81 protein-coding genes and 5 tRNA genes (1 of these 86 only partly in view) are annotated in these 115343 nt (G+C 32.6%); 27 read left to right on the top strand and 59 right to left on the bottom strand.

Going from position 1 to position 115343, the window contains the following annotated elements:
* The 9 genes from EHE19_RS19910 to ku form a co-directional block, all read right to left on the bottom strand.
* Positions 1 to 14070, bottom strand: partial view of a calcium-binding protein gene (locus tag EHE19_RS19910; RefSeq protein ID WP_280513962.1) — the 5' portion only. The gene continues 1356 nt to the left of window position 1, outside the view; 14070 of the gene's 15426 nt are visible here — the first part of the coding sequence; its start codon is at positions 14068 to 14070; the stop codon falls past the left edge of the window.
* 569 nt (positions 14071 to 14639) lie between these two features.
* Positions 14640 to 15137: a shikimate kinase gene (locus EHE19_RS03390; protein ID WP_137697615.1), complete on the bottom strand. Its 498-nt coding sequence runs from the start codon at positions 15135 to 15137 to the stop codon at positions 14640 to 14642.
* Between the two features lie 195 nt (positions 15138 to 15332).
* Positions 15333 to 15869 (bottom strand): ribosome hibernation-promoting factor, HPF/YfiA family, encoded by a 537-nt coding sequence (gene hpf / locus EHE19_RS03385; RefSeq protein WP_137697614.1) that lies wholly within the window; start codon positions 15867 to 15869, stop codon positions 15333 to 15335.
* A 515-nt stretch (positions 15870 to 16384) separates the two neighbouring features.
* Entirely contained in the window at positions 16385 to 16648 is a 264-nt protein-coding gene (locus EHE19_RS03380; protein WP_137697613.1) for a zinc-ribbon domain containing protein, read from the bottom strand.
* A gap of 258 nt (positions 16649 to 16906) precedes the next feature.
* Positions 16907 to 17830: a nucleotidyltransferase family protein gene (locus tag EHE19_RS03375; RefSeq protein WP_137697612.1), complete on the bottom strand. Its 924-nt coding sequence runs from the start codon at positions 17828 to 17830 to the stop codon at positions 16907 to 16909.
* A 290-nt stretch (positions 17831 to 18120) separates the two neighbouring features.
* Positions 18121 to 19137: a UDP-glucose 4-epimerase GalE gene (galE, locus tag EHE19_RS03370; RefSeq protein WP_137697611.1), complete on the bottom strand. Its 1017-nt coding sequence runs from the start codon at positions 19135 to 19137 to the stop codon at positions 18121 to 18123.
* A 246-nt stretch (positions 19138 to 19383) separates the two neighbouring features.
* Positions 19384 to 20289 (bottom strand): non-homologous end-joining DNA ligase, encoded by a 906-nt coding sequence (gene ligD, locus EHE19_RS03365; RefSeq protein ID WP_171003569.1) that lies wholly within the window; start codon positions 20287 to 20289, stop codon positions 19384 to 19386.
* Positions 20289 to 21263 carry an ATP-dependent DNA ligase gene (locus tag EHE19_RS03360; protein WP_137697610.1) on the bottom strand — a complete coding sequence of 325 codons (975 nt, stop codon included), beginning with the start codon at positions 21261 to 21263 and terminating at the stop codon, positions 20289 to 20291. The genes ligD and EHE19_RS03360 overlap by 1 nt, the downstream gene beginning before the upstream one ends.
* Entirely contained in the window at positions 21260 to 22225 is a 966-nt protein-coding gene (gene ku / locus EHE19_RS03355; RefSeq protein ID WP_137697609.1) for a non-homologous end joining protein Ku, read from the bottom strand. Before ku ends, EHE19_RS03360 begins: the two co-directional genes overlap by 4 nt.
* Before the next feature lie 418 nt (positions 22226 to 22643).
* Between ku and EHE19_RS03350 the strand changes: the two genes are divergently transcribed.
* A complete protein-coding gene (locus EHE19_RS03350; protein WP_137697608.1) occupies positions 22644 to 22859 on the top strand; it encodes an FmdB family zinc ribbon protein in 216 nt (71 codons plus the stop codon).
* Positions 22860 to 23037: 178 nt separating this feature from the next.
* On the opposite strand, the gene EHE19_RS03345 is transcribed toward EHE19_RS03350, so the two are convergent.
* From EHE19_RS03345 to EHE19_RS03335, 3 genes are all read right to left on the bottom strand, one after another.
* The gene (locus EHE19_RS03345; RefSeq protein ID WP_137697607.1) at positions 23038 to 23814 is read right to left on the bottom strand and encodes a GerMN domain-containing protein; all 777 of its coding nucleotides are present in this window, start codon (positions 23812 to 23814) and stop codon (positions 23038 to 23040) included.
* A gap of 256 nt (positions 23815 to 24070) precedes the next feature.
* Positions 24071 to 25459, bottom strand: a complete 1389-nt coding sequence (locus tag EHE19_RS03340; RefSeq protein ID WP_137697606.1) for a sensor histidine kinase — start codon at positions 25457 to 25459, stop codon at positions 24071 to 24073.
* A 174-nt stretch (positions 25460 to 25633) separates the two neighbouring features.
* Positions 25634 to 26506: an NAD(P)/FAD-dependent oxidoreductase gene (locus tag EHE19_RS03335; protein WP_137697605.1), complete on the bottom strand. Its 873-nt coding sequence runs from the start codon at positions 26504 to 26506 to the stop codon at positions 25634 to 25636.
* Between the two features lie 385 nt (positions 26507 to 26891).
* Here EHE19_RS03335 and EHE19_RS03330 point away from each other — a divergent pair, with 385 nt between their 5' ends.
* The 4 genes from EHE19_RS03330 (at position 26892) to EHE19_RS03315 (ending at position 28759) form a co-directional block, all read left to right on the top strand.
* Complete coding sequence (locus EHE19_RS03330; RefSeq protein WP_137697604.1) at positions 26892 to 27104, top strand: hypothetical protein; 213 nt, start codon at positions 26892 to 26894, stop codon at positions 27102 to 27104.
* Between the two features lie 320 nt (positions 27105 to 27424).
* On the top strand, positions 27425 to 27736 hold the full coding sequence (locus EHE19_RS03325; protein ID WP_137697603.1) for a membrane trafficking protein: 312 nt from the start codon (positions 27425 to 27427) through the stop codon (positions 27734 to 27736).
* 129 nt (positions 27737 to 27865) lie between these two features.
* Positions 27866 to 28294: a hypothetical protein gene (locus EHE19_RS03320; protein WP_137697602.1), complete on the top strand. Its 429-nt coding sequence runs from the start codon at positions 27866 to 27868 to the stop codon at positions 28292 to 28294.
* A gap of 99 nt (positions 28295 to 28393) precedes the next feature.
* Positions 28394 to 28759, top strand: a complete 366-nt coding sequence (locus tag EHE19_RS03315; protein ID WP_137697601.1) for a hypothetical protein — start codon at positions 28394 to 28396, stop codon at positions 28757 to 28759.
* Here EHE19_RS03315 and EHE19_RS03310 read toward each other — a convergent pair.
* From EHE19_RS03310 to uvsE, 5 genes are all read right to left on the bottom strand, one after another.
* On the bottom strand, positions 28756 to 29643 hold the full coding sequence (locus EHE19_RS03310) for a DUF2207 domain-containing protein (RefSeq protein ID WP_137697600.1): 888 nt from the start codon (positions 29641 to 29643) through the stop codon (positions 28756 to 28758). The genes EHE19_RS03315 and EHE19_RS03310 overlap by 4 nt on opposite strands.
* Before the next feature lie 206 nt (positions 29644 to 29849).
* Positions 29850 to 32003, bottom strand: a complete 2154-nt coding sequence (locus tag EHE19_RS03305; protein WP_190530475.1) for a Tex family protein — start codon at positions 32001 to 32003, stop codon at positions 29850 to 29852.
* 39 nt (positions 32004 to 32042) lie between these two features.
* Positions 32043 to 32972: a 1-phosphofructokinase family hexose kinase gene (locus EHE19_RS03300; RefSeq protein WP_137697599.1), complete on the bottom strand. Its 930-nt coding sequence runs from the start codon at positions 32970 to 32972 to the stop codon at positions 32043 to 32045.
* A gap of 565 nt (positions 32973 to 33537) precedes the next feature.
* A complete protein-coding gene (locus EHE19_RS03295) occupies positions 33538 to 33732 on the bottom strand; it encodes a DUF4177 domain-containing protein (protein ID WP_137697598.1) in 195 nt (64 codons plus the stop codon).
* Positions 33733 to 34772: 1040 nt separating this feature from the next.
* Positions 34773 to 35735 (bottom strand): UV DNA damage repair endonuclease UvsE, encoded by a 963-nt coding sequence (gene uvsE / locus EHE19_RS03290; protein WP_137697597.1) that lies wholly within the window; start codon positions 35733 to 35735, stop codon positions 34773 to 34775.
* Between the two features lie 331 nt (positions 35736 to 36066).
* On the opposite strand from uvsE, the gene EHE19_RS03285 reads away from it, so the two are divergent.
* The 4 genes from EHE19_RS03285 to EHE19_RS03270 all read left to right on the top strand — a co-directional run bounded on the left by EHE19_RS03285 (position 36067) and on the right by EHE19_RS03270 (position 40371).
* Entirely contained in the window at positions 36067 to 36483 is a 417-nt protein-coding gene (locus EHE19_RS03285) for a GtrA family protein (RefSeq protein ID WP_137697596.1), read from the top strand.
* Between the two features lie 129 nt (positions 36484 to 36612).
* Positions 36613 to 36876, top strand: coding sequence for a hypothetical protein (locus tag EHE19_RS03280; protein ID WP_137697595.1), 264 nt, complete (start codon positions 36613 to 36615; stop codon positions 36874 to 36876).
* 89 nt (positions 36877 to 36965) lie between these two features.
* The gene (locus EHE19_RS03275) at positions 36966 to 39404 is read left to right on the top strand and encodes a sugar phosphate nucleotidyltransferase (RefSeq protein ID WP_137697594.1); all 2439 of its coding nucleotides are present in this window, start codon (positions 36966 to 36968) and stop codon (positions 39402 to 39404) included.
* A gap of 61 nt (positions 39405 to 39465) precedes the next feature.
* Complete coding sequence (locus EHE19_RS03270; protein ID WP_137697593.1) at positions 39466 to 40371, top strand: RluA family pseudouridine synthase; 906 nt, start codon at positions 39466 to 39468, stop codon at positions 40369 to 40371.
* Positions 40372 to 40570: 199 nt separating this feature from the next.
* Here the strand turns inward: EHE19_RS03270 and EHE19_RS03265 are convergent, their stop codons facing one another.
* Positions 40571 to 41365: a CAP domain-containing protein gene (locus EHE19_RS03265; protein WP_137697592.1), complete on the bottom strand. Its 795-nt coding sequence runs from the start codon at positions 41363 to 41365 to the stop codon at positions 40571 to 40573.
* A gap of 470 nt (positions 41366 to 41835) precedes the next feature.
* Here EHE19_RS03265 and ispF point away from each other — a divergent pair, with 470 nt between their 5' ends.
* The gene (gene ispF / locus EHE19_RS03260) at positions 41836 to 42306 is read left to right on the top strand and encodes a 2-C-methyl-D-erythritol 2,4-cyclodiphosphate synthase (RefSeq protein ID WP_137697591.1); all 471 of its coding nucleotides are present in this window, start codon (positions 41836 to 41838) and stop codon (positions 42304 to 42306) included.
* Positions 42307 to 42541: 235 nt separating this feature from the next.
* Here ispF and ispD read toward each other — a convergent pair whose 3' ends face one another.
* From ispD to EHE19_RS03245, 3 genes are all read right to left on the bottom strand, one after another.
* On the bottom strand, positions 42542 to 43282 hold the full coding sequence (gene ispD / locus EHE19_RS03255) for a 2-C-methyl-D-erythritol 4-phosphate cytidylyltransferase (protein ID WP_280513961.1): 741 nt from the start codon (positions 43280 to 43282) through the stop codon (positions 42542 to 42544).
* A gap of 69 nt (positions 43283 to 43351) precedes the next feature.
* Positions 43352 to 44407, bottom strand: a complete 1056-nt coding sequence (locus EHE19_RS03250) for a PIN/TRAM domain-containing protein (RefSeq protein WP_137697590.1) — start codon at positions 44405 to 44407, stop codon at positions 43352 to 43354.
* Positions 44408 to 44428: 21 nt separating this feature from the next.
* Positions 44429 to 44911, bottom strand: coding sequence for a CarD family transcriptional regulator (locus tag EHE19_RS03245; RefSeq protein ID WP_137697589.1), 483 nt, complete (start codon positions 44909 to 44911; stop codon positions 44429 to 44431).
* A 981-nt stretch (positions 44912 to 45892) separates the two neighbouring features.
* Between EHE19_RS03245 and EHE19_RS03240 the strand changes: the two genes are divergently transcribed.
* Positions 45893 to 46288: a DUF1573 domain-containing protein gene (locus tag EHE19_RS03240; RefSeq protein ID WP_137697588.1), complete on the top strand. Its 396-nt coding sequence runs from the start codon at positions 45893 to 45895 to the stop codon at positions 46286 to 46288.
* Between the two features lie 111 nt (positions 46289 to 46399).
* On the opposite strand, the gene EHE19_RS03235 is transcribed toward EHE19_RS03240, so the two are convergent.
* From EHE19_RS03235 to EHE19_RS03225, 3 genes are all read right to left on the bottom strand, one after another.
* Positions 46400 to 46912 carry an HD domain-containing protein gene (locus EHE19_RS03235; RefSeq protein WP_137697587.1) on the bottom strand — a complete coding sequence of 171 codons (513 nt, stop codon included), beginning with the start codon at positions 46910 to 46912 and terminating at the stop codon, positions 46400 to 46402.
* A 43-nt stretch (positions 46913 to 46955) separates the two neighbouring features.
* Complete coding sequence (radA, locus tag EHE19_RS03230) at positions 46956 to 48335, bottom strand: DNA repair protein RadA (RefSeq protein WP_171003571.1); 1380 nt, start codon at positions 48333 to 48335, stop codon at positions 46956 to 46958.
* A gap of 103 nt (positions 48336 to 48438) precedes the next feature.
* Positions 48439 to 50373 (bottom strand): glycoside hydrolase family 15 protein, encoded by a 1935-nt coding sequence (locus EHE19_RS03225; RefSeq protein WP_137697585.1) that lies wholly within the window; start codon positions 50371 to 50373, stop codon positions 48439 to 48441.
* 651 nt (positions 50374 to 51024) lie between these two features.
* Between EHE19_RS03225 and EHE19_RS03220 the strand changes: the two genes are divergently transcribed.
* Positions 51025 to 52281 (top strand): glycosyltransferase family 2 protein, encoded by a 1257-nt coding sequence (locus tag EHE19_RS03220; protein ID WP_137697584.1) that lies wholly within the window; start codon positions 51025 to 51027, stop codon positions 52279 to 52281.
* Between the two features lie 79 nt (positions 52282 to 52360).
* Here the strand turns inward: EHE19_RS03220 and EHE19_RS03215 are convergent, their stop codons facing one another.
* From EHE19_RS03215 to fusA, 6 genes are all read right to left on the bottom strand, one after another.
* Positions 52361 to 53254, bottom strand: a complete 894-nt coding sequence (locus EHE19_RS03215) for an alpha/beta hydrolase (protein WP_171003568.1) — start codon at positions 53252 to 53254, stop codon at positions 52361 to 52363.
* 214 nt (positions 53255 to 53468) lie between these two features.
* Complete coding sequence (locus tag EHE19_RS03210) at positions 53469 to 55901, bottom strand: ATP-dependent Clp protease ATP-binding subunit (RefSeq protein WP_137697582.1); 2433 nt, start codon at positions 55899 to 55901, stop codon at positions 53469 to 53471.
* An 84-nt stretch (positions 55902 to 55985) separates the two neighbouring features.
* Positions 55986 to 57020 (bottom strand): protein arginine kinase, encoded by a 1035-nt coding sequence (locus tag EHE19_RS03205; protein WP_137697581.1) that lies wholly within the window; start codon positions 57018 to 57020, stop codon positions 55986 to 55988.
* The gene (locus tag EHE19_RS03200) at positions 57017 to 57505 is read right to left on the bottom strand and encodes a UvrB/UvrC motif-containing protein (RefSeq protein WP_137697580.1); all 489 of its coding nucleotides are present in this window, start codon (positions 57503 to 57505) and stop codon (positions 57017 to 57019) included. The genes EHE19_RS03205 and EHE19_RS03200 overlap by 4 nt, the downstream gene beginning before the upstream one ends.
* A gap of 83 nt (positions 57506 to 57588) precedes the next feature.
* Positions 57589 to 58047, bottom strand: a complete 459-nt coding sequence (locus EHE19_RS03195) for a CtsR family transcriptional regulator (protein WP_137697579.1) — start codon at positions 58045 to 58047, stop codon at positions 57589 to 57591.
* 341 nt (positions 58048 to 58388) lie between these two features.
* Positions 58389 to 60473: an elongation factor G gene (fusA, locus tag EHE19_RS03190; RefSeq protein ID WP_137697578.1), complete on the bottom strand. Its 2085-nt coding sequence runs from the start codon at positions 60471 to 60473 to the stop codon at positions 58389 to 58391.
* Positions 60474 to 61417: 944 nt separating this feature from the next.
* On the opposite strand from fusA, the gene aroF reads away from it, so the two are divergent.
* Both aroF and EHE19_RS03180 read left to right on the top strand, forming a co-directional pair.
* Complete coding sequence (gene aroF, locus EHE19_RS03185; RefSeq protein ID WP_137697577.1) at positions 61418 to 62446, top strand: 3-deoxy-7-phosphoheptulonate synthase; 1029 nt, start codon at positions 61418 to 61420, stop codon at positions 62444 to 62446.
* Positions 62433 to 63530 carry a prephenate dehydrogenase gene (locus tag EHE19_RS03180; protein ID WP_137697576.1) on the top strand — a complete coding sequence of 366 codons (1098 nt, stop codon included), beginning with the start codon at positions 62433 to 62435 and terminating at the stop codon, positions 63528 to 63530. The genes aroF and EHE19_RS03180 overlap by 14 nt, the downstream gene beginning before the upstream one ends.
* A 246-nt stretch (positions 63531 to 63776) precedes the next feature.
* Here the strand turns inward: EHE19_RS03180 and EHE19_RS03175 are convergent, their stop codons facing one another.
* Positions 63777 to 64424, bottom strand: coding sequence for a redox-sensing transcriptional repressor Rex (locus tag EHE19_RS03175; protein ID WP_137697575.1), 648 nt, complete (start codon positions 64422 to 64424; stop codon positions 63777 to 63779).
* 802 nt (positions 64425 to 65226) lie between these two features.
* On the opposite strand from EHE19_RS03175, the gene csaB reads away from it, so the two are divergent.
* Positions 65227 to 67467, top strand: coding sequence for a polysaccharide pyruvyl transferase CsaB (csaB, locus tag EHE19_RS03170; protein WP_137697574.1), 2241 nt, complete (start codon positions 65227 to 65229; stop codon positions 67465 to 67467).
* Positions 67468 to 67777: 310 nt separating this feature from the next.
* Here csaB and abc-f read toward each other — a convergent pair whose 3' ends face one another.
* The 5 genes from abc-f to cobT form a co-directional block, all read right to left on the bottom strand.
* Positions 67778 to 69685, bottom strand: a complete 1908-nt coding sequence (abc-f, locus tag EHE19_RS03165; protein ID WP_137697573.1) for a ribosomal protection-like ABC-F family protein — start codon at positions 69683 to 69685, stop codon at positions 67778 to 67780.
* 600 nt (positions 69686 to 70285) lie between these two features.
* Positions 70286 to 71050, bottom strand: a complete 765-nt coding sequence (locus tag EHE19_RS03160; RefSeq protein ID WP_137697572.1) for an N-acetylmuramoyl-L-alanine amidase — start codon at positions 71048 to 71050, stop codon at positions 70286 to 70288.
* 314 nt (positions 71051 to 71364) lie between these two features.
* Positions 71365 to 72210 carry a hypothetical protein gene (locus tag EHE19_RS03155; RefSeq protein WP_137697571.1) on the bottom strand — a complete coding sequence of 282 codons (846 nt, stop codon included), beginning with the start codon at positions 72208 to 72210 and terminating at the stop codon, positions 71365 to 71367.
* A 142-nt stretch (positions 72211 to 72352) separates the two neighbouring features.
* Positions 72353 to 72904, bottom strand: a complete 552-nt coding sequence (locus tag EHE19_RS03150; protein ID WP_137697570.1) for a hypothetical protein — start codon at positions 72902 to 72904, stop codon at positions 72353 to 72355.
* A 315-nt stretch (positions 72905 to 73219) separates the two neighbouring features.
* Entirely contained in the window at positions 73220 to 74278 is a 1059-nt protein-coding gene (gene cobT, locus EHE19_RS03145) for a nicotinate-nucleotide--dimethylbenzimidazole phosphoribosyltransferase (protein ID WP_137697569.1), read from the bottom strand.
* 767 nt (positions 74279 to 75045) lie between these two features.
* Here cobT and EHE19_RS03140 point away from each other — a divergent pair.
* The 3 genes from EHE19_RS03140 (at position 75046) to prfH (ending at position 80427) form a co-directional block, all read left to right on the top strand.
* Positions 75046 to 77676: a VPS10 domain-containing protein gene (locus EHE19_RS03140; protein WP_137697568.1), complete on the top strand. Its 2631-nt coding sequence runs from the start codon at positions 75046 to 75048 to the stop codon at positions 77674 to 77676.
* Between the two features lie 801 nt (positions 77677 to 78477).
* The gene (locus EHE19_RS03135) at positions 78478 to 79683 is read left to right on the top strand and encodes an RNA ligase RtcB family protein (protein ID WP_137697567.1); all 1206 of its coding nucleotides are present in this window, start codon (positions 78478 to 78480) and stop codon (positions 79681 to 79683) included.
* 84 nt (positions 79684 to 79767) lie between these two features.
* Complete coding sequence (gene prfH / locus EHE19_RS03130; RefSeq protein WP_137697566.1) at positions 79768 to 80427, top strand: peptide chain release factor H; 660 nt, start codon at positions 79768 to 79770, stop codon at positions 80425 to 80427.
* Positions 80428 to 80851: 424 nt separating this feature from the next.
* Here prfH and EHE19_RS03125 read toward each other — a convergent pair.
* From EHE19_RS03125 to EHE19_RS03060, 14 genes are all read right to left on the bottom strand, one after another.
* Positions 80852 to 80926 (bottom strand) — tRNA-Cys (locus EHE19_RS03125).
* 42 nt (positions 80927 to 80968) lie between these two features.
* Positions 80969 to 81043 (bottom strand) — tRNA-Gly (locus EHE19_RS03120).
* 127 nt (positions 81044 to 81170) lie between these two features.
* Positions 81171 to 81246: transfer RNA gene (locus EHE19_RS03115), tRNA-Phe, on the bottom strand.
* 4 nt (positions 81247 to 81250) lie between these two features.
* Positions 81251 to 81327, bottom strand: a tRNA-Asp gene (locus EHE19_RS03110).
* A 24-nt stretch (positions 81328 to 81351) separates the two neighbouring features.
* Positions 81352 to 81427: transfer RNA gene (locus EHE19_RS03105), tRNA-Val, on the bottom strand.
* 143 nt (positions 81428 to 81570) lie between these two features.
* Positions 81571 to 82455 (bottom strand): Hsp33 family molecular chaperone HslO, encoded by an 885-nt coding sequence (gene hslO, locus EHE19_RS03100; RefSeq protein WP_137697565.1) that lies wholly within the window; start codon positions 82453 to 82455, stop codon positions 81571 to 81573.
* Positions 82456 to 82907: 452 nt separating this feature from the next.
* Positions 82908 to 83108 carry a cold-shock protein gene (locus EHE19_RS03095; RefSeq protein ID WP_137697564.1) on the bottom strand — a complete coding sequence of 67 codons (201 nt, stop codon included), beginning with the start codon at positions 83106 to 83108 and terminating at the stop codon, positions 82908 to 82910.
* 215 nt (positions 83109 to 83323) lie between these two features.
* Complete coding sequence (locus tag EHE19_RS03090) at positions 83324 to 84076, bottom strand: class I SAM-dependent DNA methyltransferase (protein WP_244648324.1); 753 nt, start codon at positions 84074 to 84076, stop codon at positions 83324 to 83326.
* Positions 84077 to 84357: 281 nt separating this feature from the next.
* Positions 84358 to 84525 (bottom strand): alpha/beta-type small acid-soluble spore protein, encoded by a 168-nt coding sequence (locus tag EHE19_RS03085; protein ID WP_137697648.1) that lies wholly within the window; start codon positions 84523 to 84525, stop codon positions 84358 to 84360.
* A gap of 903 nt (positions 84526 to 85428) precedes the next feature.
* On the bottom strand, positions 85429 to 86667 hold the full coding sequence (locus EHE19_RS03080; RefSeq protein ID WP_137697563.1) for a S41 family peptidase: 1239 nt from the start codon (positions 86665 to 86667) through the stop codon (positions 85429 to 85431).
* Between the two features lie 449 nt (positions 86668 to 87116).
* Positions 87117 to 88247, bottom strand: a complete 1131-nt coding sequence (locus tag EHE19_RS03075; RefSeq protein WP_137697562.1) for a murein hydrolase activator EnvC family protein — start codon at positions 88245 to 88247, stop codon at positions 87117 to 87119.
* Between the two features lie 113 nt (positions 88248 to 88360).
* A complete protein-coding gene (ftsX, locus tag EHE19_RS03070; protein WP_137697561.1) occupies positions 88361 to 89275 on the bottom strand; it encodes a permease-like cell division protein FtsX in 915 nt (304 codons plus the stop codon).
* Positions 89244 to 89951, bottom strand: coding sequence for a cell division ATP-binding protein FtsE (ftsE, locus tag EHE19_RS03065; RefSeq protein ID WP_137697560.1), 708 nt, complete (start codon positions 89949 to 89951; stop codon positions 89244 to 89246). Before ftsE ends, ftsX begins: the two co-directional genes overlap by 32 nt.
* Before the next feature lie 43 nt (positions 89952 to 89994).
* Complete coding sequence (locus EHE19_RS03060) at positions 89995 to 91074, bottom strand: PucR family transcriptional regulator (protein WP_137697559.1); 1080 nt, start codon at positions 91072 to 91074, stop codon at positions 89995 to 89997.
* A gap of 365 nt (positions 91075 to 91439) precedes the next feature.
* Here EHE19_RS03060 and EHE19_RS20120 point away from each other — a divergent pair, with 365 nt between their 5' ends.
* Entirely contained in the window at positions 91440 to 91790 is a 351-nt protein-coding gene (locus EHE19_RS20120) for a transposase (RefSeq protein ID WP_171003567.1), read from the top strand.
* 146 nt (positions 91791 to 91936) lie between these two features.
* On the opposite strand, the gene EHE19_RS03050 is transcribed toward EHE19_RS20120, so the two are convergent.
* Complete coding sequence (locus tag EHE19_RS03050; protein ID WP_137697558.1) at positions 91937 to 93055, bottom strand: ABC transporter ATP-binding protein; 1119 nt, start codon at positions 93053 to 93055, stop codon at positions 91937 to 91939.
* A 380-nt stretch (positions 93056 to 93435) separates the two neighbouring features.
* On the opposite strand from EHE19_RS03050, the gene argC reads away from it, so the two are divergent.
* The 7 genes from argC (at position 93436) to EHE19_RS03015 (ending at position 102916) form a co-directional block, all read left to right on the top strand.
* Positions 93436 to 94377: an N-acetyl-gamma-glutamyl-phosphate reductase gene (gene argC, locus EHE19_RS03045; protein ID WP_137697557.1), complete on the top strand. Its 942-nt coding sequence runs from the start codon at positions 93436 to 93438 to the stop codon at positions 94375 to 94377.
* Between the two features lie 76 nt (positions 94378 to 94453).
* Positions 94454 to 95365, top strand: coding sequence for an acetylglutamate kinase (gene argB / locus EHE19_RS03040; protein WP_137697556.1), 912 nt, complete (start codon positions 94454 to 94456; stop codon positions 95363 to 95365).
* 276 nt (positions 95366 to 95641) lie between these two features.
* Complete coding sequence (locus EHE19_RS03035) at positions 95642 to 96844, top strand: aspartate aminotransferase family protein (RefSeq protein WP_137697555.1); 1203 nt, start codon at positions 95642 to 95644, stop codon at positions 96842 to 96844.
* Positions 96845 to 96855: 11 nt separating this feature from the next.
* Positions 96856 to 97929, top strand: a complete 1074-nt coding sequence (carA, locus tag EHE19_RS03030) for a glutamine-hydrolyzing carbamoyl-phosphate synthase small subunit (RefSeq protein ID WP_137697554.1) — start codon at positions 96856 to 96858, stop codon at positions 97927 to 97929.
* 64 nt (positions 97930 to 97993) lie between these two features.
* Complete coding sequence (carB, locus tag EHE19_RS03025) at positions 97994 to 101209, top strand: carbamoyl-phosphate synthase large subunit (protein ID WP_137697553.1); 3216 nt, start codon at positions 97994 to 97996, stop codon at positions 101207 to 101209.
* Positions 101210 to 101287: 78 nt separating this feature from the next.
* Positions 101288 to 102202 (top strand): ornithine carbamoyltransferase, encoded by a 915-nt coding sequence (argF, locus tag EHE19_RS03020; RefSeq protein ID WP_137697552.1) that lies wholly within the window; start codon positions 101288 to 101290, stop codon positions 102200 to 102202.
* A 240-nt stretch (positions 102203 to 102442) separates the two neighbouring features.
* The gene (locus EHE19_RS03015; RefSeq protein ID WP_137697551.1) at positions 102443 to 102916 is read left to right on the top strand and encodes a GNAT family N-acetyltransferase; all 474 of its coding nucleotides are present in this window, start codon (positions 102443 to 102445) and stop codon (positions 102914 to 102916) included.
* Between the two features lie 65 nt (positions 102917 to 102981).
* Here EHE19_RS03015 and EHE19_RS03010 read toward each other — a convergent pair whose 3' ends face one another.
* On the bottom strand, positions 102982 to 105006 hold the full coding sequence (locus tag EHE19_RS03010; RefSeq protein ID WP_171003566.1) for a methyl-accepting chemotaxis protein: 2025 nt from the start codon (positions 105004 to 105006) through the stop codon (positions 102982 to 102984).
* A gap of 741 nt (positions 105007 to 105747) precedes the next feature.
* A complete protein-coding gene (locus EHE19_RS03005; RefSeq protein WP_137697549.1) occupies positions 105748 to 106659 on the bottom strand; it encodes a YitT family protein in 912 nt (303 codons plus the stop codon).
* Positions 106660 to 107465: 806 nt separating this feature from the next.
* Between EHE19_RS03005 and EHE19_RS02995 the strand changes: the two genes are divergently transcribed.
* A complete protein-coding gene (locus EHE19_RS02995) occupies positions 107466 to 108209 on the top strand; it encodes a WecB/TagA/CpsF family glycosyltransferase (protein WP_137697548.1) in 744 nt (247 codons plus the stop codon).
* 510 nt (positions 108210 to 108719) lie between these two features.
* Here EHE19_RS02995 and EHE19_RS02990 read toward each other — a convergent pair.
* From EHE19_RS02990 to EHE19_RS02965, 6 genes are all read right to left on the bottom strand, one after another.
* Positions 108720 to 110591, bottom strand: a complete 1872-nt coding sequence (locus EHE19_RS02990) for an FAD-dependent oxidoreductase (RefSeq protein WP_137697547.1) — start codon at positions 110589 to 110591, stop codon at positions 108720 to 108722.
* 138 nt (positions 110592 to 110729) lie between these two features.
* Positions 110730 to 111290, bottom strand: a complete 561-nt coding sequence (locus tag EHE19_RS02985; RefSeq protein WP_137697546.1) for a hypothetical protein — start codon at positions 111288 to 111290, stop codon at positions 110730 to 110732.
* A 20-nt stretch (positions 111291 to 111310) separates the two neighbouring features.
* Positions 111311 to 111658, bottom strand: coding sequence for a type II toxin-antitoxin system PemK/MazF family toxin (locus EHE19_RS02980; protein ID WP_137697545.1), 348 nt, complete (start codon positions 111656 to 111658; stop codon positions 111311 to 111313).
* Positions 111652 to 111936, bottom strand: a complete 285-nt coding sequence (locus EHE19_RS02975; protein WP_137697544.1) for a CopG family ribbon-helix-helix protein — start codon at positions 111934 to 111936, stop codon at positions 111652 to 111654. The genes EHE19_RS02980 and EHE19_RS02975 overlap by 7 nt, the downstream gene beginning before the upstream one ends.
* A gap of 152 nt (positions 111937 to 112088) precedes the next feature.
* Entirely contained in the window at positions 112089 to 113258 is a 1170-nt protein-coding gene (alr, locus tag EHE19_RS02970; protein ID WP_137697543.1) for an alanine racemase, read from the bottom strand.
* 478 nt (positions 113259 to 113736) lie between these two features.
* Positions 113737 to 115308, bottom strand: a complete 1572-nt coding sequence (locus EHE19_RS02965) for an NAD(P)H-hydrate dehydratase (protein ID WP_137697542.1) — start codon at positions 115306 to 115308, stop codon at positions 113737 to 113739.
* Positions 115309 to 115343: the final 35 nt, after the last annotated feature.

Genomic DNA, 115343 nt, shown 5'->3' with positions numbered 1-115343 from the left:
AAATTCGAACCTTTCTATCCTACTATTGATATCAACTGCTGCCTGGTTTATTGTAATAACATCATCGGAATCTTTAAATATAATTTCAATATTGTTTCCTCTTCTTATAAACTCAATATCATCTTTTGTAATTCCACCAATAAATTTGATGGTATCAACATTTCCAGCAGTACTATCACGGTCGGTAATATTATCTTTACCAAACCCTCTCTTAAATACATAGGTGTCATTTCCAGTTCCACCATTCAGAGTGTCATTTCCTTCATCTCCAGTAAGGATATCATTTCCGGTACCGCCAAATAGCTTATCGTCTCCCTCTCCACCATAGAGCATATCATCTCCAGCGTCTCCGTTCAATGTATCATTACCAGCATCACCGATTAAAATATCTGGACCTGCAGTTCCATTTAGGGTTTCAGATTTTTCAGTACCTACTTTTGTGGTTCTATTTTCTATTTGTGAAGCAATATCATTATCATTCCAAATAGTTCCGTCACTAAATTTGATAGCCTCAATCTTATAGTTATCATTTACATAGAAGTCTTTTACAAATATTCGGTCATTGCTGCCTAATATAATTATTTGTAGGTCATTATCAACTCGGTTAAATGTTACTGAAGTGCTCTCGATATCTTCACCAAACTCTATTGTGTCAATACCCTTGCCTTCGGAACTAAAATCGTTAATTGTATCTATTCCAAAGCCTTTTTCGAATTTATAAATATCATTGCCTGCACCACCGACCAATGTGTCATTGCCTGCACCACCTATTAATATATCATCTCCGCTTTCTCCATACAATACATCATTGCCTTCGCCACCATAGAGAGTATCATTGCCTCCAGCTCCATATAATGTGTCATTACCACCTAAACCGTAAACAATGTCATCACCATTCATAGCCAGCACAATGTCGTCACAATTTCCGCCCTGCAATACATCAGGTTCATCAGAACCCTCTAATGCTATATTAGCATACTTTTCGCTACTAATAATATCGCCATTTGCAAGTTCTATCTTCTCTATTTTATTGCTGTCGTCATTGTAATAGTTTGATACTTCAATGCTATCAGATGTACCTTTTACATTGATTCTTAGTGTATTTCCAATTCTCTTAAATTCTAAGCTGCTTTCACTGATACCTTCTCCAAATTTAATAGTATCCACATTCCCAGGTGTTGAATCTTCTTCGTAAATGATGTCTGCACCTGAACCTAATTTATAGATATAGGTATCATTACCTAAGCCACCATATATACTATCATTACCTAAGCCACCATCAATAATATCATCTCCACCTTCTCCGTAAATAATATCATCTCCAGCCAAAGCCATAATAGTTTCCGAAACATCTCCACCTATTATTGTTTCTGCTTCATCCGTTCCATAGAGAATCATAGAATCTGGTTCTTTGCTGTCTATAATAGTTCCATCATAAAGCATAAACCTTTCAATTCTACTACTATTATTTTTATAGTAGCCACTTATTATAAGCTTATCATCTTCACCATTTATGCTTATTTCAAGGTCATATCCTCTTCTTTCCATAATTATATCGTCTTTGCATATGCCTTCACCAAATTTTACAGTATCAATGTTTCCATCTGAGGTGTCATAATCACTGATAGTGTCTATTCCATAACCTCTGCCAAAGATATAGACATCATTTCCAATTCCACCTTCCAAATAATCATTGCCAGCACCACCGTCTAACAGATCGTCACCTTCGCCGCCATATAGATTATCTTCACCGTCACCACCATAGATGCTGTCATTGCCTCCAAGAGCCATATAAGTCTCATTGCTAGGACTACCATAGAACTCATCATCACCTTCGGTTCCATAGATAGTTAAATCATTGCTGATTTCTACAGTAGTGCCATCTGATAGCAAGATGTTCTCAATTTTATTACTGTCAGTGAAGTAATCTGTTATTGTCAACTTATCACTTGTATTTAGAATAGTGATAACTAAATCATTATTAACCCTAACATATTTTAAATTATCCTTTGTTATGCCTTTTCCTAATCTAAGTACATCTTTATTACCAGCAGTCAAGTCATAATCTGTTATAGTATCTTCGCCATAGCCAATTTCAAAGAAATATGTATCATCTCCTGTACCTCCAACTAGAAGGTCATTACCAGCACCTCCATTGAGACTATCATTGCCTGCATCACCATATAAGATATCATTTCCAATGCCGCCATTGAGAGTATCTGAGCCATCTCCTCCATAAAGTATGTCATCACCAGCATTACCGTTTATTGTATCATTGCCGCCAAGACCGTATATAATATCATTTACAGATGTACCATCAAGCACATTATTTGCATCTGTTCCATATATAGGCAAGTTTTTGATGAATTCAGAATCTATAATAGTACCATCGAATAATTCAATTCTAGTAATTTTACTATATCCCGCAAATTGGTCTTTTACTGTTAATATATCATCGGTGTCCTTAATGGTTATAACTAAATCATTAATTACTCTTCTAACAACCAAGTTATCTGTTGTTATACCTTCTAAGAATTTAATAATATTAACCTCTTGATCACTTGTAACAGTACCGTTTATTATATCATGTCCAAAGCCTGGTCCAAATACATAGGTATCATTACCTAAGTTACCATCTAAAGTATCATTACCAGTACCACCAATCAAGATATCGTCGCCATTACCACCTTGTAAGTTATCATTTCCTTCCTCACCGAATAATGTATCATTACCATTACCACCAAGAACTTTGTCATCTCCCGCACCTGCATATACTATGTCATCTCCGCCAAGTGCCTTGATATCATCATTGCCTTCTAGAGCCCTTATTACTTCGCCATTATCAGATGTAGTTATTACATCATCCTTACTGGTTCCATAGATGTCTAGTTTTTGTAGCATATCATTATCTAAAGACGTTCCGTCAGAAAGTATAATGTTTTCAATCATCTGGCTTCTGTCAGTGTAGTAATCAGCTATAGTCAACGTATCTCCAGTATCTTTAATCACTATTTCAAGATCATTCATTATTCTTCGAATTGCTATATCTTCTTTTAAAATTCCTCCTGTTAAAACAACTGTGTCTTCATTGCCTTCTGTCTCATCGGTATCTGATATTACATCATGTCCGTAACCACGTCCAAAGATATAAGTATCATTTCCTAATCCACCGTATAATATGTCGTCTCCTAGACCACCGTTTATTAAATCATTACCTTCATTCCCATAAATTGTGTCATTGCCTTCCTGTCCATAAATGGCGTCATTACCAGCTCCACCTTCAATTGTATCGTTCCCAGCGCCGCCTTCAATATAATCATTTCCATCATAAGCATATATTTTGTCATTTCCACCCATACCATATATATAATCTGATTTATCAGCAGCTTTGATTATATTATCATTCTCATCTCCAATAATAGGTAAATTGTCAAATTTACTACTACTTATGGTATGTCCATCACTAAACAATATTGTTTCAATTTTGTAACTATCATTGAGGTAATAATTCGATACAATTAATTTATCTGAGGTTCCATCTATGTATATTTCCAAATTATTATTGAAATCTCTTCTATATTTCAAATTATTCTCATCAATTCCCTCGCCAAGCTTAATTGTGTCAATGTTACCGATATTAGTATCATAATCTATAATTGTATCTACTCCAGAGCCAATTCCAAATATATAGGTATCATTGCCTAATCCACCATTTAAAATGTCATCGCCTGAACCGCCATCTATTATATCATTACCTTCCTGGCCTTCTATTGTATCGTTTCCAGCACCTCCAAAAATAATATCATCTCCGCTGCCGCCTTTTATATTGTCATCGCCTGAACCGCCATCTATTATATCATTACCTTCCTGGCCTTCTATTGTATCGTTTCCAGCATCACCATATATGGTATCATTGCCTTCTCCTCCATATATAGAATCATTGCCTTCACGACCGTAGATTAAATCATCGCCACCCATTGCCTTTATTTTGTCATCTCCAGCAAGGCCATCTATTACTTCATTCATATCATCTGATGTAATGATATCGCCATCATTTGTACCGTATATAACCAATTTATCCAATATATCGTTTCCTAAAATCTCTCCATTACCAAATTGTATTACTTCTATTTTGTTTTCTGGAGTAAATTGGTTTTTAATTGTTAGTTTGTCAGAAGTGTTATTAACTGTTATCTCCAAATCTCTATTTACTCTTCTCAGAGATACGTTCTCGAGATTTATGCCTTCCTCAAACTTTATTGTATCGATACTTCCAGTAGCATTACCCGTATCCTCTATTGTATCCTCTCCAAATCCCAATCTAAATATATACGTATCATTGCCAATTCCGCCGTCGATATAATCATTACCTTCTCCTCCGTCTAAGGTATCATTACCATCTCCGCCGTATAATTTATCATTTCCAGCACCGCCGAAGATAATATCATCTCCGCTATCTCCTCTTATAGTATCGTTTCCATCATCTCCCCAAACAGTATCATTTCCTGCACCAGCATTTATTACATCATTTCCTGCATCACCGTTAATAAAGTCATCTCCATCAAGAGCATTGATCGTATCGTCACCTGCTAGTGCTTTGATTACTTCACTTACATCATCACTAGTAATAGTCTCTGAAGCATCTGTTCCATATATAACAAGCTTACTTAATTTATCATTATCTTCAACCGTTCCGTCAGCAAATTCAATTCTTTCAATTTTGCCCTGCTGTAAATAATAATTTTTTATTGTTATCTTCTCATTTGTATCTTTTATTGTAATTATAAGATTTCTGTTTTCCCTGCGATATTCTACATCATCTTTACTTATACCATCTCCAAATTTCAATGTATCAATATTGCCGACGGTTAAATCATCTTCGATAATAGTATCATTGCCTGAGCCCAAAGTATATATATAGATATCATTACCATATCCACCATAAAGAGTATCATCACCTTCATTTCCTTCTATATAGTCATCGCCATTTCCACCATATATTGTATCATTTCCTTTTTCACCATATAGATAATCATTACCATTTCCACCCTCTATAGTGTCATTACCATCTCCACCATATACAATATCATCCCCTGAAAGCGCTTTTATTTTATCGTTACCACCAAGTCCATATATAGTTTCTTTATAATCACTAGCTGTAATATCATCATCTGTATCTGTACCGATAAGTGGTAGTTCTCTTAGTTCATCATTATCTAAGAAGCTTCCATCCTCAAACAATATTTTATCAACCTTATAGTTATCATTGATATAATAATTTTTAATTGTAATAGAATCAGTAGTGCCAATGATTGATATTTCCAAATCATTCATTGCTCTTCTTATTTTAAGCATATTTTCTGTAATGCCACTGCCTAGCTTGATAATATCAACTGAAGACACATTTTGATCAAAGTTATTAACAGTATCTTTGCCTGAGCCTATACCGAAAATATAGGTATCGCTTCCAGCACCACCTGTCAAGGTATCGTTTCCTGCACCCCCATCTAGTATATCATTGCCTGCATCACCTGATAGAATATCATCTCCAGCTCCACCCTGTAAAATATCATCTCCGTTTTCACCATATAAAGTATCGTTACCTGCGCCTCCCAAAAGAATATCGGCGCCATCTCCACCATATAAAGTATCATTTCCATCTTCACCGTCAAGATAGTCATTTCCAGCAAAACCATAAAGCTGATCAGTTCCCTTACCACCATATATGTAATCAACACCATTTGTTCCACGTAATGCTTCTGAACCATATGGAGGTCCCCAATATAAACTTTTATCAATTTCATCGGCTGCACGCCCATATACCATGTTAGCGGTAGCTATCACATATGTCTGCTCATTATAAGGTCTTAATTCTTCAATCATATTCTTTAATCCACTATATGCAACGGGATCCTTAGAATAACATTCCAACAAATCATTAAGTATGAATCCAAAGTCTGAATCATTTATTTTTTCAATACACTTTTCTTTTAATGCACTAAAGTCAAACTCCATCTGCATTGTTACTTCATTAAACTTGCAATCTACAGAAGTCACATATTCTCTTAAATAGCTTTGAGCAGTTAAGCATTTAAATACATAATCCTTTATTATTTCATAGCATACTCTGAGATGGTCTCCGGCCTCTTCTTGTGCAACTTGTGTTCCCCAGCTTCCAACAAATTTGCGTCCAACAAACTTTTCTACAACTGCCAAATCCCTAGCATCCATGTGACCTCTTGAAAAATCCCTTGCAATATTACTTGTACCTGTCCAAGCGTATATAATTTCATCTAATAGCTCCGATTTATTTGCCTGCTTATTTTCAGTAAATTCGATTACCAAGTTTCTAAGTCTCTCATTTGTAGCCATACTTTTTCTTAAGCCATATACATTACCAATGCTTTTTATTTCTGGCAGAGAGCGAAGTATTTGTGATAACTTATCATCTACTCCCGGTAACTCTTGAGTATCTATAGTATCAGATAAATCTACATTAAAGAAGAATTGAGACATATCGTATTTATTGCCGTCTTTATCTTCATAATATCCAATTATCTGCTTAATAACTCTAGGTGTACTATCATCAACAATAGTAGTGTTAAGCTTTAATGCTTCAATACCTAAATCTGATAATTTCTTTAACTCTCCTTCATCTGTAATACCATTAGAGTTCTCATCAATCCATACTCTTAATGAATCAAAAGCCTTATCATTACTATCTAGTATAAAATCTTTATTCCAATCCAAATCTGTTAATGCTTCATATCCGTTTCTTGAAGTAGCACCAGTTGTCATAAGCACTTGGTCACCAAAAACTTCAGAGCCGTTGTCAATTTTGCCATTACCGTCTAAATCTCTGCACAATATTCCGTCCTTATTATTTACCCATTGAATTTTCTCTGCAAAACCATTGTTATCTAAGTCGAAATTAACACCATTCTCTAATGTACTTATTTCTATACCATTTCCGTCCAAATCTAAAATAACAGGATCAGATATAACTCTAACTGCTAGAGCCTTTGCAAACTCATCTTCTAATTCTTTTCTAAATTGATTTACTCCTTCTACAACTGTTCCATCTCCAAATACAAGTTCTTCAATTTTATAGGCATCACTAGAATTAAAGTATTTAGATATTGTTAGTGTATCTTTAGAATTTTTTAATTTAATAATGAGATCCTCGTTAGACCTACTAAATTCTAAATCTTGTCTAGCTAATCCATTAATAAATCTTATTGTATCAATATTGTCTGGTGTTGGATCATAATCCTCAATGAAATCATTCCCATAACCCGGTCCAAATATATATGTATCATTACCTTTTCCACCATACATTTTATCATTGCCTTGGAGAGGATCAATATAATTGTCCGCATCTTGAAAAGGAGGTATTAGTGTTTCATCTCCAGGTGTTCCAATTATATATGATTTTTCACCAATATAATCAGTCTGTTCTGTATCTCCAGTGTATGCCATTTGCTGAACTATTCTTCCTGTATTCCAAACAGCTCCATTAGCAAATTCTATTCTTTCAATTTTATAACGATCATCTAAGAAATAGTTAATAACCTTCAGTTCATCTGAATCATTACCATTTATCTTGATTATTAAATCGTTACCAACTTGAGATAATTTAATGTTATCTTCTGTTATTCCTTCTCCTAGCTTAACAACATCAACATTACCTACAGTTGTATCAACATCTGATATTTTGTCTTTTCCATAGCCTACATCAAAAATATAGGTATCATTTCCTCTTCCACCATAAAGAGAATCATTTCCCTTTCCACCATCTAATATATCATCACCGCTAGTTCCAGTAAGTGTATCATTTCCATCATTCCCTGTTTTTACTGTAGCAGCTAAAGAAGCTTTTAATAATATTTGTTCACTACCAGTCAGTTCAGCAATGTCTTGTTGATTTAACACTGTACCATCTCCAAATCGAATTTCTTCTATTTTATAGCTATCATCACTAAAGTAGTCAATTACTGTTAATACATCATCAGTATTTGCAATAGATAATTGCAGATTGTCATTAACTCTTTCAATTTTTATGTTATCAATAGTAATTCCATCTCCTAACTCTATGATATCAAAACTATTTCCAGATGCATCTGACTCATAGATAAAATCCTTTCCATATCCTTTTTTAAATATGTAAGTATCATTTCCTTCAAGGCCAAACAAGTTGTCCCCACCAGCTCCTCCATCTAAAATATCGTCGCCATCATCTGCATAAATTGTATCCTGCCCATCAAAAGTTGAAATTATATCGTTTCCTGCATAACCGTAAACATCGTCGATATTATTTGAACCAATTATAATATCATTGTACACCGTACCATTTATAAAATCGCTGCCTGTAATATTAATGGATTGTCCTAAGATATCAGACTCATTCCATGTAACTCCATTTGAAAATTCAAATTTTTCAATTTTATTCGTAATACTTGCTTCAATTTCATCTTCAAAGAAATTCTTAATAGTTAACTTGTCATTTGAGCCTTTTATATTGACTTCCATATCATTGCCAGAACGAACAATAGTAATATTTTCTGGAAGTATTCCTTCACCAAACTTAATTGTATCTACATTTCCATCTGTATCATCAATATCTTCAATAGTCTTTGAACCAAAGCCTAAATTAAATATATACGTATCATTTCCTTTGCCGCCAATGTATTTATCGTTTCCTAATAGACCATTAAAAATATCACTTGAATCTGTACCTTGTAATACATCATTACCACTAGTACCAATTATATAAATTGTTTGAGCTTCGATTTTCTGCTTGTCCCATCCATCTTCGCCACTGAACTCAAACCTTTCAATTGAATTACTAGCATTTCTTTCATAATCATTTGAGAAGTAATTTTTAATTACTATTCTATCATCCGAATTATTTACAATTACCTCCAAATCATTAGCCTTACGTGAAAGAAGAATATCTTTTGAAGTAATTCCTTCTCCAAATTTTATTGTATCAATGTTTCCTTCTGTATCGTCATTATCTTCAATGGTCTTAGTGCCTGTGCCAAGGTTGAAAATGTAAGTGTCATTTCCTTTACCGCCACTTATATAATCATTACCTTTACCGCCATTAAATAAATCATCCTTATCCGTACCGTAAAGAGTATCGTCTCCATTTGTACCAAGCAAGTATATCTTTTGGCTTAAAATTTCCTCCTCATTCCATATATCTCCATTTGAAAATTCAATTACTTCTATTTTATTGTTTGGATTTACGTCATAATCTACTATAAAGTAATTTTCTATAATAACCTTATCTTCGGAATCCTTTATTACAATTTCTAGATTCTTATCCTTTTTCGAGAATATAATATCCTCAGGCAGAATTCCTTCTCCAAACTTAATTGTATCTATATTTCCTTCTGTATCATCTGTATCATTTATTGTCTTAGTGCCTGTACCAAGGTTGATGATATATGTATCATTTCCTTTACCGCCAATTAGCTTATCATTTCCTAGTTTTCCATCTAATATATCATCCTTGTTTGTACCTGTTAAAATATCATCCTCATCTGTACCTATTGTATATATAACTTTCTCTTCTATTTCGTCCTGTCCCAAAACAACTTCATCAGCAAATACAAATCTTTCTATTCTGTTAAGGGCATTTACATCAAGGTTTGCATCAAAATAATTTTTGATAATTACTTTATCATCTGAATCTTTAATGCTTATCTCCAAGTCTTTACCCTTATTAATAAATATTAAACTATCAGGTGATATTCCTTCTCCGAATTTTATTGTATCAATGTTTCCTTCTGTATCGTCATTATCTTCAATGGTCGTAGTTCCTGTGCCAAGATTGAAAATGTAAGTGTCATTTCCTCTTCCGCCACTTATATAATCATTACCTTTACGGCCATTAAACAAATCATCCTTATCTGTACCATAAAGAGTATCGTCTCCATTTGTACCAAGCAAGTATATCTTTTGGCTTAAAATTTCCTCTTCTTTCCAAATATCTCCATTTGAGAATTCAATTACTTCTATTTTATTGTTTGGATTTACATCATAATCTGCTATAAAGTAGTTTTCTATAATAACCTTATCTTCGGAATCCTTTATTACAATTTCTAGATTCTTATCCTTTTTCGAGAATATAATATCCTCAGGCAGAATTCCTTCTCCAAACTTAATTGTATCTATATTTCCTTCTGTATCATCTGTATCATTTATTGTCTTTGTACCTGTACCAAGGTTGATGATATATGTGTCATTTCCTTTTCCGCCAATTATATAATCATTGCCTCTACCACCATTAAATAAATCATCCTTATCTGTACCATAAAGAGTATCGTCTCCATTTGTACCAAGCAAGTATATCTTTTGGCTTAAAATATACTCCTCATTCCATATATCTCCATTTGAAAATTCAATTACTTCTATTTTATTGTTTGGATTTACATCATAATCTGCTATAAAGTAATTTTCTATAATAACCTTATCTTCTGAATTCTTTATTACAATTTCTAGGTTCTTATCTTTTTTCGAGAAAATAATATCCTCAGGCAGAATTCCTTCTCCAAACTTAATTGTATCTACATTGCCTTCTGTATCATCTGTATCGTTTATTGTCTTTGTACCTGTACCAAGATTGATGATATATGTATCATTTCCTTTTCCGCCAATTAGCTTATCATTTCCTAGTTTTCCGTCTAATATATCATCCTTGTTTGTACCTATTAAAGTATCATCCTCATCTGTACCTATTGTATATATAACTTTCTCTTCTATTTCGTCCTGTCCTAAAACAGTATCATTAGCAAATATAAATCTTTCTATTCTGTTAAGGTCATTTACATCAAGATTTGTATCAAAATAGTTTTTGATAATTACTTTATCATCTGAATCTTTAATGCTTATCTCTAAGTCCTTACCCTTATTAATAAATATTAAACTATCAGGTGATATTCCTTCTCCAAATTTTATTGTATCAATATTTCCTTCTGTATCGTCATTATCTTCAATGGTTTTAGTACCTGTGCCAAGATTGAAAATATAAGTGTCATTTCCTTTACCGCCACTTATATAATCATTGCCTCTACCACCATTAAATAAATCATCCTTATCTGTACCATAAAGAGTATCGTCTCCATTTGTACCAAGCAAGTATATTTTTTGACTTAAAATATACTCTTCATTCCATATATTTCCATTTGAAAATTCGATTACTTCTATTTTATTGTTTGGATTTACATCATAATCTGCTATAAAGTAATTTTCTATAATAACCTTATCTTCGGAATTCTTTATTACAATTTCTAGGTTCTTATCTTTTTTCGAGAAAATAATATCCTCAGGAAAAATTCCTTCTCCAAACTTAATTGTATCTACATTGCCTTCTGTATCATCTGTATCGTTTATTGTCTTTGTGCCTGTACCAAGGTTAATGATATATGTGTCATTTCCTTTGCCGCCAATTAGCTTATCATTTCCTAGTTTTCCGTCTAATATATCATTCTTGTTTGTACCTATTAAAATATCATCCTCATCTGTACCTATTGTATATATAACTTTCTCTTGTATTTCATTCTGTCCCCAAATAACATCATCCGCAAATACAAATCTTTCTATTCTGGTAAGGTCATTTACATCAAGATTTGCATCAAAATAATTTTTGATAATTACTTTATCATCTGAATCTTTAATGCTTATCTCCAAGTCTTTACCCTTATGAATAAATATTAAACTATCGGGTGATATTCCTTCTCCAAATTCGATTGTATCTATATACCCCTCTGTACCATCATTATCTTCGATAATCTTCGTTCCTGTACCAGGGTTAAAAATATATGTATCATTTCCTTTGCCACCACTGAAATAGTCAGTACCTTTACCGCCATCAAAAATATCGTCTCTATCAGTGCCATAGAAAATATCATCATCATCAGTTCCCTTGAATATGCCAATGATGTTTCCATCACCTTCGCTAACAATTATTTTAATTTTTTCATAATCCAATAAAGTTGAATCATCTTCAAATGCAAACTTCTCAATTCTGAAAGCCTCATCTAAAAAATAATTCATAATTGTTAGCTTATCATCAGTATCTTTGATTTGAATTACTAAATCGTCAAAGCTTTGTTGTACAATTAAGTCTTCTGGCAATAAACCCTTTGCAAATATTATTGTATCGATAGAACCACCAATGCTATCGAAATCAATAACATAATCCTCACCATTTCCTCTTTTAAATATATATGTATCGTTTCCTTCTCCACCTTCTAGGAAGTCTATTCCTGCTCCGCCATCTAAAGTATCATTGCCATCTCCGCCTATTAATTGGTCATCTCCACTCAATCCAATTAAAATGTCATTTCCTTCATGTCCATATATAAAATCATCTTCTGAGGTACCATATGTTACAACAGGTTGTTCTTTTATTCTATCTAAGTCCCATATAGTTCCATCTTCAAATTTTATAACTTCAATTTGATTACTGATATCATTAAAATAGTCTAAAATAACAATTTTATCTGGGCTATCTTTTATTGTTATTTCAAGATTATTTTCATTTCTAACAAACACAATATTTTGAGGATTAATTCCTTTTCCAAACTGAATAGTTTCAATATTGTTTTCACTATCATCAAAGTTATCTATAGTAAGGGTACCGTAACCACTATTAAATATATATATATCATTTCCGGCTCCTCCTACTATATAGTCGTTGCCGCCTTTGCCGTCAAATACATCATTGCCATCATAGCCCTTCATATTATCAGCACCAGCAGAACCTGTAAATATATCTGTTCCCTTAGTTCCCTCAAGAACTCCACTACCAAATATATAAACTGGGCGAGCATCAATATCTTCTTTATTCCATATAGTTCCATCATTAAATTTAATCTGTTCTATTTTATAGTTATCAGATAAATAGTAATCCTTGATAATTAACTTATCGTCACTTCCATTTATAGTAATCTCTAAATTATTATTAACTTTATTAAAAACAATATTATCTGAGAATATATTTTCACCAAATTGAATTGTATCTATATCAGACAAATTTTCATCATAATCCTCGATAGTATCTGTTCCCGAACCCAGATTAAATATATATGTATCACTTCCAGAACCACCACTTAAGTAATCATTTCCTCCTGCTCCATTAAGTGTGTCATTTCCTTCATAACCAAATAGCCTATCGTCTCCATTTTCACCAGTAATAATATCTACGCCTGCAGTTCCATATAACTCACCACTACCATTTATATAAACTGGCTGTGCATCAATAAGTGACTTGTCCCAAATAACACCATTATCAGAAAAAATAATTTGCTCAATTTTATAAAAATCGTTTTTATAATAATTTTTAACAATTACTTTATCTGTTGTCCCTGGAATTGTTATCTCTAAGTCAAACCCAACTTTATTGAAAACAATATTATCTGGACTTATTCCTTTTCCAAACTTTATTGTATCTATATTACCAATGGTCTCATCATAATCTTCGATTGTCATAACGCCATATCCAAGATTAAATATATAAACATCATTGCCAGTGCCTCCGTTTATATAGTCTCCGCCACCTTTACCATCGATAATGTCATTTCCGCCATTTGAATTAATTATATCTTTGCCCTTTGAACCATAAATTATTTCATCTATGTCAGTTCCATTAATTGTACCTTCACCAGATATATACATTGGTTGTGAGTCAATAGTTTCCTTATTCCAAATAGTTCCATCTGCGAATCGTATCTGCTCGATTGCACACCAACTATTGCTATAATAGTTCAATATCGTTATAGAATCTTCGGTACCATCAATAATTATTTTTAAATTATTACCTACTCTTGTAAACAGTAAATCAGAGCCAACAATATTTTCACCAAAAACAATGGTGTCAATGTTCCCATCTGTCTTATCTACGTCACTAATCGTATCCTGCCCATCTCCTCGATTAAATATGTACGTATCATTACCTAACCCTCCCGATAAATAATCATTCCCTCCTAGCCCCTCAAAGATATCATCACCGGTAGTACCATAAAGCGAGTTATTCTTGTCTGTACCTTTAAAATAGCCCATAATTTTTACCTCCGCATTTAATAAGATAAATATTTGCTTGCAATTTTATCACAAACTTTCAAATAATTATGTTAAATTGTGTGTGGTTTTTAACTGTTTATTTCGGAGATTTTATGATTATTTTAAGAAAAATTATAAATTATGTATATTTTTGTTATTTTGTTCTTTTTGTGACATCTATTTGTTATAAAAATAATTTATATCTAGTTATTTCACTTTTATGATTTTATATTGTTTATATATTCCAAATATTTAAATATCATTGTATATAAGCAATTATTATACATATTTCATCTCCATAATGTTGATAATTCAACATTGTCAGTTAAATTTATACGTATAGTAGACAATCAAGTAAGTATAATAGTTGCATAAAATTAAATTGCTTACTTATAAGAATATTAAAAATGAGGAAGTCTGAAATCCAGCACATACAAGATTTCAGACTTCCCTTTAGATAATAGATATTTTTTATAGAATTTTTTTATACAATTTTACTTCACTAAATAAGGAAGAATATCAAAAACACTAACTATTTCGTTAGATGTCACATAATTATAGCTTTATTTCTAGAAATCCAATTTTTCAATAATTGCTTCTACTGTTTCATCTATTGAGTTCTCAGAACTATCAATAATAATGTCTGCGTATTTCTCATATAGTGGCTTTCTCTTTTGATAAATCTCCTCTAAGGTCTGCCCCGGACTTAGTACTACACCTCTTGTTTTTATATTTCTTAATCTTCTTTTAACAGTCTTCATATTTATATTTAAATACACTACTATTGCATTGGCTTTTAAGTGTTTCATTGCTTTTTCGCTGTATACAGCACTTCCTCCTGTAGCAATTACAGTGTTACATAGGTTAAGTGAAAGAACTGTATTTTCCTCTATTTCTAGAAATTTATCTATTCCATCTGTGTTTATTATGTCCTGTAATCTTCTATTATTTTGTGTTTGCAGAAGAACGTCAGTATCTACAAATGACATTCCTAAGTGCTTTGCAACAATTACTCCTACTGTGCTTTTTCCTGAACTTGGCATACCTATCAGCACTATATTATTCAAAATAAACACCTCCTAAACTTGGCTGTGACTAATTTTCAACAATGTATTCAAATTAACTAAAGTTATCGTTTTCATTTTATAAAAATTTACTCGTAAAATCAAAAAATATAAATGATACCTACTGAAAAAAGAGGTATCCTAGCAAAAAATATTCTGCTAAGACACCCCTTTATAAAATACTTATTTTAACGGCTCTTAGAATTCTGGTTCAATCAAACCATAGTTTCCGTCTTTTCTCTTATAAACTACGTTGCTATGGTTAGTCTCTGCATTAAAGAACATAAAGAATTCGTGTCCAAGTAAATTCATTTGAAGAATAGCTTCTTCTACATCCATTGGCTTAATTGCAAATCTCTTTGATCTAACTATTTTGAATTCCTTCTCTTCAGGTACCTCCTCTGTATCTGTAAATGTAAAATTCTCAACCCTGAAATCATTTTCGTAAAGCTTCTTCTCAAGTCTTGTCTTATTCTTTCTGATTTGTCTTTCTATTAAATCAACTGCCTTATCAATTGAAACATACATGTCTTCATTTGACTCTTCAGCTCTAAAAACAATACCATTATAAGAAATAGTTATTTCCGCTGTCTGTCTTAGTTTTTGAACCCCTAAGGTTACATGTGCTTCAACCTCTTTTTCAAAAAATCTATTTAACTTTGAAATCTTTTTTGTTACTCTTTCTCTTAGTCCTTCCGTAATCTCAATGTTTTTTCCATTAATTATAGTTTTCATAAGTAACAGCCCCTCTCCATATTTTCGTGTGAAAGAAATAATTTAGCCATTCAAATATTGGTACTTGTTATGAAATTATACTTCTACATGGCATTAATAAATTCCTTCTATTAATGCAAATCTAAATTCGTATTTGTTATATATACCACCATTTCTAGCTTTTAAACACACTTTGCAATGTTTTACACATTTATTCAACAAAACATCTGTTTTGTGTATATTTATCCTGTGGATAATGTGAATATCCTTGTTAATAACTAATCTTTTAAGGAATTAATACTGTGGATAACATACTTAACTGCTCAAATTGCTTAAAATAAAAAAAGAAGGCTGAGTCAAACTACGTACGAATATTAGTTTGAGTCATTTACCAATACCAAACCTTAGAATAAGCATAAAAAATATATGATTTCCTATACGTTAGAAATACTATATTCCATCGTTTTCAGGCCTGAAACTGTAATTGACTTTGTCAGCCCACCTATATTATTAATAATTATATATAGAAATATGTATCACTTTCTATTTGAAAAACAGTTACTACAATATACAGGTTTATCTAAATGTGGTTTAAAAGGAACTTTTGTAGCTTGCCCACATTCAGCACAAATAGCATCGTAAAATTCCTTCTTATTTGAAGTATCTCTTTTACTTCTGCAAGCTTTACACCGTACAGGTTCATTTTGAAAACCTTTCTGAGCAAAAAACTCTTGCTCACCAGCAGAAAAGATAAATTCCTCTCCACATTCTTTACAAGTTAAGGTTTTGTCATTATACATTTATATCCCTCACTTCATAGGTTTTTTATACTAGACTTCTGTAAACAGTAGAAACCGTTTATGTAATCTAAGTATATCCATAAGTCGTAAAATAACTTATATATTTTACATTATATTACATATATTACTGTTTTTCAAGTGAATATGTAATTACTCTTTTTACAGTTACTTACATGCCATTCCTATATAAATGTTTATTGTTGCGATAGTTAAGCACAATTTTTGTATTGCGAATAACCAAATATTTACTTATTAAATTTATTTCTCCCATAGAAGCTTCGGATACTTTCCGCTCAAAACCATATCTCCAATAGATTTTTTAACTGTTGGCTTGTCTTCCTGATATGTGACACCGTACCACTTATCTGTGGTTGAAAGCACCTTAACATCTGCTTTATCTGCTTTAATCAAATTATCTACTACTGTAGGCAAAAAATATTCGGCTTTTAATATATTATCCTTACTATTTTTTAAGAATGTTGGAAATCCGTTCTCCAGTTCGTTAAAAATACTTTGGTTAAATCCCCATGTATTCATTGATACAATGCTGTTCTTAGGTATTGTAATCCAATTTTTATCATCTTCTGTATATTTTGTTTCATCATCAAATTTCATAATTTTGGTTCTTTCATGTATACTTAACAGGTTCCCAGCAGCATCAACGTTGCATACTCCTCTGGCAACGTGACCATTTTCAGTTAGTGTATTTTCTATTATGAAACCAACCATACAATATTTGTATTTGTCATCCGAATCACTATTTGAGGATAGAAAATCATTCAGCAGCTTATATGTATTTGCACCATAAAAATCATCTGCATTAATTACAGCAAATGGTGTTTTAACAGCATTTTTTGCACATAGCACCGCATGTCCTGTTCCCCAAGGTTTAATCCTTCCCTCTGGTACACTAAATCCATTTGGCAAATTGTCCAGCTTCTGATAAACGTATTCTACATCAATTATACCTTCAATCTTTTTTCCTATTACTTCTCTGAAGGTATCCTCTATCTCTTCTTTTATAATAAATACAATTTTGCTAAACCCTGCTTTTATAGCATCATATATGGAATATTCCATAATTATTTCACCATTAGGTCCGACAGGGTCTATTTGCTTTAAACCTCCATATCTGCTGCCCATGCCTGCAGCCATAATTACTAAAGTAGTTTTATTAATCATACAACCTCCAACACCAATAAGGATAAATATTTTTTATAAGACTTCACTAATAGGAATCTCATCTATTTATAATGATTTCTCTAAACTATGGAAAAGCCGCCTGCGGGTTTTCCATGCTCAAAAATGCACCATGTTGTACAAACTTTATTTTCGGGTCATAACCTCCCATGCCAAATAAGGACACTAAAAATTTTTTATTACTTTATTTAGAGGATACTCCCCATTTATAAAGATATACAACAAAACTCGAAAAAAACTATATTGGTATAAACATGTCCCATATATGCGGACTAAGCGTTATAACCATCCGGATTTAATGATTGCCATCTCCATGTGTCTTGGCACATTTCATCAAGTCCTTTTTCGGCTTCCCAGCCCAACTCATTTTTTGCTCTGTCAGTTTTTGCATAACATGCTGCAATATCTCCAGGTCTTCTATCTACAATTTTATATGGAATTTCCTTGCCACATGCTCTTTCAAAAGCCTTTACTACCTGAAGTACACTGTACCCACTGCCAGTGCCCAAGTTATACTCCCTAACCCCTACGTGTTCTGCAACCAACTTATCAAGTGCTTTTAAATGTCCTTTTGCTAAATCAACTACATGGATATAATCTCTTACTCCTGTGCCGTCAACGGTATCATAATCATTTCCATACACGTTAAGCACCTTAAGCTTTCCAACTGCAACCTGAGCAATGTACGGAACCAAATTGTTAGGAATACCATTAGGATCCTCTCCTATTATCCCACTTATATGTGCACCAATAGGATTAAAGTATCTTAATATTGCAATATTCCATGTGTTATCCGATATATATAAATCCCTTAGTATCTCTTCTATCATTAGTTTTGTTCTGCCATAAGGATTTGTGCATGAGAGCGAAAATTCTTCAGAAATGGGAACACTAATAGGATCACCATACACAGTTGCAGAAGAACTAAACACCAAGTTTTTCACTTTATATTTCTGCATTAACTCACATAGTATTAAAGTTCCTGTTAAATTATTATAATAATATTTTAGCGGTATGGCTACTGATTCACCTACAGCCTTTAATCCTGCAAAATGAATTACAACATCTATTTTTTCACTGATAAATACCTTTTCCAACTCATCTCTGTCTGTAATATCTATTTTATAAAATCTTATATCCTTGTTGGTAATTTTCTTTATTCTATCTAATACCATTTCCTTGCTATTACATAAATTATCGACAATTATTACCTCATGTCCTGCAGACAATAATTCAACACAGGTGTGACTTCCTATATAACCTGCTCCTCCAGTTACCAATACTCTCATTTTATTACCTCCAGTTGTTTTCTAGCCTTTTCAGCCAAATAATTAATTTACTCTACACATTATAATGGATTATATTTCCTATTAAAACCTGCATTATTTTCATTGTATACAAATTTTAATAATATAACAACTATTTAGGGAATAAATCTGCCACCAACACATGCTAGTTGTCAGTTTTGCCTTGATAATAAAATATACATATAAAAACTCAGCTTTCGAAGTTGAAATTGTTAGAATGCTGAGTACCTAATTTATTGTATTGAGTTTTTTTAAAATCTCATCTAATTGCTCGTTATTTTTACAATGAAGGCTTGCCTCAAATAAATCACCTTTTTGTTCAAGCCGAGCAGCTATATTATTTAGTGTAAACAACTCAGGACGAGCCCAATTCAATTCTTTCCATTCCAAAGGTGTGGATACAGCAGCACTCATTACTGCCCTTGGTGAATATGGAGCTATTATTGTTTTACCATACCACATTTGCATATAATCAAAATATGTTTTACCATCCCTGTTCTTCTTCAACCTCTCAATGGTCAGTTTTTTGCTTAGCTTTTGAATAAAATACTGTGCAAAAAACTCATTTAATTTTCTTGCTGAATTATAGTCATATTTTGATGCTGTTGGGATATATATTTGAAGTCCTGAAGCTCCCGATGTTTTTACAAATCCATTTATTCCTAATGTTTCAAGTGTTTCATATATACTTAAAGCAATTTCTGAAACCTCCCTAAAGTCCTGATTATCATCTGGGTCTAGATCAAATACCAAATGGGAAGGATGGTCTAAATTATTGTATGCATTAAAGCTTGTATGAAACTCTAAAACTGCCTGTGTACATAGCCAAATAAGAGTTGCAGCAGAATTTACTACAATATAGTTTTTGTCATTAAATTTTACAGTTTTTATCCATTCTGGTGTATTGTCAGGCTTTTCTTTCTGAAAAAAGCTTTTACCTCCAATTCCGTGAGGATATCTTATAGCGGTTAATAACCTGTTTTTAGAATACTTGATTATAAATGGAGCTAATACAGTCATTGTCTCAACATAACGTTTTTTTGTAATATCAGCTTCAGGCCAAAGTAGTTTGTCTGGGTTTGTTAAATCTATTATCTTATTTTCAATTTTAAGCTTTATATCAACTATATCCATTAGTCTGTCAGCACCTTTCCATTGGCTTCTTCAGCAGGCAGTGATGTAAATCCTAAAATTTTTGGATGCCTTAGATGACCATCATTAGATAACTCAAGATAGCTAATCCAACAAGTTATTAAAGGAGATATCCATGTAAGTTCATTTTCCTTTGTGTTCAAACATTTTATGCTACTTTCTGAAAATGGACACTCTTCCTGTATCAACTTATCTCTGTATTCCTTAAGCAGCTTTAGATCTGACCCTTTTAGCCCTAAAGAAGCTTTTCCAATATAGTTTATTTTTTTATCCTCGTTAGCTTTTATCCCTAATATCAAAGAATTAGCCTCTCCGTACTTCCAAATCACACCTCCGATTATGCAAAGCATTCTTTTTGTAAACTTAGTTTTAAACCAAGCATCATGTTGTTTACCCTGCAAATACATGCTATTTATTTTCTTTGAAACTATTCCTTCCATATTTTTTTGCTTCATTTTTTCAAATAACTCTTTTCCATCTGTATATATTTCTGATAAGTAAATGATGTTATTTTTATTTACCAATGAACTTAAGAGTTGTTCCAGAAGCTGCCTTCTCTGTTGTAAAGGATAATTTGTCAATAGCTCGTCTCTATACTTTAAAATATCAAAAACTATATAATTTATTGGATAATTATCTTGATAATATTTTAAGTTCTTTATACTTTTAACACTTTCACGTACAAGGCTGTTATAAAATGAAGGTATACCATTCTTATCTAATACAATAATTTCACCGTCTAGTATAATATCATTGCTTTTAAATTCGTCATATATAACATCAAGTTCAGGATAAAATACAGTTCTTGTATTACCCTTCTTTGTATATATATTAAGCTGTCCATTTAGTAAATAAACCAGCCCTCTGATACCATCCCATTTTATTTCATGGATATATTCAGAATCCTCCTTGACAGTGTTGCAATTGATTGGTTCCATAGGAGTTATCCAATTCATGTTTTCACTGTCTCCTTTGTCTTTCGAGTTTTTGCTTTAGGCTTTTCAATGTCAGCTTCACTAGTACCAGTTTTATCTGTCTCATCTGTTTTATCTGCTTTACTTGCTTTTGATACTTTATCTCTTTTACTTTTTGCGCCAGAGTTTACAGCTTTTTTAACCTTACCAGAATCAGTGCCTTTATCCTGTTTAGCACCCTTTGACATTTGTATACTCTGTTGTAACGCCTCCATCAAACTTATTATATTATCTTTTGAAGTTTCTTTTTTCTCAACGATATTTTTACCCTCAACCTTTGCTGTAATCACTTCAAAAAGCTTTTCACGGTAAGTATCAACATATTTATCTGGGTTGAATACATCAGTAAGATTATCAATCAACTGCGAGGCCATATCTAATTCAGCCTTTGTAGTTTGCACATTTTCAGGGATACCAGGAACCTCCTTGAAATCCTTGACCTCATCAGGATAAAATATTGTTTCCAGAACTAAAACATTGTTGTACACTCTGATAACTGCCAGTGATTCACGCTCTCTAATAGTTATTTTTGCAACAGCAATTCTGTTTTTCCCATTAAGCGCTTCCCTTAGCAGTGTATATGCTTTACCACCTGTCTCTTGCGGTGCTAAATAATAGGTTTTATCAAAATAAACCGGATCAATTTCTTCTAATCTAACAAAATCCATTATTTCAACTGTTTTTTCACCTTTTGTATCAATAGAAGCAAAATCTTCTTCAGTCAGGATAACAAATTTACCTGGTTCATATTCATATCCTTTAACTATATCATTGGGCTGCACCTCCTTGTTACAGGCTGGACACATTTTTTTATACTTAACGGGTGTATTGCATTCCTTGTGAATATATTTAAACCTTACATCCTTGTCTTCTGTTGCTGTGAACATTTTAACTGGTATATTTACCAATCCAAAGCTAATTGAACCTTTCCATACTGTATGCATAAAAACCTCCACTCCAACTTTGCGTACAAAAATAATATATTTTCTATGTAGAACATTTCTTTTCGAAAAACCCCGGTTTAACACAAAGGGTTATATATCTTTACCAACTCTATTGTTTAAAGCTATTTATAGCAACTGATATGTGCCAAAAAATATTGTGTTAGTAATTAGTTTTAAAGAGATACCTTGTGTTTAGTGGAGTATATAATAATTTCGCTCAAACTTATTCTTCGAGTTATAGGCATATAGCACTGATGATTATTTTTTGTTTTTAATGCGTTATTTATTCGCGGTTTTGGTTACTTTTAGCTTTTGACAATAAATACACAGATTAAAAAGACCTTAATATATCAGTCTTAAACTTGTTCATAGATTGTGATAAAATAGATTTATCTTTTTCTATACAGGAGGTTTTAATATGCCCTTTTACGATTTGAAATGTTCAAAGTGCGGAAATGAATTTAACATAATGGCTAAAATGAGTGAACGTGAAAATAAGCAAATAAACTGCCCAGAATGTGGAAGCAACGACTTAGAGGCCGTGTTTAAAAATATTAATATAATTCAATCAAGAAAATCAAGCGACGGAGATTGCCCAAATAAGCATGTTTGTGGCGGATGCTGCGGACATTAAAGAGGGTTAATAGCATTCATATAAAAATAAGGTATCAATTAGGTGGTAGTGTACAACAAACTACGTCATACAATCGCCTTTAGATACCTTATTATTCTTAAATTTGTAAACATCAAAACAGTTCAGAATATTCGTAAATCAATGTTATAGTTATTCCCAATCCGAGTAATAACTAATTTTACTCTAGCAATTCTTCATCTATCTCTCCAATTGTTTCTACATCATCAGCATCGTCAACTTTTTCTGTAGTAGTTTTTTTATCTTTTGAAGTATCTTCCTTTAATTTTTCCTTACTATTATCATTTGTTAATTCCTTATTGTCTGCAGCTGCTTCAACATTGCTGCTATTACCTGTTGGTTGTGATGTAATTATGTATGCTGATCTTGGATATGCAACATCAATTTGGTAGTTCCCTTTATACTCTTTTCTTACCTTGCCTTCAATTTTAAATTGTACTGATTTAATTTCCTTTATTTCAGTAAGAGAATTTACTATAGAATAAAGTGTTAACTGCTCTTTTTTCTTACCTCCTGGATGCTTATTAACAAATTCCTTTGACAGATCCACTGTAGCCACTCCATCCTTAATGGTCACATCAGAATGAACTGTCGTTCCCTCTGGAATAGAAGGCTGCAATTGGCTTCCTTTTTCTGGGCCTTTTATAAGTTCTTTTAAAATAACTGTAGCTAGATATGCATTTCCTTTATTTGCTTCAGCATTATCTATATATCTGATTTCTGGTGCTAGTTTATTACCCTGTTCATTTATAAAATATAGTTGAACTGGGGTTTTATCCTTTAACCCACTTGCTTCAGTGTCACCCATTGTGACACTACTAGTGGGAGTTAATTCGTCACTATTTGCAGCATCTCCATTATTATCAAGAAGAGCACAACCTGTAAAAATACTCATTATAATCCCACAAGCCAAAATTAAACTTAATAGTTTATGCATCTTTATGCCACCTCACACTAAAATGTTAAAATCTGATTTTTGATTATTTCCCTACACCACTATTTCTATGCCCAAGCTTAAAGAAGTATTCTAACATGTATGTATTTTTTATAAAAAGTATACAAATACAAAAGCGGAACCTATAGTCATTCTATAAGTTCCACTTTTATTCTATATTTATTAATTATTGTCAATTCTTCTATCTGAATAGTATAAATTAAAAAGTATAAATTCAAACTTATCAATATGATATTATCTAACTGTTTGATTCAGCCTTTACAGAAATACTGTTTAAGCTAAATACTCTTTTTGCAGGAAAAAACAGTGACATTTTGGTCCCTTGATTTACTTTACTAGATATTTTCAGGTTTCCCTTGTGGCATTTCATAACTCTATAACAGTAGCTTAGACCAAGTCCAAAATTATTATTACTTTTTTTAGTTGAGTAAAATGGAGTCAGTACCTTTTTAATATTTTCAGGATCAATCCCAATTCCATTGTCTATAACAGATAAACATACCTTATTATTCACATATTCTGATTCTATCCTAATAATTCCATTAGTCTCAATAGCTTCAATCGAATTTATAATCAAGTTTTTAAGAACCTCTGAAGCATGTACAGAATCTACGGTTACAGTAATATTTTCTTTGCACTTGTTAATTATTTTAATATCCTTATTAAAAAGCATAGGGGAAACCTGTGTAATTGTTTTATCAACTAAACTTTTTAGGTCATGGGGTTCTAAGTCCATATCATATATTCTGAATTTATTAATTCTCTGAGCGAAATCAGATAGATTTCTGCTAGAATTCTTAATGATATTTAATTTTCTCTCAGTATTTGCATCTAAGTTTGCTGTTGCCCGTATTGTATCAACACATAGATTAATTGTTGCAGATTCATTTTTAATAGCATGAGATATTATACTCATTCCACTCATAGTAGTATCTATAGCTTCATCTAAATTACTTCTTTCAACTCTAAGTCTTATACCAAGTATTCCGTGCTTAAATGCTATTGTAACAAATATTATAAACTGAGCCAGTATTATATATATATTTAGTTCCCATGCCCTATCAATACCCATTGCAACCGATAAGTAACTAGTCCACATTAATATTAAGGTGGTAGGAGTAGCACAAATGCAAACCAATACTTTATGATACCGCTCTGAACATTCTTTTTCTTTTATTACACTAATAATTAGTATAGCATTAGCAACTATGGTATATGGAACTACCCAAGCGGATAATAGTTTATAACTAGGCTCAAATTGTGGATATATAATAAATGTCCCAATACTTGGCATGGCTAATAAAAATAAAATAAAGTGTTTTGTAGCAGTACTAATCTTAATACCTAAAAACTTTGTAAAATAGAGTGCAAAGCACATAAATGCATATGTTGCAAAGTAATGATGCAATATATCCGCAATACATTGTATAATACAACAAATTTTCCATAATTTAATACAATTTAACTTTGCTACATAGGGTATAATATTGTCACTAAATATCACAGCAACACCACCAAAACCATTTAAAAAGAAGCAGGCACTTCCCCACCAAGCCCATGTGGTTTTAGGGTTTGCATAAATTAATAATATAGAAATAACCCATAATAATATAAAAGTTGCGAACATACTATATCTCCTAAATTTTGCATCAGCTTTTTTCTAGTAGTCATATTTTATCACTGATTGTAAATTTTTTCAAGCTATGGCAATATATTTAAGGATTTTGCAGTATTTCCGAAAGGTATTTAATAAAATAAAGTTTAATAAATACTCCAATATACATATTAGCAATATTCCTGCTTATAAACCTCTTACATATGAAATCATCTGCTTACCTGCTACAGCACCCTGACCAACTGCAGTTGAAATTTGCTTAAGTCCTTCTGTACAATCACCTGCAGCAAATAATCCTTTTAGGTTAGTCATTTGATTTTCATCAACCACTACTGAGTTCTTTTGTGTTATTACACCAAGCTTCCTGGCAAAATCTATACTTGAAGCTGATTCAAAGGCAATAAATAACCCATCAATAGTTTCTTTTGTTCCATCTTCAAAAATTATACTTTCAATAACATCCTTTCCATCAATACCTTTAATCACGTTTTTGTTTACACTAAATTTTGAAGCAAGCTTACTGAACTTATCTGACAGTTCTAATTCATTTCCATTTGTAAAAATAGTAATATTTTTGGTAAGAGGCTCTAACTCCATAGCTTCATGAATTACATAATCCTTATAACCTACCAGTCCAACCTTGAGTCCTCTGTAAAAAAATCCATCACAAGTTGTACAATAGCTAACACCTTTACCTTCAAATTCATTTAATCTATCAATTTTCAATTTCACAGTTTGCTGTCCAGTAGCCAATAAAACCGATTTACATGAATAATTTTCTCTAGTGGTATAAATTTCAAAAAATTCACCCTTTTCAATGGCAATTACTTCATTATCATCAAACTTAACGCCTAGTCTCTTTGCCTGTTTTTCTCCCTGTTCTAAAAGATATTTTCCTGAAACTGGTTCAGCAAATCCATAGTAATTTTCTATTCTATCAGCTTTACTTAAGGAACTCTTGTCTTGACCTATTATTAGTGTCCTTAAGCCTGCTCTTACAGTATAAAGTGAAGCAGAAATACCAGCAGGACCCTTGCCGATTATTATTACATCAAACATAATTTTTCTCCCCCTAATAAAATTTATTTCATTATAATTTTTTTATTCTATTTACTCTACTTAGTAAAAAGTTAGAGCAAACTCATTAATAATATTCATCCAAACTAACTTATCCTCTGTCCTAATTTATTTAGAACTAAGTCGCAGGTAAAGTACTTAGGCTTATTACCTATACGCAAGTACAGCTTATATAAATGGGATAACTAATTACTAAATATCAATTACTATTTATCTCTAATTTTTTTGATTAGTCTGATAGAGTTCATTAATCTACTAATATAATATACTAATTTTTATTATTTTCAAAATATGTTTTATTAATGTAACAACTTTTATTGAAATAACATATTATGCAATATCTTAATTATTTATTGGAGGTAAAGTTATGGGATGTTTTGGTGGAAGTAAAAGTTGTGACGGCGGCATTGGATGCGAATGGCTAATTATATTAGCAATAATTTTCTTCTGCTGCTGCAATGGTAGTAGTTCTGGTTGCTTATCAGACTTATTTAATGATTGCGATTGGTTAATTTGGCTTGCAATTATACTATTGTTAGTTTACCTTTGCTGCTGCAGAGAAGATGGCTGCTGCGATTAATTTAATGCAAGCGCCTATTAAAAGGCCAAAAGTACTTAATAGAAGCTTGGGTTATATATCCAAGCTTCTATTTCAAATTAAGAAGTGTAGTTTGTACATATTATGCATACCACTTGGCATAAACTGTTACTAGCTCGAAAATTATTTTTGTACTAATATGGTGCTTTTTCGAGCACCAAAAAACATAAGTTGTTCTGTCTTGTGGGTGCAGTAAACTAAAAGGTGAATAAAAGTGTTAAAAACACTCAACTCCGTAAAGCGGAGTTCTCCAATAAGTATTTAACCAAATTTGTTCCGAATTTCGGTGAGGGGAGGATTATATGGGAGATTCATTAAGTAAAAAGTTGCAAGAAATGATGGCAGATAAAAAGGTTCAGTCAAAAATAAATAAAGCCCTTGAAATGCTAAAAAAAGAAAGTCCAGAAGAAATCCAAAAGAAAATATCTAAAATTGACAAAGACGAAATAATGAAAAAAATTAATGAACTAGATGAAGATAAAATCAAAAATATAGATAAAGATGAATTAAAAAAGAAAATAACTAAAGAAGATTTAGATAAATTAGAAAAGATGCTTGGAAAAGACAGCGATGCCATAATGAAAAAAGTAAATGATTTTTTGAAATCCAAGTAATACTATTTCAGATATAAGGAAGCGGAGTTTACGTACTACATATAGTCGCCCAGATGCGGCTATTAAAAAAACTGATACCACATTTTTAAAAGCAAATTAGTATAAACTTGTAATTGGGAGGGTATTTGAATGAGTGACGACATTGGCGAGAAGTTTAAACAAATAGCAGAAATGCTAGGGGGACAAAACTCAAATGCAAATATCCCTGAAAATGTTAAGGGCTTACTAAACATGCTTATGTCTAGTAGCAGTACAAATGAAGAAAGCCCCTCAGAAGATGATTCTGGCACTTCTAATGAAGCTGAGCAGTCAAATAATAAAGAAAACAATAAAGAAACCAGTAGAGAAACTAATAAAGAAACAGACCAAGCAGATGAATTAACAAGAAAAGTTAAAAAGGCTATGAACGCACTTTCGCCTAATGACCCAAAAGTAAATCTTTTAAATGCACTTAATCCTTACTTAAACAAAAACAGACAGAAAAAACTTAAAAAGTGTATGAAGCTTATGCAAATGGGTAATTTAACAAGACTATTTGATGATTCTGATGAGCGATAAGATTATCAGAGGAAACAACTGAAAAAAAATAAAAAAGGGGGACCGAGTCCATGCTAGTAGATAATGTATTTAAATCAAATACTAAGCATGGATATAAGTATGGTTTATAGCAAGCATACACCAAAATCAAGAAAGTATAGAAAAAGTGAGCCTCATTCAAAGGATCACAATTTGAATATGCCTAATTTAGACACGCCCATATCTGATGAGCATGCTTTGCCACCCGCTGAAGTACCGATTAACAGAGAAAAAAAGAATCCCCCTGCATTCGGTTTTCTCACATCGTTATTTGGTTCGGGTGATAGAACTGAAAGGTCTGAAAAGGCACTGTTTAACATTTTGGGACACGATATTTATTTAGATGACTTAATTTTAGTAGGTCTCATCTTACTACTATTAACAGATAAAATTGAAGATGAAATTTTATTAATTATTCTTGCTTATCTGTTATTAGATATTTTTTAATCTTCAGCAGCTATTTTATTTAAGTTTTTATTGTACTTATTGAAAGACGAGAATACAAAGCATACTAACAGTGCAATATAAACAGTCTTATAAACAATATTTATTATAAGCAATAGGTTACTTGTAGCCCCAGAGACAACCTGTGCATTAGCCAAAGAAAAATTAGCTATTATGTAAACCGAATCAAATACTACCGCAGCAATGTCAAAAATAATTAATTTTGATAATAATGGCCAAAAGTTTTTATCTGATATCTTTTTAGCTATTTTAAAATGATTTTTGTCATATATCATAGCTGATGGATACCAAAATACTAAGTATTGCCTGAAAAAAGCATAGCTAAAAAACAATACTAATATAGTAATAATAAAAAGTAAAATGCCTGCAAATATATTTATCGCGCCACTAAAAGCACTGTCTATAAATATTGCAGCAGGAATAAATGCAATGAAAAGGTAAATTAAAAATAATATGCCGAGACTTAATGTCCATAGGTTCAATGAAATCATTCTAAAGAAGTACTTTTTAACTCCTGCGATAAATTCACTGCCCTCTTTTTTTGTCTTACCTTGCACTCCATTATTTAAAATATTGAAATATCCAGAAAATAAAAGTCCAAAAATCAACGCAAAAGCTACGACAAGTATAATCAAAATAAGAATTACTTTTACTGCTGTTTGTGGTACAAGCATTGTGTTAACCAAAAAATGAATTATGTTAATGTAAGCATCAAAAGGACTTCCTGTTTTAAACATTGAAACCCCGTAAAATAACGTTATAAAAAGGTTCTCAACAATACTTATAATTATACTGAGTAATATAGTCAATACAAGTATTGATGGCCTTTTAGTTAATAAACGAACAGCATTGTTCAGCGTTTCCATTGCTTCCCTTCTTTCTTTTACACAAAAATGTTCATACCACATTTTAATTCTTTGTTTTTCATTATATTTTTCATTATAACTGTATATAAATCATTTTGCTTTTAAAAAATTATAGATAGATATAATATAATATTTTAACACATAACAATATAACATATTATCATACTTTGAAAAAATCTCAAATAAATTTTATTGGTTTTTCCCCTCTAGTTAACCTCCCTCATACTCAGCGAAATCCTCTTTCTATCAACATCTACCTCTAGAACTCTAACTTTGACAATATCGCCTACAGACACTATCCCCATTGGATTCTTTACAAACTTGTCTGCAAGCTGTGAAATATGCACAAGCCCATCTTGATGTACACCGATATCAACAAAAGCACCAAAGTCAGCAACATTTCTGACCGTTCCCGTAAGTACCATTCCAGGTCTTAAATCCTCCATGCCAAGTACATCTGTCCTGAGTACAGGCTTTGGCAGTTCGTCTCTTGGATCTCTTCCAGGCTTTAATAACTCATTAACAATGTCTCTTAATGTTGGCACTCCAACTTCAAGTTCTTCTGCAACCTTGTCTATTCCATATTGCTCAACCTTTTTATCCAATCCATTCAGCTTTTTAAGCTTAACATCAGATAATTCATAACCCATTTTTTCTAAAAGCATTTTCGCAGCTTTATAAGATTCAGGATGGACAGAGGTATTATCAAGTATATTATCACCATCAGCTATTCTAAGGAAACCAGCACATTGCTCAAAGGTTTTGTCACCAAGCTTTTTAACCTTTTTAATTTCATTTCTGTTTTTGAATTTGCCATTTTGTTCTCTATACTCTACAACGTTCTTTGCAATAGCAGCTGAAACACCTGAAACATATGATAATAAAGACGCAGAAGCAGTATTCAAATCAACCCCAACATTATTTACACAAGCCTCTACCACGCCACCTAAAGATTCATCCAACCTTTTTTGATTCATATCATGCTGATACTGTCCTACACCAATAGCCTTAGGGTCAATCTTTACTAATTCTGCCAGCGGATCCTGAAGTCTTCTTGCAATTGAAACAGCACTACGAAGAGCCACGTCGAAGTCTGGAAACTCTTCTGCTCCAAGCTTTGAAGCAGAATATACAGAAGCACCTGCCTCACTAACAACCATGTAATAAACCTTTCTATCTATCTCTCTTAATAGTTCAGCGACAAACATTTCTGATTCTTTTGAAGCTGTACCATTTCCGATGGAGATAATATCTACATTATGTTTTTCAATTAAATTTTTTAGTTTAACCTTTGCTTCCTCCACTTTATTTTGTGGTGGCGTAGGATAAATTACAGTAGTTTCAAGTACCTTTCCAGTTTCATCAACAACAGCAATCTTACAGCCTGTCCTGTAAGCAGGATCTAATCCCAATACAACTCTATCTTTAACTGGGGGCTGGAGAAGAAGATTTCTGAGATTTTCTGAAAATACCTTAATTGCCTGTTCCTGTGCAACTTCAGTTAATTTATTTCTAATGTCTCTTTCTAGTGATGGAAAAATCAATCTAGAATAGGAGTCTTCAATTGCAAGTTCAACATATCTTCCCATATCAGCATTAGTATTTCGTATTGATTTCCCTTTAAGATACAGCAGACATTTAGAGTTATCAACATCTATTTTTACTTGCAGAAACTCTTCCTTTTCACCTCTATTTATAGCCAAAACTCTATGATTTGCTATTTTAGAAACAGGCTCTTTAAAATCATAGTACATTCTGTAAACAGAATCCTTTTCTTTTTTAGCAGTGGAGATTATTAAACCCTCTCTAAAAATAATTTCCCTCAAAGCTTTTCGGTACTCTGCATTATCAGAAATTTCCTCTGCTATTATATCCATTGCACCTGCTATTGCTTCTTCTACAGTATTTACGCCCTTTTCCGCATCAATATATTGTGAAGCTAATTCCTCAACTGTAGTTCGTGATGGCATCTGAGCATAAATAATTGATGCTAAAGGCTCTAAACCCTTCTCTTTTGCAATTGATGCGCGAGTCTTTCTTTTAACCTTATATGGTCTGTAAAGATCTTCAATCTCCTGAAGCGTAACTGCTTTATCTAATGCCTTGCTAATTTCTTCTGTAAGCTTGCCCTGCCCATCTATCAGTCTTTTAACATCCTCTCGCCTTTCATTTAGGTTTCTCAAGTACACTAAGCGTTCGTATAATTCTCTAAGCACTTGGTCATTTAATTCGCCTGTTACTTCCTTTCTGTAACGAGCTATAAAGGGTATTGTATTTCCTTCGTCAATTAAATTAACAGTGTTTTGTACTTGAGAAGGCTTTAAATTAAATTCCTTAACCAATTGTTCAATAATATTCATAATAACCTCCATACTGAGTTCTAGCATAAAATAGTAAAACTATATTCTTTCAATTACAATGTCTTTTCTTAATTGTTCAACTCTTTCATTATTTATCAAACCAATTTCAAGAAATTCGGTATTTGATGAAGCACATGCAACGCCAAGCCTAAAGCATTCCTCAAGCCCCAGTCCCTTTGCCAAGCCAGTACTGATGCCTGCTACCATTGAATCCCCAGAGCCTATGGTATTTATCACATTAACATTAACGGGATATGCTTTATATGCAGCGTTCTCACTCACCAACAGGGCACCCTCTGCACCTAATGAAGTGACAACAACCTTTACACCTATATTTATTATCTCCCTGCAAGCCTTCAGAATTTCAGAATCAGTAGTAAAATGTGACTTATAATATGTTGATAGTTCTCTCAAGTTTGGTTTTATCAGATAGGGCTTAGCATTAATTCCTTGTTTAAGTACATCTCCACTAGCATCTAAAATTGTTTTAATACCTAGTTTGTTTGCCTCGTCAATAAGATTGGCATAGGTATCAGCTCCTAGACCTTTTGGAAGTCCTCCTGAGCAAACAAGTACTTTTGTTTGTTTTATGTTTTTATTAAAGCTTTCGAGAAAACTTTGCCAAGAATAATCACTTATTGTGGGTCCTTCTTCTAATATTTCTGTTTCCCGATTATTTACCTTATCTATAATATTATTATTTGTTCTTGATTGGCCTTCTACTTCTATTAAATATGACTTTGCCCCTGTTTTAAGGATGTTGTCCTCCAACCATTGACCGGTGTTACCCGCTTTGAAACCTAGTACAGCTACTTCTGCTTCCAGCATTCTAGAAACCCTAGCAACATTGATACCCTTGCCGCCAGCTGATTGTATACAATTATTAACCCTATATAATTCTCCTGCACGAAAACTATCAATCACATAAATTTTATCTATGGCTGGACTTAATGACAATACTGTAATCATTTGAATTCTCCGATTTAATTTTTTAGTTGCAATTTTATATTAATAGTACAACTTTCGCATTTATAATTGCCAGTGTGGAATACTTTATCAAATGAAAAGTAATATAATGGCTTAAAATTTAATTATCTTTCTTGTAAAAAAACTATTGATTGATAATTCTCCCGCACTAAATAGACTTATATACGAAAATTGAATTAAAAAGATTAAACATCATTAATATTAATCTGCTAAATTTAGTTATTAATTTAAAGCATAAAACAATTAACATAAAAAATTCTACGATTCAAAACTAAACGCGAGTTATATTATACCATTAAAAATATATATGTGGAATAAATGAAGTTTCAGTTATCATATCTTTACTTAATTTATTCAATTTTTTAAACAAACAAAAACTAGTCAGTCCTGTTAAGGATATGACCAGTAATTAAGCAGAGCATTTATTGTTGCCTTGAATCTCTAGTTGAGATTAATTATTTTGCATCAACCACTCTAAAAAGAAGCTTTCAAAAGTGTCTTCCCATGCAAATTGTAATAATAAGCTGTATGTATCCACTCTTATACTTTAGCAAGGACGTTTTAAAATGGTAATCACCTTTCTAGTAGTACCTTGTCCTATATTTAGTGTAAAACTTGAAGCAACTTCCCAGCCATCTTTACCAAGAATATTTAAGTCGTCACTAAAGTTTTGTATATCAATTTGCCCTCCTAAAAGCCCTTTACATTCCGCCTCAATTACTTTATATTCCCATTTTAGCATCACCGTCACCACCTAACATATATAAAAAGTATCTAATGCTAATAAATACTTGTTTGATTTTTTCTATAAGTATTATATCATTTATTCCAATTTGTTTATAATTAATTATTTTTTACCATTGCTTTTTAAGAAAAACACTTTCTGAAATGATTCATTACGCTTTATTTACATCAAAAAATATGTTAATTTGATTTACATCATATTATATCTCTATAATTTATGGAAATATGTTCAAATTATCCGGCAGCACTTGATCGTTAAATAAAATCTGATCTTTGCGTGATTTATTGCTATACATTTTTTTAGTACAACTACGCAAGTCTTATAATAACTTAAATGGATTAACCATTTGAACTGCAACATCCTAAACATAAATAAAAAGAGAATATGTGTTTATCACAATTCTCTTTTTATCAGTTAATGCAAATTATCTACTATAAATAAAAGAACTATTTACTGTTCTTGCTATTTTTAGTTTTTCCACCGCCATTATTATTCTTATTTTCACCAACCTGATCATTATCAAATGTTGTATTATCAACACTACTCTTTTTCTTACCTTTACCCATGTACAACTTCCTTTCTAATTATTAATAATTGTTTTGTTTAGACTTAACAGCTAAATAGCTATTAAATCAATATCAATATTAATTATTTCATAGTTTAGCAAATTTTATTCTAATTTTATGAGTCGTGCTAAATTATTTTGACTTAGTTTGCAGATAGACTACGTTATGCTTATACTGGTACGCGAGTATAACTTATATAAATGGGATGCTTGATTAAAGATATTTGTTTGAATATGTTGGTGAAGAATAGTTAATTTTACCGTAAAACCTACACGATGTAGGTTTTAGCGTAACAATAAAGCATGGATGCTGAATGTAAGCTGCGGTAAAATTAACTATATTGAGCCAATACAAATTCAACAAATATCTTGGGAATAGCCCATTTAGATAAATTTGTACGGGAGTACCAGTAAGCCTTACTATATTCTATCTGCAAAATTCAAAAAATAGTTAGCACAATGCATGTTTTAGCTATATCTTAAATGTTGCTTTATTAATCTGAACTATCCCCTCAGTTTCCTTCAGCTTTTCAGAAAGCTCCAGCAACGCTCTGTCCTTCATTTTGCACTCAAGTATAAAATCAATATCTTTATTAATAACCTTAACTTTATTCAAAAAACTAACAAAGTCTGAATAGTCAATATAATCTGCATGACTTCGATATTCTTTATTGCTTTTAGGACTTGAAAAATGAAGCTTTGGAGGATAAATTTCTCCATTCCATGTATTAAAAATTCTAGGTAAAAGTTCTTCTATTTCCTCACCATTATTTACACAATTATGATGGTGAACATCTAATACCATTGGAATATTTAGGTCCTCACAAATTCCTAATACGTCGGCTGCTGTAAAAGCTTTATCGTCGTTTTCTAAAATAATCCGTTTACGAATTCTATCAGGAAGCTTTAAATAATTTTTTTTAAATCGCTTTATTGCTTGCTCTTTATCGCCGTACACACCTCCAACATGAAGTACCAATTTGTACCTGTAATCGTCAAGTCCCATTGCTTCAAATATTCTAACATGATAGTCAAGGTCTCTAATGGATGCTTCGAGCACTTCTGCCTTTACAGAGTTCAAAAGTGTAAAATGGTCTGGATGAGCACTAACTCTAAAATTATTAGCTTTTATATATTCTCCAATACGCCTAAATTCTTCTTGAAATTCTTCGCTATAATTCCAGCCAAATAGTTCATTATGAGTGGCAAGAGGTATAAGCTTGGAAGTAATCCTATAAACTTCTATGTTTTGAGCAGCATTATTTTTAAGTATTCTCAACGTATTCTCAAGATTACTCCTTGATACTCGTGCAAGCCTTATTCTCTTAGCATTTTCATCCTTAAGTTTTTTATATGTTGTATAAGTAACTGTACCTGACGGCGAACAATTTTCCAAATCCAATGTCATAGCTACAAAGCCAAGTCTAAATATCATTTGAGTCTCCTATACTTTTGTTCGAGTATGTTTTATTATTCCCATTCTTTCTAAATTAATTATGTAAATTTAATTTCAATGTGAACTCAAAAAGCAGATTTTTTACTATTCAGTCTTTACTTTAGCAATCAATACTTGTCAACAAAACCATTGATAAATTTGAATGTCCATGGAATAAACCATTTTAATAGACAAAATAGCACCGAAATTTTCACCTTTTATTATATTTTTTCATGCCAGCTATTTATTTTAAAGTAAGATATGGTAAAATTTAATTAATAGTATATTTTGCTATTATATGAACATTATTTTTATTTATACAAAGGACAAAATGAGTAATTGTAACTTATTAATAAACAAATTTATAGAAAAGTTTGGTCAATTAATTAAATATGGTTTAGTAGGCATAGTAAATACATTAATAACTGCAATAGTACTATTTACATTAATGAATTGCTTCGGGGTGTCTTACAAAACCTCAAACGCTATAGGATATGTTGCAGGTTTTGTTAACAGCTTTATTATGAATAAGCTTTGGACATTTAAAGATAGCAAAGCACCAATAACAAAACAATTTTTGCGTTTTTCAGCTGTTTTTGTTATATGCTATTTACTTCAGCGATGGTTGCTTATATTTTTAGTTGAGGAGTTATTTATTAATAAAAATATATCTCAGCTTATTGGCATGATTTTTTATACTTTAATTAGTTTTGTTTTTAATAAATTGTTTGCCTTTAAGAACAGCTGAGAAGCTTAAATAGTTTACCTAACCCTGTATTTAGCTTGCAATAATAATTATGGTACTTTTATCCAAGATATTTCTTTAATATTTGTTAATACTAAATTTATAGTATTTTCAATATTGGAGGAGATATCTATGGATGAAAAAATTACCGCATTATACACAAACTTATATGATGCTAATGCAGCCATAACTAATTTAAAGACAAATGGAATAAAAATGGCAAATTTGAACACATCAGATTATGGACTTCATGTTGGATTCGGTCAAAAAATGATACCGCGCAAATTCCCGGGTGCTATTAATTCAACTGTTGTTAAGTTAGAAATCAATGTGGATTCAACTAATAAGGATAATGCTATTTCTGTGGTAGAAGGAAGCTATGGTGTGATAGATTAGAAATAATTAGAGGATTATTTAAAAAAATATTGAATATAATGTTATAGATTTTTCCAGGAAGTAAAATACCAGTATCGTGGGGTGTAGCTATGAAAGCTATTATTATGGCCGGCGGAGAGGGTTCAAGACTTAGACCTCTTACTTGTAATTTACCGAAACCAATGGTTTCTGTGATGAATAAGCCAGTTATGGAACATACTATCAATTTACTAAAAAAATATGGTATTACCGATATTGGCGTTACCCTAATGTATCATCCTCAACATATTAAGGATTATTTTGGTAATGGAAAAAATTTAGGAGTCAACATCACATATTTTCTTGAAGATACACCTCTCGGTACAGCTGGAGGGGTAAAGAACGCTCAAAGCTTTTTAGATGAAACATTTATTGTAATCAGTGGTGATTCTATTACAAATTTAAACATAGCTGAAGCGATAAAATTCCATAAAGAAAAGAATTCTATTGCCACAATTGTTTTAAATAAAGTTGACGTACCACTTGATTATGGAGTTGTATTAACTAATTCGGATGGTTCCATTACTGGCTTTGTTGAAAAACCAAGTTGGGGAGAAATATTCAGTGACACAGTTAATACTGGCACTTATATCCTTGAGCCAGAAATATTTAATTATATTGAGCCTAATAAAAATACCGATTTTAGTCATGATGTATTTCCTTCTCTCCTATTTGCTTCTGAGAAGCTATATGGGTATGTCAGTACGGATTATTGGTGTGATATAGGGGATATAAGATCATATGTAAGGTCTCAATGTGACTTATTAGAAAAAAAACTTAAAATTGATTTTGATGGAGTTCAGATAAAAGAAGGTGTTTGGGTAGGCAGCGGTACAATTATTGAAAGTACTGCTGAAATAAATGGTCCATGTATAATAGGATCTAACTGTAAAATAGGAAATGGTACTTTAATCGATAACTGTACGATAATTGGAAATAATACCATTATCGAAGACGATGTATCTATTGTCCGTAGTATTATTTGGGACAATTGTTATATAGAGTATGGAAGTGAACTCAGAGGTGCCATACTTTGCAACAGAGTAAATCTAAAGCACTATGTATCCTTATTCGAAAATTCTGTTATAGGTGAAGGCTGTAAAATTAGTGAACGAGTTATTGTTAAGCCTAATATAAAAGTTTGGCCAGAAAAAATAATTGATCCTTTTGCAATTGTTGACAGAAATATGATATGGGGTACAAAACACACTAACAAAATTTATGGTCAAAACGGTATCTCTGGAATTATAAATGTAGATATTTCTCCTGAATTTGCTACAAGACTAGGAGCTGCATATGGCTCTCAGTTCAAAATAGGTTCTAGAGTTGTTGTCAGTTCTACAAATTCAAATTCAGCAAGAATGTTTAAGCACGCATTTATATCTGGTATATTATCAGTTGGTGTTGAAGTTTATAATATGAGCAGTCTTTTAACGCCTATTGCACGAGCCGCCATAGGATTTTTGGCTGTTGAAGGGGGCATACATATAAAGACTGACACTCAAAATGATAATATGATTAGAGTAGACTTCATGGACGGAAGAGGTGCTGCTATAAGTCGTTTTAATGAGCGTAAAATAGAAAATTCCTTTTTTAAAGAGGATTTCAAAAGATGTTCAGCCGATCAAATCAGACGGCTAAATAATATAACTGATTTTAGCATATATTATATGCGTTCAATATATAGCAAAGTTGATATGGCACTAATCAAAGCAAAAAAACTAAAGATATGTATTTATTCACAAACAGAATTTGTATCGTCAATGGTTGTTTCAATGCTTAATGACTTAGGTTGTACAACTAGTTGCTTTACATATAGCAATAACTATGATTTGGATCAAATTAGACAAAGCATTGAAAACACATGCTCTGATTTTGCAGCAGTAATTGACAAAAACGCTGAAAACCTTGTTTTAGTTAATAAAACTGGCAGAGTTATTAAGGACGATTTATTTCAAGCATTTATTGCATTGATAATATTCAGAACTTCTCCAGGCTCAACTTTCTTTGCACCTATTACTGGTTCAGAGGTAATCGACAAGCTTGCGCTTAAATATAATTGTAAAGTTAAACGAACAAAAAATTCATCTTATGCAATAATGGATGAAATCTTGAATAATAATTTTGATAAAGAAACTAAACAGTTTATTTTAAGCTTTGATGCTATTGCTGGACTAATTTATATAGTTGAATATATTTGTTCTTCTAATACTAGTTTGATTGAACTTTTATCTGAAATCCCAGAATTCTTTATGACAAGCAAAAGTATTCATTGTCCTTGGGAATTAAAAGGTAAAATTATGAAAACAATTATAAACGAACAAAATTTGAAAAAAATAGAGTTATTAGACGGAATAAAGCTTTATTCAAGTCAAGGTTGGGTTTTTTTACTGCCTGACGCTGATAAGCCTATTTTTAAAATAATATCTGAAGGCAATTCAAGCCTCGAATCTGAAGCCTTATGTAATAAGTATTATAATTTGTTAGAAAGGATTATTGAGAATAACTAAATAATGACATCCCTCAATATATTTGGGTTTAAATATTTTGTTGTCCTAATTGAAATATATAATGAGAACAGTAATTGCAGAAAATAAACACGATAGTAAAAAGATAGAAAAAGTTATAAGGGATTTTTTCCCCAACTTAGCCTCAGGCATGTTGTTCAAAGCACTACGAAAAAAAGATATTAAGGTAAATGGTGTTCGAGTAAAAGAAGACTATGTAGTATCAAGCGGAGATAAAATTGACATTTATATAATCGATGATTTCCTGTTTGGAAAAAGTGATGAGGGCTATAATGTTGTTTTTGAAGATAATAATCTCTTGATAGTAAATAAAGCTCAAGGTGTACCTGTACATCCCGATAATAATCAAAAAGAAGCTACTCTTATAGATAAGCTTCAAAAACAATATGGCCCTGAAATTGCATTATGTCACAGACTAGACAGAAACACCAGTGGCTTGGTTATACTTGCAAAAAATCAGGCAACACTGGATATCATGCTCAATAAAATAAAGCACAGAGAAGTACAAAAATATTATAATTGCATTGTCTCGGGCGTTATGGAAAAGAAACAAGCTGAACTTACTGACTACCTAGAAAAAAACAAGAAGATCAGTAAAGTCTTTATTTCAAATAAAAAGTCCAAAGAATCAGTTAAAATTGTTACTAGATATAACGTAATTAAGTCATTAGATGACCTAAGTCTGCTAGAAGTAGAGCTCATTACAGGCAGAACTCATCAAATTCGTGCACATCTTGCATTTTATGGTCATCCAATAATTGGTGATGGTAAGTATGGTAAAAATGCTGAAAACAGAAGGTACAACGCAAAATATCAAATGCTTTGTGCTAATAAGCTTACTTTTGCTTTTACAAGTCCAGCAAAACACCTTGATTATTTGAAGAATAAAACAATTTCAATCGCTCCGCCTTTTGATTTAGAAGACATAATTAAAAATCAAAAGAAATAAATATAACTTAATAAATCCAACTTTCTATTGATAAGTTTAACACCTATGATTTTTAAACTTGGAAAATTGAATTAATAAAGTAATAAATTAAGTGCTTGAAACTATTGTCGTTAGATTCAAGCACTTTTTAAATTGTGTTTTTACTCAAACTTCATATGTGAATCTATACTTACTGAATTAAGATCTGGTGTGATAACTGTTACGTTTTCTTTATAAACATCTGTACAAATATCTTTCCGTATGTTGGGCTGTCTACAATTCCAATTCCTGTATGTGTAAACTTTTTATTATAAAGATTATTTCCGCTCTCATTTGTCCAAGCCTTTACAGCCTTTTCAATTGTCTGATTTCCAGCTATATTTTCACCTGCAGCACTAAATTTAATATTATACTTTTTCATCATATCAAAAGGTGAGCCATAGAATTTTGATGTATGGCTAAAATAATTATTATCTTTCATATCCTTAGCCTTTAATCTTGCTATATTTACTAGATCAGCATCAAACTCTAATGCTGCTAAACCCTGTTTCTTTCTCTCATTATTTATCAAATCCAGCAATGCCTGTTCATCAGCTGAAATATCCTTAACCTTTGCTGCATCAGCAGTCACAGTATTTACGGCTTTTGCAGGGGTAGCTGAAGCAGTTTTTGTATTGGTTTTACTTGTTGTTTCCTTTACCTCTTTAACCTTGACATATTGAGATGTAATTGCTCCTACATTGCCGCTTGAACCAACATAAACAGCATACCAATCCCCCATCTTCCCAATAATAGTAATATCCTGATTTTTTTTGAGTTTACATATAATATCAAAAGTAGTTGCAGGACCAGTACGTAAATTTACATTTGATGCAGTAACTACACCAGGTGTAAGTTCCATGCTTTTATAGGCTTCAGATGCCTCAACCTTGAACTGACCTGTTCCCATCGGAATTACAGTAAATAATGTAACCAAAATAAGTAATGTTGCAGACAATAATCTCCTTTTTATCATAGAATCCTCTCACTCCTCATTAGCACACAAAAATATTAAATATTAAGCAATAAGTTAAAATACTAATTTACATAGTTTTAATCCAGAAATCGTTATTAATGTACAATAACAAATCATAGATAAAACCCATATGCTTTTAGTATTGACATGTTTTTCATATTTATTAGCTTTTTGAGAAATATATTACCCAAATATCTAACATAAAAAATAAAACTTAACTAAGTTAAATTAACACAAAAAGTTATGTTAATATTATTGATATAAAAACTTATTAATAATATCATAGTTAAGTCTTTTAAATATACAGGAAAGCCTACGTACTATTAATCAATATCTTTATATCTAATAATTGACTCAATTGGGCAATTTTTATGCACTTGAAGAGTTATACCATGTATAATATAATTATTGTAATATTTATAGAAAATTAACTGTTAAAAACATTATCATTAAAAAGTGGAGATAAACTTATGAAAGTTGGAATAGGACAAGATAGTCATAAATTTGATTTAAATAATACTCAGAAAAAATTCATTCTTGGTGGAGTAGTATTTGATGGTGTAACACCTCTCGCAGGAAACAGTGACGCAGATGTTGTTCTTCATGCTCTAACTAATGCTATTTCAGGAGTTACAGGTGTTAATATTTTAGGTGAAATAGCTGATAAAATGTGCTTAGAGAATGGAATTACAGATAGTTCAGCCTATGTTTTGGAAGCACTGAAATATCTGGACAATATAAAAATTGTACATGTTTCAATTACCATAGAGTGTTCATATCCTAAAATATCCCCTAAAATAGCTGAAATGCAGAAAGTGATTGGCGAATTACTGGGTCTTCCTGAAAATAGCGTTGGAATTACGGCCACTACAGGTGAAGGGCTTACTGCTTTTGGTCAAGGAAAAGGTATCCAGGCCTTTTGTTGTGTAACAGCATTATAATACCTAAATTCAATGTAAATTTTTACGAACTGTAGAAAAATTTTATTACATCAGCAAAAAACAATTCTAATGCAGATGAATTTACAAGAGAGTTTGCAAGGCTATTGAAAGAAGGTGTATCTCAATGAAAAAGCTAGATTTATTCATAAATAATTACTGGTGCATGTCATGTTCATCTAAAGAATCAGACTTGCACCAGTTTTTTAAAGCTATATATTTGTTGAATTAATAATTATTAAGCATCCTTATTGCTTCTTGCAATTGACTCACCTATAATTAAATCCTCAGGTGTAGTAATTTTTATATTCTTGTAGCTGCCTTCAATAATTTTAACTTGTATTCCCTGTCTCTCTACTAAAACTAAATCATCCGTACCAATATAACCACTTTGAATTGCCACTTTATGTGCATTCATTATAATGTCATATGTAAAAGCTTGAGGCGTCTGAATGCTCCATAGGCTGCTTCTGTCAGGAGTAGTTGTCACAAATCCATTTTGGTCACATATTTTTATAGTGTCTTTAAGCCTGACACCTACTCCACATGCGCCGTATTCTTTTGCAGCTGATATACAATCAATAATGTTCTTTTGAGAAACAAAGGGTCTTGCGCCATCATGAATCAACACAATTTTCCTGCTCTCATCAGTAGCACATAAACCTTTATATACTGAATTTTGACGTTCAGAACCACCACTAATTAATTCTTTAACCTTTGAAAAATTATATCGTTTTATAATATTATGTCTGCAATACTCAATGTCAGCTTCATTTACCACTACAATAATATCAGAAATAGCTTCACAATTTTCAAATACGGCAATTGTTCTAGCCAAAACAGGTATTCCAGCAATATCAATATACTGTTTATTGATATCGGAATTCATTCTTGTTCCTTTTCCAGCCGCTGTAATTATTGCTGTTGCCTTCTCAGTTATTTCATTACTTACTAAACCAGCTTCTTTATTTAAACCCAATTTTGCTTCTAACCTCCACTAGTTTAATTTTTTATTTAATTACTACATTCTTTGCATATAAAAATAGTATTACTTATCAGGCTTTGCAAAAATTAATCTTCCTGCTGAAGTCTGAAGAACGCTTGTTACAATTACTTGGATTGCTTCACCTACATACTTCTTTCCATCCTCAACAACAATCATAGTCCCATCATCAAGAAAAGCTACACCTTGTCCAGCTTCCTTACCAGCTTTAATAATTTGGACATTCATTTCTTCACCTGGTAAAGCAACTGGCTTAACTGCATTTGCCAAATCATTAATATTTAAAACCTCAATACCTCTCAGCCTTGCCACCTTACTGAGGTTGTAGTCTGTAGTAACTAACTTGCATTTTAGTTCTAGTGAGGCCTTTAACAGCATTTCATCTACCTCTTGAATATCCTTATAATCCAAATCTGCTATTCTCACCACATAATTATTATCCTTTTGGAGTAAATTCAATATGTCAAGGCCCCTTCTACCTCTTGCCCTTCTTGTGCTGTCAGTAGAATCTGCAATATGTCTAAGTTCTTCAAGCACAAAAGAAGGAATAATAATGTGTCCATCCACAAATCCAGTAGAATATATATCCAATATCCTGCCATCAATTATTGTGCTAGTATCTAGAAGCTTTGATTGTCCCAAAGAAGTTGATTTTGAAGGGCTTTTAGAATCCTTAAAGAAATCCGAAAAAATATCATTTTTCTTCCTTAGAGCCAGAGCCACACCAGCAAATCCTAATAATATATTAATTAAAACCGCAAAGGTTACTCCTAGTATCTCAATCTTCAAAATTGGTATACTTATTAAATTGGCCACAATTAGGCCCAAGATAAGCCCAATAGCACATATAAGCAATTCAGAAAGAGTTATATTTTGTATTCGGCTTTCAAATTTGTCAATAAAACCGCCCAAAAATTCAATAATTTTTGCAGAAATAAAATAAAATACTGCACAAAAAAACAATGAAAATATTACGAATATAGAAATTCGAATACTCTCACTAACATTTATACTATTATTATTAAAAATTGTTCTTAAAATGCTATAGCCAGTAACTGCTCCCAAAATAGAAAAAGAAGCTTTTATTATTCTATTTAACACGCTATCTCTCCTTCAAAAGTTTTAGTCAGCATAAAGGTATTCTTGAATCTTGTCCTCAACCTCATGCTGATTTAATCCTTTTGCAAGAACTAACTCGCTTATTAATATCTGCTTAGCACTGCTTAACATTTTTCTTTCACCTGTAGACAATCCTTTAGTTCTATCTCGCTGCATAAGACATCCGACAACATCAGCAACTTCAAATATATTGCCACTTTTTATCTTAGTCATATTTTCCCTATAACGCTTATTCCAATTGGAAGATAATTCATGAGGTTCATTTTTAAAGACTTTAAAGACCTTGTCAGCTTCAGAAATGCTAATAACATCACGTATTCCAATTTCATTAACGTTATTAGTTGGTATCATTACTTTTAAGTCACCGATTGGAATTTTCATAACATAATAGCTACAAATCTTTCCTAGAATCTCTTTTTCTTCAATAGACTCAATAATGCCTGCACCATGCATAGGATATACTATTTTATCTCCTACATTATACATAGTAACCTCCACACTCACTTTCGACACAAAATTGGTGAAACACTTTATGGAGAACATCCACACTGCTTTCTTTTGAAAAAACAAATATGCTGCAGGAGGAAAAACTCCACGCCTTTATTTATTGTAAAGCATTTAAGCTATGGCGCTAACCTTCAACTTTATTTGTTAAAAAAAAATCAAGCCGTAATGAAAATCTTTATACCTATTTAACAATCGAGTTATTGTAAGGTGTGATAACAACACCAGCAATATTCTAATATTTTCTTTTGTGAAATATAATCAAAAATACAAATATTACGTACTAAACCTAGTCATATTGTTTCATTTTGAACCTTAATATGTTGAACTAAAGTCAAATATTCTCTTATTATCTACTAAGCCTAAGTAATATTGTTTCATTTTGAACCTCTATATGTTGATCAAAAGTCAAATATTCCCTAACTAAAATCAATAATCTAACTAACGAACTTGAGCCTTGAAGTTAGCCTAAGCACCAACCTTCTGCACAAAAATGGCAAAACTATCTGTGGAAATGCTCGAAATTACGCTAAATACACTCGGACTATCTTTCAAGCTAAATACTTAGAACCACCACTTTAAGCATAAGAATTTGGTTTGCCTACTTGTAAACCTACCTAAATTTAGAAGGACAATAATAATTATGTATACCCATTATAGTTCTCAAAACATAGCATATCAAAATTCTTGAACTATTACAGGCAAAGGCTTAAACCAAAATTGACTTATTTAAAGATGCAATGAATATAATATTAAAACGCACCATAAAACATTGAGTGCGTTTGATTAGCTGCGTATTTACTTCTATTAATTTTAGTATACTACAAAGAACTTGCAATGTCAAAAAATAGTCACAATAATATTTATGGAAATTATATTTTGTTAAACCACTGTTTTTATTTGACATAACCTCTAGTAAGAACGTATAATTAGACTAGACATCTAAATACTGAGGTGAATCATATGAAAGATATGCTTATTGATGATTTTCAATACACTGCACAGGAATTACTTATTAGAAATAAAAGTATACTTGATTTGATTACGAAATATCAGGATTCAAATTCTAGAGTTAATAGGGCAATTATAAAGACTGTTACACAGTGCGGTTGCATGACTATATCAGCACATAAACAGGAAATCCCTGATGATGCTAGTTTTGACGAAATGAAAAATTCTGTAGAAAGCCATATCGAAGGCACCTTATGTGAAAATTGCAGAGATGCTATTGAAAGAGATATCGGAAGAAATGTATTTTATTTAGCATCCATTTGCAATGCACTTGATTTAAACCTATATGATATTATTCTTAAGGAAAACGATAGAATACGTATGCTTGGAAAATATAACTTGAGGTGAAATTTTCAATTTTTTCCAACAATATACTATTTGAAGTATAAGATTACTAATGCTGATAACAAACAGAGCTAGTCAATTTTTATTTGTCTAGCTCATTTTTAATATTTCAATTTATTTAATTTCTAAATTATCCTCATTCAGATACATCAAGTCCAAATAGTTTTTACCTGTTTTTGTTTTAAAATATTTATCTTTTAAAGATAATACCGAATCTTTTGATATTTCATCTTCATGTACGTTAATTAAAAAATCAGCTTCAACAAGAATTTGAAAATCAATATCATCAATAGCAGTATATGTATGATGATGCCCTACAAGAAAACAAACTCTATCTACAAGCAAATCATCAAATTCAAGTCTCTCAAGCAGCTTCTTTGCAATTGGAGGCCCTTCTAGTTCTTGGTATTTTCCCGCACTAGAATTATACTTCTGCTCACTGACTTTTATGCCTATATCATGTACAATAGCTGCCACTTCCAATATATCCTGTTTTTCATTGTCCAATCCTTCCATCTCTCCTATTGTTTTGGCAAAGCTATATACTTTCATAAAATGATTAATTCTCTTTATGTCTCCTGCATAGTATTTGACCATTTCACTTATCAATTCACTCTTTTTGAGCATTTTGCAACCCTCCTAAATCTATTTGAATTTGCAATTATGTTATTTATCCTTTATTAAAAACATGTCTTATAACATCCTGAAGAAGTTTCAACTCTATCACTTCAATATTTTTAGTATCCAAAGTACGCACGATGGCATTTGGAGCCACATAGACTCTTTTAAAACCTCTTCTGTCAAGTTCTCTTATTCTAAGTTCTAATGAAGGAACCTTTTTTAGTTCACCTGTTAATCCCACATCAGCAATAAAGGCTGTATCATTTGGTATTTCCTTGTCAAGTACTGATGAGACTATACTCATTATAATGGCTAAATTAACTGTTTGTTCTTTTAATTTAAGACCTCCTGTGGTTTTAATAACCACATCCTTATCGTAAAGAGATACTTTACCTCTCTGTTCAAGAATTGATATCAAAGTACTTAGCTGTTCTCGTCGAACACATTCACCTATTCTGGATGGATAAGGCGTAAATGTCTTTGATACTAAGCTCTCTATTTCTACAATAATTGGTCGGGAACCATCCTTAACAACTGTTAATGCACTTCCTGAAACTCTTTCATTTTCGTCTCTGCTTGTCATAAAATACTCTGAAGGATTGTCAATTGATACAAGGCCATTTTCAGTCATTGAAAAATAACCTCTCTCCCATGTACTCCCAAATCTGTTTTTAGATACAGAAAGCCCTCTCAATTCCTCTTCATTTTCACCATCTAATATCAAAACAGCATCTACAAGATGTTCCAAAGCACGTAACCCTGCTATTTCCTCACTTTTATTCATTTGCCCAACCAAGAATACTGCCCTTGGCTTTAAAGGGTCTTTTGCAAGCTTGAGCAATTCATTTGCACATTCCATAGTTTGAGTGGGTGAACCTGCTCTAGAACCAGGGAATTCCTCAAGAACAAAGGTTTGTATACTATCTACTATCACCAAATCCGGATCAATCTGTCTGACAACTTCTAGTACATTATCCATGCTGTTATCTGAATATACCCAGACTCCTTTTTCAATTTTATTAAATAGCCTGTCTGCCCTGTTTTTAATCTGACTTTCACTTTCTTCTCCAGAAGCATAAAGCACCTTATAGCCCTTTGCAGCAACGTCTCCTGCCACCTGCAATAAAAGTGTAGACTTACCAGCCCCAGGCTTCGCAGTAATAATAGTAATGGAATCCCTTACTATTCCTCCCCCCATTACTCTGTTAAACTCATTTATTCCAGTAAGTATACGATCACTGTTTGTGGCCTTTATTTCATTTAATGGGGCAATCTTTTTAACAGTTCTGGCTGAGGAAGCTTTATTCTTTTTAGCTTCTACAGTTTTTTCTTCTAGTGTATTCCATTTGTTGCAGTCGGGACAGCAACCTACCCATTTGGAAGCTTCATAACCACAGTTACTGCATTTGAACACAGTTTTAGTTTTTATAATTAACAACTCCTATATTTTTAATATGTCTAACTCTTGAATAAGTAGAACAAAACTAAGTACAACTCAGTTTATTCATTCCAAAAAGTTAATAATTTTAATTTTATAAAACTCCCGCCTTTATAAGTTCTGAAAACACATGGACATACATTGCATGAGACCATGTAAGAGGTATTACCCAATCGGGCTTTCCAGTATATTTGTTACGCTGTTCAGGCAGTAAGCCCATTTCCGTTTTTGAGTCGGCAGCCCAATACAAATATTCCTTTGCTTTTGCATAGTTGCCTGTTTTTGTATGATATAAAGCAACCCATAGCGTAGTAAGCACCCAAGGATTCCCACCAATATATGAGTCATTTTCGTATCTCTTTATTCCTCCAATTCCCTCCGAGGTTAATACCTGTTCAATTAGTAAAACAGTATCCTTAATCATAACATCATTGGCATCAAATACATCAAATGGAATACTTAATCCCACTAAGCTTACATCAACCTTCCAATCCTCTAACGTCACATCTCTCATATAACCCTTTGGATTTATTTCAATCATTGTTGTATTTTGAGAAGGTTCAGGTCCCCATCCATTTAATTTTACTCTGACACTTCTGATAAATCGCTTATAATCCTCTTTCCAAAAGTACTTAATAATTGCTTGCTTAATATTTTTTGCATGCTCATCCCACTTGACATACTGCTTATCTGATTTACCCAAAATTTTAGCAATTTCTACAGCCGATTTAAGTCCTGCATATACTGCTGCAGATGAATACGCATGTTCTCCAAATCTTTCTTCCCACAAATCAAAGCTAGGCTTTGGTAATCCAGTATCTCCATCTATAAATTTAATTAAAAATTCAGCACCAGCCACCACACTATTCCATACAAATTGTAAAAACTCTATTTTTTTTACATAATTATAGTGGTTAAGCATCCCCCATAGCAATGTTCCTGTTTCATCTATCTGCAATCCCCAACAAGGTGCTAAATTTCCATCCATATGATAACGTTGCTGCCAGCTGCCATCTTCGTCTTGTATACTAACGGCCCATTTATAGAAATGGTCAACACAATCATTTAGCCCAGCTATATCCAGTGCCCCTGTTATAAAAGCAGCATCCCTTCCCCAACAATATGCATATCTACCACACTTTGTAAAATATTCATCAACTTCAGGGGCTGCTAATAACCCTCCGCTTTTTTTATCATACATCAGCTTAAATACCAATAATGACCTCTTATACAAAATATCCAACCTATCGTTTCCTGATTTTAATGACTTTGCCTTGTGTAAAAATTCCTTCCAATATTGCTCAGTTTCATTGAAAATAGTTAAAGCACCAATTTTTCTTACTTCTTTTATAACATTTTTAGCTGATTTTAAATTAGAACTTGCAGTAATATAAAGATTAAAATACTTAGTTTCATTTTTTGCAAACCTGCCCATATCCCATGAAACTGCAGCATCCTTCATCATACCAATATCGTCCTTGCCAAAAAGGTATGTATTTACAGCAGCCTCATTTGCATTGTTACCAATTTGAAACTGCATAGCAGGATTGTCTGAAAATATAGATATATAATTATTGCACCTGTAATGGATTAAAGCCTCATTGTTAAAATCAAACAACGAACATGCGATGTCAGTATCAGCACTAGTTGCAGCTGAAAAAGTAACAAATCCCAATTCCTTTTGCTCATTTGATATATTTTTTATTTCAAATCTCCTTACCAGCACATCCCTATCAGGGTGAACAAAATCATACAATATAACCTGATAACCATCAGCAGCATTTGTTATAGTACTTTTAACTATGTTAGAATCCTGTAAATATTCCTGATGATGCTCACAGCGTTGATCATTTAGCCACACTGTGCTTCCATTTCTGTTTTTTATAAAGATACCGCATAGCATCTTGTCAAATTGCTGTAAATAATCAATATTAGGCCAAAATAATCTAAGCAATTCACTTTTTTCACTTAAACAAACCAGCATTGAAGAATTGCCAACAATTGCATTATTGTAATATGATTTTTGCATTATTACCTCCATGAAGTTTAATACTGCGGAATAAGCATTTATATAGCTTTAAATAATTATAACAGCTAAAAACTAATATATACTCTATTGGAATTAAAATTAGTACATATATTATAATCATGCATTATACCGTATTTTAATTAAAAACTACTAAAAGTATTAACTACCTTGTTATACTTAGTTACAACGTCTAAATGCAGTCATTTAATAATGAAGTTTCAATTTTAAAACTTTATATCCTCTGAACTTAAAATGATTTTTGGATTGTAATGATTACAAAAAATATCCAATAAATTCAGCGGTATTCATTGAGGCTAGAGATGCTCTTATCGACTTAAAATTAAAGCTGTATTAATAACTTTTAAAAGTGAAGGATATTTCTTGCCTCGGTACAAATCAAATTAGCATAAGTTTATTATAGCATAAATATTTTTCCATTTTTAGAGCAAACTATTAATACTATCTTGTTTTTAATATAAAAAGCAATATTTAAAATCACTGCTTATAAATCAAACTGCATAAATAGTGGCTTAACGTTAAAAATTATATTTGCGAGTTTGTCTCCATAGCAGTAAATATGGTTATTAAAATTTGATTACATTTTAAATGCAAATTAATATAAGCAGTTCAAATTATTAATTGGAGGATTTCATGCAAACAATACTTTATTATATCAGTTTTTATATAAGTGAGATTATTCAGATAGTTATTTTTGTGGCAGGCTGTTATTTTGCCGGAATATCTATCTTTGGATGGATAAAAAGAAAAGAAATAGATGGTGATGAAATAGCTCCTGAAAAAAGCTTTGCTCTTGTTATTGCTGCACATAATGAGGAATTAGTGATTAGCAACATTATTGATAGTCTATTGAAATTACGTTACCCTCGCCATTTATATGATATATTTGTAATTGCTGATAACTGTACTGATAACACCGCTAAAATAGCTCAATCTCTAGGTGCACAGGTACATATCCGTGAAAATGAATCGCAAAAAGGAAAAGGCCATGCATTAGAATGGATGTTTGAAAGAATCTTTAAAATGGATCGTCAATACGATGCAATTGCTATTTTTGATGCTGATAATCTTGTTTCAACAAACTTTCTTTTAGAAATGAATAAGCAGCTTTGCAAAGGGCATAAAGTTGTTCAAGGCTATATAGACAGCAAAAATCCTTATGACAGCTGGATTACATGTTCATATTCCATTGCCTTTTGGCTGTCAAACCGTATTTTTCAGTTGCCCAGGTACTATCTAAAGCTAAGTTGCAGCCTTTGCGGAACTGGTTTTTGTATAGATACCGATGTTTTGAAAAAACTCAAATGGGGTGCTACTTGTTTAACAGAAGATCTTGAATACACTATGAAGCTTGCATTAAACGGAATCAAAATTTCATGGGCACATAAAGCAGTGGTTTACGACGAAAAGCCATTAACCTTAAAACAGTCTTGGAAACAGCGTAAGCGTTGGATGCAGGGTCATGCAGATTGTGCAAGCAAATATCTTTCTCCACTATTCAAACAGGCATTTTCACAAGGAGATCTTGTATCCCTTGATTGTGCACTATATCTGTTTCAGCCTATAAGATTTATATTTATAGGTTTAATGACATTAATGCTGTGGATTCAAACTGTATATCCGGAGTTTCCTCTTTTCTGTATTCAGTATGTCTTTCCTGTAGAGGTATGGTATGTCATGGGGATATTTCAAATGTTTTATGGTCCTTTAATAATTTTGGCAGAAAAAAAATTCAATATAAAGACACTTCTGGGTTTTATAATTTATCCATTTTACTGCCTCACATGGGTACCTATTACCATACAAGGTTTTTTAGAAAAGGACAACAAAGAATGGAGCCATACCATTCATACACGACAAATGAATATTAATGATATGGAAAATCAGTGAACTCTTATAAATCCTTAAAAAAGCATTTTATTGCTTTTTTAAGGATTTTCTTTACAAGTCAAAAATATTATTACAGCCTCTATTTACCCCATAAGGTTCGCTTCAAATGGTTTATCATCAACTGCCAGGATTCATCAGCTAATGGACTGCTTTTCATGTTAAAGCCGTGTTCAGCGTCAAATCGTTTGTGTGTCACATCCACACCTGCCTCCACCAGTCTGTCCATAAATTTTTCTCCCTCTTCGCACAATGAATCACGGCTAGCAGTAATTACTAATGTAGGAGGAAAAGATTTCAACTCCTCTTGTGCTGCATATATTGGAGATATAAGAGGATTTTTCCTTGCCTCTTTGTTATTACAGTAGCATGCATCAAACAAACGGCACATAGGTATTGGAATTGCATCTTCTGTCTGTTTCTTAAGGCTTGCATCCGTATAAATATCCATCGGTGCATAGTCAAGTATCAAGCTTTTAATTCCCAGAAGCTTTCTTTCGTTATCCAATAGACATATGGCAGCACTTAGATTTCCACCTGCACTGTGACCTCCAACAGCAATATTATTAGGGTCTATATTAAATTCCTTCCAATTCTCTTTTGCATACTTAATTACCGCATAGCACTCATTCAAAGCTTTTGGAAACGGATATTCAGGAGCAAGGCTGTAATCTATATTGATAATTTTTACATTGGCATTATCTGCAATATTCATCATAAATGGGTCATCCGATTCCGCACTTCCCAACACAAATCCGCCTCCATGAATGTTGACAAACAACGGCAATGATTGTGAATTATTAAGGTTATAAGCCAATATACGCACTTTACCTTCTTCAGTATCCAAAAACATCTCGGTACCCACATGTTGTTTCTTCAAAGCTGCCGAATCACTTCCAGACATCGACATTTTCAGGCGCTTTATTTCACTTTTTAGTTCTTCATCTGTCCATACCTTTTCTATTGGTTCTATCATTTTTTTCACCATACCTTATAGAATAATTAGTTGTTGATAAAAATGAACACTAACAAACTATGTTCGAAAGTTGATATTTAATTCTAGCATATAAAAAAACATGTTACAAATAAAACCTTATATAAAAATGTGCTCCAATCAGTATTCTAATTAGTATACAAAAAAGAGCATACCCTACAGCTATATAGAGTACGCTCTAATATTTGATTTAATTTTATAGCTTATTAACTACAAATTTTTCTCCTTCAATATCTACCCTAACTTTATCTCCTGCTTTAATTCTGCTCTCAAGCATCTCTTCTGCAAGCATATCCTCAATCATGCTCTGGATAGCACGTCTAAGCGGTCTTGCACCATAAATAGGATCAAAGCCTTTTTTAGCAATATAAGTCATAGCCTCATCACTTACTTCAAGTGTCACTTCATTTTGCTCTAACCTTTTTACCAGAACACTAAGCATCAGCTTGACAATTTCTTTTATATCATTCTCTGTCAATGGGTGGAATACAATTATATCATCAATTCTGTTAAGGAATTCTGGTCTGAAGGTTTTCTTCAATTCACCCATTACATTTTTCTTCATATCCTCATAATTTTTTGCACTTTCATCGTTTCCAACTGAGAAACCAAGGCGTTTGGGCTCTGTGATTGATCTAGCACCCACATTTGAGGTCATGATTATTATTGTATTTCTGAAGTCAACAACTCTGCCCTGTGAATCTGTTAATCTTCCATCTTCAAGAATCTGAAGCAAAATATTAAATATATCTGGATGAGCCTTTTCAATTTCATCAAAAAGCAGAACAGAATATTGCTTTCTTCTTACTTTTTCAGTCAATTGTCCGCCTTCATCATAGCCTACATATCCTGGAGGTGAACCAACAAGTTTTGATACACTGTGTTTCTCCATAAACTCTGACATATCAACACGTATTAAGGCTTTTTCGTCACCAAACATTGCCTCTGCCAAAGCTTTACAGAGTTCTGTTTTTCCTACACCTGTAGGTCCTAAGAATATAAATGAACCAACTGGCCTTTTTGGGTCTTTTAATCCCACTCTACCTCTTCTGATAGCTTTAGCTATTGATTTTACAGCTTCATCCTGTCCAATAACACGATTATGAAGGGTTTCTTCCAATTTACGAAGTCTTTCAGTTTCTTCTTCTGCCAATTTCTTGACAGGTATACCAGTCCAGCTGGCAACTATATCTTCAATTTCATCCTCTGTAACAATATCTGTTTTTGTTTGATTCTTCTGATGCCATTCATTTCTTATTCTTTCTAGTTCATTTTTTAGTTTTTGTTCTTCATCCCTTATTTTTGCTGCCTTTTCAAATTCTTGATGCCTTATAGCATCTTCCTTTTCTTTGCTAAGTCTTTCTACCTTTTCCTCCATGTTTTTTACATCAGGGGGAGCTGTAAAGGTTTTTAGCCTTACCCTTGAAGCAGCTTCATCAACAAGGTCAATAGCCTTGTCTGGAAGGAATCTGTCTGTGATGTATCTATCACTTAGCTTAACAGCTGCCTCTAAAGCGCCATCTGTTATCTTAACTCTATGGTGTGCCTCGTATTTATCCCTGACACCCTTTAATATCTCGACCGCTTCCTCTTTTGTAGGTTCACCAACTGTAATTGGCTGGAATCTTCTCTCTAAGGCAGCGTCCTTCTCAATATGCTTTCTATATTCATTTAATGTGGTAGCACCAATAACTTGTATTTCACCTCTTGCAAGTGATGGCTTTAATATATTAGAAGCATCAATAGCACCTTCTGCAGCACCAGCACCAACAATTGTATGCAGTTCATCTATAAATAAAATTACATTGCCAGCTTTTCGGATTTCTTCCATAGCCTTTTTGAGTCTTTCTTCAAATTCTCCTCTATATTTTGCACCTGCAACCATAGAAGAAACATCTAAAGTAACAACCCTTTTATCATTTAATATTTCAGGAACATTTCCCTCAACAATCTTTTGAGCAAGTCCTTCGGCAATGGCAGTCTTTCCAACTCCAGGTTCTCCTATTAGACAAGGATTATTTTTGGTTCTCCGGCTTAGTATTTGTATAATTCTTTCTATTTCTGTATCTCTGCCTATAACCGGGTCAATTTTTCCATCTCTCGCCATATCAGTTAAATCTCTGCCAAATTGATTCAATGTAGGCGTATTAGAACTACTTCCTCCATTTTTAGGAGCACCTGTTGAACCAGGTGCATCCTCATTTAACACCTTAACAAGTTCAGATAAAAGTTTTTGGGGTTCAACACCTAAGTCCATTAATATTCTAACAGCTACACTTTCCCCCTCCTTCATAATCCCAAGGAGTAAATGTTCCGTTCCAATATAGCCTTGACCCATTCTTCTTGCTTCTTTGAAAGCAAGCTCCAACACTCTCTTTGTCCTAGGCGTAAATCCAACTGGTGTCTCTCCAACTGTTTCACCCTTGCCAATCAATTCTTCAATTTCCTTTAATATTTTCTCCTCAGTTATTCCCTGTGCCTGGAGTACTCTTGCAGCAACTCCAGAGCCTTCTTTTACGAGACCTAACAATATATGTTCAGTACCTACATAATTATGCCCTAATTCAACAGCACTCTGCTGAGAAAATGTCATTGCTTTTTCTGCCTTTTCCGTAAATCGTTGATACATTTTTATCACCTCTCACTTATCCGCACCATAATAATTTGCATTCAATCTGTTTACTAATTCTATTACAATCTTCAATAGCCTTTATCACTTGTCTTCAGATGATTGCAATTGACTTCTAATCAATTCTGCCCTTTTAATATCCCTTTCATCTTGAGATAACGGCTTACCTGATATTTTTTGCAGTGTTGCCGGCTGTGACAACACCTGTATGTCATTCAAAGTATTTATACTAATATCCTTTATTATTCCCATACTTACACCAAGTCTAACATCTGATAAATATTTAAAGCATTCCTGTGTGGAAATAATTCTTGCATTAAGTAAAAGCCCATATGATCTATAAATTCTATCCTCAAATTTATAGATATTCTGCTTGTATAGCTGAAGTCTCAAGGACTTTTCTCTATCAATTATCTGCTTGCATATACCATCAATACTGGCAATAGTCTCTTCTTCATTCCTGCCTAAAGAAATTTGATTTGACACTTGAAACATATCACCAACTGCTTCACTGTTTTCACCATAAATGCCCCTTACAGTAACACCCACTTTATTACAGCCTTCAAGAATGGATTGAATATATCCAGTCATAACCAGCGCTGGAAGATGCAGCATTACCGACGCTCTCATTCCTGTTCCAAGGTTTGTAGGGCAGCTTGTTAAGTAACCATATTTATCATCAAATGCATAATCTGCCTTTTCAGAAATTATAGAATCTATGTTATCGCATACAGAATATGCCTTTTCTAACTGAATGCCTGAAAACAATGCCTGAATTCTTATATGATCCTCTTCATTAACCATTATGCTCAAATTCTCATCTTCATTTATAAATGCTCCGCAGTTAACTTTTGTTTCTGCTAAATCAGGACTTATGAGGTGTCTTTCCATAAGTGAGATTCTATCAATTGGATGCATAGCAGATATATCTGCAAACATCAGCTTAGTTTGGGATTTATTTTCGGAAATTATTTCCTGCATTCTCTTAATAAGTTCAGTATGATGCTTTGAACTCATTTTAATTGAAAAAGGTATATCAGCAAAGTTTCTAGCGAGCCTTACTCTGCTTGAAACAGCTATATCACATTCTGGCCCCTTTTCCATCTTATTCCTACTCATTCTCCCACCTCCAGGCTCCTGATTCTGTCACGAATTTTTGCTGCTTCTTCATATTCTTCTCTTTGAATAGATTCATTCAAAAGTATTTTAAGCTTTTCAATTTCATTTGGTACACTTACATTGCTGCTAACTCTTTTAGGCACCTTTCCATGATGCTCAACATTTCCATGAAGTCTTTTTATAATAGGGTCAAGCTTTTGTTCAAATGCCTTGTAGCAGTTGCTGCAGCCAACTCTTGAGCTTTTTAAAAATTCATTGTATTCCATGCCGCAATTTTTACATTTTAAACTAATAGGTGCTTCTTGCTTTACTTGTGAACCAAATAGACCAAATAGTAAATCATTAAATCCAAATGGTGCTACAAATTCTGTATGTCCTATCTCTTTTGCACACTGCTCACATAAATAAAGGTCAATTTTTTTATTATTGTTTATTTGTGTGATTTGTACATTTGCTGCTCTTTTCTGACAATTTTGACAGAGCATTATATCACCTCTATATCTTTTTGCTATTTATACTAAATTGTATTCAAATTATGTCTGTTCTATATTTGAATTCAATTTAGTTATTAAACTATCAAACTTATAATCATATTCTTTAATTGTGCGGCTCTTAAAACATCTCTATCAGGCATCGGAACTCCTCCAATAACTTTATCACTGATAGCCGCCTTCATAATAGAAGCCTCTCTTTGGTTTATAACATTATAATCAACAAAATTATTAATAAATACTTCCGCAGACTGCTGGGAAATACTTGAACCCATTGAAGCTATAATATGCATTATATAATTACTTGGAATAGAAATATCAATCCTCTTAATTTTTACATGTCCGCCTCCGCCGCGTCTGCTCTCAACATAATAGCCCCTATCAGTTGTAAACCTTGTAGAAATAACATAATTTATTTGAGATGGAACACAGTTAAATTGGTTGGCTAATTCATTTCTTTGGATCTCTATTGCACCATTTGTTTCTGAAATCATTTGCTTTATAAAATTTTCTATTAAATCACTTAAACTAGCCAAGACATAACCTCCATTTCTATAAAATTGATTTTGACTTTCTTTGACCTTAACTAAATTATAATATATTTTAAAAAGGCGTGCAATACTTTTTTACTTATTTCCCCACTATATAATGGTAGCCTTGGGACAACTTATTAATAATTGTTTTACATCTTTTCTGTAACTTAAATATTTCTTTTGCATTGCTATTATATTTTCTACTATAAAAAAAATACTATTCAATACTTATTAATTATCTTTCGCTTTCAAAATAAGCAAAATACAGTGCTTTACACATTGGATTAAAAATCCATGCAAATATTTTGGGCTTCTGATTTTTCTCAGAAGCCCAATTTTTTACTTTAATCTTCATCATCCTCAGCCATATTCTTTTTAGCCTCTTCAATTACTTTATTTGCAACCATTGCAGGCACTTCTTCATATCGTTCAATTTTGAGAGTGAAAGAACCTCTTCCGTGTGTCATTGACCTTAGGTCCGTTGCATATCTAAACATTTCAGCCTGCGGCACTTCAGCCTCAATTTCTTGATAGCCGTTTTCGAGGGAATTCATACCCTGAACACGTCCTCGTCTTTTATTCAAATCACCAATGATATCTCCCATATAGCTCTCAGGAACAGTAATTTTTACATTTGCAATTGGTTCAAGTAATACAGGAGAAGCAAGAGGTAAACCTTTCTTGTATGCCAATCTTGCCGCTATTTTAAATGCCATTTCAGATGAGTCTACATCATGATATGAGCCATCTAGCAAAGTAGCTTTAAGGTTAACAACAGGGTATCCTGCAAGTACACCATGAGCAATAGCCTCTCTAAGACCTTTTTCAACTGCAGGATGATATGTTTTAGGTACAGATCCTCCAAATATCTTTTCTTCGAAGATTAAATCTTCTGTATCACCATGTTCAAACTCTATCCACACATGTCCGTATTGTCCATGACCTCCAGATTGCTTTTTATGCTTTCCTTCAACCTTTACTTTTTTCTTTATGGTTTCTCTATAAGCAACCTTTGGATTTACCAGATTTACTGAAACTCCAAATTTAGCTTTAAGCTTGCTTACAATAACATCTAAATGCTGCTCACCCACTCCAGAAATCAAGGATTGACGTGTCTCAGTGTTTATTGAAATCTTAAAGGTTGGATCTTCATCCTGAAGCTTGTGAAGTCCAGAGTTAATCTTTTCTTCATCACCTTTTGCCTTTGGCTCAATGGCCATAGATATTGCAGGTTCAGGGAACTCAATTTTTTCATATAAAATGCGGTTTGAATTATCACATAATGTGTCATTTGTATTGGTTGCTGCTAACTTCGCTACACCACCAATATCACCCGCAATTAATTTATCTACAGGTATTTGCTTCTTTCCGCGCAGCATAAATATCTGTCCTAATTTTTCAGTTTTCTCTGTAGTAGGATTATATACCGTTGAATCAGATTTTATTGTACCAGAATAAACTTTAAACATTGAAATTTTCCCTACAAATGGGTCTGCGATGGTTTTAAATACAAAGGCAGATAATGGTCCGTTGGCATTTGGCTTTATTTCAACAACATCATCTGTTCCAATCTTTGTGGCTATTTCAACTGTGTCTTCAGGTGATGGCATAAATGAAACAATTGCATTCATCAATTCCTTAACTCCAATGTTTTGAAAAGATGAACCGCAAAATACAGGTGCAATTGTTCTATCAGCAACACCAGCTTTAATACCTTTCAAAAATTCTTCCTGAGTATACTCCTCACCACTAAAGAATTTTTCCATCAAACTTTCGTCTGTCTCAGCTATTAACTCATCAAGTGAACTTTTTATTTGGGATATTCTATCAGTTAAATCCGCAGGAATTTCAGCATCAACTAGCTTATCCTTTTGGAATTTTTTCGCACTCATATTAATTATGTCAACAAAACCAACATATTTTTCAGCTTCATAGATAGGAAGCTGGAAGGGGATTACACTATTTCCGAAAATAGATGACATTTTGTCATAAGAAGCATCAAAATTAGCATTTTCTTCATCCATCTTGTTAATGAAGAAAAATCTAGGAATCTTTCGATTATTTGCATATGTCCAAGATTTTTCTGTTCCTACTGAAACACCACTTTTTGCAGAAACAACTATAATGGCACTATCCGCAACACGAATTCCCTGCATTACCTCTCCAACAAAGTCGAAATAGCCGGGAGTATCAATTATATTAATCTTTTTATCCAGCCATTCACACGTTGCTATTGCAGTACTAATAGAAATTTTTCTTTTAAATTCCTCTGGGTCATAGTCCATTGTGGTAGTTCCATCAACGACTTTCCCAAATCTGTCCAACACTCCAGCATTAAACAACATAGCCTCAGCCAAAGTAGTTTTTCCTGCATTGCCGTGAGCTAAGAGGCATATGTTCCGTAAGTTCTGTACGGCATAGTCCTTCATAATCATTCCTCCTTATTTTTGTTAATCATTTCATACTTATATGTTAAAACTGCTTTTAAAGCCAAAGCAAAATTACATGGGTTAAACCCTTTCCCTCCTGCAAATATACAAAAGGCAAGTACATAAAATTGATTTTAAATTTCAGAGTAGATTAAAGTTAATAATACTATAGCCTAAACAATAAATAATACTGCTTTATAAAGTTTTATATATATTTCATATTCTTAAAAGATTCTCAATAATTTAATATTAATTATTCTATTTATATATGTGTTTTACCTCTTTTATTATCAAAAAATTTTTTATATTTTTAATTAAGTCATCCTTTTCACATAAAAATCAATTGGTGAGTAAATTTGTCAATAGCTTGTTATGTAGTAAACTAACCTGTCTTTAAAAATTATTTGCTTTTTGTTTGGTAATGCTGCCCTCAATTGTTAGGCTTTAAGCAGTATATTCAACTTTAAAGTTTGAGTAATAAAATCATACTGTACTATAGTAAATTATTGGGTACTGATTTGGTATAACATAATTAATTACGCTTCAATAAACTTTCAAACCATATTACTTTACTCTTAATAAGCCTAATTACCACTAATTCTTGACGTATATAATTAGAGGTGCTCATATTAATCACTGGAAAGTTAAGTAAGTATTCTGTTTCTTCTTTATATTTTGTTTTACTTGCTATATAATATAAGTGTTACAAATTTAAAGTCAGTTACTAATAGCCTTGAGTTTAGGTTGTATATCAATACCTGCTTAAAGCATATGAAATTGATTTTATTATTTGGGTAACATAGTATTATGGTTATTACGGTGTAGTATAGTTTCACTTATTGGCCAGGTTTTGAGCCGATAATTTTAGAGTGGCTTGAACTGCCACCTAAGCAGTAAGGTTACATATGTTTAAAAAAGTAAAACGGTAGAAAGGATGTTGATTAATGATTATCGTAATGAATCCAAAGTCAAACCAAATGCAAATTGACGATGTAGTCAATGTTTTAAAAAACTCTGGTTTAGGAGTACACATTTCACAAGGAACAGAGAGAACAATCCTTGGTATTATAGGTGACAAAAGTGTGTTAAGAGATATACCTTTGGAGCTTATGCCTGGAGTAGATAAGTTAGTACCCATTGTTGAGTCTTACAAGCTGGCTGGAAAAACATTTAGGCCAGAGCCAAGTGTAATTGATGTTAATGGTGTAAAAATAGGCGGAAAAGAACTAACCATTATGGCAGGCCCATGTGCCGTAGAAAGTTATGAACAAATAATGGAGGCAGCACATGCTGTTAAGAAATCAGGGGCTCAATTTCTTAGAGGTGGTGCTTTTAAACCCAGAACATCTCCTTATGCCTTCCAAGGCTTAGAAGAAGAAGGTCTAAAATTATTATTAGAGGCAAAGAAAGCTACTGGTTTGCAAATAATAACCGAAGTGACATGCGACAGAGCTGTTGATTTATCTATGCCTTATGTTGATATGTTTCAAATTGGTGCAAGAAATGTGCAGAACTTTCAGTTATTAAAAGAAGTTGGAAAGTCAAAGAAACCTGTCCTACTAAAACGCGGGTCTTCTACAACTATAGATGAATGGTTGAATGCAGCTGAATACATTATGAGTGAAGGCAACTATAATGTTGTTCTATGCGAAAGAGGTATCAGAACTTTTGAAACAGCCACAAGAAATACTCTTGATTTGAGTGCTGTTCCTGTAGTTAAGAATACTAGTCATTTGCCCGTTATTGTTGACCCTAGTCATGCAGCTGGTAAGTCAAAATACGTTGTCCCATTAGCTAGAGCAGCAATAGCAGCAGGTGCAGATGGACTAATTGTAGAAGTTCATCCAAATCCAATGTGTGCATTATCTGATGCTGCGCAGCAGCTAAACTCTAGCGAATTTGACTCACTTTGCAAGGATATTTCTAAGCTGGCACCAATTTTAGAGAGAGAGTTTACTTATGGTTCTAAATAATATTTCAATTATTGGGCTTGGACTAATCGGCGGTTCCTTGGCAAAGGCATTTCGTCATCAAAATGAAAACCTACAAATATATGCCGTAGATAATTGTGTTGAGTCACTCAAAATGTCAGAGTCAGATGGCGTTATTAACAAAGGTTTTAGTGAATGCTGTTCAGAAATATGGAACTCAGATATAATATTCATTTGTACACCAATCAGAAAAACTATTGAGTTTATTGCCCAATTATCAAAAAATATAAATAAAAACTGTATTATTACAGATGTTGCTAGTACAAAAAATGAAATTTGCAGCTATATAGACAGTCTTGAAAACCCGCCAATTTTTATTGGCGGGCACCCCATGGCTGGTACCGAAAAATCAGGATATTCCAATTCTTTTGGCCACTTATTTCAAAATGCATATTATGTATTGACGCCAACTAAGACAGCAACGGAAACTGCATTAGCTGCATTAGCGGAATTACTTAGTGGAATTGGTGCTATTCCTATTATTGTTTCGCCTGAAAAACATGACTTAGTAACTGGATGTATTAGCCATGTACCTCATATCATAGCCTCTACATTAGTTACTTTGGCAAAAAACGAGAATGATCCTGAATTAATAAAGCTTTTGGCCGCTGGTGGCTTCAAAGATATTACACGTATAGCCTCTTCTAATCCAACAATGTGGGAAAATGTTGTACTAAGCAATAGCAAAATTATAATTGAACTGCTTGATAAATGTAAAAAAATAATTGATACTACTATAAATAATATTAATAGTTCAAATAACAGAGAAATATATAATTTTTTTAGTAATGCCAAAGCCTTCAGAGATAGTTTTTCTGCTTCCCCTGTTGGTCTTATTCCCAAAAGTTTTGAATTGATTTTGGATATAGAAGATAAGCCTGGTATTATTGGTAGGATAGCTACACTGTTAGGTAATAATGGCATTAATATTAAAAATATCAATGTTTCGAATAGCCGTGAATATGAACAGGGATGTCTTAGAATAACATTCTTAGATCAAGATAATACCGATAGTGCTTATAAAATACTTTCAGATTGTCAATATAAAGTATTTAGAAAAGATTAATGAATATAAAATGAATATAAAAATTATGGACGGCTTTTAGCCGTCCGTTTTAATTTATACAGTTAAATAAACTTCTTTATACATATTTAAACTTCATGCATAAAGAGTCTATCTTTATAGAAGCCTTATCAAGATTTTTAAAAAATAGCCCATAAGAAATTTTATAGTTAATTGTATTATTTCATATGTAATTACTAAAGTATATTATCTTAAAACTATTTCTTCAAAAAATAAGTCTTTTAAAGACTAATTCTTTTTTTCTCTGTTAAACTTCTCATTTAGCTTGTAGCCCAAAACCATTAAGCTGTCACTTAAATGAACATTTTCTACAATAACATCGTATGGAATTTTTAAGTCCATTGGAGAGAAATTCCATAAGCCCTTAATTCCTAACCTGCCAACTTTATCAGCAATAGAAGCTGTAACTTCATACGGAACACACAACATTGCAATATCTACAGTATTGTTTGATACAAACTCGTCCAACTTTTCGATATCCAAAACTTCTATGTTCTTTATTGTTTTTCCTATGATGTCCGGATTTGAATCAAATATACCTATTATTTTGAAACCTCTTTTTTCAAAGTTCACATAATTGGCAAGTGCCTGCCCCATATTTCCTGCTCCAATTATAATTGCATAAAATGTTTTGTTGATTCCCATAATATTTCCAATTTCATTATATAAAGACTCAACATTATATCCATACCCCTGCTGTCCAAAGCCTCCAAAACAATTAAGATCCTGTCTGATTTGAGAAGCTGTAATTCCCATTCTTATACTCAATTCCTTTGAGGATATTCTTTTTATACCAATCTCCAGCAAATCATTGAGATATCTATGATATCTAGGAAGCCTTTTTATTACAGCAATAGAAATTTTCTTTGAATTCATTAGAATCCTCACCCCATAACTCTGTTTGTGTACGTATTATATCATCTTTGTTATTTTATTGTCAATAACTATTGCCTTTACCTGGTATTACAGTAAATTTATAGTATTAATCAGCCATACTTTTAAAAAATTACATGTTTACAAAACCTTGAATATTAATCAACAAATGTCCCAAGAATCCAGTCAGTAGACACATTATGCTTACACAACCTTTCATATTAATAAACTAAACTCGCAGTCCAATATTTTTAGTTCATCAAATTAAAATTTAACCAATTCATATAATAAGTTTATTCTTAGTAATAACAAGTTTTAAAACGTGAAAATAACTAGACTTTTCGTTAGAAATTTGAGCTGTTTTTCTATTATCTAATTATTATCTAATTATTATTTAATTAATTTTTTTGCAGCAATCTATTGCTAAGTATTATTTAATTATTTTTTTCAGCAATCTATTGCTAAGTATCCCTCAAACCATTAATTTTTTATTAGAAAATGATGAATTAATAATCTATATTGTGAATCTAAAGTAAATTAAAATCTTTTAAACAATTGTTCTATATAAAATTCATAGTGTCAAAAATAAAATTGCGTGATAAAATAGTCATATATTTCTAGGGGCATCTTAAATTCTCAGAACGGCGCACTTGTTCTATCAGAATATACATGAGGCATCTTATGAAATATGTTACTTAGAATAAATTCACATAGTACTTATACAGCTTAGTAACAAGCTAATTAAAACTATTTATGCGGTAGTTTGTAAATAGCTTAAATATTTGAAAATATGAGGAGATCTAAAATGAAAGTTTTGCACATAATCGGCGGAGGAGATGTCGGTGGAGCAAAGGTACACGTTCTATCTCTGGTAAAGGAACTCACTTCCCATATAGACGTTACTCTTTTAAGTCTTAGACCGGGAGCCTTTGCAGATGACGCCCGTGCAATGGGACTAAAGGTAGAAGTTATAAAATCCTCCAATGTTTTATTGGATATAAAAAAATCTATTAACTTTGTTAATAAAAATGATTTTGATATAATTCATTCTCATGGCGCAAAAGCCAATATTTTTGCATATGCAATTAAAAAAGCATGTAAGGTGCCTGTTGTAACAACAATGCATAGTGATTATAAGCTGGACTATATGCAGAGTTTTTATAAACGAATTACCATAGGCTTTCTAAATTCTACTGTTCTTCGAAGTCTAGACTATTATATTGTTGTAACATCAGCCTTTAGAAAGATGCTAACTGAAAGAGGCTTTAATGACAGCCAAATCTATACAATCCTAAATGGTATAGATTTCAGTACACCTCTTAAAGATTATTCTAGACGGGACTTCTCTGAGAAGTATAATATTTCCTTAAATGAAGATGATATTCTTGTTGGAACTGCTGCAAGACTAGACCCGGTAAAGGATATTGGTACTCTCCTTGAGGCTGCAAAGCTTGTTGTTCAAAAGAACCCTAATGTTAAATTTCTTATTGGCGGAGAAGGAGATGAAGGTAAAGAATTAAAAGCCCGCGCAACTAATCTTGGATTAAATAAAAATGTATTCTTTTTGGGCTGGCTCAATGACCCTTATGAACTAATCAGTATTTTAGATATAAATGTTATGACCTCTATCAGCGAAGGTTTCCCATATTATCTGTTAGAAGGTGCACGCTTTTCAAAAGCAACTATTTGCAGTAGAGTAGGCGGCATCCCTGACTTAATTGACTCCTCTGTAAATGGATATCTTTTTGAGCCGCGTGATTATAAAACTCTAGCTGAGCAATTGCTTTCTCTTGCTTCAGATAAAGCCAAGAGAATAGACTTTGGTAATAAACTTTACGCTAAAGCAGATAAGGAGTTTTCCCTTACTGCCATGTGTAAAACCCAGCTAGATATTTATACTTCAATTTCAAAGGATATTGCACTTAACGCTAAAAAGAAAAAATATGATGCTATAATTTCAGGATATTATGGCTTTAACAATATAGGTGACGATGCAATGTTGAGATCTATTGTCTGTAACCTTAGGCAACATAAGCCTGATATATCAATTTTGGCTTTGTCAAGAAGGCCTGAGGAAACTCGCAAATGCTATAATGTTAATTCCATTAACAGAAAAAATGTATTTACCGTATACTTTGCCATGAAAAAAGCTAAGCTCTTTATATATGGCGGTGGTAATATTATTCAGGACAGCACTAGTTCTAGATCTCTAGTCTACTATTTAAGCACAGCATGGCTGGCAAAAAAGCTTAAGCTTAAGGTTATGTTCTATGCAAATGGTATTGGTCCTATTAATAAGCCAATGAATGCTGAATTTTCTCGAAGAATACTGAATAGAGCAGATGTTATAACTGTTAGAGAAAAATTATCCTTCAATGAACTAAAAAGAATGGGGATAACAAAACCAAAAATATTCCTTACTGCAGATGCAGCACTGGCTCTAAAGATAGATAAAAACATTCCGGTTGAAGAACTATTTAAAAATGAAGGTATACCCTTTGATGGTAAATATGCAGGTTTTTCGGTAAGAAGATGCCCTGGCTTGGAAGATAATCAGCATATAAAATATGAAAAAACTATTGCTGAGATTGCAGATTACGTATATTTGACATATAACTTAAAGCCAATTTTCATTCCAATGGAATATCATTTTGATATTTTTACAATACAAAATATTGTTTCAAAAATGAAAACTGAAAGTTATATAATAAGTGATAATCATTCAGTGTCAGAAACCTTTGCAATAATAAATAAAATGGATATTATGATTGCAATGAGACTTCATGCTCTAATATTTTCAGCATATATGAATGTTCCATTTATTGGTATAAGCTATCAACCTAAAGTAGAAGGATTCTTAGAATACATTAACCAGCCCTCAGTTGGCAATGTTAAAGACCTTTCCTTTGAAGAATTGAGGAAAAAAGTTGATTATGTAATGCAAAACAAGACAGTAATAAAAAATGAGCTCTCAGAAGCAATTGAAGCTCTGATTAATAAAGCTGAGGATAATTCCCGACTTGCTATTGAATTAATTAATGGATAAAACAAGTTTATAAATTATTTTATGATTATAAACCTCAAACTTAGCATATTAGAATCTAATAAAGCACGGTAGTTTACCAATGATTTACTATCAAAAAAACATGAATTAGAAAGTGGTATTACCCACAACTAATTCATGTTTTTTATATCCCTGCTTTGGAATGAAAAGTCAAGCAAAACTTAAGTTTATCGATGGATTGTTGCTTTCAGCATTATTTTTAGAAGCAACCCATTGATTATACTTTACGGAAACACTCCTTAATAATTTTAATATTAAAGGTATCTATTTTTATCAAGTCCACAGCTATTTACTATACCCCTAACTGTTCAGTCACATCTGCCCATACAGCATATAAATCCTCTAATTCAGATTCTTTTAACTGCTTTTCTTCACTCAGTTCAATTAATTTAATATGATCTGTAGCAAACTCAACCATTTCTTCATCTATGTCCTTCAAACGCTGTTCAAGCATAGCAATATTCTTTTCTGTGTCAGCAAGCTGCTTTTCAAGCTTACGTATTCTGCTGCGCTCTTCTTTTGTTGCAATATGTGTCTGCTTAGCCTCTGATATAGTAGTTGTTTCAGTTGTTTTTTTATCAGCAGCACTTTTTTTGCAATGAGTAGAGTAAAATGTATAGTTGCCCATGCAATCAATTACTGGACTTGTGCCAATATCAATTATTCTTGTGGCAAGCTTATCAATAAAATATCTATCATGGGACACAATCAACAAAGTACCTTCATATTCCTGCAAAGCTGCCTCTAAAATTTCACGTGAATTGATATCAAGGTGATTTGTGGGCTCGTCCAATATAATAAAATTGGCATCTGAGAAAATAAGCTTTAGCATTGCAACTCTGCTTTTTTCTCCACCACTTAAAACAGATATCTTTTTAAATACATCTTCATCGGTAAATAAAAAGGCAGCAAGCGCACTTCTAACCTCAGTTTGAACTAACTGCTGGTTTACACTCCAAACTTCATCAAGTATAGTATTTTCTAAATTTAAGTCTGACATTTCCTGATCATAATAACCAAGTCTAACCTTAGTTCCATAACTGTATTTGCCAGAAGATGCTTCAAGTCTTCCTGCCAATATTTTAAGTAAAGTGGATTTACCGCAGCCATTGGGGCCTAATAAAAATACTCTTTCAGCCTTTCTAATCTTGAAGCCCACGTTCTTGAACAATTCTTTATCACCAAATCTTTTTGAAACTGAGTCCACCTCTAAAACTTCATTTCCGCTGGCAATTGTATGATTGAACTTCATTCTTATTTTTTGAGGCAAAGCAGATGGCTTGTCAATTTTCTCCATTCTATCAAGAGCCTTTAATCTACTCTCTGCAGCAATAATATTTCGCTCTCTGTTCCATCTTCTTTGTTGTTCAATAAATGCTTCCTGACGAGCAATCTCCTTCTGCTGCAGTTGATAATGTTTCTCCTGTATCTCCCTATTAATAGCCTTCTGCTTAACATAGGCGGAATAGTTGCAGTTATATACTGTACTGGTGCAGTTCTCTATCTCAATGGTTCTGTTAGTTACAGAGTCAAGAAAATATCTATCATGGGAAATTATCAGTAAACATTTTTTGTAGCTTTTTAAATAATCTTCTAACCATTCAACAGCTGAAATATCCAAGTGATTAGTTGGCTCATCGAGCATAAGTATATCTGGCTCTTCAAGTAACACCTTTGCCAACGCCAATCTAGTTTTTTGACCACCACTTAAAATACTAACCTTCTTGTTAAATTCACTATCATCAAATCCAAGACCTCGTAACACTCCCCTAACCCGGCTATTATACTCATATCCCCCGAGATAAGAAAATCTCTCTGATAGTCTGCTATATTCTTTCATTAGCGCTGCAAGCTTCTCTTTGTCAGTGGTATTGCTTATTTCTATTTCAATTCTATTAATGGCTTTTTCCATATCTATTAGTTCTCTAAAGACCTCAAGCAATTCGTCCCACAGAGTATTGTCAGTATTTAACGCAGCATTCTGCTTAAGATATCCCAAAATCAAGTCTTTCGAAACAAAAATCTCTCCACTTTCTTGATTTAACTCACCTGTTATAATCTTAAATAAAGTTGACTTTCCAGCACCATTGACACCTACCAGTCCAACCTTATCGTTCTCCTGTACACTAAAAGAAACATCCTTAATAATAGTTTCAGTTCCATATGCAAAACTTATATTGTTACAATTTAGTACTATCACGTTAATTCTCCATCTGTTAAATTATTTATTTAAACATCACAGTTGAATATACTTTTTAAAGCCTAATAATATTAAGTGTGGCAGCAATCTTATATGAAAAATCAAATAACTCATAAAATAAGTTAGTTGCCACCATCAAAGGCTTTAATAAGTAATTGACTTATTTTAATTGAATAAACCTATTAATCATTATAACAAAATATAGCCTATTCCATCTACATATTTTGTAATTTGCAGATAGTTATGTGTGTAGGATTACAATATATGTATGACAATTAGTAAAAAATAATGCGGAAAGTGTATCAATAGTGTATGTTTAAGTTACCACACAAAAATATACAAAGAAGATACATTCCCGCATGAATAGAAGAACACAAGATATGAAGTATCGTATATCCCTAATAAAATATTCAAATGAGTGTAACCTGCAGATAGTTATGCTATTAAATTAATAATTAATTCACCTATACTTATTATTAATTTAATCATAAAAAACTCCTGCCCACATCTTTTGGCAGAAGTTTTTAATTATCTATTTTTATTAACTTTTCTGTTAGTAGTGCTAAATTACTTAATAATTCAACTTTCGTAGCAGCTTCATCATTTTGAAGGTTTTTCACTACTCCCCTTAAAATAGCTGTCAATGCCTACCTTAATTGCTTTTGCAAGCTTGCCTTGATACTCTTCTGTAGCAAGTTTCTTCTCTTCGTCAGCATTTGATAGGAAACCACACTCTACTATTACTGTTGTTGTTTTTAGATTCTTTAAAATCATTATCTGATCTTTTTTCACAAGTGCCACTCTATCATTAGTATTGTCTACATTTAGTCTAATAGAATTCTGAATTTCAGTTGCAAGCTTTTGACTGGTTGGTGAATTAGGAGGGAAAAACGTCTGAGCACCATGATACTTTGTTTGAGCAAATTTATTTAAATGAATACTTACCACAATATCTGCACCTGATTCATCCATAATTTGCTTTCTTCTGGTTAAGTCCTCTCTTCTCTTTTGTAATATGTTTTTTGTTTCTGTACCATAAACTAGCTGATCAGAATCACGAGTTAAAATAACCTTGTAATTATCCTTTTCTAACAAATCCTTTATCAGCATAACAATGTTGAGATTTACATCCTTCTCTTTTAAACCACTATAGTCGCTGACTGCCCCTGGATCCTCACCGCCATGTCCAGCATCGAGAATAACAGTCCTAGTTACTGCTGCTTGTTCCGTCATTGGTACTTGCTCAGATTCTCCAGTAACAGGTTTTGAATAATCAACTGCAAATCCAATACTAAATACAGTTACAGAAAATAAGAGTAATAACGCCAAAAAAAATACATTTTTCTTTCTAATCACTACTATCATAGAAACCATCCTTTAGTTGTTATGAATATCCTTATTATTATGGATATTCATAACTGGCTTCAATATGACTAAATCAATAAATTTGCTTCATTCAATCCCCACGTATAGGAACTTTTTATATCAGCAAACTATTGGTGTTCTGGTTCAAATTAAGTTATATCAGCATTCTTAACCAAGTTAAAATATACAAATCCTATACATCAAATAAAAAACGAGGACTGACACAAAGTTATAATTAATAAATTTAGAGTAAGTTATAAAACTTTGCAGTTGAGTATTCTGTATAAAGCCTATTTGTATGTGCTAAGATAGAGTTAATTACCATAAACCAAGTCGTCTATTTCTCCACCCAATTTCTTAATTACAGCTCTTATCAAATTAAAAGTATCTTTATCAATTTTATTATTGTTCTTAATGACATAGCCTCTGAGCATTGGAATGGCTCTACCATCGCCATAGTCACCTAAAACCTCAGCAGCCACCTTTATATTATTCAAAACTCTAAAAGCACTTTTTAGCAAATAATAAACTTCATCTGATGGATGGTCTTTTGATATTTCAGCAATGCAAATAAGCAAATGTTCCTTAGCAGACTCATGCTCTGCTTCATTGAAGGCCTTAATTAAGTCCTGTAAAATTTCATCTCCATATTCACTAATTGCAATACGAACTGCCTCTGAAATCATTTCCTCATTAGAATATTCCATCAAGAGCCCAATTAGCTTTTCCTTATATTCATTATATTTAAAGAGGCCAATAACATATACTGCATGTATAAATGCTAACCTATTTGACTCTGTTTTCAATTCAATATTATTTTTTGCAAATTCAAACAGCATGTCCGCCGCCTCTAATCCATGCTCCTTAAATCTATCAATGAGAATATCAGGAATGCCAACGTCAGACGCAGAAGCTAATTCTGCAAAGAAATCCATTAAATCCTGTAAAGATGCCAAGGAGTTTATATATTCCTTGGGTGTTATATTATCAATTTCAGCAATAGCTTCATTAAGCCACTTTTCTTCTAATTCTTTCATTAACTGCTCTTCATCTATTTTTACTTCATAATTATCAAATGTAGCGTGTTTCTCCAAATAATTATTAAAACCTTCCTCAATAGCTTCGTTAAAGCTTTTGGTAACTATAGAACTCTTATTCAAATCTAAACCTCCAAGCTTAATTTTGGGTATAAAAATTGGTAAACCGTTAGTTGAATAGTTGAAAACAGGACTATTATATTCCTTGTATCTATTCATTATTTAACAAAACAATAAACAGTTCAAACCTCATGAATTACAGATATTAATATCTTCTAGGCTTTGGGCCTCTTTTCTTTGGTTGCAATCCAACGAGCCTTCTAATAAAAACCCCCAAGTCAAATCCTTTATATCCTGAAAAATACCCTAAAAATGCAGATAAAATAATTGTAAACCATGCTGTAGCATATCCACAAACAGAAGTATAACCCGCTATTTTAGGAATAAACAGCATTGGTGCTACAAAGACTTTAACTAAAGTTAGCTTTAATGTATCGTATTTGATAGTAGGGCTTATAAAGCTTAAATCTAATTGTGGAATAATCAATAATACCAATAATTGAATGAGAACGAAAGGTAATACTGCCAGCAATCCATATATTGCTCCCTCATAAGGCCTTATCTCACCGAATTTACGTTTATCAAAGCCGACATAGTTTGTCATTTCATAGTAAATAAGCGGTATTAAAATAATAAAAGTTGCTATTGAAAAATAACCAGCTCTTGAATAAAATCCAATAATAAAAATATAGAAAAAAATCATTACAAATAAATAATACTTAATTATAGCCCAACTTCCATATAAATACTTTTTCATATTATACCCATGCCATTACACTTTGAGAGCTTATCAATGGAATGACACGGAACAGTACCTCCCTTATAAATAATATAATTTAATATCAAATTCATCTTTTGCTCTCTCTTTATAAAACTAGGCCACTAGATAATGCCAATATAATACTATTTCGTATATAAAATAGAGGAATTTTTATATCAATTGAGAAGTGGCACACTACAATAAGTGATACCCCATTTTTAATGCTAATTAGTATAAACAGAATACTACTTAACTAACGCCTTGTCAAATGTAAGTGTTTTATCAAAATCATAATTCCATTAATAATTAAAACTACTCTTGAGGCACATACTGCTCAATTTGAGCATCAGCAAAAGTTCCCATCTGAGTATATGCTGCCATAGCCGCGTCAATAATTTGAAAACCTAAAGCAGCTCCTGTTCCTTCTCCTACTCTCATATTCAGATTCAGCATTGGTTCCATATTGATGGCTTTCATAACAATTTCAGCTCCTGGTTCTGCAGAACCATGGGATGTAAACATATACTCTCTTGCTTTTGGATTTATACGAATTGCAGTTAATGCCGCAGCAGCTGATATAAAGCCATCAATTACAATTGGTATTCTGTATATTGCAGCCCCTAAAAAGCAACCTGTAAGTCCTGCAATATCAAATCCTCCAACCTTTGCAAGCACATCTATTGGATTATTAGCATCGGGCTTATTTATTTCAATTGCCCTTTTGATTACCTCTATTTTATTTATGTAAGCTGCTTTTGAAAGTCCAGATCCAACTCCAACCAACCTTTCAACTGGTTCACCAGTAAAAACGGCTGTGATTGCACTACTTGTTGATGTGTTACCGATACCCATTTCACCAGTGCCTAAAAGATTTACTCCTTCCTCTTTTAAATCCTTTACAATCTCAATTCCAGTCATAATCCCTTTAATTGCTTCCTCTTCCGTCATAGCAGCACCCTTTACCATATTCCAAGTACCTTTTCGGATTTTCCTGCTTACAATTGCATCATTTTGAATATCAGCATCAACCCCAATATCTACAACTACCACCTTTGACTGTGTGAGTCTCGAAAATACATTTAACGCAGTTATACCCCTAGTAAAATTACAAGTAACAGATGCGGTAACACTTTTAGGGCACGAACTGACACCTTCCTCAACAACACCATTATCAGCACACATCACAACAATTGCTTTATTATCAACCTTTGGAGCAGAAGAACAATTTATACCTGACAGCTTTACTACAATATCTTCAAGCTTACCTAGACTTCCAAGTGGTTTTGTAAGACTATCTAACCTAATTTGAGCATTTCTCATTGATTCTGTATCTAAAGGTACTATTTTATTCAGTAATTCATTTAATATCATTTGCTTACTCCTATTAATTGATTCTGCCTTAATCTCGTAATATATTATCTATTATATATTTAATTATTGGTTTTTGAAATAATCATTAACAAAGTAAATTAATATCAGCTAAATTTAGAATATATCGTACATTAGCATTTCAAATAAACTCCTCCAACATTCTCTTTGCTTTTCTACATTTTTTTCATGCCGAATTTAGCAAAAAATTGTATAATATTACTTATAAGAAGCTTATTGTTGCTATATCTATATTAAAGTCGATTTTAAGGACAGATTGTTTTATCTTATATTTTTTTATCAGCTATAGAAAATATCTTTGCACCTTAATGGTTCTGCATCTTTGAAAGGAAATTTTGTCACTATGTAATTTTACAGTAATTACTATGCAATTATTACAGTAAATACTATGTAATTATTGCAGTACCTTGTTTACTGTTTAAGTAATACACTTAAAGTATATAAACATCTTCAAAATGAAAGGAGGAATATCAGTATAATTTCCACTAGCTAAAAATTCAAAATTGATTGAAGGGGGGGACTAGCTTTACCAATAGCTTTATATTTCAAGTCATAAAAGGTCTAATTTTATAAAAATATCTACTGTGAATTTTTAACAGTTTTCACTTAGTTTATGTGAATAGTATTAATTAAACTAAAAATACAGAAAATTTGACTTATTAACAGCGTTTAATGAGCATTATAGCTATATTAATACTATCACTCAAATATAAGTGATGAATTAAGTAGAAATGTAGGAGGTTAATCATATGAAGATTAGAAATATCAGAAAAATAATAATTCTATCTTTAGTTATTATTTTTACGTGTACATCCATAATAACACCAAATTTATGCGCAAATGGAGCAACAAGTGTTCCATACAAATGGGATAATGTAACAATCGAAGGTGGAGGAGGATTTGTCTGCGGAATTATCTATAATCCAAGTGAAGAAGGTCTTGTTTATGCTAGAACTGATATGGGAGGAGCATATATTAGAAATAAGCAGACATTAGAGTGGGAGCCTATTACTGATTGGGTTTCACCTGATGAATGGAATTTACTTGGATGTGAAAGTATAGCTACAGATCCTGTTGAAACAAACAGAGTTTACATTGCGGCTGGTACATATACAAATAGCTGGACTTCAATGAACGGATATATCTTACGTTCTGATGACTACGGCAAAACATGGGAAAGAACTGAACTACCTTTCAAATTTGGCGGAAATATGCCTGGGCGTTCAGTTGGTGAGCGCTTAATGATAGATCCTAACAGCAATAACATACTATATTTTGCTGCAAGAAGTGGAAATGGATTATGGAAAAGTACAGACTACGGTAAAACATGGGCAAAAGTAACTAGCTTTACAAACGTAGGAAACTATGTTGAAGACCCAAATTTTGAATATACATCTGATAATTTAGGTCTGTGTTTTGTAACCTTTGATTCTGCCAAAGGAACTAAAGGCACACCTACACAGGATATTTATGTAGGAGTTGCTGATAAAAAGAATCCACTTTATGTAAGTCATGATGCCGGAAAAACATGGAGTCCTGTTGAAGGTCAGCCTACAGAAGCTACATTTACGCGACATAACCAAGATGCTTTGACAATAGGAATTCCATACCATGGAGTTATCAGCGGTAACGGAATTTTATATGTAACATATGGTGATAGAGGCGGACCATATCAGTGTCAAGATGGTGCAGTTTACAAATATGATACAAATACAGGTGTTTGGACAGATATAACACCTCCTTCAGGGAAAAACTGGGACGGTTCTCCTAAATACGAAAATTACTATGGATTTGCTGGTTTAAGCGTTGACGCACAAAATCCAGACACACTAATTGTAACAACATTAGAGTCATGGTGGCCTGATGATAACATTTACCGTTCTACTGATGCTGGAGCTACTTGGGATGCTATATGGGAGTTTGGTGATTCATGGCCTTCAAGAAATCTAAAATATACAATGGATATTTCGAAAGCACCTTGGCTCTCCTGGGGTAAAAAAGTAAACGCTGCATCAGGAGGTCTAGTATCTGGTAATGAAATAGTAGACAGCCCTACACCAAAGCTGGGTTGGATGATTGGCGATATAGAAATTAATCCTTTTGACTCAGATGAAATGATGTACGGTACAGGTGCTACCGTCTACGGTACAAAGAACTTAACTGACTGGGATAAAGGTAAATATGTAAATATTGAAGTTATGGGAATTGGAATAGAGCAGACAGCAGTTTTAAGCCTTATGTGCCCACCTATTGACGGTGTAGAATTAATAAGCGGTGTTGGTGATATATGCGGTTTTGTTCATGAAGACCTTCAAAAAGGACCTGACTGCATGATGACAAACCCTACATTTACAAGTACTACTGGTATGGATTATGCAGAACTTAATCCAAATATGATGGTAAGAGTAGGTAATATTGATAAAGAGCAATATGAGATGATTAAAAAGAGTGTTGCTATATCAAAAGATGGCGGAAAGACATGGACTGAAGCACATCCAAATGTAAGCTATACTTTCCCTGCTACAAATCCAGACGATATAGTGCAGGGTGGTACTGTTGCAATGTCTGCTGACGGTTCTACCTTTGTTTGGTCACCTAGTACAAGCCAGGGAGTTATATGCTATGTAAACGGTGGCTGGAAAGCTGTTAGTACTCTGCCTGCAGGTGCAGATGTTTGCTCAGATAGAGTTAATCCAAAAGTATTCTATGCATATGCAGACAGCACTTTCTATGTAAGTAATGATGGAGGACTTACATTTACTGCAGTACAAACAGGTCTTGAGTCCCCTACTGCTAAGATTAAAGCCGTTCCAGGTAAAGAAGGTCATGTTTGGATTCCTGGTCCAACAACTGGTCTTTCCTATACCACTGACGGCGGAAAAACAATAAATAAAGTTAATGGTCCTACCAGATGTGATGTTATTGGCTTCGGAAAGGCTAAAGATGGAGGAAATTATCTTGCAATATATATGTGCGGTGAAACAGACGGTCTATATGCAGTTTACCGCTCAGATGATATGGCTAAAAGCTGGGTAAGAGTAAATGATGACCAGCACCAGTATGGCTCGATAAATTATTCTATTACTGGAGATTTAAGAGTTTATGGACGTGTCTTTGTTGCAACCAACGGAAGAGGTATTGTATATGGTGAACCTTCAGGCGCTGAGCCTCAAATACCAACTTTCTCTTTAGGAGACATTAACAAAGACGGCAATATTGATTCTGTCGATTTTGCTGCATTAAAAATGTATCTTCTAGGTTCAACTACTCTCACTCAAGAGCAATTAGTTCTTGCTGATGTTAATAAAGATGGCTCTGTCAATGCTATTGACTTTGCAGCACTAAAAAGCTATTTGTTAGGTATAATTACTTCATTTTAATTGAATCTCATTTGTTTTGATTAACTTTTTAAACTGTTTGTTGGAAAACAACATTTTATGTATACCTATTTATTATAGCAATAAAAAACGAAATAGCTATATTTATCTAATTGCAAAGTGCAGGTAGAAATTGATATTGTAAATATTAGGTGAAGGACAAGTAATGCAGCCGACACAGCAGCAGTCAGCAGCTGTGAATATTGACCCGATACAGGATACCTTGTTTATAAGGTCGGCGGAAGTGCTTGTTCTTCACCGCAATTTTTTCAGCGTCAATTTCAGGAGCCAGTAATAGATATATTGCACTTGCCTATGATAAAGGCCTATATTTTAGGCTGTTACATTATGGATATAATAATATTTCAATTTAATTACATATATTGACTTATGGTTTTGTCTAGGCATATTATGGAATGGTAAGATTATTTATTAATCAATTAGGTGGCTGGCGGCTGACTTACATAATCTGCTCGCCCAAGCTACACGGGAAGGAGTGTTGAAAATGACAACAATAATATATTATGAGGTATTTAATTTATAATTTAATATTGGACCAAAAAGTATCGTGGGAGGCAAACTAGTCTCTTTTTTTCAGCATGCTTTTTGAGGTCAAATTTTAATGTAGCCTTCGCCTGATATAAAACAAATATTCAATTAACAGAATTCACGATAGGTTATCGTGTTTTTTTATTGTTGTAAAAAAGAGCCGTGGTTACTGTATCACGGTATTTTTATGCCCTTTTGGGATTAAAGATTATATTTAAAATAGCTTATATTTAGAATAGGAGAAAACAAATATATATGAGTAATATAACAATCATTTCATCTGATAAAAATTGGCTAGTGCATGCTGCCGTTGAACAGCTTAAATCTGTTAGCAAACTGCCCGGTGTTGTAAAAGCAATTGGCTTACCTGACCTCCACCCAGGAAAGACTCCTGTTGGAGCAGCAATTATTACCGAGAATATTATTTATCCTCATCTGATAGGTAATGATATTGGCTGCGGAATGGCAATGTTCATGACAGACCTTGAAAAAAGAAAACTAAAACTTGAAAGGCTTATATCAAAATTATCAAAAGGAATAAATAATGTGAATTTTGATGAAATGCTTTTAAAGGAAATAAATCAAGCAAGAAATAATCAGAATTCTCTAGGCCTTATGAACAAGTCAAAAAATTCTGAGAATCTAGAAGAAGTTTTATTGCAAGCACCAGAATATGAAAAAAGTATTTCTTCCCCATTAGGTTCAAGTCTTGGCACTATAGGTGGCGGCAATCATTTTGCAGAACTGCAAGAAACAGAATCTGTATTTGATGAAGAAACCTTCAGTCACCTTGGCTTTGATAAAAAACAAATTATGCTTCTGGTTCACAGCGGCTCTCGAGGATACGGCCAGACAATCCTAGATGAAAGCATAAAGCTTTATGAAGCCCAAAATGGTCTGCAATCAACTTCTTCTGCAGCCAAAGAATATCTTTCAAAACACGATAATGCTATCTTCTGGGCTGCCATTAATAGAGAACTAATAGCATACAGAATTCTTAGGGCACTTGGAATAAACACACATACTATTAAGTTAGTTGACAGTTCCCATAATAGTGTGAGTATTAAAGAATGTGATAACAAATTGCTGTATATTCACAGGAAAGGTGCTTCACCTAGCGATGCAGGAGCAGTAGTAATACCAGGTTCTAGAGGCTCTCTTACTTATCTGGTCATGCCATCTGATAACACCTGCATATCAGGCTATTCATTGGCACACGGTGCCGGACGAAAATGTGAACGAAGCATGTGCAAGTCAAGGCTTGAAAACAAATACACAAAGGAAACAATCAAATATACCAAATTTAAAGGCAGAGTTATTTGTAATGATAATAATCTTCTTTTCGAAGAAGCTCCAGAAGCTTATAAGAATATTGATACAGTAATTCAAAGCTTATTGGACTTTGGCTTAATAAAGGTGATTGCAACCTTTAAGCCCATATTAACTTATAAAAACAATTGATACAGGCAATTTATTATCGCCTAAATTTCTGATGATATCGGACGATAACTCTATAAGTATATCACTTTTTAAAATGGAGGATTTATGTGGATACAAATAAGTTCTGGAAAAGGTCCTGATGAGTGCGAACTTGCAGTAAGCCTTTTTCTAGAGTCATGCAAAAAAGAATGCAAGAAAAACAATATAAAAGCTACCGTTATTGATGCTGTACTAGGACATATATCAGGTAATCTAAAATCGGCACTATTATCCCTGGAAGGCAATGAACACATAAGTATTAGGCCGAGCAATGAAAATCACTCGGCAAATGCATATAATGAAATTATTAGCGGCACAATTCTTTGGATTTGCAATAGCCCGTACCGTCCTAATCACAAAAGAAAGAATTGGTTCATTAATATTGAGGTGTTTAAGAATCCTGACAAACTTAACTTTTTTGAAAAGGATGTAAGGTTTGAATCAATGAGAAGTTCTGGTCCAGGAGGGCAAAACGTCAATAAAGTGGAAACGGCCGTCAGAGCAGTACATATCCCTACAGGGCTGACTGTAACAGCTAGTGAAGAACGTTCACAGTATATGAACAAAAAACTGGCATTAAGCAGGTTATCAATGCTTATCGAAGAAAAAAATACTGAAAGCTTCACAGCTCATAAAAAAAAGCTGTGGATACAGCATAATACTCTCGAAAGGGGCAATCCTTTTAGAATTTATGAAGGTAGAGAATTTAGATTAAAGCAAAAATAAATTAAGAATATTGGGAGTTTGGCGCACCAAAAAGCATTTAGTCTTCTTATTGCCTGCGGACTGCCCACGGATGGTTTACCTGCCTGGCTTTCATCTATAACTGTATAGTATAATTTTGCGGGAGTTTAGGGACTAAGTGCTTTTATTTTGGAGGCGCCACCCGGATATTGAACAGGTTCAAATCCTAATACATTTTGTGAATAAAAAAAGTATTTAGCTTTTTCAACTAAGTACTTTTCATGGAGGCGCCACCCGGATATTGAACAGGTTCAAATCCTAATACATTTTGTGAATAAAAAAAGTACTTAGCTTTTTCAACTAAGTACTTTTCATGGAGGCGCCACCCGGATATTGAACAGGTTCAAATCCTAATACATTTTGTGAATAAAAAAAGTACTTAGCTTTTTCAACTAAGTACTTTTCATGGAGGCGCCACCCGGATTTGAACCGGGGAATAAAGGTTTTGCAGACCTTGGCCTTACCACTTGGCTATAGCGCCGTTAAATTGAGACAGACTACATTTGCAATCTGCCTCTTAGTTTGGAGCGGGTTAAGAGATTCGAACTCTCGACTTTCACCTTGGCAAGGTGACACTCTACCACTGAGTTAAACCCGCATGTAAATTGCAAAAACTTTCGGTTTACTTTGATATGTATCCTGTTCTGTACTCTTCATTTGTTAATATAAAGTCTGAGTACTCAACAGTGGCTTTCATTGTATTCCTTGTTTTTTCAATTTAGTATTGGTGCCCAGAGCCGGAATCGAACCAGCGACACGGGGATTTTCAGTCCCCTGCTCTACCGACTGAGCTATCTGGGCAAATTGGCGACCCGGAACGGGCTCGAACCGTCGACCTCCAGCGTGACAGGCTGGCATTCTAACCAACTGAACTACCGGGCCAATTTGTATGTCTTTCACGGAGTTTGGTGGGAACTATAGGGCTCGAACCTATGACCCTCTGCTTGTAAGGCAGATGCTCTCCCAGCTGAGCTAAGCTCCCAAGGCTTAACTCCGTGAGCGACAATTGATAGTATACAAGACAATGTTAATAAAGTCAACACCTTTTTTTAGCTTTTTTAAAAATTATTTTTATCTTACGTTATAATACTCCATAATGCTTCAAAAATCTAAAAATATTACATTTTATTTCTTATTCTGAATCTCCATAACTAGCTTTTCTATATCATTGTGAGTGAAGTTATATTTTGTATTACAAAAATGGCAATGAAGTTCTGCACCCTTACCATCTTCAAGTATTTCAAGCAAGTCATCTTTTCCAATACTAATCAAATTTCTTTCCATCCTATCTCTTGAACAGGTGCAAGTAAAGCTGCAAGGTACTTTTTCAATAACTTTTGGATCCATTCCATCTAGTAAACGCTCTAAAATCTCTTCTGGAGTAGTTCCCTCTGACAATAGCTTTGATATAGGAGGAAATCCTATTAACCTCTCCTCTAGCTTCTCAATTACCTCCTCTTCTGTTCCTGGCATAAGCTGAATTATAAAGCCACCTGCACATTTAACACCACTTGCATCCACCAATACTCCTAATGATACCGTTGATGGCACTTGTTCAGAAGTAGCAAAATAGTATGTTAAATCATCAGCTATTTCACCAGAAACCAAATCAGAAAATCCCACATATGGTTCTTTTAAGCCCATATCCTTGATAACATTTATATGTCCATAGCCCACAGCTGTTCTTATATCTAATTTACCACGTTCAGTTAATGGCAAATCAACACTAGGGTTATGAACATATCCCCTAACATTAGCTTTTGAGTCTGATGCAACCACAATGCCTCCAAGAGGCCCATCACCCTTAATTTGAATTGTAAGCTTATCTTTATCGCCCTTTAACATTTTTGACATCATTCCAGCCGCTGTAAGCGTCCTACCTAATGCGGATGTAGCTATTGGCGAAAGTCCGTGTATTTGTCTAGCTTTTTCCACAAGTTCTGTCGATACTGAAGCAAAAGCACGTACTGTTCCTTCAGCTGCAGTCACTCTTACAATGTAGTCATTCATATATATACCCATGCCCTATATTTATCATAAAAATTGAGGAAAAATGCATTCCCCGAGTAGAAATAATATGGGCTTGGTCCCTCCTTTTCTATTCCTTTATATCTTTCAACATATCTTTCAACATATCTTTTAACCTTTAAACCTAAAAGCCTGTCTCGTCACAAAATAAATATTCTGTCAGCGGAGAATCGATAGTTATTAATGCTACACTTAAACTTACTTCACACATGACCTTAATAACTATTTAATATTATTCAAGCTTCATACAAATAGATGAAACTTTAATGCATTGAAAGTATTATTCTAACACAAATTTAGTTAAAATTTACGAAACGTTTTCATATGCTTTTATTTAAGTTTAATTATAGTATTTCTCTAAAATATTGAAAACCCCGATATATATAATATATCGGGGTATTAATGGCTACTTCAGTATATAGTTAAAGCAAATATTATGCTCTCTGAACGTTTGCAGCCTGAGGACCTTTAGCTCCTTCAACAACTTCAAAAAGTACTTCTGAGCCTTCCTCAAGTGTTTTGTATCCATCCATTGAGATTGCTGAAAAATGTACAAATACGTCATTTCCGCCATCTCTTTCGATAAATCCAAAGCCTTTTTCAGCATTAAACCATTTAACTCTTCCCTTTTCCATCGATCAATTCCTCCTGAAATATAACTAAACTTATTGCGCGATATGATCGCGTTCATTTAACAACATATAGAAGTTTATCACATATCTTGCAAACTGTCAAATGATATTTATTTTTGCTGTACATATTGCTACAAAGAACTGCGTATCATGTAATCGCTATAATATATTTTTTCGTCTTTTTCAACAAATTACTCCTGTAAATATAATGTAATGATTTAACTTTTAACCTTTTTGCAAACATAAAAATTTCTTTGACTCTTTTCAGAAGGTTTTGATAATTTTAATTCATTATAAACAGCTAAAAATTTCAAATCTGAATTATTAATAAACTTCATTATTTCATCATGTGAATATGCCCTTTCAAAATGTGTCTCATCAAATCTTTCATAAAGCATATCCTGTCTTACAAAAAAAGTTAAATCAAACCTAGCTATTTTTGTTTTACTATTGTACTCATTTTCCCAAAGATATGTAACATTATCACCTATCTCATAAAATAAATTATCTGAGAGGATATTTTCAAATTTGTAACATGTATTAACATCAAAAATAAAAAGTCCGTTTGGATTTAAATAATTTTGAACCAATTTAAATAATTTCTGGATTTGAGTTTCTTTCGTTAAGTAGTTAAAACTATCAAGCAAGCAAACAATTACATCTACCGTACCATATAGTTCAAAATTACACATATCCTGATTCAAAAACAATATATCAAGACCTTCTTTTTTAGCTTTTTCATTAGCGCAGTCCAACATCTCTGTAGATAAATCCAAGCAAATCATCTCATATCCGCGTCTAGCCATTTCTATACCAAAACTGCCTGTCCCACATCCTAGTTCTAGTATCATTGAGCCATTTACTTGATGCTTTTTCATGAGCCTTTCTACATAGTCCGCCCACTTTCTATAATCGATGTCTCGAGTCAATTCATCATACACATACGCAAAATTATTATATATAACACTCACATCCTTATCCTGTCAAATTTACAAGGTATACAATCCCTTTATTATTGCTGCTTCAATATCAATAAATACAGCATATTATTCTAGTTTGTGATATTCATTTTTGCCTGTTCTATATTAGCATTTTTTCAAAAATAAATATATACTAAAAATACTTATGATTCTTATCTTTCTCACACTAAGCATTTTACAATGTAAATAGTCCATAAATAGATACTTACTTATAAACTAATTTTTGTGTTTATCTATATAGAGTAGTATAGAGTATTAAAAAAGCCAGCAATCTATATCTGCTGGCTTTCTTGCATCTGCGCCTTCTTTCTCTTATTTACTAATCCTCCAATACGCCCTGTTTCTTTTGGGCTTAAGCTTTTCCAACCATCCTTCATTACCTTATCTATCAAACCAAGTTCACGAGCAATTTCATATTTTACCTTTTCATTTTCATTCATCATTTTTGTCTATGTCCTATTTTGTAAAGTACTACAAAGCCAAATGACATAGACTAGACACCTCCTTAATAATTAAATTTTCCACAGTTATAGCCTCATAATCCAAATTTTTAAGTAATTTTGAGAGTTAAAAGTTAATGTTTAGGTTTTCTCATATAAAATTTTGTGCTCAAATTATCAAAGACTTTAAAAATAATTGTACAACATAATTAATAACATATCCCATCAATTGCTTTTAACCCGTCTTTCCTTTGACAAATTTGATCATTTAAAACTTTTAGCAGGAAATTTAAGTTAATTACAATAAGCTGAAGAAACCTAATTTATTCATTCAAACACACTTAAATCAAAATAATATTTTTTGAAACTACGTCTGAATTCTATCAAGCGCTTAATATAATTAGTTTGAGTTATCAAACCTACTATAAAAGTAACGTTCTGTTTATAAAATCAGTTTTTCAGCTGAAATTATAATTAACTTTTTAACTGCCATGAGAAAATAACATCTATTGGTATTATGCGGCTGAAAATGAAAAATTATACCTTAGAATTTTCAAATTTTTCTAAAATATTTGAGATGAATTTGTGATTGCAATTGCTGCTTGCATTAGAGTTCTATATTTGGGTTGAGAAATATACTTTCTGTTGTAAAAGATTAAAAACTGTTCATCTGAACAACTAATTCATGTATGTTTCTAACCAATTTATATGTGAAATAACGCTATACTTAAAATCACAAATTATTCTTATTCAGCAAACCAACATATTTTAAGTAATTATATAATCTCTTATTTAATAAATATCCCATAATCACAATTATAAACCATAATAAACTTAGTCAAGCACTTATTTTTTAACACCCTGCTACTAGTTTGCATGTTTATCAAAAAATTCATATTGAGGTTATTTACCCGAAAGCAATTTAATGGCCTCCTGAAGCTGTAAATCGTCTTCTCGTGGAATTGCTGATACAGACGTATCTTTATACTTGTCATCAAGTTTTACTTCAATATCGGGCTTTATACCCTCTCCGTGAATACATACACCTGAGGGGGTAAAATATCTTGCTATTGTCACTTTTAAACCTGTGCCATCTTCAAAGCCGTAGGTAGATTGTACTAATCCTTTTCCAAAGGTCTTTGTTCCGATAAGTGTTCCTTTTTTAAAGTCCTTGATTGCACCAGCAAGAATTTCAGATGCACTAGCACTATTTCCGTTAATTAAGACAACAATAGGTATATCTAGTGATGTGTCATCAGAAGTTTCAATCTCTTTTTTACCATTTCTATCTTCAGTATATACAATAGTTCCTTTCGGCAGTATTCTGTCTGCTAATGCCACCACTTCATTGTATAAACCGCCAGGATTGTCTCTAACATCGATTATTAACGACTGTGCACCCTCATCAACCAATTTATTTACTTGATTTATAAAATTCTTGCTTATGTTTTCATCAAACATTTTTAATTTTATATATGCTATATTGTTTTCTAGCATTTCGCCTCTAATATTTAGCTTTGCAACTATTTTTTTTCGAACAACTGTTACATCCATTGTACTGTGGTGAGATTGCCTATATATTGTTAATACAGCCTCTGTATTTTCTTCACCTTTTATCATACTTGCTATAAGAGCATCGTCTTTAATACTGGTTACGTCTTTTCCATCAATTTTAATTATTTTGTCTCCTTGTTTTATTCCAGCCGCTTTAGCAGGTGAATCATCAAAGGGTTCTAATACAGTTGCTATTCCGTTCTCATCAAGAATTATCGGTAATCCAATACCAACATACTCATTTTCTGTATTTTTTTGCATATCCATAAACCATTTCATTTGCTCCTTATCATAATAAACAGTATAAGGATCCTTAAGAGAATCGGTCATACCTGATATTGCACCTTCTACAAGCTTATTTGCGTCAATTTCCTCATAATATCTATTTTGAAGAATACTTCTAGCATCATTGAATTTTTTGATGGTTTCTCTAGTAACACTGCTTTTTTCAAATGCTAAGGAATAACTGCCTGTAAAATAACTTAGACCCGTAAAAATCAGTGCACATACTGTAAAAGAAATTAAAGCTGTAGTAACAATAATATTTATTGGATATTTGGAATTAACTTCTTTGTTATCAAAATCCATAATAACTCACCTCTTATTTTCAAACTTTGTTACCTATAATTTTAATGCAAGAATAAAAATTATAATACCTAAATACAAATTTAGTTTTTCGGTTGTAGAAAAATTTCATTACATTAGTGGTATTTCATGGAGGCTGCAATTATTCTAACTGCTCAGAACCAAAAGCGGTATCCATCTCTTATAGAAGTGAAGGATATTTTTGCCTCGTTATAATACCTTGCATCAGAATAAAATTTTTCGACTGTAGAAAAATTTCATTACATTACCGGTATTTCATCGAGGCTGATGATATTCTCACGTTTTAATAATAAAGTGATACTCGTCACTTAAATAAAATTGGGAAACATTTTTTGCCTCGTCATATATATTGATATGCTTTAAATTGCAATAATAAACCCGCATTTTTTTATGCGGGCTTAATTTTATCTGAGTTAATCATATCTTAATCATTAAGTAAAGTAATCTAATGGCTGTTTTGTAGCACCATTCACTCTCACTTCAAAATGTAAATGCGGTCCAGTTGATAATCCAGTACTTCCAACCTTTCCTATGGTATCACCCTTTTTTACAGTATCTCCTTCGCTTACAAGCAGAGTACTTTGGTGACCATATAATGTTGCTATACCATCTCCATGGTCAATTATTATACAATTTCCATATCCTCCATTCCAGCCAGATAAAATAACCTTTCCGCTGTTTGCTGCAACAATCTTTGCACCTGAAGGAGCGTTGATGTCAATACCTGCATGGAATTTCTTTACCTTGTATATTGGATGAATTCTATAGCCGTATGGAGATGATATACCAGTATAGCCAGGAGTAGGCCACTTCATAACACCGCCCGCATATTTGGTATTTTTATCCTGTAATTGAGCTATTTTGCTCTCAAGTTCCTTTGATAAGGCTATCATTTCATCTTCTTTTTTCTCAGCTTCCTTCAGTCTGGATTTCTGTGCCTCTATCTCTGATTCTATTTCTGCTCTTGAGGTCTTTATATCAGAAACCTTTGCGTTAAGCTTCTCTAATTGCATCTCTTTCTGTTCTAACTCATTAATCTTTTCTTGCTTTTTTATTTCAGTTTTTTCTTTGCCTAAGGCAATTTCTTTAATTAACTTCTCATCATTTTTCTTAATCAGAGACATTAACTCAACTCTAGAGAAAAACTCGCTAAAGCTTTTTGACTCAATGAACAATTCCAAAGGAGACTTGTTCATATTTTGGTACATAACCCTCATTCTTGTTTTAAATAGTTCATTTTTATATTCAAATTCCTTTTCTATAGCATCTATTTCTTTATTAATAAGTTCAATATCAGCGTTAACCTTTGAAATCTCTTTTGCCCTTTGTTTCGCTGCACTCTGGGTTTTTTCTGCATCAGCCTGAAGCTTTTGAATATCAGCGCTCTTTTTCTTTATCTCGTTTTCTAAAGCCTTTTTCTCTTTTGCCAGCTGATTAATCTTACTATTGACTTGCTTTTGCTGGTTCTTTGCATTTTCTAAAGTGGTACCTGCATTGACCGGTATAATAATGCTTGAAAATATGAATATAGCCAGCATCACTATAGATAGTCTTTTCTTCATAAATTAACCCTCCCACAAAATTATCATCTTTTGTAAAAATATTTATATTTCTTACAACGCCCCCACGTCAGCAAGAAATTACTTCACAAAGCTTATTTAACCTTACTATATTACTATACTTTAAGATGCTTTCTAATTGACATAGCACTTCCAGACGCACCAATAACTGCACTTATTCCTGCATAAATTAACGCCAATGTGCTCCACACAGTTCCAAACTTTACTGTAGCAAAACCACCGCCAAAGTCTGCTAAATCATGACTTAGCAAAGGTTCAGCGAGACTGTATATATATGCAACCAACACAAATGCAATTATTGCTCCTATAATTCCAATTATAATACCTTCGTAAATAAAAGGCCACCTTATAAACCAATCTGTAGCACCAATGTACTTCATAATATTAATTTCCTTACGTCTTGCAAAAACCGTAAGTTTAATGGTATTAGATATAATAAACAAAGATATCAGCAATAATAAACCAATTAAAATCAAACTAATTATCTTGACCCAATTTGATACGTTTTGAATTGCATCAATAGTCTTTTGAGAATATTCAACATTGTCTACACCCGGAAGCGAAAGAAACTCTTCTGCCACCTGTTCGCTATTTTCAGGGTTTTTTAACTTAACAATAAAAGAAACATTTAAAAAACTCTCATCATATCCTGCTAAAATATCTGATCCGCCTTCTTCTGCTTTATTGTCAGCAAGGTATTTCTTTAGTTGCTCAAAGGCTTCTTTTTTGGATACAACCGTAATGTCATCTACATTACTATTACTAGAAACTTCTATTTGTACTGCATTAACCTGTTCATCAGTTAATTCTGGCAGACAAAACACCTGCATTGTTGGTTGCTGCGATAATATATCTATATTATAGTTTAGATTTACTAATATTAAATAAAACACCCCAAATAAAATCAAAGCTGCACTTATTACACTAATAGACGCAAGTGACATCAATCTATTTCTAGAGGCATTTATAATACTTGTTTTAAGAATATATTTTATACTCCGTATCTTCATCCCCGTAAAGCCCTTTCTGTTGATCTCTTACAATATGTCCTTTATCAATGGCTATTACTCTTTTCTTCATAGCATCAACGATACTCTTTTCATGGGTAGCAACAACAACGGTAGTGCCACGTTGATTAACCTCTGTTAAAAGTTTTACAATTTCCCATGAATTCTCAGGGTCTAAATTTCCTGTAGGTTCATCTGCAATTAGTAAAGCCGGACTATTTACTAAAGCTCTTGCAATGGCAACACGTTGCTGCTCTCCACCTGAAAGTTGATGCGGGTATGCATTAGCTTTTCTGCTCAAACCAACTAGCGCAAGCGACATAGGCACCTGCCTTCTAATTTCCTTTGGAACACATTCTGTTATTTCCATTGCAAATGCAACATTTTCATAAACAGTTTTATTGGGAAGAAGTCTAAAATCCTGAAATACCATACCCATACCACGACGCAAATATGGAATTTGTTTGTGCTGCAGGGTAGACAGCTGATATCCGTTTACTATTACCTCTCCCTCTGTTGCATTTTCTTCTTTCATTAGAAGTTTGAGCAAAGTTGACTTTCCAGAACCACTTGAACCTATAATGAAAGCAAAATCACCCTTATTTATTTTTAAGTTAATGCCCCTTAATGCAACAGTTCCATTCGGATATCTTTTACTGACATTTATAAATTCTACCACTTTCAATTAACTCCTTATCGTTTTTGTAGCAACTATTAGCTACTTATTCATTTATACTTGCTAAATATTTTCTAACTAATACAGCAATTTTAAAGGTAACAGCATCATCAAAGCTAGTAAGTTCTAAACCTGTTAAGCGTTTTATTTTATCTAGCCTGTATACCAACGTATTTCTATGAATGTATAGCTGCCTTGCTGTTTCACTGACATTTAAATTATTTTCAAAGAATTTTTGAATTGTTAACATAGTCTCATTGTCTAATGAATCAGCAGATTTATCTTTAAATACTTCATCGAGAAACAACTGACATAATGTTATTGGGATATGGTAAACAAGCCTGCCAAGTCCCAGGTTATTATAATCATAGACCTTTTGGTCACCACTAAAAATATTACCAATTATCATAGACATCTGAGCTTCTTTGTATGATTTAGTAATATCTTTTAGATTATTTATAATTGTTCCAATACCAATACTTGCCTTTACCATTAATTCCGAATTAAGAGTATCTATAATAGTTTTTGCAATTTTTGAAAGATCCTTATGGTCTTCTTTATTCTTAACCTCTTTAACCAAAACTATATTATCGTTATCAATTACAATTATAAAATCTCTATTCTTATTAGGGAATAAACTCTCAAGTACTTCATGTACATGAATGTCTTTTTCACTTGAAGCATTAATAAGAAATACAACCCGAAGTAAGTTGTAATCAATATGCAGTTCTTTGGCCTTTAACAAAATATCACCAGGCAAAATATTTTCTACTATTATATTCTTTATAAATGTATTCTTGTCGTATTTTTCGTCATAAAAGCTTTTAAGATTAAGTATATTTAGAGAAAACAATTCCAAATACTTCAAATCTTGAGGCTCTGTAGATTTTACAAAGGATATAAATTCCACTTTGTTTTTAACCATAACCTTATAATATATCCTATCCTCTATTATTTGATTATGGCTCTTTGATTGCAAGAAATCAATAATATTTGAATCAGTATTACCTACCAACTGAAAATTTGAATGAGCTATAATTATTCCACTTTCGTCAGTTACACCTATCTCTTTGCCTATAATTTCGCTATATTTCTCAGATAACGTCTGAAATAATTTTACCGACATGTCAAGCCCCCTGCTATAATGTATGTGAATATGATATCATAACCATTCACAATCTATTAAAATTATACACTAAAATAATTTTTATTACTACATTACATATTATAAAATTATTTTGGTAACTTTTTATAGTATTTATAGACCTTTACTTTTCTAAAATTCTTAGTAGTAATATAATCAGCTTTCCCAATGAAAAGTCTATCCATGCCAAGGAATATTATTAGTTTAATGCTCATTAACTATCCTGATTTAGGCAACTATTTGACTTTTCATTTAATAAGAGTTTCCGCTATAATAATGGCTGTGATAGTTGATTAATACATAAAAATTTAAGGGTATTTCATATGTTTATATGAGCATATATAAATTTGACGTTCTACTACATCTATTTCATTATATCTAATTTCAAACGTAGAACTCTGCATCTCTTACAAACAGAGAGCCAATCATCTTTTAAGCAATTAACTCTCAATAAAATTTTAGTTTACTGCTCGCCCCCAATATTGACATATAATCCTTATACTCCACCTTATTCCAATAGATTAACAGAGGGTATTAACAACACAATTAGGTTTATTAATCGTATTGCATATGGGTGTCTGAGCTATGATAATTTAAGATTAAAAATTCTACAAACACTACAAATGTGCAAAGAGCCAATCACTCGTCAAAGCGATCAGCCCTTCAAAATTTCAGTAATCCTTCTACCCAACTACTAGCATAGAACCAAAATTTTAAGTTTCCAGTTCTACATCAACTACTGACATAAAATCCAAATATTAGTTTACTGTCGTTTTCTACTATTGTAACCGACAAAATGGCACTAACAAAAAAGGAAAGCAGCGCTTTCCTTTTTTGAAATATATTAATTAATAATTGTACGTTCAGTTTCTTTGTCAAACAAGTGAATTTTATTTGCATCAATAGCAACTTTGATAACATCGCCAGTCTTAGTCTTTGATCTAGCATTAACTCTTGCAGTAACTGTTGCTGTAGCACCTTCAATAACCAAATATAGATATGTCTCTGCACCAAGCATTTCAACCAAGTCAACTTTTGCTTCAACAACACTTTCAGGCATTGACTCAAGATACATAGCTTCATCACGAATATGTTCTGGTCTTACACCAACAAGAACTTCTTTGCCAATGTAATCTGATCCTTCAAGCTTCTTAGCCTTTCCTTCTGGGAGTTTGATATCATTCTTACCAAATACAAGGTGTAAATCGCTTCCTTGTTTAGTAAGCTTTGCAGTGATTATATTCATTTGTGGGCTACCAATAAATGTAGCAACAAATCTGTTGTTTGGTCTGTCATAAAGTGCTGTTGGAGTATCAACCTGTTGTATATAACCATCCTTCATAACAACGATTCTTGTACCCATTGTTAAAGCTTCTGTCTGGTCATGTGTTACATATATAAATGTTGTGTTAAGTCTGTTGTGCAATCTACCTATCTCTGTTCTCATCTGAACTCTGAGCTTAGCATCCAAGTTTGAGAGAGGCTCATCCATTAAGAATACTTTAGGTTCACGTACTATAGCACGACCAAGCGCAACTCTTTGTCTCTGTCCACCTGACAAAGCCTTTGGTTTTCTGTCAAGCAAATGTTCAATATCGAGAATCTTAGCAGCTTCATGTACACGCTTTTTGATTTCATCCTTTGGTGTCTTTCTTAGTTTCAATCCGAAAGCCATGTTATCAAAAACTGTCATGTGTGGATATAACGCATAGTTCTGGAAAACCATCGCTATATCTCTATCTTTAGGAGCAACATCATTCATTAATTTGTCGCCAATGTATAATTCACCTTCTGAAATTTCTTCCAAACCAGCAATCATTCTAAGTGTGGTAGTCTTTCCGCATCCTGAAGGACCAACTAATACTAAAAACTCATTGTGTTCAATATCAAGATTAAAATCGTTAACAGCTGTAACCCCACCTGAATATCTCTTGTAAATATTTTTTAATTTTAAACTAGCCATTTTTACCTCCTAAAAACTTCCATATTGTATAGTTTTTTCGAAAATCATTTCTATATGTATATAATACACTTCATTGGAGGTACAAACTATATTGCTTTTTAACAAAATTATTTTTTAGCTTTTAGTACATTTGTATATTAAGCTTATTATTATCATGTCTATATGTATATTCCTAATATCATTTTGCGCTGACAAAAAATATATTACGCAATATTGTATTTTTATGCATAGGAGTGTATAATTATAAAATAGTCCATTTAAATAGTAATAATAGTAATAATATAGTACTAATTACATAGTAAATCTTAGTATTTTTAACTTACTATTATTTGTATCGACGTATAAATAATAGTTCTACTATCGAAAGGAATGAGTAAAATATGAAATATAAGATTTTTGTTGATGGTAGTGAAGGCACTACAGGTTTAATGATTAATGAACGATTAGCAAATAGAAATGATTTACATATACTTAAAATTGATAGCGATAAACGTAAAGATATTAATGAAAGAAAAAAATATATTAATGATGCAGATATTGTTTTTCTATGTCTACCTGACGTAGCAGCAAAAGAGGCTGTATCTCTTATAGAAAATCCAGATACAAAGGTTATTGATGCTAGTACGGCTCACAGAACAAATATTGATTGGGCTTATGGCTTGCCTGAATTGAGTGCGGAACATCGCACTAAAATAAAAAATTCAAGCAGAGTAGCTGTTCCAGGTTGTTACGCTACTGGTTTTATAAGCATTATGTATCCTTTGGTAGCAGGAGGAATTGTTCCAAAAGATTATCCAGTTACCACCTTTGGCATTTCTGGTTATAGCGGCGGCGGAAAGAAACGTATAGCTGAATATGAAGACCCAAACGGAAATCCATTTGAAAGTCCTCAATTGTATAGTTTAGGCTTAACTCATAAGCATATTCCTGAAATGACAGTAATTAGCAGTCTTAACAGTGCACCTTTGTTTTCCCCAATAATAAGCGCATATTTTAAGGGTATGTCTGTATGTGTTCCTTTACATACAAGACTTCTTTCAGGTTCAAATACAAAGGAAAGCATCCATGAGTATATGCAGAATTATTACAGTTCAGAAAAGTATATAAAGGTAATGCCTCTAGGCTGTGAAAACGACTATCCAAATGGCTTTTTAGGAGCAACTAGAGTAAATAATACTAATTATTTAGAAATATATGTTGTTGGCAATAACGAACAAATCATGCTTGTATCAGTCTTAGACAACTTAGGAAAGGGGTCTTCAGGAGCAGCTATTCAAAACATGAATATAATGTTAGGAATTGAAGAAGACTTCGCTTTATAATTTTACATCTTAAACATTAAATAAATTTATAAAATTAAAATCTTATTAGAAAGTATTAGATTATAGGAGGCAACTCATGAATTTAGAAAATCAAATAAAAAAAGCTGAAATACTTATAGAGGCTCTTCCATATATCCAAAAACTTTATGGCAAAACTGTAGTTATTAAGTACGGCGGAAACGCAATGATTAATGATGACTTAAAAAATTCTGTAATGGAAGATATTACTCTACTTAAATATATAGGTATGAATCCAGTTCTTGTACATGGTGGCGGCCCTGATATAAATAAAGCTTTGCAAGCATTCGATATAAAAAGCCAATTTATAAACGGGCTGAGAGTTACAGACTCCCAAACTATGGAAGTAGCTCAGATGGTTTTAGTTGGCAAAACCAATAAAGAAATTGTCTCATTGCTCAACAACAAAGGCGGAAAAGCCATCGGCCTATGTGGGATTGACGGAAGGCTTATTGAATGTGAACAGTATAAAACTGAACTTGATGGCGAAATGAAAGATATAGGCTTTGTAGGTAATATAACAAAAATCAATTCAAAAGTGTTAGAACTAATATCAAAAGATGAGTATATCCCTGTTGTTGCTCCAATAGGTGTTGGTCCAGATGGACAAAGCTACAATATTAATGCTGATACTGTTGCTGGTGAAATAGCTGCAGCATTACAAGCTGAAAAACTAATGCTGCTCACTGACGTTGAAGGAGTAAAAGCATCTAAAGACAGCGATTCAATAATACCTGCATTAACTATTGCAGAAGTTCATGAGTTAATCAATAACAAAGTTATTGATGGTGGTATGATTCCAAAAGTCCTTGGTTGTGTAGATGCACTGGAAAAAGGAGTTGGAAGAACTCATATTTTAGACGGAAGAATTCCTCATTGTATACTACTTGAAATATTCACAAACAAAGGTATTGGTACAATGATTATGAAGGAAAAGAAATTATACCACGAAAAAGAGGTTCTGTATTAAAATACGTATAAACATAATTAATTGTCTATCATAATATTTACGGTAGCATTGATAAAAACCTTTAAAATAGCACTATTAGTAGAACTTATTTAATATTATCATCTATAAATTAGATTTAAAATGTTATTTGTATTGCATTTTTATACACGATAATGTATAATTATAAATTATATATTATCGTGTTTTTACTAAATTCAATTATAATTCCGAAGATTTTCCTGATAAATCTCTTATTGGGTAGTAATAGAATTTAAGTACTTGAAAAGGAGTGATTTTATGTTTTTGAGTGAAATTCAGGATATGGATAAAAAATATTATATGGATACATTTGGCAGCAGGATACCTGTAGCTTTTACAAAAGGTGAAGGAATTGACCTTTGGAGCACTGATGGCGAGAAATATACAGATTTCTTTGCAGGTATTGCTGTTAATTCTATTGGCTATTCACACCCAACCTTCGTTAATATGGTTACTAAGCAGGTTTCTAGCTTAATACATTGTTCAAACCTTTATTATATTGAATCACAGGCTCTTTTAGCAAAAGAATTAGTTGAAAACTCATGTGCAGATAAAATATTCTTTGCAAATAGCGGTGCTGAAGCAAATGAAGGTGCTATTAAGCTAGCTAGAATTTACTTTAAGAAACAAGGAAATCCGGAAAAATTTGAAATAATCACTTTACAAAAGTCTTTTCACGGGAGAACTATTACTACTCTTAGTGCAACAGGGCAAGAAAAGTATTCTAAACCTTTTGAGCCTTTGACTTCAGGTTTTAAGAAAGTTCCTATTAATGATTTTTCTGCTTTGGAAGCTGCAATTACTGAAAACACCTGTGCTATTATGCTTGAGCCTGTACAAGGAGAAAGCGGTGTATATCCATGTGATTATGAGTATTTGCAAAATGTCAAAAAGCTATGTGAAGAAAAAAAATTGCTTCTTATTTTTGATGAAGTTCAAACTGGTGTTGGCAGAACCGGTAAGCTTTTTGGATACCAAAATTACAATGTAGAACCTGATATTTTTACTCTTGCAAAGGCATTAGGCGGAGGAGTTCCTATAGGAGCAATATGCGCTAAAGAACATGTAGCAAAAGCATTTGCTCCTGGAGAGCATGGTTCTACCTTCGGAGGTAATCCACTTGCTTGCACTGCAGGTTTAGCTGTTATGAAAATAATGAAAGAGGAACATCTTCCTGAAAACGCTGAAAAACTTGGCAAATATATTAAGTCTCAATTGGAGAATCTAGCTTCTACTTCCCACCCTGTAATATCTGAGGTAAGGGCCGCAGGATTAATGATTGGTATTGAACTGAATAAACCTATCGCTCCTATTGTTAAGACAAAAATGTTCGAAAAGAAATACTTAATTGCTAATGTGGGAGAAAATATACTCAGAATTCTTCCACCACTTATTATCACACAAACGGATGCTGATGAATTTATTATAACTTTAAAATCAGCTATTGATGAAGTACTATAGGAGGAAAAAACATGAAAGCAGTATTATTACTAGAGGATGGAACGTATTTCTCAGGCGAGAGTTTTGGAAAAAGCGGAGAAACAGCAGGAGAAATCGTGTTTAACACAAGTATGACAGGTTATCAGGAAATAACCACCGACCCATCATATAACGGTCAGATTGTAGCAATGACATACCCTTTAATAGGGAATTATGGATTTAATGAATTTGATAACGAGTCTTATAAGCCTCATATACAAGGCTTTATTGTAAAAGAACTTTGCACTACTCCAAGCAATTGGAGAAATACTATTGATCCTAATCAATACTTTGTCAAACATAATATAATTGGAATTAAAGGTATCGATACAAGGGCATTAACTCAGCACCTAAGAAATAATGGAAGTATGTATGGTATTATTTCAACAGAATGTGGAAACCTTGATATGCTTCAAAAAAATTTGCAAGCTTATAAATCTATTCCAAGAAATTTAGTAATGGAGGTAACCACTAAAACTCACATACACGTGCCTGGGTCAGGAAAAAAAGTAGTCCTTATAGATTTTGGCGTTAAAAACAATATTATACGTTCTCTCAAATATAGAGACTGTGATATTCATATATTGCCTGCTTACAGTTCTTTTGAAGAAATTATGTCTTATAACCCTGATGGTATTTTGCTGTCAAATGGACCTGGTGATCCTAACGATTTACCAGTTATAAATAAAACAATACAAAAACTTTTAGGCTTAAAGCCAATTCTTGGTATTTGTTTAGGCCATCAATTGCTTGGACTTTCCTTAGGTCTTAGCGTTAAAAAACTTAAATTTGGTCATCATGGAAGCAACCATCCTGTAAGAGATAATATCACAGGAAAATGCTATATTACATCACAAAATCACAACTATGCTATTGACAGCACTAGTTTAAATCAAGATGTAGAAATAACACAAATTAATGTAAACGATAATACTGTTGAAGCCTTCAGGCACAAAACATTACCTATTCTTGGTATTCAATATCACCCTGAAGCAGCACCTGGCACTATGGATTCTGTATACATTTTTGATGATTTTATTAAGATGATGGATAGTTTTAAAGGTTAAATCTTATAAACAGTTAAATTTTATTATTATGTGTTATTTGCATAATATTATGGAGGATATATATATGCCAAAAAATTCAAACATTAAAAAGGTACTAGTAATTGGTTCTGGTCCTATAGTTATAGGTCAAGCAGCCGAGTTTGATTATTCAGGAACTCAAGCCTGCAAATCTCTTAGAGAAGAAGGCATTGAAGTCGTATTAATAAATAGTAACCCTGCCACTATAATGACAGACAAACAATCAGCAGACAAGGTTTACATAGAACCCATAACACTGGAATTTGTTAAAAAGATAATTTATAAAGAAAAACCCGATGGAATTCTAGCCTCACTTGGTGGACAGACTGGTCTCAATATGGCTGTACAACTTGCTGAAGACGGAATCCTTGACGAAATGAATATAGAGCTTTTGGGTACTTCCCTTGCCTCTATTAAAAAAGCCGAAGATAGAGAACTTTTTAAAGAAACAATGGAAAAAATAAATGAAAAAGTAGCACCTAGCACAATCGTTACAAACTTGCAGGATGCTATTGAATTTGCTGAAAAAATTGGCTTTCCTATTATTATCAGACCAGCTTATACCCTTGGAGGCTCTGGCGGTGGTATAGCAAATAATATGGAAGAATTTAAGTACATATGTGGTAAGGGCTTAAAACTAAGTATGATTAGTCAAGTTCTATTGGAACAAAGCGTTGCTGGATGGAAAGAAATAGAATACGAAGTAATGCGTGACAGAAATGATAACTGCATTATTATTTGTAACATGGAGAACTTTGATCCTGTTGGCGTTCATACCGGAGATAGCATTGTTGTAGCCCCATGCCAAACCTTATCTGATGTTGAGGCTCAAATGCTTAGAACAGCTTCAATTAAGATAATAAGTGCATTAGGCATAGAGGGTGGTTGTAATATTCAGTTTGCATTAAACCCTAACAGCTTCGAATATGTTGTTATTGAAGTAAATCCTAGAGTTAGTCGTTCTAGTGCTCTTGCTTCTAAAGCAACAGGATATCCAATAGCCCGAGTAACCGCAAAAATCGCTATTGGAATGACTTTAGATGAAATTAAAAACTCTGTAACAAAGACTACAAGTGCATGCTTTGAGCCTGCTATAGATTATGTTGTTACTAAAGTTCCACGTTGGCCATTTGATAAATTCGCAAATGCAGACAGAAGTTTGGGTACACAAATGAAAGCAACCGGTGAAGTAATGGCAATTGGTCGTACATTTGAAGAATCTCTACTAAAAGCAATTGATTCTTTAGATATAAAGTTTAACTATCAGCTTGGCTTAAGTCTATTTGATAATATGAGCCGCGAAGAATTAGTTGAATATGTTAAGAACCCTAGCGACCAAAGAATTTTTGCTATTTGCAAGGCTTTACAAAAGGGTGTCTCTGCTGGAGAAATCGTAAGAATAACTAGAATTGATGAATTCTTTATTAGAAAGCTTAAGAAAATTGTAAAGCTAGGAGAAGAAATAACTAATGCTGGTATTGCATTTTTAGATTATGATTTATACTCAAGAGCTAAAAAAATAGGCTTTGGCGATTCATATATTGCAAACTTAGCAAATGTTTCTGTTGAAGAAATAATAGCTTTGAGAAAAAAATATCCAATTAAGCCTGTTTACAAAATTGTTGATACCTGTGCAGGTGAGTTTGAAGCCGTAACTCCATACTTTTATTCAACCTATGAGGAAAAGGATGATGTAGAGGAAACTTCAGGAGACAAGGTTTTAGTTATTGGCTCAGGACCAATCAGAATAGGTCAAGGTATTGAATTTGACTATTGTAGTGTTCATTCTGTTGAAACTCTCAAGGAACTTGGTATTGAATCAATTATTATTAACAATAATCCTGAAACTGTCAGCACTGACTTTGATACTGCAGATAAGCTTTACTTTGAGCCTCTTACAAAGGAATGTGTTCTTGATATTATTGAAAAAGAAAAACCTTTAGGTGTTATAGTTCAATTTGGAGGACAGACTGCAATCAACTTAGCTGAAACTCTGCATTCAGAGGGTGTTAATATCCTCGGTACTTCAGTTGAAAGCATTGATGTTGCTGAAGATAGAGAGAAATTCCTGCAGCTATTGGCAACACTCAATATTCCTATTCCAGAAGGAAGCACAGCATTCTCTTTTGAACAAGCTAGAGAAATAGCAAACAAAATAGGATATCCTGTATTGGTAAGACCTTCATACGTGCTAGGCGGCCGCGCAATGGAAGTTGTATACAATGATAAAGTTCTTGAAGAGTATATAACAATGGCTACTGAAATATCCACAGAACATCCAATACTTATTGATAAGTACATTGTAGGCAGAGAAATAGAAGTTGATGGTATTTGTGACGGAAATGAGGTTCTCATTCCTGGAATTATGGAGCATGTAGAACGTGCTGGTGTTCACTCAGGAGATAGTATTGCGGTATATCCCCCACGAAACCTCTCACAAAAGGTTAAGGATACAATTGAGGATTACACAATTCGTCTTGCAAAAGCACTAAAGGTGGTTGGTTTATTTAATATACAATTTGTAATGGACAAAGATGAAACTGTTTATGTAATAGAAGTTAATCCTCGTGCCAGCAGAACTGTTCCTATTATGAGTAAAATTACAGGAATTCCTATGGTAAGCGTTGCCACTAAACTGATTATGGGTAAAACCTTATCAGAATTGAATTACAAGCCAGGACTTGCAAAGGAAGCTGATTATTATGCCGTAAAGGCACCTGTTTTCTCTTTTGCAAAGCTGACCACAGTTGACACCTTCCTAGGCCCTGAAATGAAATCAACCGGAGAAGTAATGGGAGTTGATAAGGATTACTACAATGCGCTATACAAGGCAATCGCCGCATCTGGTATGTTAATACCATCAGGCGGAAATGTACTCCTTTCCGTTGCTGACAGAGATAAAGAAGAATGTGTTGAAATTGCTAAAAAGCTTCTTGAACTTGGATTCGTATTATCTGCTACACCTGGAACATATGAGGCACTTAAAAATGCCAATCTGCCAGTACAGCTTATTGAAGATGAGAACTTGTTGAATTGCATTAAAGAAGATAAAATTAAGCTTGTTATAAATACTCCAACAAGGGGTAAAATTCCAGAAAGAAAAGGTTTTATATTAAGAAGAACATCAATGGAGTACAACATCCCATGTATAACTTCTTTAGATACCACAAATGCTGTTTTGAGTATTTTAGAGAGGCTAATTGCTAATAATCGAGCAGAAATATATTCTCTTGATGAATATTCTGTTTTTTATAATACCTAATTGAAATTAGCTAAATTCGGCTTTTATACAAAAATTTTGCTAATCTATACCTTGAGCATATTGAAAGGAATGATATTTATGAAACATTTATTAAGCCTTAACCATTTAACTACAGATGAAATACATGATTTACTAAAGCTTGCGCTAAAGCTTAAGGATCAAAATAAAAACGGCACTAAGCATCATTTATTAGAAGGCAAGACTCTTGGAATGATTTTTTCAAAATCTTCAACTAGAACCAGAGTTTCATTTGAGGTTGGAATGTATCAGCTAGGAGGTTCTGCACTGTTTCTAAGTTCTGATGACATTCAGATTGGAAGAGGCGAATCAATTTACGACACAGCTAATGTATTGTCAAGATATTTAGACGGAATCATGATTAGAACCTTTAAGCAAAGTGATGTAGATGATCTTGCTAAATACGGAACTATTCCAGTAATAAATGGTTTAACTGATGAAATGCACCCATGCCAGATTCTCGCTGACCTTCAAACTATTTATGAGCATAAAGGTAAGCTTGAAGGGCTAAAGCTTGCATATATTGGTGATGGAAATAACATTGCTCACTCCCTCCTTCATGGTTGTTCAAAAGTGGGAATGAATATTGCAATAGCATCACCTAAAGGCTATGAATGTGATAATAAATATGTAGATGAAGCAAAGGCTGCTGCAAAGCTGACAGGCTCAGAAATACTATTAACTCAAGACCCTGTTGAAGCTATTACAAACGCAGATATTGTATATGCCGATACATGGATAAGTATGGGGCAAGAGGATCAAAAAGCCGAAAAGCTAAAGATATTCATGCCATATCAGATTAATAAAGAATTATTTTCAAAAGCTAAAGATGACGCTATTTTCCTTCATTGCCTGCCCGCATACAGAGGCTATGAAGTTACTGAAGACGTCATAGATAGCAAACAATCAGTAATTTTTGATGAAGCAGAAAACAGACTACATGCACAAAAAGCTGTTTTAGCAACTCTTCTATAATTAATAGCTTTGTATTTATCCAACTCAATTGTAAGCTGTATATTTACCAATTGTGTTATTGGCTATGATTGAGTTGGAAACTTAAATGTGTATAAATATGTAATTAGACTTATTAACTCAACTTTTCTATAATGAAATTCTTTCAATTTGAATTCTTTCAATTTGAATTCTTTTAATGTGAGAGGGTCTTATTATTGATAAGTTGAGTTATTAATTCTTTAAGAGATTGAGGGAAAAAATATGAATTATTCATTTATTATAAGAAAAGCAACCATAGAAGATGCACCTGCCATATTAACTATTATGCAGGAATCCTTTAAAAAATATATGCAGGATACAGGTTTGTCAGGAACGATGGAAGCTCTTTCTGAAAGTATCGAAGAAATTGAAGCTGATATTTTGGAGAAAGAAGTTTATATCGCTATAATAGATAACAATCCTGTGGGTACAATCAGGATAAAAATATTACCAGATAACACTGCTTATATAAGCAGATTTGGAGTAATGCTAAACTATCACAATATAGGTATTGGCAAATCCTTAATTAACTTGGTTGATAAAGTTCTTATATCTAAAGGCGTTAAAAAAGTTAGTTTACATACAGCTTCAAAATACCGTGATTTAATTAGATTCTATTACGGTCGCGGCTTTTATATCGAATCAACTTCTACAGATAGAGGCTACATTAGAGCACTGCTAGTAAAAGAATATTAAAAACTCTTTCTATAAATAATCCCTTAAGAAAATATTTAATAAATTTCTTAAGGGATTTCTATGTTTTATACTTTAAACTTATCTATTTCTACGCTAAGTTTATTAGCTAAAATATTCAATTCTTCTGCTGTTCTTGCCACGTCTTCCATTCCTGTAAGTTGTTCCTGAGTCGAAGCAGAAACCTGTTGTGTTGATGCAGAAGTTTCTTCTGAAGTTGCAGAAACATCCTCCATGATTGCTAATATCTCATCTTTGCTACTAACCATTTTATTATTTAGTTTTATAATTTCACTAATCTCATAGGTTAGCTTTGTAATATTTTCTGAAATATCACTAAATATGCGTTGTGTTTTCTCAACCGATTGACTTTGAGCTTCTACAATAGGTTTTGCATCTTCCATACTACTTACAGCATTTCTAGATTGTGTTTGTATTTCTATAATTAATTTTTTAATATTATCTGTAGCTTTTGTTGATTGCTCAGCTAACTTCCTAATTTCCTCAGCTACTACTGAGAAACCCTTTCCGGCCTCCCCTGCTCTCGCAGCTTCAATACTTGCATTTAATGCTAACAAGTTGGTTTGGTCTGCTATTCCGCTTATTGAATTAATAATATCACCAACTTGTTGAGAACACTTATCTACTTCAATAATAGCATTACTAACCTTTTCAGATGCAGCTGTATTTTCACTGGAATTAATTTTCAAATCTTCAACAGTTTGAATACCATCTTGGTTTAGCTGATTTGATTTGTCTACCATATCTTTAATAACATTAATAGATTCTGATACTCCTTGAATGTTATCAGCTACTTCTTTAGTCTTATATAATCCATTTTCAACGCTTTGCGCAGTTTCTAATGTAGCATTTGAAATTTCAACAACAGTTCTTGATATTTCCTCCGTCGAAGCCGTTATTTCTTCAGATGATGCAGCTAACATATCTGCCGAATTTGAAACCTCAGATACTGTAGCTATTACATTTCTCATCAATAGTCCTAAATTTTCTAACATTTTGTTTACATTCTGTGCAAGGATACCTATCTCATCACTTGAGTTAATATTAGTTCTAATAGTGAAGTCCCCATCTCCTATTTTCAGCATATCATTTGTTATTTCTTTAATAGATTTTGTTATAGGTCTTGTGGCTAAAATCCCTACTAAAATAGAAATAGCAACAATACATAATCCGCTAATAAGGCTAATTAATAATATATATTGGGTTTTATCACTTATTTCACTATAATTAAACTCTCCTATTATTCTCCAACCAGTGTTTTTTATAGTAGAATAATATGCACACTTTCTTGAATTGTAATAAGTATAATCAACACTTCCTCTTTCAGAAGGATTTGTTTTTCTCTTCAACTCCTCCACAGGAACTTCTTTCCCAATTAAAGTTCTGTCAGGGTGTGTGAGTACAATATCCTTATTATCTAGCAGAAAAACATACCCTGTACTTCCTATACTAGCATTTCCTATAATATTGGTTAATTGTTCAAGTGAAATGTCAGCTCCGAGAACACCTACCAATTCCTTATTTTCATTATACAAAGGAGTGGCTAAAGTCACAACTAGCTTTCCTGTAGCAACGTCAACATAAGGGTCTGTCCACGCCAACCCATTCTTTGATATTGCAGACTGGTACCATGGCCTCGTTGTTGGATCAAATCCATCTGGCAGTTTTGTTTCTGGATAAATTTCTATTTGTTTATCTTCTCTAGCCACATACATACTCAATATTGCATTGTGACCTTCTGTATTGGTCTTTAAAATATCCTTTACATATAACATATCTTCGGGATTTATATTGTTAATATTTAGAATGCTTGCATTTTGCGCAATTATTAGCAAATTCTCTTCTTGCATTTTTATGAAATTATCCATATTATCTTGTATGCTAGTCATTTTTCCGTTAGCAGAATTTATAATTTCACTTGCAGTGATGTTGCTTGCTGTAGTATAGCTTATAACTCCTAATATTGTTGTTGGCAAAATAGCAATAATAGTAAGTAGCATTATAAGTTTTTTACTAATAGATTTTTTACTAATAGCTTTTTTCTGAATAGTTTTTTTCCGACCAAATTTCATTGACTTTTCCCCCATGTAGAGTAAATTAAACATATGTCGAATTTATATATTTTATGTATTATTTTGTCGTTTATTAATTTTAACATTGCAGCTACAGTTTGTCTACTGTTCTCAAACACTTCACCATTGCCAAATTATAGCTAATAATGTTCCACTCCTATCTTATTTAATTAATTTCCTCTTTTGGATATCCTATTGCTTCTCAGAAAATACAGTTCAATATCAAATACTATAATCATTTAAGTAATTATTTTAGTTGATTTGATTAACTTAGTTGATAAGATTCTGAATCAAATATTCTTAGAAAGTAGTAAGCATACTAGATAATTGTTATATAATTTTAAAATTTAATATGTAATAGACTATGATACAGAAGCATCTTTCGCTGCAAAATATTAGGACACTGTTAGATAAAGAATTATTAAAAACACTCAGATTGAAATCTTTTGCTCCTCATTAGTTCTTGTCTATTTGTTTGGGGGCATAAATTAAATTTATCTAGATATGCTTATATTGACCTTGATTCTAATTTTATGTTGATAACAGTGTATATCAATTAGCAAATAAAAATAAGCCTCACATCTATGTTAGGCAGCACCTAATTAGCACAAGCTAATGCTAGTATATATCAATTTTTGTCTCTTTCTATATGTTATATAAAATTATTATATAAAAAAACATACATGCAATTAGGAATATCAAAGTTGCTCGCACTTTTATTCATGAACCTATTTATTATTTTTATTTCCCATCATTTGTTTCAAAACCTTCTCCAAGCACTTCATTGACTTCTGCTAGAATCATAAATGCATTTTTATCTACTTCAAGCACAATTTGTTTGAGTTGTTGAATCTGAGTTCTTGCTAATACACAGAGCAGCACCTCTTTATCCTTTCCAGAGTATACACCTCTTCCTTTTAACTCTGTTACACCTCTATCTAATTCAACCAAAAGTCTTTTTGAAATTTCAGCTTGGTGTTCAGAAATAATAAGTACAGCTCTGGAGTTATCAACCCCTGCAACCATTGCATCTATTACCTTCGTTGTTATAAACAAACTAACCAATGAATATAGACCAATTAAAATACTATTAAATGCAATAATGGCAAATAAAATTATTAATGCATCTAACCACAAAATTAATTGTCCAATTGTCATATTTTTGAATATTTTATTCAGAAGCTTAGCAGCTAATTCTGTACCTCCAGTGGTAGCATCCATTTTTAATACAATACCAAGCCCAATACCACTTATAAATCCACCAATTACACTATAAAGAAATATGTCTGGAGTAGATACCAAGTAATTGCTATCTACCAGAATTCTTTCAGCAAAATCATATGAATATGCTTCAGTTAAATCTATAATAGCAGAGAGTACTATCGTACCATATACAGTTCTAAAGAAGAATTTTCTTCCTATAATTTTATAACCTAGTAAAAATAACGGAATGTTTATTGCAAGCATACTAGCTCCAACAGGTAGTTTTTCATTGCTTATATAAAATAAAACCGTAGCTAATCCGCTTAAACCACCAGGCGCAATTTTATAAGGAACAAGGAATATGTTAATAGCTAATGCAGTAATTCCAGCTCCTATCGTTATTAAAATGTACACTTTTAAAAATTTTAAAATACTCTTTAATTTAGACATAATAACCTCCACACTACTTAGGTACAAAATATTGAAAAACTAACCATTAGACACTTCTATTAAAGTAACAGAGTCTTTCTTATCCAAACATCTCTGGTAAGAAAAGGTTATCCCGCCACATTTGATGTCGCTGTTGCAAAACAAAAATACTATAATCAGTAGTATACTGCTTAAATAATAATCTGTATGCTTGCTCTCTCCTGATAATGACGATGGAATTGGTAGTAAACAAGCACTTCCACTGTACATATAGCCAAGGAATCATATCTCTAGTCAATCACAGCTGCATACTTTTGCTTTGTCAGCTACAATACTTATTCTTCACTTACTATTTCTAGTATCAATTTCTAACCAAGCTTCGCAATTAGATATATATTTCATCCGCGTACATTTTGACAAAAAATGATATCAGCACACATTAAATCGTATTTTTCAACAGCACTTTAAATATAACAATTATATAACTAAAAAACAACTTTCAATATAATTAATTCCACTATCTCTTACTTTATTAATATTTGTTTTTTTTGAGTTATATAAACATTATTCTGATAATTAAAAATATTATCGAGCTGAATTTTGCCTTTTCTTCGTATCATTGACAAATAATATGAGATAAACTAAACTGTTATAAGTGAAATATTTATATATTAGATAATTTGTATAATTTTATTTAGTAATTATGATATTAATCAAGTTCAAATACTATGTTCTGAAAAACAATGCCTATCTGCAATTTTATTTGTATTAAGGCAAGTACTGTGCAAATGCCAGTTTAAAATGCGTATTTGAAACATGGAGGATATATGCGTAAATTAGTAAATATTGCAGGAATTAATATAGATGATCTTACTATGGAGCAGGCTGTTAAAAAGATATACTATTTTATCTCTTCTGATAAAAACCATGCAATATATACACCCAATGCTGAAATAATGATGGATGGTATAAAAGATAAAAAAATGTTTCAAGTATTAAATGATGCCGATATGCTCGTTGCTGATGGAGCTGGTGTCGTTTTAGCTTCAAAAATTCTAGGTAAAGCAGTTAGGCAAAAGGTTTCAGGTGTTGATTTGGCCAAAAACCTTCTTGAAGCCTCTGCGAAAAAGCCAATAAAATTTTTCCTCTTTGGCGGTAAACCAGGAATAGCTGAAAAGGCTCATGCAAATATTATTTGCGACTACCCACATGCTGAAGTCGTGGGAACCCATAATGGATATTTCACAGAAGAAGATAATCAGAAAATAATCGAAGAAATTAACAACTCTGGTGCCGAAGTTCTTTTTGTATGCTTAGGTGCTCCAAAACAAGAAATGTGGATTCATGAAAACAAAGACAAGTTAACTGTTAAAGCTTGCTTAGGCGTTGGCGGTACACTGGATATTTTGGCTGGCAATGTTAAACTTGCTCCAGACTTTTTTAGAAATCACGGCCTAGAGTGGTTATATAGACTGTACAAAGAGCCTTGGCGTTATAAAAGAATGTTGAAACTACCAAAATTCATTTTGCATATTATCGGAATAAGAATTGGCTTGATAAAAATAAAGTAGCTTATCTCAATTTAAATTACAAAGGACGGTTGCATTTTCAATCATATTAGAAAATACCCCCTAGAATTATAACCAATCCATATATTCTTCTGATATCCATTTAGAAGTACTCCAGTTTGTCTTTGTTAAAATTATATGTTAGATATAGACTCATAGTTGAAAACATTTCATTACACGTTATGTTAACATAGTGGATAAAAAAAATCGAGGCAGGGGTGCGGACTAAAAATTTTACACTATTATGCTCTAGAAGGAGTTACTAAAGTATATTCAAAAAATCAAATGAATCAAGTATTAAAGTTATATGAGCACATCAAAAAACACAAATTCATCAATGAATATATAACGGATAAAATCCGACCATGACAAATTTGTGCTTTTTAAATAATTAATTATCAAGTGATTTGGGTTTTAATATTTATAAACGTATTTACACAAAACCCACCTGTACCAATATAATTCATATGTGAAGCAACTAAAATATATTAAATCTCATTTAGCAAGTTCAACTCATCTAATTGTTTTACCAGTTTTCTTTTCTATATACTGTGCTGCTGCATAATAAACCTCTGGGAACTGCAATACATCTTTACTCTTAAGCTTCTGCTGTAAAGTTTCATCTATCAAACCTTGTTTGCATGCCTCTTGATAATAATTGCTGTTTAAGTCCCCATGTCCATTTAAGTCTAATAAAATCTTAGCAAATAGCTCCTTAGTTAATGGCTCGCTGGTTATATACTGTCTTACTTTAACATCAAAATCATAATTATATACGCTTTCTGAAACTCTAGGTACTCCATTTAGAATAATATATGCAAGGTCCTCGCTCTTTGTATCTTTTTCAAGCCTAAAATCATTTGTTATTCCGGCACTTAATAGTCCTAAATTATTAAGCTTCTCGATATACGGAAAACTCCAGTTATCTGTCAAGCTAGTAAATTCCTCTTTTACATCTGACATATAAACGCCAAGTTTTCTCAAGGTTCTCTCTATTTCTAATTGGACATCCATGTTCTGTTCTTCGCCAATTTGAGAAATCCCCATATTTTTTGATATACTATACGCAGCAACAACTCCTGCTGAGAATCCCATGCCAGAAAGACTTGAATTTGAATTTACTGCCATCTGAACTAATGGTGAATAGGATGCCTTATCTCCTGTCATCAACACATTATTCAAGCCTACAGGAATAAGTGAGCGCAGGGGAATATAAAAGGTTTTTGGATTGCAAAGTATATATCCATTACCATCCTCTAATGTCAATGTAACAGGCCTAGATGCTGCACTGATTCTATCGCTGAATCGTTTACCAATTAATACATCTGTTAGAGTAAGAGAATAAATACCCTTAAAATGATATGCTGACGGCTTATAAAATTCATTAGCAATCTTCATATCACTAGAATTTTTAAATTCTTCAAAATTTAGTTTTAAAAACTCATATAGATTAGTGCATTCCTTAGAAGCTTTTAAGTATGCCTCCTCAAGTTCCTTAGCATCTGATAAATTAACATTTTTTACAGTAACACTTTGAACAATAACCCTTGAGTCTCCCTGATCCGATATATTTAATCCAGCTATTGAAATATTTTTATCGCTAGTTTTATAGCTTTCAAGAATTCTATTAATATATACTCCCTGCTTATTTATCGTTTCCTCAAGTGCTGCATAGTCAACTCCTGACACTATAAAACTCAAGGTTACTGGGGGATATAAGCTTTCTTTTCCAATATCACCGTAACCAGTACTATATGGCACATTACATTTCTTTAACAATTCGCCGTCTGTTGTAGCATCAATAAATCTCTCTGCTTTAATTGTTTTATATTCCTGACCCACTTTGAAATCAGCACTTAGTACATTGCCATTTTCATAAACCGCATTTGTCAATTTTGCTTCATATAATACTGTAATATTTTTTTCATCAGAAACCATCTTTTTTATAGCTTCAATAAATTTTTCAATATTATAGCCTTCTTCTGCATTATGTCTTATTTCTTTAAATATATCTGCACTAACATTAATGCCATTAGGAGTAATATCATTTGCCCAGTTCACATTATAGTTTTTTCTAATTTCATCTCCTAAACCCTTTTCTGGGCAAATCAATACTGTTTTAGCTCCCACTCTTGCTGCACCAATGGCAGCACTAATTCCATCTAGTCCATCACCAATTACAGCAATATTATAATTGTTATCACCTATAACATTGCCTAAATTGTCAAAAGTGTCATAATTAACGTTAAAATATGCATCTTTATTGACCATTGGTTTTATAGCAAAAATGAATATTGCAATAGCAATAACCATAACTATGGAAAGCCTTATAAGCAAATCTATTCTTTTTTTACGCTTACTTTTAGGAAGTGATTGTTTATTCATTATATTTTTCCTTTATCTTAGTATTAAAATTGCAAAATTATAGAAAAAAGAAGCTCAAATATACTATCGTCATTTAGCTTCTTTTTCTTAATATTTCTTTAGAAAGCAACTGTTTTACACAATTTATAATTGAAATGCTTATCTTATTGTATAAGTTCCTTTTATCATAATATCAGCATCAGCTTTGGCAGTTATTCCTCTTCCATCAGCCTTAGGAATCAAAAGAAGCTGATTATCAGGTATAATTGCACCATTTGGTATATCAGTTCCAGAAATTAAATTTGAAATTCCTCCTGTAGCTGTGGCAGAAACATAAGCAGTAACTTTATTTTTGTTTCTGACAATAATCTCTGTACTTGCATCTCCTATTAATGTTTTGCCAGCAGGAAGTTTAATAATCTTGAAAACCATACTTTCCTTCAATTTTGTCAATTCATTTTGTGTTTCTGCCAACTTCTTTTCAAGTTCAGAATTTGTATTAATAGCATTAATTTGTTTTTTTAATTCGTCCTTTGATGTTTGAATTAAGCTTTTTATCTCAATTTCCATTTTATCTATGTAAGTACTATCATAAATTGTGGTGTCACTGCCTGTTTCTGCCTTAACAACTGGTGCAAACTGTACTAACGATATTGCACAAAATAAAACTGCTGCTACCATAATTGGATTTTTCTGTATCTTTTTCATTAGTGTCTTCATAACTCCTCCTACAAAAAAATTTATTCATATAGCCCAAAGCTAATTTCTAACGCATTGTTAACCTTCTCCATTAGTTCTTCATCCAAATGTCCAATTTTCTCTCTAAGACGGCGTTTATCAATAGTCCGAATCTGTTCTAACAAAATAACAGAATCCTTGGCAAGACCATACTCCAAAGCACCAATTTCTATATGAGTGGGTAATTTTGCTTTATTAATTTGAGAAGTAATTGCAGCAGCAATTACAGTAGGGCTATATTTATTCCCTACATCATTTTGGACAACTAAAACAGGTCTTACACCGCCCTGTTCTGAGCCAATCACTGGACTCAGATCTGCATAATAAATATCTCCTCTTTTTATTACCACGTTTCCTCCATCTTCTGAAGCCTCTCCTCATATTTGCGTTGCTGTTCCTCATCAGCTTCAAAACATAACTCGGCAAGCTCAAGATTTATTTCAGCCATTTCTTCATAGCCTATTTTCATTTTATTCCGCAATTCAAGCTTGTGTTTTTCCTTAATATAAAGAGTCATAGCTTCTCTAACAAGCATACTTCTATTAGTTTTCTCATTAGATACCATAATATCCAACTCTTCAAGCAAATTGTCTGGAATACTAATTATAATCTTTTTATACTGAGACAATTTTGTAACCCCCACTCTAAAAAAACCCTTTTATATATACTATATTCATCATATCCCCATAGATAAATATACGTAGATGTATATAAATATTATAATACCTCACTAAATATGAGGTCAAATTAAGTTTATGTTACTCAGTCCCTGTAATTCGCCTATATCAAATAGTTCAGAATTTTCGATATTTTACCATTATGAATAAATGCTCTTGGTATTCTCTTTCCTACAACAGAAACAAATTCATAATTAATCATTCCAATTGAACCAGCTACATCTTCAACAGTTATCACATTGTCACCTTGAGCACCTATTAGTACGACCTCATCACCAACTTCGACATTGCCTTCTATATCAGTAACATCAATCATGCACTGATCCATGCATATTCTTCCTACTACAGGTGCAAATTGTTCTCTAATTAGAACCTTACCTTTGTTGCTTAACATTCTAGTATATCCATCAGCATATCCAATTGGAATGGTAGCAATTTTAGAGGTTCTTTGTGTAGTAAATATTCTTCCATAGCTTATAGAAGTATTTTTTTCAACTTCCTTAACTAATATTACATTTGCTTTGAGAGTCATTGCAGGCTTTAAGTGTATTTTTGACTTATCTACTTCTTCAGAAGGGTACATACCATAAAGTATAATACCTGGACGGACCATATCCAAATGCATTTCAGGATATTCAATAATTCCTGCACTATTTGCACAATGCTTTACTGGGATATGTATTCCGATTCTCTGAAGTTCACTGCAAATACTCATAAATCGTTCAAACTGCATCAATGTAAACTCTCTGTTTTTCTCGTCAGCAGTAGCAAAATGTGTAAAAAGACCTTCAATAATTATATTAGGCATTTGGCTTATCTCAACTACATTCTTAACAGCACTATAGCCTGGTAAAAATCCCATCCTTGACATGCCTGTATCAATTTTTATATGAATTTTAACCTTCTTACCCTGCCTTACTGCTTCACTTGAAAGAGCCTGCGCTAGTTCACGACTATAAACAGTCTGTGTTACATCATTTTCAATAATTTCATTTGCCCTAATTGGGTCTGTATAACCCAAAATAAGTATTGGTGCCTCTATTCCATTTCTACGAAGCTGTATTGCCTCATCTAACATTGAAACAGCCAGCCTTTGAGCACCATTTGCTAAAAGTGTCCTTGTCACCTCCATTACTCCATGCCCATATGCGTCTGCCTTGACAACCCCCATTATCTCAGCATTTTTGTGTGTTATTCTTCTAATCTCACGTATATTATGAGCAATATTATCTAAGTTAATCTCAGCCCATGCTCTGTTTAGTTTATATTCCATTACTTATTTTCCCCCAAAATTTTATCTCTATGTTACTTTCGGAAGTACAACCCCATATTTAATAATAATCACATTTACAATCTACATTTTTAACTAAATTTGCAATATTCTGAGATTACTGAATAATTATATATAAATTATACATCTTTAGTATATCCATATTATAATTATTGAAAACATAATTATTATAAAATATAGTATCATTATTTTTATAATTTAAACTTTTTTAATCTAATTCGTCTATCTTGAGTCAATTACTATCAGCTAAATATCCTATGATATTGGACGATAGTTTAGGTTTAAGTCTAAAGCCTCCTAATGTACAACCCCAAAACAAACCGACTGAAAAGTTAAGTTATGTTAAATATTACCAATTGCTTGTTGTAGTAAACTTACATATTCATATGACATTATCTTCTTCTCATCTGATAATGCTACCACAACTTATCTGCAAGGCTATAAGAAACATATTCAAATGCTAAGCCTGCGTTTTATTCCTGTCGGTTACATTAATAATAGCATAAGGAATATTCTCTACTATATCCAGAGCATTTAGTCCGTATAAGCCTTTTTGTTGAGCCCCAATATCTCCAGCCAAACCATGAATATACGTTCCAGCAATTGCTGCTTCAAATGGACTGACACCCTGACCAATTAACGAAGCTATAATACCTGATAATGCATCTCCGCTGCCAGCAGTTGCCATCCCCGAATTTCCTGTTGGATTAATAAATACCTCTTCATTTTTATCTGCAATTATTGTTCTAGCACCTTTGAGTACTACTGTAACTCCCCAAAGACCAGCATATTTTTTTGCCACTTCTATTCTGTTTTCTTGAATGTATTTGATTTCAAGTCCTGTGAGCCTTGACATTTCTCCAGGATGAGGTGTTATAACTACATCCTTTTGAAATTTATTAAAAATACTCGTATCTTCAGCAATTACATTAAGCGCATCGGCATCTAATACCAACGGGATTTTTGCATTTTCTGCAATACTTCTTACTATATTATATATACTTTTGTGAGTTGAAATGCCTGGTCCAATAGCAGTTGCATTACATTTTTTTAACATATCAAGTATAACATCCACAGCCTCTTCTTCCATTATACCATTGCTGTCTTTTAACCCTATTGCAACAGCCTCTGGCACAACACTTTGATATATATTTAAAAGGCTAGAAGGAGCCGCTATATAAACCAAACCAGTTCCTGTCCGAAGGCTGGCTTTTGCTGCTATACAGCCTGAGCCTGCCATACCTAATGAACCAGTAACAATTAGAACCTTTCCGCAATTACCCTTGTTAAATTCTTCTTTTCTAATAGGAATAACAGAATTTATAAAATCTATATCTGTAAGATTAGTATTTATGTCTATGCTTTGAATAGACTTACTTGGCATACCAATGCTTTCTATTTCTAGCTGTCCTGAATTGTGTTTCCCAGGATAAATAAGCTGTCCTATTTTAGGAAGTTCAAATGTAACGGTTTTATTAGCCATAATACAGGTATTTGCTATTTTACCTGTAGCAGCCTCGATACCTGAAGCTATATCAATTGACATTATATAGCTAGCATTATGGTTTATAATTTCTATAACTTTTGCGATATGACCATTAATTTGACCCCTAAACCCTGTTCCAAATATACCATCTAAAACAATATCAAAATTTTTTATATCAATAATAAATTCATCCAATTCTGAACTATCATTTAGAAACGCTATATCACCATCAAGTTTTTGCAATATATCAAAATTAATCCTTGCATCTCCAACTATATATTTATTATCAAATAAGCAGTAGGTCTTTACTTTTTTGCCAGATATAATTAAGTGTCTTGCTACAGCAAAAGCATCCCCTGCATTATTTCCCTTTCCAGCAACTATCAAAATCTTTGGAATTTCCAGATGGTTTTGCTCAACATACAATTCAATATGCTTAACAATTTTTAAAGCTGCATTTTCCATTAATACAATTCCCGGAATACCCATTTGCTCAATAGAATACTTGTCAATTGCGCCCATCTCAATTCCTGTTACTGCTTTCATACTTACCTCCATACCTACTTTAGATATAATAATTT

This window comes from Ruminiclostridium herbifermentans (genome assembly GCF_005473905.2).
Lineage (GTDB): Bacteria > Bacillota > Clostridia > Acetivibrionales > DSM-1351 > Ruminiclostridium > Ruminiclostridium herbifermentans.
This window is presented reverse-complemented; position numbering and strand designations above follow the sequence as displayed.

Bases quoted from the DNA above. Each gene is read 5' to 3' on its own strand.
- fusA (WP_137697578.1), bottom strand. From the start codon at position 60,473: ATGAAGGACTATGCCGTACAGAACTTACGGAACATATGCCTCTTAGCT.
- EHE19_RS03235 (WP_137697587.1), bottom strand. From the start codon at position 46,912: ATGCTCAAAAAGAGTGAATTGATAAGTGAAATGGTCAAATACTATGCA.
- EHE19_RS03340 (WP_137697606.1), bottom strand. From the start codon at position 25,459: ATGTTCGCAACTTTTATATTATTATGGGTTATTTCTATATTATTAATT.
- EHE19_RS02995 (WP_137697548.1), top strand. From the start codon at position 107,466: ATGCGTAAATTAGTAAATATTGCAGGAATTAATATAGATGATCTTACT.
- galE (WP_137697611.1), bottom strand. From the start codon at position 19,137: ATGAGAGTATTGGTAACTGGAGGAGCAGGTTATATAGGAAGTCACACC.
- EHE19_RS03380 (WP_137697613.1), bottom strand. From the start codon at position 16,648: ATGTATAATGACAAAACCTTAACTTGTAAAGAATGTGGAGAGGAATTT.
- EHE19_RS03295 (WP_137697598.1), bottom strand. From the start codon at position 33,732: ATGCTAAAATGGGAATATAAAGTAATTGAGGCGGAATGTAAAGGGCTT.
- argC (WP_137697557.1), top strand. From the start codon at position 93,436: ATGAAATATAAGATTTTTGTTGATGGTAGTGAAGGCACTACAGGTTTA.
- ku (WP_137697609.1), bottom strand. From the start codon at position 22,225: ATGCATACAGTATGGAAAGGTTCAATTAGCTTTGGATTGGTAAATATA.
- hslO (WP_137697565.1), bottom strand. From the start codon at position 82,455: ATGAATGACTACATTGTAAGAGTGACTGCAGCTGAAGGAACAGTACGT.
- EHE19_RS03245 (WP_137697589.1), bottom strand. From the start codon at position 44,911: ATGTATAATGTAGGAGATAAAATAGTATATCCTATGCATGGTGCAGGC.
- EHE19_RS03005 (WP_137697549.1), bottom strand. From the start codon at position 106,659: ATGTCTAAATTAAAGAGTATTTTAAAATTTTTAAAAGTGTACATTTTA.
- EHE19_RS03310 (WP_137697600.1), bottom strand. From the start codon at position 29,643: ATGGAAACGCTGAACAATGCTGTTCGTTTATTAACTAAAAGGCCATCA.
- EHE19_RS03140 (WP_137697568.1), top strand. From the start codon at position 75,046: ATGAAGATTAGAAATATCAGAAAAATAATAATTCTATCTTTAGTTATT.
- EHE19_RS03265 (WP_137697592.1), bottom strand. From the start codon at position 41,365: ATGATAAAAAGGAGATTATTGTCTGCAACATTACTTATTTTGGTTACA.
- prfH (WP_137697566.1), top strand. From the start codon at position 79,768: ATGTGGATACAAATAAGTTCTGGAAAAGGTCCTGATGAGTGCGAACTT.
- csaB (WP_137697574.1), top strand. From the start codon at position 65,227: ATGAAAGTTTTGCACATAATCGGCGGAGGAGATGTCGGTGGAGCAAAG.
- alr (WP_137697543.1), bottom strand. From the start codon at position 113,258: ATGGAATATAAACTAAACAGAGCATGGGCTGAGATTAACTTAGATAAT.
- EHE19_RS03275 (WP_137697594.1), top strand. From the start codon at position 36,966: ATGAAAGCTATTATTATGGCCGGCGGAGAGGGTTCAAGACTTAGACCT.
- EHE19_RS03315 (WP_137697601.1), top strand. From the start codon at position 28,394: ATGGTTTATAGCAAGCATACACCAAAATCAAGAAAGTATAGAAAAAGT.
- EHE19_RS03280 (WP_137697595.1), top strand. From the start codon at position 36,613: ATGGATGAAAAAATTACCGCATTATACACAAACTTATATGATGCTAAT.
- EHE19_RS03215 (WP_171003568.1), bottom strand. From the start codon at position 53,254: ATGATAGAACCAATAGAAAAGGTATGGACAGATGAAGAACTAAAAAGT.
- EHE19_RS03080 (WP_137697563.1), bottom strand. From the start codon at position 86,667: ATGGATTTTGATAACAAAGAAGTTAATTCCAAATATCCAATAAATATT.
- EHE19_RS03175 (WP_137697575.1), bottom strand. From the start codon at position 64,424: ATGAATTCAAAGAAAATTTCTATTGCTGTAATAAAAAGGCTTCCTAGA.
- EHE19_RS03225 (WP_137697585.1), bottom strand. From the start codon at position 50,373: ATGCAAAAATCATATTACAATAATGCAATTGTTGGCAATTCTTCAATG.
- EHE19_RS03200 (WP_137697580.1), bottom strand. From the start codon at position 57,505: ATGCTCTGTCAAAATTGTCAGAAAAGAGCAGCAAATGTACAAATCACA.
- ispF (WP_137697591.1), top strand. From the start codon at position 41,836: ATGAAAGTTGGAATAGGACAAGATAGTCATAAATTTGATTTAAATAAT.
- EHE19_RS03345 (WP_137697607.1), bottom strand. From the start codon at position 23,814: ATGCATAAACTATTAAGTTTAATTTTGGCTTGTGGGATTATAATGAGT.
- EHE19_RS03220 (WP_137697584.1), top strand. From the start codon at position 51,025: ATGCAAACAATACTTTATTATATCAGTTTTTATATAAGTGAGATTATT.
- ligD (WP_171003569.1), bottom strand. From the start codon at position 20,289: ATGGATATAGTTGATATAAAGCTTAAAATTGAAAATAAGATAATAGAT.
- EHE19_RS03150 (WP_137697570.1), bottom strand. From the start codon at position 72,904: ATGAAAAAGTATTTATATGGAAGTTGGGCTATAATTAAGTATTATTTA.
- EHE19_RS03305 (WP_190530475.1), bottom strand. From the start codon at position 32,003: ATGAATATTATTGAACAATTGGTTAAGGAATTTAATTTAAAGCCTTCT.
- EHE19_RS03075 (WP_137697562.1), bottom strand. From the start codon at position 88,247: ATGAAGAAAAGACTATCTATAGTGATGCTGGCTATATTCATATTTTCA.
- EHE19_RS03180 (WP_137697576.1), top strand. From the start codon at position 62,433: ATGGTTCTAAATAATATTTCAATTATTGGGCTTGGACTAATCGGCGGT.
- EHE19_RS03210 (WP_137697582.1), bottom strand. From the start codon at position 55,901: ATGTATCAACGATTTACGGAAAAGGCAGAAAAAGCAATGACATTTTCT.
- EHE19_RS03135 (WP_137697567.1), top strand. From the start codon at position 78,478: ATGAGTAATATAACAATCATTTCATCTGATAAAAATTGGCTAGTGCAT.
- EHE19_RS02965 (WP_137697542.1), bottom strand. From the start codon at position 115,308: ATGAAAGCAGTAACAGGAATTGAGATGGGCGCAATTGACAAGTATTCT.
- EHE19_RS03160 (WP_137697572.1), bottom strand. From the start codon at position 71,050: ATGATAGTAGTGATTAGAAAGAAAAATGTATTTTTTTTGGCGTTATTA.
- EHE19_RS03010 (WP_171003566.1), bottom strand. From the start codon at position 105,006: ATGAAATTTGGTCGGAAAAAAACTATTCAGAAAAAAGCTATTAGTAAA.
- cobT (WP_137697569.1), bottom strand. From the start codon at position 74,278: ATGATATTAAATGAATTACTGAATAAAATAGTACCTTTAGATACAGAA.
- EHE19_RS03360 (WP_137697610.1), bottom strand. From the start codon at position 21,263: ATGAATTGGATAACTCCTATGGAACCAATCAATTGCAACACTGTCAAG.
- EHE19_RS03320 (WP_137697602.1), top strand. From the start codon at position 27,866: ATGAGTGACGACATTGGCGAGAAGTTTAAACAAATAGCAGAAATGCTA.
- EHE19_RS03085 (WP_137697648.1), bottom strand. From the start codon at position 84,525: ATGAATGAAAATGAAAAGGTAAAATATGAAATTGCTCGTGAACTTGGT.
- hpf (WP_137697614.1), bottom strand. From the start codon at position 15,869: ATGAAAACTATAATTAATGGAAAAAACATTGAGATTACGGAAGGACTA.
- EHE19_RS03205 (WP_137697581.1), bottom strand. From the start codon at position 57,020: ATGAGTAGGAATAAGATGGAAAAGGGGCCAGAATGTGATATAGCTGTT.
- argF (WP_137697552.1), top strand. From the start codon at position 101,288: ATGAAACATTTATTAAGCCTTAACCATTTAACTACAGATGAAATACAT.
- EHE19_RS02990 (WP_137697547.1), bottom strand. From the start codon at position 110,591: ATGAATAAACAATCACTTCCTAAAAGTAAGCGTAAAAAAAGAATAGAT.
- EHE19_RS03330 (WP_137697604.1), top strand. From the start codon at position 26,892: ATGGGATGTTTTGGTGGAAGTAAAAGTTGTGACGGCGGCATTGGATGC.
- EHE19_RS03375 (WP_137697612.1), bottom strand. From the start codon at position 17,830: ATGATTAATAAAACTACTTTAGTAATTATGGCTGCAGGCATGGGCAGC.
- argB (WP_137697556.1), top strand. From the start codon at position 94,454: ATGAATTTAGAAAATCAAATAAAAAAAGCTGAAATACTTATAGAGGCT.
- EHE19_RS03015 (WP_137697551.1), top strand. From the start codon at position 102,443: ATGAATTATTCATTTATTATAAGAAAAGCAACCATAGAAGATGCACCT.
- EHE19_RS03335 (WP_137697605.1), bottom strand. From the start codon at position 26,506: ATGTTTGATGTAATAATAATCGGCAAGGGTCCTGCTGGTATTTCTGCT.
- EHE19_RS03270 (WP_137697593.1), top strand. From the start codon at position 39,466: ATGAGAACAGTAATTGCAGAAAATAAACACGATAGTAAAAAGATAGAA.
- EHE19_RS02985 (WP_137697546.1), bottom strand. From the start codon at position 111,290: ATGAAGACACTAATGAAAAAGATACAGAAAAATCCAATTATGGTAGCA.
- EHE19_RS03325 (WP_137697603.1), top strand. From the start codon at position 27,425: ATGGGAGATTCATTAAGTAAAAAGTTGCAAGAAATGATGGCAGATAAA.
- EHE19_RS03350 (WP_137697608.1), top strand. From the start codon at position 22,644: ATGCCCTTTTACGATTTGAAATGTTCAAAGTGCGGAAATGAATTTAAC.
- ftsX (WP_137697561.1), bottom strand. From the start codon at position 89,275: ATGAAGATACGGAGTATAAAATATATTCTTAAAACAAGTATTATAAAT.
- uvsE (WP_137697597.1), bottom strand. From the start codon at position 35,735: ATGATATTTAGACTTGGCTTTGTAGCTATGACATTGGATTTGGAAAAT.
- EHE19_RS03050 (WP_137697558.1), bottom strand. From the start codon at position 93,055: ATGGCTAGTTTAAAATTAAAAAATATTTACAAGAGATATTCAGGTGGG.
- EHE19_RS03240 (WP_137697588.1), top strand. From the start codon at position 45,893: ATGAAAGATATGCTTATTGATGATTTTCAATACACTGCACAGGAATTA.
- EHE19_RS03095 (WP_137697564.1), bottom strand. From the start codon at position 83,108: ATGGAAAAGGGAAGAGTTAAATGGTTTAATGCTGAAAAAGGCTTTGGA.
- EHE19_RS03035 (WP_137697555.1), top strand. From the start codon at position 95,642: ATGTTTTTGAGTGAAATTCAGGATATGGATAAAAAATATTATATGGAT.
- carA (WP_137697554.1), top strand. From the start codon at position 96,856: ATGAAAGCAGTATTATTACTAGAGGATGGAACGTATTTCTCAGGCGAG.
- carB (WP_137697553.1), top strand. From the start codon at position 97,994: ATGCCAAAAAATTCAAACATTAAAAAGGTACTAGTAATTGGTTCTGGT.
- EHE19_RS03300 (WP_137697599.1), bottom strand. From the start codon at position 32,972: ATGATTACAGTATTGTCATTAAGTCCAGCCATAGATAAAATTTATGTG.
- EHE19_RS03285 (WP_137697596.1), top strand. From the start codon at position 36,067: ATGAGTAATTGTAACTTATTAATAAACAAATTTATAGAAAAGTTTGGT.
- EHE19_RS03060 (WP_137697559.1), bottom strand. From the start codon at position 91,074: ATGTCGGTAAAATTATTTCAGACGTTATCTGAGAAATATAGCGAAATT.
- aroF (WP_137697577.1), top strand. From the start codon at position 61,418: ATGATTATCGTAATGAATCCAAAGTCAAACCAAATGCAAATTGACGAT.